This window comes from Herbaspirillum sp. AP02, assembly GCF_015767275.1.
Lineage (GTDB): Bacteria > Pseudomonadota > Gammaproteobacteria > Burkholderiales > Burkholderiaceae_D > Herbaspirillum.
The window spans coordinates 115343-229543 of record NZ_JADWMY010000003.1 but is presented as its reverse complement, the minus strand read 5'-3'; the positions used below and the strand labels follow the sequence as shown (position 1 = coordinate 229543).

General features: G+C 64.2%; 106 protein-coding genes (1 of these 106 running past the window's edge). 40 read left to right on the top strand and 66 right to left on the bottom strand.

What is annotated here, in order from left to right; all coding sequences use genetic code 11:
* Window positions 1–4: 4 nt before the first annotated feature.
* The gene (locus tag I5R65_RS09540) at window positions 5–412 is read right to left on the bottom strand and encodes a heme-binding protein (RefSeq protein WP_034338629.1); all 408 of its coding nucleotides are present in this window, start codon (window positions 410–412) and stop codon (window positions 5–7) included.
* A 369-nt stretch (window positions 413–781) separates the two neighbouring features.
* Here I5R65_RS09540 and I5R65_RS09535 point away from each other — a divergent pair, with 369 nt between their 5' ends.
* Complete coding sequence (locus I5R65_RS09535; protein WP_180670616.1) at window positions 782–1384, top strand: C40 family peptidase; 603 nt, start codon at window positions 782–784, stop codon at window positions 1382–1384.
* A 112-nt stretch (window positions 1385–1496) separates the two neighbouring features.
* On the opposite strand, the gene I5R65_RS09530 is transcribed toward I5R65_RS09535, so the two are convergent.
* Window positions 1497–2468, bottom strand: coding sequence for a patatin-like phospholipase family protein (locus I5R65_RS09530; protein ID WP_180670614.1), 972 nt, complete (start codon window positions 2466–2468; stop codon window positions 1497–1499).
* 132 nt (window positions 2469–2600) lie between these two features.
* Between I5R65_RS09530 and I5R65_RS09525 the strand changes: the two genes are divergently transcribed.
* Both I5R65_RS09525 and I5R65_RS09520 read left to right on the top strand, forming a co-directional pair.
* Window positions 2601–3512, top strand: a complete 912-nt coding sequence (locus I5R65_RS09525) for a hypothetical protein (RefSeq protein WP_180670612.1) — start codon at window positions 2601–2603, stop codon at window positions 3510–3512.
* A 13-nt stretch (window positions 3513–3525) separates the two neighbouring features.
* On the top strand, window positions 3526–4116 hold the full coding sequence (locus I5R65_RS09520; protein WP_180670610.1) for a YigZ family protein: 591 nt from the start codon (window positions 3526–3528) through the stop codon (window positions 4114–4116).
* A gap of 20 nt (window positions 4117–4136) precedes the next feature.
* Here the strand turns inward: I5R65_RS09520 and I5R65_RS09515 are convergent, their stop codons facing one another.
* Both I5R65_RS09515 and I5R65_RS09510 read right to left on the bottom strand, forming a co-directional pair.
* Complete coding sequence (locus tag I5R65_RS09515; RefSeq protein ID WP_196872172.1) at window positions 4137–5441, bottom strand: MFS transporter; 1305 nt, start codon at window positions 5439–5441, stop codon at window positions 4137–4139.
* Window positions 5442–5536: 95 nt separating this feature from the next.
* Window positions 5537–6913: an NAD(P)H-dependent oxidoreductase gene (locus I5R65_RS09510; protein WP_180670608.1), complete on the bottom strand. Its 1377-nt coding sequence runs from the start codon at window positions 6911–6913 to the stop codon at window positions 5537–5539.
* 188 nt (window positions 6914–7101) lie between these two features.
* Between I5R65_RS09510 and I5R65_RS09505 the strand changes: the two genes are divergently transcribed.
* Window positions 7102–8001 carry a LysR family transcriptional regulator gene (locus tag I5R65_RS09505; RefSeq protein WP_180670606.1) on the top strand — a complete coding sequence of 300 codons (900 nt, stop codon included), beginning with the start codon at window positions 7102–7104 and terminating at the stop codon, window positions 7999–8001.
* A 14-nt stretch (window positions 8002–8015) separates the two neighbouring features.
* On the opposite strand, the gene I5R65_RS09500 is transcribed toward I5R65_RS09505, so the two are convergent.
* Together I5R65_RS09500 and I5R65_RS09495 are read right to left on the bottom strand one after the other, a co-directional pair.
* Window positions 8016–8195, bottom strand: coding sequence for a hypothetical protein (locus tag I5R65_RS09500; protein ID WP_180670604.1), 180 nt, complete (start codon window positions 8193–8195; stop codon window positions 8016–8018).
* 9 nt (window positions 8196–8204) lie between these two features.
* Window positions 8205–9656, bottom strand: a complete 1452-nt coding sequence (locus I5R65_RS09495; protein WP_180670602.1) for an MFS transporter — start codon at window positions 9654–9656, stop codon at window positions 8205–8207.
* A 161-nt stretch (window positions 9657–9817) separates the two neighbouring features.
* Between I5R65_RS09495 and I5R65_RS09490 the strand changes: the two genes are divergently transcribed.
* The 4 genes from I5R65_RS09490 to I5R65_RS09475 all read left to right on the top strand — a co-directional run bounded on the left by I5R65_RS09490 (window position 9818) and on the right by I5R65_RS09475 (window position 12140).
* Window positions 9818–10474, top strand: a complete 657-nt coding sequence (locus I5R65_RS09490; protein ID WP_180670601.1) for a metalloregulator ArsR/SmtB family transcription factor — start codon at window positions 9818–9820, stop codon at window positions 10472–10474.
* A 136-nt stretch (window positions 10475–10610) separates the two neighbouring features.
* Complete coding sequence (locus I5R65_RS09485) at window positions 10611–11468, top strand: hypothetical protein (RefSeq protein WP_180670599.1); 858 nt, start codon at window positions 10611–10613, stop codon at window positions 11466–11468.
* Between the two features lie 103 nt (window positions 11469–11571).
* Window positions 11572–11826, top strand: coding sequence for an AbrB/MazE/SpoVT family DNA-binding domain-containing protein (locus tag I5R65_RS09480; protein ID WP_180670597.1), 255 nt, complete (start codon window positions 11572–11574; stop codon window positions 11824–11826).
* Window positions 11820–12140 carry a type II toxin-antitoxin system PemK/MazF family toxin gene (locus I5R65_RS09475; RefSeq protein WP_180670595.1) on the top strand — a complete coding sequence of 107 codons (321 nt, stop codon included), beginning with the start codon at window positions 11820–11822 and terminating at the stop codon, window positions 12138–12140. Before I5R65_RS09480 ends, I5R65_RS09475 begins: the two co-directional genes overlap by 7 nt.
* Window positions 12141–12247: 107 nt before the next feature.
* On the opposite strand, the gene I5R65_RS09470 is transcribed toward I5R65_RS09475, so the two are convergent.
* The 5 genes from I5R65_RS09470 to I5R65_RS09450 all read right to left on the bottom strand — a co-directional run bounded on the left by I5R65_RS09470 (window position 12248) and on the right by I5R65_RS09450 (window position 17948).
* Window positions 12248–12955 (bottom strand): transcriptional regulator NanR, encoded by a 708-nt coding sequence (locus tag I5R65_RS09470; RefSeq protein ID WP_077237780.1) that lies wholly within the window; start codon window positions 12953–12955, stop codon window positions 12248–12250.
* Window positions 12956–13052: 97 nt separating this feature from the next.
* A complete protein-coding gene (gene oiaK / locus I5R65_RS09465; protein ID WP_180670593.1) occupies window positions 13053–14450 on the bottom strand; it encodes a 3-oxo-isoapionate kinase OiaK in 1398 nt (465 codons plus the stop codon).
* Window positions 14447–15691, bottom strand: a complete 1245-nt coding sequence (locus I5R65_RS09460; RefSeq protein WP_180670591.1) for a ribulose-bisphosphate carboxylase large subunit family protein — start codon at window positions 15689–15691, stop codon at window positions 14447–14449. Before I5R65_RS09460 ends, oiaK begins: the two co-directional genes overlap by 4 nt.
* Window positions 15692–15701: 10 nt before the next feature.
* Window positions 15702–16532 (bottom strand): phosphogluconate dehydrogenase C-terminal domain-containing protein, encoded by an 831-nt coding sequence (locus tag I5R65_RS09455; RefSeq protein ID WP_180670589.1) that lies wholly within the window; start codon window positions 16530–16532, stop codon window positions 15702–15704.
* A 78-nt stretch (window positions 16533–16610) separates the two neighbouring features.
* Window positions 16611–17948 (bottom strand): MFS transporter, encoded by a 1338-nt coding sequence (locus I5R65_RS09450; RefSeq protein WP_180670587.1) that lies wholly within the window; start codon window positions 17946–17948, stop codon window positions 16611–16613.
* Window positions 17949–18280: 332 nt separating this feature from the next.
* On the opposite strand from I5R65_RS09450, the gene I5R65_RS09445 reads away from it, so the two are divergent.
* Window positions 18281–18862 (top strand): hypothetical protein, encoded by a 582-nt coding sequence (locus tag I5R65_RS09445; protein WP_180670585.1) that lies wholly within the window; start codon window positions 18281–18283, stop codon window positions 18860–18862.
* Here I5R65_RS09445 and I5R65_RS09440 read toward each other — a convergent pair whose 3' ends face one another.
* Window positions 18863–19807, bottom strand: a complete 945-nt coding sequence (locus I5R65_RS09440) for a LysR family transcriptional regulator (protein ID WP_180670583.1) — start codon at window positions 19805–19807, stop codon at window positions 18863–18865.
* A gap of 128 nt (window positions 19808–19935) precedes the next feature.
* Between I5R65_RS09440 and I5R65_RS09435 the strand changes: the two genes are divergently transcribed.
* The 9 genes from I5R65_RS09435 (at window position 19936) to I5R65_RS09390 (ending at window position 25800) form a co-directional block, all read left to right on the top strand.
* Window positions 19936–20856 (top strand): dihydrodipicolinate synthase family protein, encoded by a 921-nt coding sequence (locus I5R65_RS09435; protein ID WP_180670581.1) that lies wholly within the window; start codon window positions 19936–19938, stop codon window positions 20854–20856.
* 276 nt (window positions 20857–21132) lie between these two features.
* Window positions 21133–21786 (top strand): HNH/ENDO VII family nuclease, encoded by a 654-nt coding sequence (locus I5R65_RS24265; protein WP_231395129.1) that lies wholly within the window; start codon window positions 21133–21135, stop codon window positions 21784–21786.
* On the top strand, window positions 21773–22210 hold the full coding sequence (locus I5R65_RS09420; protein WP_180670577.1) for an SMI1/KNR4 family protein: 438 nt from the start codon (window positions 21773–21775) through the stop codon (window positions 22208–22210). Before I5R65_RS24265 ends, I5R65_RS09420 begins: the two co-directional genes overlap by 14 nt.
* Window positions 22211–22252: 42 nt before the next feature.
* The gene (locus tag I5R65_RS09415) at window positions 22253–22573 is read left to right on the top strand and encodes a hypothetical protein (RefSeq protein WP_180670575.1); all 321 of its coding nucleotides are present in this window, start codon (window positions 22253–22255) and stop codon (window positions 22571–22573) included.
* A gap of 392 nt (window positions 22574–22965) precedes the next feature.
* The gene (locus tag I5R65_RS24260) at window positions 22966–23535 is read left to right on the top strand and encodes a hypothetical protein (RefSeq protein WP_231395128.1); all 570 of its coding nucleotides are present in this window, start codon (window positions 22966–22968) and stop codon (window positions 23533–23535) included.
* A gap of 11 nt (window positions 23536–23546) precedes the next feature.
* The gene (locus I5R65_RS09405) at window positions 23547–24029 is read left to right on the top strand and encodes a hypothetical protein (RefSeq protein WP_180670573.1); all 483 of its coding nucleotides are present in this window, start codon (window positions 23547–23549) and stop codon (window positions 24027–24029) included.
* 206 nt (window positions 24030–24235) lie between these two features.
* Window positions 24236–24457 (top strand): hypothetical protein, encoded by a 222-nt coding sequence (locus I5R65_RS09400; protein WP_180670571.1) that lies wholly within the window; start codon window positions 24236–24238, stop codon window positions 24455–24457.
* Between the two features lie 284 nt (window positions 24458–24741).
* Entirely contained in the window at window positions 24742–25326 is a 585-nt protein-coding gene (locus I5R65_RS09395; protein WP_180670244.1) for a flavin reductase family protein, read from the top strand.
* A gap of 159 nt (window positions 25327–25485) precedes the next feature.
* A complete protein-coding gene (locus I5R65_RS09390; protein WP_180670242.1) occupies window positions 25486–25800 on the top strand; it encodes a cupin domain-containing protein in 315 nt (104 codons plus the stop codon).
* A gap of 40 nt (window positions 25801–25840) precedes the next feature.
* Here I5R65_RS09390 and I5R65_RS09385 read toward each other — a convergent pair whose 3' ends face one another.
* The gene (locus I5R65_RS09385) at window positions 25841–26524 is read right to left on the bottom strand and encodes a response regulator transcription factor (RefSeq protein WP_180670240.1); all 684 of its coding nucleotides are present in this window, start codon (window positions 26522–26524) and stop codon (window positions 25841–25843) included.
* A 469-nt stretch (window positions 26525–26993) separates the two neighbouring features.
* On the opposite strand from I5R65_RS09385, the gene I5R65_RS09380 reads away from it, so the two are divergent.
* Window positions 26994–27842 carry a response regulator gene (locus I5R65_RS09380; protein WP_180670238.1) on the top strand — a complete coding sequence of 283 codons (849 nt, stop codon included), beginning with the start codon at window positions 26994–26996 and terminating at the stop codon, window positions 27840–27842.
* Window positions 27843–27850: 8 nt separating this feature from the next.
* Window positions 27851–30595: a hybrid sensor histidine kinase/response regulator gene (locus I5R65_RS09375; protein WP_180670236.1), complete on the top strand. Its 2745-nt coding sequence runs from the start codon at window positions 27851–27853 to the stop codon at window positions 30593–30595.
* 87 nt (window positions 30596–30682) lie between these two features.
* Here I5R65_RS09375 and I5R65_RS09370 read toward each other — a convergent pair whose 3' ends face one another.
* The 4 genes from I5R65_RS09370 to I5R65_RS09355 form a co-directional block, all read right to left on the bottom strand.
* Window positions 30683–30889, bottom strand: a complete 207-nt coding sequence (locus I5R65_RS09370; protein ID WP_231395127.1) for a hypothetical protein — start codon at window positions 30887–30889, stop codon at window positions 30683–30685.
* 479 nt (window positions 30890–31368) lie between these two features.
* Window positions 31369–33159, bottom strand: coding sequence for an EAL domain-containing protein (locus I5R65_RS09365; RefSeq protein WP_180670232.1), 1791 nt, complete (start codon window positions 33157–33159; stop codon window positions 31369–31371).
* Window positions 33160–33166: 7 nt separating this feature from the next.
* Window positions 33167–34918 carry a methyl-accepting chemotaxis protein gene (locus I5R65_RS09360; RefSeq protein WP_180670230.1) on the bottom strand — a complete coding sequence of 584 codons (1752 nt, stop codon included), beginning with the start codon at window positions 34916–34918 and terminating at the stop codon, window positions 33167–33169.
* Between the two features lie 2 nt (window positions 34919–34920).
* Window positions 34921–35166 carry a hypothetical protein gene (locus I5R65_RS09355; RefSeq protein ID WP_180670228.1) on the bottom strand — a complete coding sequence of 82 codons (246 nt, stop codon included), beginning with the start codon at window positions 35164–35166 and terminating at the stop codon, window positions 34921–34923.
* Window position 35167: 1 nt separating this feature from the next.
* On the opposite strand from I5R65_RS09355, the gene I5R65_RS09350 reads away from it, so the two are divergent.
* Window positions 35168–36166: a MerR family transcriptional regulator gene (locus I5R65_RS09350; RefSeq protein WP_180670226.1), complete on the top strand. Its 999-nt coding sequence runs from the start codon at window positions 35168–35170 to the stop codon at window positions 36164–36166.
* A 60-nt stretch (window positions 36167–36226) separates the two neighbouring features.
* Here I5R65_RS09350 and I5R65_RS09345 read toward each other — a convergent pair whose 3' ends face one another.
* On the bottom strand, window positions 36227–37969 hold the full coding sequence (locus I5R65_RS09345) for a methyl-accepting chemotaxis protein (protein ID WP_180670224.1): 1743 nt from the start codon (window positions 37967–37969) through the stop codon (window positions 36227–36229).
* Between the two features lie 432 nt (window positions 37970–38401).
* On the opposite strand from I5R65_RS09345, the gene I5R65_RS09340 reads away from it, so the two are divergent.
* Entirely contained in the window at window positions 38402–39916 is a 1515-nt protein-coding gene (locus I5R65_RS09340; protein ID WP_231395126.1) for a diguanylate cyclase, read from the top strand.
* Between the two features lie 32 nt (window positions 39917–39948).
* On the opposite strand, the gene I5R65_RS09335 is transcribed toward I5R65_RS09340, so the two are convergent.
* From I5R65_RS09335 to I5R65_RS09320, 4 genes are read right to left on the bottom strand one after another with little or no spacing between them, the layout of a single operon-like run.
* Window positions 39949–41094, bottom strand: a complete 1146-nt coding sequence (locus I5R65_RS09335) for an FAD-binding oxidoreductase (protein WP_180670222.1) — start codon at window positions 41092–41094, stop codon at window positions 39949–39951.
* Between the two features lie 21 nt (window positions 41095–41115).
* Window positions 41116–41466: a RidA family protein gene (locus I5R65_RS09330; RefSeq protein ID WP_180670220.1), complete on the bottom strand. Its 351-nt coding sequence runs from the start codon at window positions 41464–41466 to the stop codon at window positions 41116–41118.
* Window positions 41467–41515: 49 nt separating this feature from the next.
* Window positions 41516–43042, bottom strand: coding sequence for an amidase (locus tag I5R65_RS09325; RefSeq protein ID WP_180670218.1), 1527 nt, complete (start codon window positions 43040–43042; stop codon window positions 41516–41518).
* 45 nt (window positions 43043–43087) lie between these two features.
* Entirely contained in the window at window positions 43088–44302 is a 1215-nt protein-coding gene (locus I5R65_RS09320) for an MFS transporter (RefSeq protein ID WP_180670216.1), read from the bottom strand.
* 141 nt (window positions 44303–44443) lie between these two features.
* Here I5R65_RS09320 and I5R65_RS09315 point away from each other — a divergent pair, with 141 nt between their 5' ends.
* Window positions 44444–45364, top strand: coding sequence for a LysR family transcriptional regulator (locus I5R65_RS09315; RefSeq protein ID WP_180670214.1), 921 nt, complete (start codon window positions 44444–44446; stop codon window positions 45362–45364).
* 30 nt (window positions 45365–45394) lie between these two features.
* Here the strand turns inward: I5R65_RS09315 and I5R65_RS09310 are convergent, their stop codons facing one another.
* The 4 genes from I5R65_RS09310 to I5R65_RS09295 are packed head-to-tail and all read right to left on the bottom strand — an operon-like array spanning window position 45395 to window position 51884.
* Complete coding sequence (locus tag I5R65_RS09310) at window positions 45395–46012, bottom strand: TetR family transcriptional regulator (RefSeq protein WP_180670213.1); 618 nt, start codon at window positions 46010–46012, stop codon at window positions 45395–45397.
* On the bottom strand, window positions 46009–47547 hold the full coding sequence (gene adeC, locus I5R65_RS09305) for an AdeC/AdeK/OprM family multidrug efflux complex outer membrane factor (protein ID WP_180670211.1): 1539 nt from the start codon (window positions 47545–47547) through the stop codon (window positions 46009–46011). The genes I5R65_RS09310 and adeC overlap by 4 nt, the downstream gene beginning before the upstream one ends.
* Before the next feature lies 1 nt (window position 47548).
* Window positions 47549–50698: an efflux RND transporter permease subunit gene (locus I5R65_RS09300; protein WP_180670209.1), complete on the bottom strand. Its 3150-nt coding sequence runs from the start codon at window positions 50696–50698 to the stop codon at window positions 47549–47551.
* Window positions 50699–50714: 16 nt separating this feature from the next.
* Window positions 50715–51884 carry an efflux RND transporter periplasmic adaptor subunit gene (locus I5R65_RS09295; protein ID WP_180670208.1) on the bottom strand — a complete coding sequence of 390 codons (1170 nt, stop codon included), beginning with the start codon at window positions 51882–51884 and terminating at the stop codon, window positions 50715–50717.
* A gap of 145 nt (window positions 51885–52029) precedes the next feature.
* Between I5R65_RS09295 and I5R65_RS09290 the strand changes: the two genes are divergently transcribed.
* Window positions 52030–52635, top strand: coding sequence for a TetR/AcrR family transcriptional regulator (locus tag I5R65_RS09290; RefSeq protein ID WP_180670206.1), 606 nt, complete (start codon window positions 52030–52032; stop codon window positions 52633–52635).
* Between the two features lie 98 nt (window positions 52636–52733).
* Here I5R65_RS09290 and I5R65_RS09285 read toward each other — a convergent pair whose 3' ends face one another.
* From I5R65_RS09285 to I5R65_RS09245, 9 genes are all read right to left on the bottom strand, one after another.
* Window positions 52734–53510, bottom strand: a complete 777-nt coding sequence (locus I5R65_RS09285; protein WP_180670203.1) for a class II aldolase/adducin family protein — start codon at window positions 53508–53510, stop codon at window positions 52734–52736.
* Between the two features lie 39 nt (window positions 53511–53549).
* Window positions 53550–54644, bottom strand: a complete 1095-nt coding sequence (locus I5R65_RS09280; RefSeq protein ID WP_180670201.1) for a ketopantoate reductase family protein — start codon at window positions 54642–54644, stop codon at window positions 53550–53552.
* 22 nt (window positions 54645–54666) lie between these two features.
* A complete protein-coding gene (locus I5R65_RS09275; protein ID WP_102661226.1) occupies window positions 54667–55416 on the bottom strand; it encodes an ABC transporter ATP-binding protein in 750 nt (249 codons plus the stop codon).
* Complete coding sequence (locus tag I5R65_RS09270) at window positions 55406–57280, bottom strand: ATP-binding cassette domain-containing protein (protein ID WP_180670199.1); 1875 nt, start codon at window positions 57278–57280, stop codon at window positions 55406–55408. The genes I5R65_RS09275 and I5R65_RS09270 overlap by 11 nt, the downstream gene beginning before the upstream one ends.
* The gene (locus tag I5R65_RS09265) at window positions 57277–58311 is read right to left on the bottom strand and encodes a branched-chain amino acid ABC transporter permease (RefSeq protein ID WP_102661224.1); all 1035 of its coding nucleotides are present in this window, start codon (window positions 58309–58311) and stop codon (window positions 57277–57279) included. The genes I5R65_RS09270 and I5R65_RS09265 overlap by 4 nt, the downstream gene beginning before the upstream one ends.
* 131 nt (window positions 58312–58442) lie before the next feature.
* Window positions 58443–59606, bottom strand: coding sequence for an ABC transporter substrate-binding protein (locus I5R65_RS09260; RefSeq protein WP_180670197.1), 1164 nt, complete (start codon window positions 59604–59606; stop codon window positions 58443–58445).
* A gap of 96 nt (window positions 59607–59702) precedes the next feature.
* Complete coding sequence (locus I5R65_RS09255) at window positions 59703–60446, bottom strand: SDR family NAD(P)-dependent oxidoreductase (RefSeq protein ID WP_180670195.1); 744 nt, start codon at window positions 60444–60446, stop codon at window positions 59703–59705.
* 2 nt (window positions 60447–60448) lie between these two features.
* A complete protein-coding gene (locus tag I5R65_RS09250; RefSeq protein ID WP_180670193.1) occupies window positions 60449–60820 on the bottom strand; it encodes a hypothetical protein in 372 nt (123 codons plus the stop codon).
* A 59-nt stretch (window positions 60821–60879) separates the two neighbouring features.
* The gene (locus I5R65_RS09245; RefSeq protein ID WP_180670191.1) at window positions 60880–62040 is read right to left on the bottom strand and encodes an acyl-CoA dehydrogenase family protein; all 1161 of its coding nucleotides are present in this window, start codon (window positions 62038–62040) and stop codon (window positions 60880–60882) included.
* Window positions 62041–62194: 154 nt separating this feature from the next.
* Here I5R65_RS09245 and I5R65_RS09240 point away from each other — a divergent pair, with 154 nt between their 5' ends.
* Both I5R65_RS09240 and I5R65_RS09235 read left to right on the top strand, forming a co-directional pair.
* On the top strand, window positions 62195–63736 hold the full coding sequence (locus I5R65_RS09240) for an ATP-binding protein (protein ID WP_180670189.1): 1542 nt from the start codon (window positions 62195–62197) through the stop codon (window positions 63734–63736).
* Between the two features lie 299 nt (window positions 63737–64035).
* Window positions 64036–65094, top strand: a complete 1059-nt coding sequence (locus I5R65_RS09235; protein ID WP_077237749.1) for a porin — start codon at window positions 64036–64038, stop codon at window positions 65092–65094.
* A 138-nt stretch (window positions 65095–65232) separates the two neighbouring features.
* On the opposite strand, the gene I5R65_RS09230 is transcribed toward I5R65_RS09235, so the two are convergent.
* Window positions 65233–66162 carry a LysR family transcriptional regulator gene (locus tag I5R65_RS09230; RefSeq protein ID WP_006463247.1) on the bottom strand — a complete coding sequence of 310 codons (930 nt, stop codon included), beginning with the start codon at window positions 66160–66162 and terminating at the stop codon, window positions 65233–65235.
* 323 nt (window positions 66163–66485) lie between these two features.
* On the opposite strand from I5R65_RS09230, the gene I5R65_RS09225 reads away from it, so the two are divergent.
* From I5R65_RS09225 to I5R65_RS09210, 4 genes are all read left to right on the top strand, one after another.
* On the top strand, window positions 66486–67649 hold the full coding sequence (locus I5R65_RS09225; protein WP_180670187.1) for an amidase: 1164 nt from the start codon (window positions 66486–66488) through the stop codon (window positions 67647–67649).
* Window positions 67650–67727: 78 nt separating this feature from the next.
* Window positions 67728–69014, top strand: a complete 1287-nt coding sequence (locus I5R65_RS09220) for a Rieske 2Fe-2S domain-containing protein (RefSeq protein ID WP_180670186.1) — start codon at window positions 67728–67730, stop codon at window positions 69012–69014.
* A gap of 5 nt (window positions 69015–69019) precedes the next feature.
* Window positions 69020–69520, top strand: coding sequence for an aromatic-ring-hydroxylating dioxygenase subunit beta (locus tag I5R65_RS09215; RefSeq protein ID WP_180670184.1), 501 nt, complete (start codon window positions 69020–69022; stop codon window positions 69518–69520).
* A gap of 61 nt (window positions 69521–69581) precedes the next feature.
* The gene (locus tag I5R65_RS09210; protein ID WP_180670182.1) at window positions 69582–70547 is read left to right on the top strand and encodes a PDR/VanB family oxidoreductase; all 966 of its coding nucleotides are present in this window, start codon (window positions 69582–69584) and stop codon (window positions 70545–70547) included.
* Between the two features lie 167 nt (window positions 70548–70714).
* Here the strand turns inward: I5R65_RS09210 and hpaC are convergent, their stop codons facing one another.
* Window positions 70715–71302: a 4-hydroxyphenylacetate 3-monooxygenase, reductase component gene (hpaC, locus tag I5R65_RS09205; RefSeq protein ID WP_180670181.1), complete on the bottom strand. Its 588-nt coding sequence runs from the start codon at window positions 71300–71302 to the stop codon at window positions 70715–70717.
* Window positions 71303–71617: 315 nt separating this feature from the next.
* Here hpaC and I5R65_RS09200 point away from each other — a divergent pair, with 315 nt between their 5' ends.
* Window positions 71618–72250 (top strand): response regulator transcription factor, encoded by a 633-nt coding sequence (locus tag I5R65_RS09200; protein ID WP_180670179.1) that lies wholly within the window; start codon window positions 71618–71620, stop codon window positions 72248–72250.
* 87 nt (window positions 72251–72337) lie between these two features.
* On the opposite strand, the gene I5R65_RS09195 is transcribed toward I5R65_RS09200, so the two are convergent.
* The gene (locus tag I5R65_RS09195; protein WP_180670177.1) at window positions 72338–73885 is read right to left on the bottom strand and encodes a methyl-accepting chemotaxis protein; all 1548 of its coding nucleotides are present in this window, start codon (window positions 73883–73885) and stop codon (window positions 72338–72340) included.
* Window positions 73886–74267: 382 nt separating this feature from the next.
* Here I5R65_RS09195 and I5R65_RS09190 point away from each other — a divergent pair, with 382 nt between their 5' ends.
* Window positions 74268–74873, top strand: coding sequence for an NTP transferase domain-containing protein (locus I5R65_RS09190; protein ID WP_180670175.1), 606 nt, complete (start codon window positions 74268–74270; stop codon window positions 74871–74873).
* A gap of 40 nt (window positions 74874–74913) precedes the next feature.
* Here I5R65_RS09190 and I5R65_RS09185 read toward each other — a convergent pair whose 3' ends face one another.
* From I5R65_RS09185 to I5R65_RS09140, 10 genes are all read right to left on the bottom strand, one after another.
* A complete protein-coding gene (locus I5R65_RS09185) occupies window positions 74914–75210 on the bottom strand; it encodes a DNA-binding protein (RefSeq protein WP_077237742.1) in 297 nt (98 codons plus the stop codon).
* Window positions 75191–75541: a type II toxin-antitoxin system RelE/ParE family toxin gene (locus tag I5R65_RS09180; protein ID WP_180670173.1), complete on the bottom strand. Its 351-nt coding sequence runs from the start codon at window positions 75539–75541 to the stop codon at window positions 75191–75193. Before I5R65_RS09180 ends, I5R65_RS09185 begins: the two co-directional genes overlap by 20 nt.
* 327 nt (window positions 75542–75868) lie before the next feature.
* Window positions 75869–77185 carry an MFS transporter gene (locus I5R65_RS09175; protein ID WP_180670171.1) on the bottom strand — a complete coding sequence of 439 codons (1317 nt, stop codon included), beginning with the start codon at window positions 77183–77185 and terminating at the stop codon, window positions 75869–75871.
* Window positions 77186–77338: 153 nt separating this feature from the next.
* Window positions 77339–78493 carry an FAD-dependent monooxygenase gene (locus I5R65_RS09170; RefSeq protein ID WP_180670169.1) on the bottom strand — a complete coding sequence of 385 codons (1155 nt, stop codon included), beginning with the start codon at window positions 78491–78493 and terminating at the stop codon, window positions 77339–77341.
* 537 nt (window positions 78494–79030) lie between these two features.
* On the bottom strand, window positions 79031–79765 hold the full coding sequence (locus tag I5R65_RS09165; protein ID WP_077237739.1) for an ABC transporter ATP-binding protein: 735 nt from the start codon (window positions 79763–79765) through the stop codon (window positions 79031–79033).
* Window positions 79762–80532 carry an ABC transporter ATP-binding protein gene (locus tag I5R65_RS09160; protein WP_180670167.1) on the bottom strand — a complete coding sequence of 257 codons (771 nt, stop codon included), beginning with the start codon at window positions 80530–80532 and terminating at the stop codon, window positions 79762–79764. Before I5R65_RS09160 ends, I5R65_RS09165 begins: the two co-directional genes overlap by 4 nt.
* Window positions 80529–82466, bottom strand: coding sequence for an ABC transporter permease (locus I5R65_RS09155; RefSeq protein ID WP_180670165.1), 1938 nt, complete (start codon window positions 82464–82466; stop codon window positions 80529–80531). The genes I5R65_RS09160 and I5R65_RS09155 overlap by 4 nt, the downstream gene beginning before the upstream one ends.
* Window positions 82467–82537: 71 nt before the next feature.
* Window positions 82538–83725 (bottom strand): ABC transporter substrate-binding protein, encoded by a 1188-nt coding sequence (locus tag I5R65_RS09150; RefSeq protein ID WP_180670264.1) that lies wholly within the window; start codon window positions 83723–83725, stop codon window positions 82538–82540.
* A 115-nt stretch (window positions 83726–83840) separates the two neighbouring features.
* Complete coding sequence (locus I5R65_RS09145) at window positions 83841–84881, bottom strand: porin (protein WP_180670163.1); 1041 nt, start codon at window positions 84879–84881, stop codon at window positions 83841–83843.
* Window positions 84882–85481: 600 nt separating this feature from the next.
* On the bottom strand, window positions 85482–86096 hold the full coding sequence (locus I5R65_RS09140) for a flavin reductase family protein (RefSeq protein ID WP_180670161.1): 615 nt from the start codon (window positions 86094–86096) through the stop codon (window positions 85482–85484).
* 193 nt (window positions 86097–86289) lie between these two features.
* On the opposite strand from I5R65_RS09140, the gene I5R65_RS09135 reads away from it, so the two are divergent.
* Window positions 86290–86730: a MarR family winged helix-turn-helix transcriptional regulator gene (locus I5R65_RS09135; RefSeq protein ID WP_180670159.1), complete on the top strand. Its 441-nt coding sequence runs from the start codon at window positions 86290–86292 to the stop codon at window positions 86728–86730.
* Window positions 86731–86749: 19 nt separating this feature from the next.
* Here I5R65_RS09135 and I5R65_RS09130 read toward each other — a convergent pair whose 3' ends face one another.
* The 5 genes from I5R65_RS09130 to I5R65_RS09110 are packed head-to-tail and all read right to left on the bottom strand — an operon-like array spanning window position 86750 to window position 92457.
* The gene (locus tag I5R65_RS09130) at window positions 86750–89041 is read right to left on the bottom strand and encodes a molybdopterin cofactor-binding domain-containing protein (protein WP_180670157.1); all 2292 of its coding nucleotides are present in this window, start codon (window positions 89039–89041) and stop codon (window positions 86750–86752) included.
* A gap of 59 nt (window positions 89042–89100) precedes the next feature.
* Window positions 89101–89724 (bottom strand): isochorismatase family protein, encoded by a 624-nt coding sequence (locus I5R65_RS09125; protein WP_180670155.1) that lies wholly within the window; start codon window positions 89722–89724, stop codon window positions 89101–89103.
* Between the two features lie 44 nt (window positions 89725–89768).
* On the bottom strand, window positions 89769–90824 hold the full coding sequence (locus I5R65_RS09120) for a 2,5-dihydroxypyridine 5,6-dioxygenase (RefSeq protein WP_180670153.1): 1056 nt from the start codon (window positions 90822–90824) through the stop codon (window positions 89769–89771).
* 41 nt (window positions 90825–90865) lie between these two features.
* Window positions 90866–91690 carry an alpha/beta fold hydrolase gene (locus I5R65_RS09115; RefSeq protein ID WP_180670151.1) on the bottom strand — a complete coding sequence of 275 codons (825 nt, stop codon included), beginning with the start codon at window positions 91688–91690 and terminating at the stop codon, window positions 90866–90868.
* Window positions 91691–91701: 11 nt separating this feature from the next.
* On the bottom strand, window positions 91702–92457 hold the full coding sequence (locus I5R65_RS09110) for an Asp/Glu racemase (protein ID WP_102661206.1): 756 nt from the start codon (window positions 92455–92457) through the stop codon (window positions 91702–91704).
* Between the two features lie 400 nt (window positions 92458–92857).
* Between I5R65_RS09110 and I5R65_RS09105 the strand changes: the two genes are divergently transcribed.
* A complete protein-coding gene (locus I5R65_RS09105; protein ID WP_180670149.1) occupies window positions 92858–93346 on the top strand; it encodes a (2Fe-2S)-binding protein in 489 nt (162 codons plus the stop codon).
* On the top strand, window positions 93343–96279 hold the full coding sequence (locus I5R65_RS09100; RefSeq protein ID WP_180670147.1) for a c-type cytochrome: 2937 nt from the start codon (window positions 93343–93345) through the stop codon (window positions 96277–96279). The genes I5R65_RS09105 and I5R65_RS09100 overlap by 4 nt, the downstream gene beginning before the upstream one ends.
* Before the next feature lie 55 nt (window positions 96280–96334).
* Here the strand turns inward: I5R65_RS09100 and phnN are convergent, their stop codons facing one another.
* From phnN to I5R65_RS09085, 3 genes are all read right to left on the bottom strand, one after another.
* Complete coding sequence (phnN, locus tag I5R65_RS09095) at window positions 96335–98371, bottom strand: phosphonate metabolism protein/1,5-bisphosphokinase (PRPP-forming) PhnN (protein WP_180670146.1); 2037 nt, start codon at window positions 98369–98371, stop codon at window positions 96335–96337.
* Window positions 98368–99201 carry a carboxylating nicotinate-nucleotide diphosphorylase gene (gene nadC / locus I5R65_RS09090; protein ID WP_006465058.1) on the bottom strand — a complete coding sequence of 278 codons (834 nt, stop codon included), beginning with the start codon at window positions 99199–99201 and terminating at the stop codon, window positions 98368–98370. Before nadC ends, phnN begins: the two co-directional genes overlap by 4 nt.
* A gap of 177 nt (window positions 99202–99378) precedes the next feature.
* Window positions 99379–100200, bottom strand: coding sequence for an FRG domain-containing protein (locus I5R65_RS09085; RefSeq protein WP_219341880.1), 822 nt, complete (start codon window positions 100198–100200; stop codon window positions 99379–99381).
* A 135-nt stretch (window positions 100201–100335) separates the two neighbouring features.
* Here I5R65_RS09085 and I5R65_RS09080 point away from each other — a divergent pair, with 135 nt between their 5' ends.
* The 5 genes from I5R65_RS09080 (at window position 100336) to I5R65_RS09060 (ending at window position 104633) form a co-directional block, all read left to right on the top strand.
* Entirely contained in the window at window positions 100336–100917 is a 582-nt protein-coding gene (locus I5R65_RS09080) for a MarR family winged helix-turn-helix transcriptional regulator (protein ID WP_231395125.1), read from the top strand.
* 285 nt (window positions 100918–101202) lie between these two features.
* On the top strand, window positions 101203–102207 hold the full coding sequence (locus I5R65_RS09075) for an ABC transporter substrate-binding protein (RefSeq protein WP_180670144.1): 1005 nt from the start codon (window positions 101203–101205) through the stop codon (window positions 102205–102207).
* 11 nt (window positions 102208–102218) lie between these two features.
* Complete coding sequence (locus I5R65_RS09070; protein WP_180670142.1) at window positions 102219–103073, top strand: ABC transporter ATP-binding protein; 855 nt, start codon at window positions 102219–102221, stop codon at window positions 103071–103073.
* Entirely contained in the window at window positions 103066–103872 is an 807-nt protein-coding gene (locus tag I5R65_RS09065; RefSeq protein ID WP_102661200.1) for an ABC transporter permease, read from the top strand. Before I5R65_RS09070 ends, I5R65_RS09065 begins: the two co-directional genes overlap by 8 nt.
* Window positions 103873–103883: 11 nt before the next feature.
* Window positions 103884–104633, top strand: coding sequence for an ABC transporter permease (locus tag I5R65_RS09060; protein ID WP_231395124.1), 750 nt, complete (start codon window positions 103884–103886; stop codon window positions 104631–104633).
* Between the two features lie 98 nt (window positions 104634–104731).
* On the opposite strand, the gene I5R65_RS09055 is transcribed toward I5R65_RS09060, so the two are convergent.
* The 10 genes from I5R65_RS09055 to I5R65_RS09010 form a co-directional block, all read right to left on the bottom strand.
* Entirely contained in the window at window positions 104732–105151 is a 420-nt protein-coding gene (locus tag I5R65_RS09055) for a hypothetical protein (protein ID WP_180670140.1), read from the bottom strand.
* Between the two features lie 103 nt (window positions 105152–105254).
* On the bottom strand, window positions 105255–106871 hold the full coding sequence (locus I5R65_RS24420; RefSeq protein WP_305037744.1) for a dynamin family protein: 1617 nt from the start codon (window positions 106869–106871) through the stop codon (window positions 105255–105257).
* Window positions 106868–108148, bottom strand: a complete 1281-nt coding sequence (locus tag I5R65_RS09045) for a GTPase (protein WP_180670138.1) — start codon at window positions 108146–108148, stop codon at window positions 106868–106870. The genes I5R65_RS24420 and I5R65_RS09045 overlap by 4 nt, the downstream gene beginning before the upstream one ends.
* Window positions 108149–108165: 17 nt before the next feature.
* Window positions 108166–109335, bottom strand: a complete 1170-nt coding sequence (locus I5R65_RS09040; protein WP_180670136.1) for a benzoate/H(+) symporter BenE family transporter — start codon at window positions 109333–109335, stop codon at window positions 108166–108168.
* Window positions 109336–109496: 161 nt separating this feature from the next.
* A complete protein-coding gene (locus I5R65_RS09035) occupies window positions 109497–110864 on the bottom strand; it encodes an aromatic acid/H+ symport family MFS transporter (protein ID WP_180670134.1) in 1368 nt (455 codons plus the stop codon).
* Window positions 110865–110945: 81 nt separating this feature from the next.
* Window positions 110946–111359 carry a RidA family protein gene (locus I5R65_RS09030; RefSeq protein ID WP_180670132.1) on the bottom strand — a complete coding sequence of 138 codons (414 nt, stop codon included), beginning with the start codon at window positions 111357–111359 and terminating at the stop codon, window positions 110946–110948.
* 54 nt (window positions 111360–111413) lie between these two features.
* The gene (gene benD, locus I5R65_RS09025) at window positions 111414–112202 is read right to left on the bottom strand and encodes a benzoate diol dehydrogenase BenD (RefSeq protein WP_305037743.1); all 789 of its coding nucleotides are present in this window, start codon (window positions 112200–112202) and stop codon (window positions 111414–111416) included.
* Window positions 112199–113230 carry a benzoate 1,2-dioxygenase electron transfer component BenC gene (gene benC / locus I5R65_RS09020; RefSeq protein WP_180670131.1) on the bottom strand — a complete coding sequence of 344 codons (1032 nt, stop codon included), beginning with the start codon at window positions 113228–113230 and terminating at the stop codon, window positions 112199–112201. Before benC ends, benD begins: the two co-directional genes overlap by 4 nt.
* Before the next feature lie 22 nt (window positions 113231–113252).
* Complete coding sequence (gene benB / locus I5R65_RS09015; RefSeq protein ID WP_180670129.1) at window positions 113253–113756, bottom strand: benzoate 1,2-dioxygenase small subunit; 504 nt, start codon at window positions 113754–113756, stop codon at window positions 113253–113255.
* A protein-coding gene (locus I5R65_RS09010) for a Rieske 2Fe-2S domain-containing protein (protein ID WP_180670127.1) crosses the window boundary here: on the bottom strand, window positions 113753–114201 show its 3' end. 940 nt of this gene lie beyond the right edge of the window; the window shows 449 of its 1389 coding nt (coding positions 941–1389); the start codon falls outside the window, past its right edge; the stop codon is at window positions 113753–113755. The genes benB and I5R65_RS09010 overlap by 4 nt, the downstream gene beginning before the upstream one ends.

Sequence of the window (114201 nt, the reverse complement as noted above, 5' to 3'; positions counted from 1 at the left end):
CTAGTTACAGGCCCAGGGCAGCGATGCCGGCTTTGGCAATCTGCACGTCTTCCGAGGATTTCACGCCGGAAACGCCCACGGCGCCCACATAGTGACCCTCGACCACGACCGGTACGCCGCCTTCGAGCAGGCCATCCAGACCAGGGGCGCTCAGGAAGGAGACGCGACCGTTATTGATCATGTCTTCATAGATCTTGCTTTCGCGGCGACCCAGGGCGGCGGTGCGTGCCTTGGCCGGGGCGATCTGCGAGGAGATCGGGGCGGCGCCGTCCATGCGCTGCAGCCACAGCAGGTGGCCGCCATCGTCGACCACGGAGATGGCCACGTTCCAGTTGTTGGCGCGGGCTTCGGCTTCAGCACCGGCGGCGATCTTCTTCACGTCGTCCAGCGACAGAAACGGTTTGGTTTGCATGTTTGCTCCGATAGGCATAAAAAATCGAACGCTGATTGTAAGGCCATAAAGTCGTTTTGACATCCCATGCCGGCAAACTCATCCATGCGGCCTGCATGAATCATTTTCAGCACTTCCCCACCCCTTTCATCCGTTCAATCCATTCCCGCAACACGGGAATCGACAACCACCATCCCGGCTCATCCGTAAATCATTTACAGAAAAATTTTCCCAACGCCGTGTAGGAAAAACACTTACTGGGAGAAGCCAGTAAATACCCTCTTTTTGCCCCGTAAATCGTTCCAGTTTGCCAAGCTGGCACGAATCCAGCTTTTGACAAGCCGTAAGATTTACCTTACAGTCCCGCAATCCTATTTTGAGAGGATCCCGATGACCCTACGCCGATCTGACAGAATCCGACGACAAACCGCTCGTGCGTGCGCGCTCGTAGCCGGCCTTTGGATCAGTGCATCGGCTTATTCCGCTGACCTTTCTCTGGCAGCGCAGGATCTTCCCCCTCCCCAAGCAGCGACCCCGCAAGCCCAGCTGTTGATCAGCAAGACCAATCTTGCGATCGCCCGCCTGCAAGACATCACCAACCGTGCTTCCGAACTGGCCACCCAGGCGCTCGCCATGCTGGGCATCAATTACCGCTACGGCGGCAATTCGCCCGATACCGGTCTGGACTGCAGCGGCCTGGTGCGCTACGTCTTCAAGGAAGCCTGGGGCACCGACCTGCCGCGCACCTCGCTGGAAATCAGCCGCGTGGGCGAAAAGATCGGCCGCGACAATCTGCAACCCGGTGACCTGGTGTTCTACAACACCCTGCGCCGCGGCTTCTCGCACGTGGGCATCTACCTGGGCGACGGCAAGTTCATCCACTCCCCCTCGGCCGGCGGCCAGGTGCGCATCGAGAGCATGGACGAGTCCTACTGGAAGAAGCGCTTCAATGGTGCAAGACGCATCATGGCGGGCGAAGAAGAGCAGAAATAAGCACCACGCCGGTGCAGGCGCAAATGCTATCAACGATACCAACAAAAAGGCCACTGGAAAATCCAGTGGCCTTTTTTGTTTCCACCGGGGAAATCCGGGAAAACCCGGGAAATCAGTTCCCCGTCGCCATCAGCTTCAGCTTGCGCCTGATCTCCGGCATGGCCGCCGTAGCCGCCTGCTCGCCGGCCAGGATGGCCACGTTGCGGCTGGCGAAGTCGCTGCCCTTCATCGCTCCCAGGCCTGGCTGCAGCACAATGTCGGCATTCTTCAGCTCGTACTGGTTGATGGTCTGTCCCATGATGGCAAAGGTCTGCAGCAGCACGTCGATGGAACTGCTGGAGGCTGCCTGCGCCTCCGGATTGGCCGAGATATTGACGGCGATCACGAAGTCCGCCCCCATCTGCCGCGCATAGCGCACCGGCACCGGCGACACCAGCCCGCCATCGACATAGGTGTGGTCGCCGATCTTCACCGACTGGAACACCCCCGGCACCGCCGAGGACGCCCGTACCGCGATACCCGCATTGCCGCGCTGGAACAGGATGGGCTGGCCGCTGCGCAGGTCGGTGGCGACCGCGCCGAAGGGAATCTTGAATTTTTCGATGGGAACGTTGTGGACCGCCTTGTTCACATAGTTCTGCACGCCCTCCCCCTTGATCACTCCGCTGACCTTGGAAAACAGCGGCACCGACCAGTCCGAGATGGAGGCTTCATCCATGGACATCGCCAGCTTCTGCAAGGCAAAGCCATCGTTGCCGGCCGCGTAGAGCGCACCCACCAGGCTGCCCGCGCTGGTGCCGGCCACCACGTCCACCGTGATGCCCTGCGCCTCCAGCGCCTTGATCACGCCGATGTGCGCGAACCCGCGCGCAGCGCCGCCACCCAGGGCCAGGCCGATCCTGATCTTGCGTGGCGCCACGGGCACCGGAGTGACGGTCGTGACAGTCGGCGTTGCGGGGATGCCGGCACTGGACTCGACCGGAACTGGCGAGGTGTTGCCCGGCACCCAGGACGTGGTACCGCAGGCCGACAACAGGAAAGTGGAAGCGACGGCAACAGCCGTCAGGCGGAAGGAGAAGCGCATGAGACCAGGATGCAATATCGAAGCCCGACATTGTACTGCAAGCGCCCGCCCCGACCGCAGGCAGCGGGCCGCCAAGGGCGGTGGTGTAGAATGCGGCCCCGGCTCACGATCTGTTAGGCAAGGCTTCGCCCCATGAATATCGTCATCAACGAAGAACTCCAGAAGTACATCGATCCCCTCACCCCCAACGAATACGCGGCCCTGGAACGCAGCCTGCTGGCCGAAGGCTGCCGCGATGCGCTGGTGCTGTGGGGCGAGGTGCTCATCGATGGTCACAACCGTTACGAAATCTGCCGCAAGTACGACCTGCCCTTCAAGACGGTCAACAACGACAGCTTCAAGTCGCTGGAAGACGTGCTGCTGTGGATGATCGATAACCAGCTCGGCCGCCGCAGCGTCTCGGACTTCCAGCGCGGCATGCTGGCCCTGCGCAAGCGCGACATCATCGCGGCCCGCGTCAAGGCCGAAGCCGTGCCGGCCAAATCTCCCGCTCATGCCGCCGGCGACGTCCCCGACAGCGATGCGACCGCCCCTGACGAAACCCAGGGCGGTGATGCGCCCTGGCATGCCGACGACGACACCGGCCGCATCAAGACCCGCGAAGACATTGCCCGCACCGCCGGTATCAGCAGCGCCACCATCGGCCAGATCGACCGTATCCGCAAGACCGCCGCTCCTGAACTGGTAGAGGCCGTGCGTACCGGCACCATCTCCATCAATGCCGCTGCCGCCGTAGCGACCCTGCCCAGCGAGGCGCAGGTCAGCGCCGTGGCCGGTGGCAAGAAGGAATTGCGCGAAGCCGCCAAGAAAGTACGCGAACAGAAGGCCGCCACCCGTACCCCGCGCGCGCCCGCCAGCGACGACAGTGCCGCCGGCACCAGCAACACCATCCCCCTGGTGGAAGGCCAGGAAAACGAACTCACCGCCACCCTGCGCCGCGAGATCGCCGCGCTGCAAGGCCGCGTGACGCGACTGTCCGAAGAGAACCAGGGCTTGCGCGCCGAACTGGCCCTGCTCAAGGGCAGCGCCGCAGACCCGGCCTGAATCGCCCCACACCATGGCCACCTACACCCTCGCCCAGCGCGCCGAGATCGAGCTTGAGATCCGCAAGAGCCGCTTCATCGGCATCGTCATGCCGGTGAGCGGACGCGAGGCCGCCATGCAGGAAATCGGCAAGATGCGCGAGGCCCATCGCAGTGCCACCCACGTCTGCTGGGCGCTGATGGCCGGTGGCCAGTCGGGCATGTCCGATGATGGCGAACCCTCCGGCACCGCCGGCCGCCCCATGCTGGAAGTGCTGCGCCATCACGAACTCGATGGCGTGCTGGCCATGGTGGTGCGCTACTACGGCGGCGTCAAGCTGGGTGCCGGCGGCCTGGTGCGGGCCTATACCGATGCCATCGCCACCGCGCTGAAGAGCACGGAACGGACCGAACGCATTACCCAGGCCGAGATCGAGATCGGCGTGGTCTATTCGGCCGAACCGCCATTGCGCCACTGGCTGGCGCAACAGAAATACGAATTGCTGGGCAGTCGACACGACATCCTGGCCCACCTCCACCTGCGCCTGCCCGAAGCCGCACTGGCCCAAGCCGAGGAAGCCATCCGCCGGATCTCTCCGAACGCCGAGATCAAGCGCATTGCCTGATCCCGGCGCCATGCGCCATCTCACTGGTCGGCATCACGCGCGGCAATCATGCGCACCAGGAAAGCCCCCAGCACCATGAAGGCCGCCACCGCATACAGGCCGATCTTGACGTTGCCGGTCGCATCGTTCAACCAGCCCACCATGTAGGGCGAGACAAACCCGGCCAGGTTGCCCACGCAATTGATCGCCGCAATCCCGGCGGCCGCCGACGTTCCCGCCAGGAAGGCCGAGGGAATCCCCCAGAACAGCGACAGCGCCGCCAGCGTTCCGGCCGTGCCCACCGACAGACCCAGCACCGCCAGCGTCGGATCACGACCGATGTAGCCGCTGAAGGCCAGGCCGATGGCGCCGACCACCAGCATCACCGAGAAGTGCATGCGGCGCGTGCGGTGACGGTCGGCCGACATGCCCGTCAGCAGGATGGCCGGGATCGCCACCAGGTAGGGAATCGCCGAGAGCCAGCCGATCATGGTGTTGTCGGCCACGCCGCTGTTCTTGATGATGGAAGGCAGCCAGAAGCTCACGCCATACAAGCCGATGATCTGGCAGAAATACACCAGGCACAGCTTCCACAGCCGGCGATCCTTGAGGAAGGACGCCGAATTCGCATGCTCCGTCTTGGCACCGTCTTCCTGGCGGATCTCCTCCACCACCTGGCGCTTTTCATCGGCCGAGAGCCACCGCGCCTGCTCGGGCTTGTCGACCATCATGAACAGCACCGCGATACCTGCCACCATCGAAGGAATCGCCTCGATCAGGAACAGCCACTGCCAGCCGCGCATGACTTGCGACTGGCCAAAGGCATCCAGGATATAACCCGACAGCGGCCCGCCCACCACACCTGCCAGCGGGATGGCGATGTAGTAGAAGCCCAGCGCGAAACCACGCTTCCTGGCCGGGAACCAGTAGGTCAGGTAGAGCATGATGCCCGGCGAGAACCCGGCCTCGGCCACGCCCAGCAGGAAGCGGGCGATATAGAACTGGGTCGGCGTCTGCACCAGCAGCGTGGCCGCCGAGATCAGCGCCCAGGTGATCATGATGCGGGCAATCCACACGCGCGCGCCGACCTTGTGCATGATCAGGTTGCTGGGCACTTCGAAAAGGAAGTAGCCGATGAAGAAGATGCCCGCGCCCAGGCCGTAGACGGCGTCGCTCAGGTGCAGGTCGTTCATCATCTGCAGCTTGGCGAAACCGACGTTGACGCGGTCCAGGTAGGCGCACAGGTAGCACAGCACGATGAACGGCATGATGCGCCAGGTGATCTTGCGATATATATCGAAAGCACCCGCATGCGCAGTGGGATGCGCCATGGTGTGTTGAGTCATGTCTCCTCCGATGCCCTTTTTTGATGGGCTTGTTCGAGGTTGGGGAAGGCAGGGGCGACGTCAGCGCCGCCCCCCGTGGACGAGAAAGCCGGCGCTCAGGCCGCCTGCTTGTGCTCGGTCGTGATGCCGAGTTCGCGTGCGAAGAGGGCTTCCATCTCGCGACGCACCTGGACGGCCTGCTTGCTGGCATCGAACTGCACGTCGCTCCAGCGCACCGCCTGGCCGGCCGGGATATCGTTTTTGAGCACCATGTTGTGCGCCAGCCCGATGGGCAAGGCGCCCAGGCGCAGCGAGTCGGTCGCCGGCATGAGCTTGCCGTAGACGGTGAAGCCGCCCTCGCCGTCCAGCGTCTCGCCCGCCTTCAGGTCACGCTTGGCGGTGGCGGCGACGTCACCGCTCCAGCTGGTGGTGGCACCGGTGGCTTCATTGCGCACGGCGATGGACGCCACCGAAATGCCCAACTCCAGACCGATCAGGTGGTAAGGCTTGTAGGTGGCGGCAAAGCGGCCGCTGGCATCGGTCTTGAGGCCATACTGGGCGAAGCAGTCACGCACGTAATCGCTGGGCGCCTCGAAGACCGCATACACGCCCCAGCGCAGATCGCGGAACACCGGCCGACCATCGCGCTCCAGCGACGACAGCACCTCGACCGTCCCGCGTTGCTGCAGGATGCCGCCGTCGGCTTGCGCGCGCAGCAGGGTCGGCATGTCATCCACGCCGCAGGCCGGGAACATCAGGCCATCCGTGGGCGGCACCAGGTCGCAACCATTGGAGACGGCCGCCATTTCCAGCGCCGACTTGGTGCCGTCGAGGAAGGAGTTGAACATCTGCGCATTGAAGTCGCCACCGGCCACCTGCGCCTCCGAGAAACCGTAATGGCCCCAGACCGTATCCGGCGTGGACTGGTGATAGATCGGCAGGTACTTGGTACCCTTGCCGGCGCAGATCACTTCCATGCCGATGGTCCGGGCCCAGTCCACCAGCTCGGCGATCAGGGCCGGCTGGTCGCCCGAGGCCATCGAATAGAGGATGCCCGCCTCGGCCGCGCGGCGCGCCAGGTAGGGACCGGCCAGGACGTCGGCCTCGACGTTGACCATGATGATGTGCTTCCTGTGCTCGCAGCACAGCAGCGCGTGACGGATACCGGCGGCCGGGCTGCCGGTGGCATCGATGACGATATCGACGGCATCGCTGGCGATCATGGCCGCCGCATCATCGGTGATGAAGGTGCCGCCGCTACGCACGGCCTCCTGCAGCGAGCGCGCCTGGTAGCGCGCTTCTTCCCAGCCCACCCGGGCCAGCGAGGCCTGGGCCCGCGTGGGCGAGAGGTCGGCCACCGCGACCAGGTGGATGCCCGGCGTGCGCGGTGCCTGCGAAAGATACATCGAACCGAACTTGCCGGCGCCAATGACGCCGACGCGAACCGGGTTGCCCTCGGCCGCGCGGGCCTTCAATTGCCTGATGAGCGACATGTGTGTTGTCTCCGTTGCCTTGTTGATGGGTGCAGGTACGGCATGGGGATGCGCCTTGATTCACGCGCCCATGCCCTACCCTGGCAGGCAAGATAGCACTGTCATTTTCGCAATCCAATGTGCAAAATCGAAATCATCCTGTGCAAGAATTCGAAGTATCTGATCTCCCTGCCCGAAAGGAAGCCTCCTTGAGCGACTTCAACTGGAACGACCTGCAAGCCTTCCTCACCATGGCCCGGACCGGGCGCTTGATGGTGGCGGCGCAGCGCCTGGGCGTGGACCACTCCACCCTGAGCCGCCGTATCGCCGCGCTGGAAGCGGCACTGGGCGTGCCGCTATTCGAACGGCGCGCGGTGGGTTTCGTGCTCACGCCCGAGGGCGAACGCCTCATCGGTGACGCCGAAGCCATCGAGACCCTGGCCCTGCGCATGCGCGCCAGCCTCGACGATGGTGCCGCCAGCCTGACCGGCACAGTGCGGCTGGGCACGCCGGAGGGTTTCGGCACCTACTTCCTGGCGCCGCGCATCGAGCGCCTGTGCAACGCCCAGCCAGGGCTGGAGATCGAACTGGTGGCCAATCCGCGCTCCTTCAGCCTGACCAAGCGCGAGGCCGATCTGGCAGTGAGCATGGCGCGTCCAGCCCAGGGCCGGGTCTATGCCAACAAACTGGTCGACTACGCACTGGGCCTGTACGCCGCGCCCGCCTACCTGGCCGGCCAGCGCCGCCTGCGCAAACCCGCCGACCTGGCCGGGCTGCGCTGGATAGGCTATGTGGAAGACCTGAAGTGGACCCCGGAGCTGGATTACCTGCCGCAGATCTCGCGCGACATCCGGGCGCAACTGCGGGTCTCCAACGTGATCACGCAGATGACCGCGCTGGCCGGCGGTGCCGGCATCGGCGTGCTGCCGCACTTCATGGCACGCCACGAGCCCGGGTTGGTGCGGGTGCTGCCGGAGCAGATCCACCTGACCCGCGCCTACTGGCTGGTGACCCACGCCGATACCCGCGACCTGGCGCGGGTGGAACGCGTGACCCGCTTCATCCTCGATGAACTGGAGGCAGCCGGACCGGCATTCTGGATGGCCTGAGACGGCCGGCGGCTTCAGGCCGATGCACTGCGCACGAACAAGGATGCATGGGCAGCCTCGAAGGCTTCTATCCTGCGCATCATCTGATCCATGCGCTCACGCAGGGCCGCCTCCGGCCGGCGTGACCACAACAGGTCGAACTCGGCCACCAGCAGGTGGTATTCGATCTCGCTCAATTCCGGCGGCAAGTCCATGCGCCCTCCTCATCCCTGCCGCACCAGGCGTCGCGTCAACACGATGGCCGCCAGCGGCGCCAGCGCGAACACGCCCAGCAGCACCGCCGCCGCCTGGGCCGCCCCCGCCACGCCACCAGGTTCCCCCAGCCCGGCCTGGTTGGTCACCAGACCGGCCAATGCCGCGCCGATGGCCAGGGCATACAGCTGCACGGTGGTGATGGCAGCCGAGGTCAGGTTCTCTTCCCCTGCCCGCGCCGCCTGCATGGCCCGGCCGATCAGGTGCGGCCAGCCCAGGCCGATGCCCAGCCCGGCCGCGCCCAGCGCCAGCACGATCAGGGCATCCGACAGCCAGCCCGGGGTCAGCAACTGCGCCGGCAACAACAACGCCAGCGCGAGCAGGCCCAGCGCCATCAGCCAGGGGCCGGCACAGATCATGCGACGTGCCGCCGCGCCGCTGTGCCCGGAACCGCTGAGCGAGCCCACGCTCCAGCCGGCCGCCATGGCCGCCGTGGCATAACCCGCCGCCAGCGGCGCATAACCATGCAGCATCTGCAAGAAGTAAGGGACGAATATCTCCACGCAACTGGCCATCACCAGCAAGGACACGCAGGCAAACACGCCCCCCATGACCGTGCGCAGGCTGTAGCCATCGCGCGGCAGCAGGCTCACGCGATGATGTCGGTCGATACGCGCCACCAGCACGCCCAGCGCCGCACCGCCGATCACGCAGGCCGTCGCCATCCAGGCCTGACCGGTTTGCGCCGCCAACGCCACCAGCAGTACCGAGGCGGCCAGCAACAGGATGCGTCCCAGCGGCATGGCCTGCTGCTCGCCCGCGACCGTGCGCACCGCCTCCGCCCCCAGTTGCCGCGTCACCAGCACGGCCTGCAACAGCAGCAGCGGCAGCAAGGCGAAGAAGGCCAGGCGCCACTGGCCACCGGCGGCGAACATGCCGCCCACGGCCGGTCCCAGCAGGGTCGATATGCCCCACATGCCCGACACCAGCGCGATGGCGCGCGACCACAGGCGCTGCTCGAACACCAGCGGGATCAGCGCATAGCCCAGCGCCGCCAGCAAGCCGCCGCCGATGCCCTGCACGGCCCGCCCGGCCAGCATCCAGGCCATGTCGCCGGCACTGGCGCACAGCATCGCCCCGGCACCGAACACGGCCAGCGCCAGCAGATAGGCGCGACGCGCCCCCAGGCGGCCCAGCAGCTTGCCCGTCAGGGTGGAGCCGATGATGGAGCTCACCACGAACAGGGTCACGTTCCAGGCGTAATAATCGATACCGCCAATATCACGCACCACCGACGGCAGGATGGTGGTGACGATATGCACGTTGATGGCATGCATGGCCACGCCACCGGTCAGGGCCACCGCGCGCCAGCCATGGCGGCGGCCCAGCAGCTCGCTCCAGGAGGCGCTGGCGGGGGCCGCGGCCGGATGGACGTCGGTGGAGGAAGAGGGAGAAGTCGTCATGGCGTATCCTTGGCCACAGGGGGCGGGAGTGGAATTCGGGCACAGGTCCGTATCGACATTTGGTCGGACCCGGCATAATATGCAAGCAAATACTTGGCTAATTCATCGCCATGGTAGAACCAGACGAACAATTAAACAAGTAAACACTTGGAAAATATCCGATGAGCGAATCGATACAGGACGGCCCCAGCACCCCCGAGCGCATCCTGCTGCGCCTGAAGACACGCGGCCCGGCCGCCACCGCCGAACTGGCCCGGGAGCTGGGCATGAGCGCGGAGGCCGCGCGCCAGCAGCTGCAGAAGCTGGCCGCCGACGGCCTCATTGCCGGGCGCCAGGCCGACACCGCCGCGCGCGCCGGCCGGCCGCGCCAGGACTGGGAGCTGAGCGCCACCGGCCATGCGCGCTTCCCCGATACGCATGCGCAACTGACGGTGCAACTGCTGGGATCGATCCGCCAGCTGTTTGGCGAACCCGGACTGGACAAGCTGATCAATCAACGCGAAGACGACATGCGAGCGCAATATCTGCGCCTCTGCGCCGACCTGCCCACCCTCCCGAAGAAGCTGGAAAAACTGGCCGACATCCGCAGTGCCGAAGGCTACATGGCCAGGGTAGAGAAGGAAGGCAAGGACTGGCTGCTGATCGAAGACCACTGCCCTATCTGCGCCGCCGCAATGACCTGCCAGGGCTTCTGCCGTTCGGAGCTCCAGCTCTTTGGCGAAGTGCTCGGCAGCGAGGCCGGGATCACCCGCGAGGAGCACCTGCCGGCCGGAGCAAGACGCTGCGTCTACCGCATCCGTCGCATCGCCGCCGGCTGAGTCCGGCGGAAGTCCCTCGGCGCCAACAAACTGCGCTGAACGCCCCCGATCTGTGCGAACATCCCCAGCGCTGCGCCGCATCGGGGGATGCCGGCCGGCGACCTGCCACCGCCACGCTTATTCAAAAGGGGAAGCCATGCCACCAGATAAAACTGATTTCGACCCGGTCCTGTTCATCACCGACGGTCCCTCGCAAGCCCTGCTCGACCCGAGCCAGTACCCCTACATGTGCAACCAGAACGGCCATGGCCTGCAAAGCCAGACCGTGGTCGGCGAACTCATCACCCTGGCCCAGGAAGCACCGGAACTCGAACGCGGCGCCACCTACCGCGATATCGCCCACTGGCCGCGCAAGATCACGCCCAAGGACTGGCCGGCCTACGAGATCACCGAATTCGACTTCCGCGTTCCCGAGGTCCGCTACGAACCCCTGCCCGCCACCCCGGAAAATGCCCAGGCCTTCGGCGCCACGCTGCTGCGCAGCGGCCAGTGCCTGAGCTTCCCCTATCAGGGACTGGTGATGGCCCAGTACACCTACGGCAAATGGGCCGGCTATGAATCACCCTATCTCGGCGACGGCCGCAGCCGCGAACTGTTGACCTGGAATGCCACCGACCTGGAGTACCACGACTTCGCCCACATCTTTTTCTCGCAGGGCCCCGAACCACTGGTGATCACGGTCGCGCGCTGGCGCCCCTACGTCAATGAAATCAGCCTGGCCGACCTGTGGGTGGAACCGGGCGACGCCCTGGTGATCCCGCCCAAGCGCATGGCGCCGCCACCCACCCCGGGCATGAGCGAGGCCCAGAAACGCCTGCTGGTGGTGGACATGCACAACAACCGCAACTCGGCCCAGGCCTGCCGCCGCTACGACGGCCCGCCCGGCCTGGCCACGGTGACCGTGCTGGCGGATGAACAGGTGATGTCGGCGCCGCTGACCCGGCCTTATTACCATGAGGAAAAGCAGCCCACCTGGCATGGCATGTTGCGTTGAACCACGATCTTGGCCAGCGATAGGCATTTCAGGAAAATTGTAATAACATTGTTTTTACATGAGAATTTTGATGTAATAATATTGTATTTACCAGGTGAGAAAAATGAAGACATCCATCCGCAAAATGGGTAACTCGCAAGGCGTACTGATTCCGAAGCCATTTCTGGCCAAGATGGGGATGCTCGTCGATGAAGATATCGACATCGACATCGAAGACGACAAGATCGTGATTCGCAAACTGGAAAAACGCCCGCGTAAAGGATGGGCCGAAGCCAGCCAGAAAATTGCGACGGCACAGGATGACGGCCTTGTCTGGCCCGAATTTGGAAACGATGGTGACAAGGAATTGAAATGGTGATGCGCGGCGAAATCTGGTTAGCCGCGCTCGACCCCACTGTGGGTAGCGAAATCAATAAATCCCGTCCATGCGTCGTCGTTTCGCCGGCAGAGATGCACGATTATCTGCGCACTGTGATTGTGGCTCCGATGACAACAGGCAGTCAGCCCGCCCCGTATCGCGTGCCAATCACGTTCGACAAGAAAAAAGGATTGATTGTCCTGGATCAGATGCGCACGCTGGACAAGGAGCGTTTGATCAGGAAACTCGGGCGCGTAACGGACAAGACGCTCACGGCAACATTGGAAGCGCTGCAAGAAGTCTTCGCCGAATAGCGAAGCAGGAAAAACACGGGGCGCACCGAACTATTTTTGTCATCTGGGGAAACCCGGTTGCAATCATCGTGAGCCTCCACCGTTGTGCTCCCCGCGTGCAGGCATATCTACTGCTGCCCCAACTCCCGATACAACTCATTGGCGCGCATCAGATGCGCGCGCATGGCTTCAGCGGCAGCATCGCCATCGTGCGCGGCAATGGCGTCGACGATGCGCTGGTGTTCCAGCAACGTCAGTTCTTCCGCCCCGGGGGCGCGTACCAGGGTGGTGTAGAACTCACTGGCCCAGCGGAACATCGACTCGACGATGGAAGGGAAGATGGGGTTGCCGCTGATGTCGGCGATCTCGCGATGGAAGGCCATGTCGCGTTCGATGAACTCTTCCAGGTTGACCATCGAAGCGCGGTGCTCGGCGATGGCCTGGCGCAGCCGCGCCACCTGCTCCTCGCTGGCGCGCTCGGCGGCCATGCGGGCGGTACTGGTTTCCAGGAAGACGCGGGCTTCCTTCATGTGCTTCAACATGTCCGGCTTGGTGCGCAAGAGGTGCTGCGCACCGGCGGCGATCTGGGCGATCAGGCGGTCGGCCGTGGGGTCGACCACGCGGGCGCGCTCGCCATGGGCGATCTCCACGAAACCGGAACGCTCCATCGCCTGCATCGCCTCGCGGACCGCCGGGCGGCCCACGCCGTATTGCTCCATCAGGTCGCGTTCGGAGGGCAATTGTGACCCCGGCGGGAATTCACCCTGATGGATGCGATCCATCAGGCGTTCCAGCACTTCCTGGTATAACTTGCGTCGCTGTATCGGTTCCGGCATGGCTGCGCTGTCTCAAAGTATAGGTTTCGTTGGACGCGCACTCTACCATATCTACCGCAATCGCAGGCCCGGCCTGCGATTGCGCCATGCAATGAGCCTAGCTGACGGCCCCCTCCAGCACATCCCCGAAGAAGCTGCGCGCCCCCACCTGCCCCCCTTTGAGCACCAGCTCCAGACCGTCGCGCCGGGCATTGTCCGACCACGCTCGGCACAGGGGCGCGCCCGGAGCCAGTCCGGCGCAGACCGACAGGGCCGTGATGTCCAGGGCACTGGCGACCTCGCCCGAGCTGTCGCCACCGGCAATGGCAATGCGCTGCAGCGACTGTCCAGAATCGCCATCGAGGATGGCACGCATGGTCTCGGCCAGTGCCATGCCGACCTGGCGCGCCGCCTCGCCCCGCGCCAGCCCGGCCTGGGTGGCAATGTCATCGAAACCGGTGACGCCGGGATCGTCCGGCCCCTCAGCCGAAAACACCAGCGGACTGCGTCCGCCAGCGATGGCTGCGCTGGCGGCTTCCGTCAGGCGCGCCAGTTCGGCCGCACGGCGCTCAGGGCGCAGCACGGCCGGCAAATCCATGCGCAGGCAGGCAAAACCATGCTCGCGCGCCCAGGCGATCTGTCCGGCGGTGACTGGTGAACAACTGCCGCTGACCGCCGCAATCACCGGCACCGGGCCGGCCTTGGGCAGGGATGGTTGCGCCGCGATCCAGCCGCGTTCACGCCAGTAGGCGGTGAGCGCATATTGCAAACCCGAGGAAGAAGCGCTGAAGACGCCCCGCCCCCGGCCCTCCCACACCAGCCGTCCGGCCTGGCGCTGGGTTTCGTCGTCGAGCACGTCGATCAGCACCACCGGGGTATCGCTGCCACGCAATGCTTCCAGGCAGGCCTGGGCCGGCCCGGCCCCCTCGCGCAATGGCAGCATGTCCACCAGTTCCAGACGGCGCGCCGTCTGCCGGCGCAGATGCCGGCGCAGGTCGGCCTCGTCCATGGGCGTGACCGGATGGCGCGACATGGTCGGATGCCGGTCCAGTCGATAGCCCTGCCCATCCACCGCAGCAAACAGGTTGCCGAACAGCTGGTAGCGCTTCAGCCGGGGCGCGCCCACCACCATGGGCGACCAGTCGCCGCGCAGGTGGCGCGTACCGATGTCGACGGCGCGCCCGATGGAACCGGTCTCGGGCGAGGAATCGAAGGTCGAGCACACCTTGTACTGCATCACCGGTGCGCCCAGCGCCGCCAGCGCAGTGAAGGCCTGCGGCAAATGTTCCTCCATCCACTGCGGGGAACGTCCACGCGAGGACCCGGCAATGCCAATGCAACGCACCTCGGGAAAGCGCGCCAGCATCGCCGCATCGGGTGTACGCAGAAACAGCACGGTCGGCAGGCCGGCGGCACTCATCACCTCCATGGCATCGGTGGAACCGGTGAAGTCGTCGCCGTAGTAAGACAACAGCAGCCCCTGCGGCAGCTGTGCGCTCTCAGGCAGCAGGCTCATTTCCAGAACCCCAGCGCGGCCTGCAGTGCCTTGTTGTTGCGCGCATGCTGGGCCAGAGGGACGCCTTCGATGGCGGCCACCCAGGCTTCGCGCAACGCATCCACGCCCGCCGCCACCCCCTGCGGATGGCCGAAGATGCCACCGCCAGCGGTATGGATCAGGTCGGCGCAACCGATGGCGGCATAGGTATCGGCCGCCTGCAAGCCGGTCTGCCCGGAGCTGAACACCGGCATCGTGCTGACCATGTCAGCGCCGGCCACCACCGGCTGCAGGACCGAACGCGCTGCCGTGATGACGCTGTCATCGGGCTCGCTGAACTTGTTGCCCAGGCCGTTGACGTGCATGTGATCGGCCCCCGCCAGGCGCCACAGCTGCTGCCAGGGTGCATAGTCCCAGCCCAGTTGCGGGCTGCGCGTGAGATACCCCCAGCCGGCGCGATGCGCGTGGATCGGCAGTTGGGCATGACGGCGCAACTCCTGCAGGCCGACCAGGCCGATGGAATTGAGGACCGCCATGACACTGGTTCCGCCCTCGGCCAGCACCAGGTCGTGGCGACGTCGCATCTGGTCCAGGTCGCCGGTGAGGTTGAAGGCCACCATGACCTTCTTGCCGGTGCGATCGGCGTGGTCGTTGACCACCCGCATCACTGCCCGTACCCGCTCGTCGAAGGGGCAACGGCCACCGTCGGCCTGCAGTTCGTCGTCCTTGATGAAGTCGATGCCACCGGCCACCAGTTCGCGCACCTGCTGGACCGTCTCCTCCACCGACAGGCCGATGCTGGGCTTGATGATGGTACCGATCAGCGGGCCATGTCTCACCCCGCTCAGGCGCCGCGTGCCGTCGATGCCGAAGGCAGGTCCCGGATAAGCGTCCACGAAGGCCTTGGGCAGCACCAACCCGGTCAGGCGCAGGCCGGACACCTGGCGCAGCTCGAACAGGTTGCCCGCCACCGTGGACATCAGGTTGGGCAGCGAGGCACCGGTGTTCTCCAGCGGCCAGGATAGCTCCAGCCGGCATTGCGTATAACGCTGCGCAGGCATGCCGCCCGGCAGGCTGGGCGTGTTGCTGTGGCCGAGAATCTCCAGCTTCTCGACACGGGCGCCGGAGCGCGCCTTCAGTTCCGGCGTCTCGGTGGCCAGCGCCACGAAGGTCCCGCTGGATTGCTCCCCGGCGATGACCTCGGCCGCGCGCGCCGGATCATCCCCGGTTTCCAGCCAGTAGCTGGCGTAGATGCGTTCCATGCCCACTCCCTCAGGTGATGCGGCGGATGCTCTCCGCGATCTCGTCATGCTCGAAGACCTTCAGCCAATCGTCGCGCAGCAGGCGCGGCAGACCGTTCTGGATGGCCTTGTTGCAGGCATCCGAGAAGGCGCCGGGAATTTCCTTGAAGATCACCGCGCCCAGGATGTTCATGTGCCCCAGCAGGAAATCGCGGGCCGCCTCTTCCGGCACGCCGCGACGCACGGTCTCGTCCATGGCCTGCTTCATCGCATAGAGCAGCGTGGCACACACGGTCTCGGAGAGGCCCGGTTCCAGGATCGCCATCTGCTCCACCGTCAGGCGATAGCTGCGCAGGATGGGCTGGTAGATCACCTTGGCCACATCCTCGCCCAGGTCGAAGGCCGAGTCCGGCCCCTGCATCAGGGCGCTGGTGATGGATTGCTTGGCGGCGCCGCCACCGAAGAAATCGCGCCGGCCTTCCGGCGTGGTCTCATCGTTGAAGATGGGCGGGTGGCAAGGGTGGGCCACGAAGTAGACCAGGTCCGGGCGGTCCGGCAGATGGCCGGCAAAGGGGGCGGCCGCATCCAGCGTCATCACCATCACGCCAGCGCGCAGCTTGGGCGAAATCTCGGCGGCGATCTTGCCGATCAGGGTGTCGGGCACGGCCAGGATGACCACATCCACGTTGTCCAGCGCTGCATCGATGCTCACGCAATCCACGCCGACCTCGTCACGCAGGCGCTGCTGGCCCACCTGGCTGACTTCCACATGAGAAACCTGGTAATCCGATTTCTTCAGATTCTTTGCCAGGCGCACGCCCATCTTGCCGCCTGCGCCGAAGAGTGCGATCTTTTCCTTCATATTTCTTCTCCTATCGTCATTTCAGTTCTGCAAAGTTCCGGTCGGCCAGGCCAACTGGCCGCTGGCCGACCGGCGGGTTTATTCGGCGATCACGCGGCCCTGCAACTCGGCCGCCTCTTCCCGCGATCCCGCGCCGATGGCGAAGATCACCAATGCCGACACCGCCATCAGCGCCCCCACCACGAACATCGGTGCCTGGTAGGAACCGGTGGCGTCCTTGATCGCACCGGTGATGAAGGGCGCCATGAAGCCCGCCACATTGCCCACCGTATTGATGAGCGCGATGCCGGCGGCGGCGGCCGCACCGGAGAGGAAGCGCGCCGGGATCGACCAGAAGGTCGGCAGCGCCGAGAAGATGGCGCAGGCCGTGACCGTGATGGCCATGACGGTGGCTGCCGGACTCTGCATGTACAGCGCGGCCGGGATGCTGACGGCGCCCAGCAGCGCCGGCAGGCCCACATGCCAGCTGCGCACGCCGCGCCGGGTGGCGTCACGGCTCCACAGGAACAGCGCGATCGCCGCCGGCAGGTAAGGAATGGCGGTGATCAGGCCCTTCTGGAAGACGTTGAATTTGGCGCCGAACTGGGTCTCGAAGCCGCCGATGATGGTCGGCAGGAAGAAGGCCAGCGCATAGAGCCCGTAGATCAGTCCGAAATAGACCAGCGAGAGCATCCACACCCGCGGATTCTTCAGCGCCGCCCCGGCGTGGGCCACCTGCTCCACGCGCTTGCCGTTCTGCTCGGCCTGCAGGGCGCCGGTGAGCCACTTGCGTTCGGCCTCGTTGAGCCATTTGGCTTCGCCCGGCTTGTCGGCCAGGTAGAACCAGGCGATCACCCCGACCACGATGGCCGGCAGCGCCACCCCGGCGAACATGATGCGCCAGCCTTCCAGCCCGAACAGGCCATGTGCCTCGATCAGCAGGGCCGCCACCGGTGCGCCGATGACGATGGTCAGTGGCTGGGCCAGGTAGAACAGCGCCAGGATGTGGCTGCGATGCCGGGCCGGCACCCACAGGCTCAGGTAGAGGATGGCGCCGGGGAAGAAGCCGGCCTCGGCCACGCCCAGCAGGAAGCGCAACACATACAGCCCCTCCACACTGCTGACCCAGGTAAAGAGCAGCGCCACGATGCCCCAGGTCACCATGATGCGCGCCAGCCAGCGGCGCGCGCCGTACTTGTGCAGGGCCAGGTTGCTGGGGATTTCCAGCAGCACGTAGCCGATGAAGAAGACCCCGGCGGCAAAGCCGAACTGGGCGGCCGTGAGCGCCAGGTCACGGCTCATGCCATTGGGGCCGGCAAACGAGATCGCCGTGCGATCCAGAAAGTTGATGAAAAACATCAGGCCCACGAAAGGCACCAGCCTCATCGCGACCTTGCGGATGGCCGATCTTTCGACGGCACTCTGGGTGGTCTCCATTTTTTGTCTTGTCTCCTGTCGGGTTGAGAGGCTGCGCCTGTTCAACGACAACCTCTCCGGGTTTCGCCAGGGACTGCGGGGGCTGTGCGCCTTGCGGTCGCCTGGCTGCCTTTGGTTGTTTCCTTATTGTTTCTCTATTAAGACCAGGCGACAGATAAAGACGACGAATACAATTCTGCCAACTGGTATAATCACTATACCATCACTCCAGTTTGGAAGAATTGAAAAATTTCACATTGTCGATGAATGTCGCGCGTCTCTTTTGTTGTTTAATGGAAATAATTTGACGTTTTTGCTAACCTCGGCCATTCGTCATTTTGGGGAGACAGGACATGCTGCGCAGAACACTCATCGCACTTTCACTGGTACTGCTGGGTGGATGCACCGCCATGGCAGACAAGTCACAGAAATTCGCTCAACCGGAGACGGTCATTGACGCGGTGGTGCTGACGATGAATTTCGGGGATATCTCGAAGATTCCCGCCAAGATGTCGGCACAGGTCGATCCGTACCAGAATGACTATGTACCTGCCTTGAAGACACGGGTACCAGCGACCTTCGAAAACAATGGCATCCGGGTTCTCACGCCCACACAGGCCAAAGCCGCAATCTCCTCACGCAATCGCTATGAAATCCGAATCGACGCCGCGACTTTTTCGCAGAGCTATACGAAGGACAGCTGGGTACACTTTGATTTATTGTTGTGGGATCGTCAGCTACGCAAAAAGATATGGGCAGGCCGCACCCAGCTCAGCGTAACGTCCGATCAGCCCCTACTGCGCTCGGAGAAAGTCGCCGGAGATATCCTTAACAGCCTCAACCGTGAAGGTCTCATCCAGCTCAAGCAGGGATATGCGGTCGATGCCCGAGGCGAAAGGATTACCGATGTTTCGAAATTTTCCACCGACCGCTGACTACGGCAACGGCTGTTGCAACAGCCGCACCAGCGCCTCCCCCGCCCCCGACAACTGCCCCCCTTTGCGGGTGACGATGCCGATGGTCTGCGACATCGAGCGCAGCTTCACCGGCAGGATGCGCAGCATCCCGCGCCGGACGAACATCTCCGCCACCGCTGTGGGCAGGATGGACACCATGTCCGTCCCCTGCTGCAGCAGCGCCACTGTCACGAAGGTCGATGCCGTGGAAATGGCATTGCCCGGCATGGCCACCCCGGCCAGGTCCATCTCGCGCTCCAGCACCGCGTGCAGCGGCATGTGGCTGGGATAGGTCACCCAGCGATAGCCGGCCAGCGCCGCCAGCTGCAGCTGCCTGCCACGCGGGCGCGGATGCTCGGCCGACACCACCACCGACAGTGGCTCTTCCGACAGGGTCTGATAGTGATACTTGCCGGGATGGTCCGAGACGCTGGCGCGGGCCACCAGCAAGTCGAGATGGCCCTCGTCCAGCAAGCCCAGCAACTGCACGCTGGTATCTTCCACGATCTCGATGCTGAGCTCCGGATGGCGCCGTTGCAGCGCATCCACCGCCGGCACCACCATCTCCGGCACGGCCCCCATCACCGCCCCGATGGCCAGCCGGCCACCGCGCCCGGAACGCAGTTGCGCCATTTCCTCGCATAGCGAACCCAGGTCGGTGGCCATCAGGCGCGCATAGCGGATCACGCAATGGCCGAACTGGTTGGGGATCAGGCCGGACTTGGTGCGTTCGAACAATTGCGCATCCAGCATCGATTCCAGCTCGGCCAGCGACTTGCTGGCCGCCGACTGCGTCATGGCCAGGGCGCTGGCGGCCTTGTGCAGGGATTTGTGTTCGTCCAGGGCGATCAGCAACTGCAGCTGCTTCATGCGCAGGCGGGACAGCAGACTCTGGAAGCTTTGCAGGCTGGGCGTGGGTTTCATGGGTGATTCCAAAAAGCGATCACATGATGGAAAGTCTTCACTATACAGCCCCGGAGGGCGCACGTATATTGATCGCCATTGCAAGCCGCCATCCACCGATGGCCCACGACAACCATGACGGAGACTCCATGAGCACCCCCATCTACCGCGGCGTATTCCCGGTCGCCCCCACCATCTTCGACGAACACGGCCAGCTCGACCTGGAAGGCCAGAAGCGCGCCATCGACTTCATGATCGATGCCGGCTCCAACGGCCTGTGCATCCTGGCCAACTTCTCCGAGCAGTTCGTGCTCTCCGACGAGGAGCGCGTGCAGGTGCAGAACACCGTGCTGGAACACGTCGCCGGACGCGTGCCGGTGATCGTCACCACCACCCACTTCGGCAGCCAGATCTGCGCCGAGCGCAGCCGCGCCGCGCAGGATGCGGGCGCCGCCATGGTCATGGTGATGCCGCCCTACCACGGCGCCACCTTCCGCGTGTCCGAAAAGCAGATCCATGAATTCTATGGACGTGTGTCGGACGCCATCGATATTCCCATCATGATCCAGGACGCACCGGTGGCCGGCACCCCGTTGTCGGCGCCCTTCCTGGCACGCATGGCCAAGGAAATCGAAAATGTTTCCTACTTCAAGATCGAAACCGCCGGCGCCGCCTCCAAGCTGCGCGATCTGATCGAACTGGGCGGTGACGCCGTGGTCGGTCCGTGGGACGGCGAGGAAGCCATCACCCTGATCCCCGACCTCGATGCCGGCGCCACCGGCGCCATGACTGGCGGCGGCTACCCGGATGGCATCCGCAAGATCGTCGACGCCTACATGGCCGGCGACACCGAAAAGGCCGCCGAGCTCTACATGCACTGGCTGCCGCTGATCAACTACGAGAACCGCCAATGCGGCCTGGCCGCCTGCAAGGCGCTGATGCTCGAAGGCGGCGTGATCAAGTCCGACATGCTGCGCCACCCGCAGGCACCGATGCACCCCAAGGTGCGCGAAGGCCTGCTGCGCGTGGCCCGTCGCCTGGACCCGGTGGTGCTGAACTGGGGCAAGTAAGTCGACCTGCGCGCATGAACACATGACAGACCGGTAGCTATAGCGACTGACCGTTCATCCAGAAAAATCGCCGCCCGTGCAAGTTGCAGGCGGCGATTTTCTTTTGGCTATTGCGAAATCCGTCGGAAATCACCCGGCCCGGCCTGGCCCCTTCAGTTCATTTCGGATCTTCATCCCGCAGACAGGACGAACGGGTATACAAAGCTTGAAGATACCCTGATCGGACGGCAAGTCAATGTGATCAGTTACGGTTCCGTAATGGGGAACGCTTCTCTGATGGGAACAGATGTTGATCAGGCTAGGGAGGTGGCAACGTTCAGGAGTAATAATTGCGGAGGGTTGAGTGCAGCTGCATGTGACGGACTTGTAAGGGATGCGATAAATTATCGTCTTCTGCGAGTGGCTGCGTTGTCAGCGGTTGCAGCCGCTACCCCGGCTTTACTAGGCGAGGCGAGAAAGCTTGTCCAGCCAAAGGAAAAGTCGCCGGCTATTATTCCTGATCGTGATCGATATACTGCCGATCAGGATTTGCCAAATGTATATTCCGACCCACAAGTCGCCAAAATTTACTTTGGGCAAGAGAGAAAATACTGGAGTACTTCACCACAAAATTTTCTCGGGAATATGGTGTATCAGCGAGACGATCTTATCGATCCAGAGCGAGTAGATGCTAAAACTGGAAAGACTAATCTTGAACTCATGCAAGCTGGGAGAGCGCCAATCGGAAGCGATGGAAATCCCATTAATTTGCATCACATGCTGCAATCCCAAGATGGTCCGATCGCAGAAGTAACGCAGTCGTTTCATCGACAGAATTTTTCAGCAATACATATAAATGCGGGTTCAGATATTCCGTCCGGAATAAATAGAAGCGAATTTAATACTTGGCGAAGTAACTACTGGAAAAATAGAGCAAGTGACTTTAGGTGAAAAAATGGACCGAAACTTGGTAAAGGCAATAACGGATTTAGAAAAAGTGTCAGCGGGCGAGGTGATTAAAGTGCCTGCGCCCGATGATCGATTGATTGATGAGTATGAGAAAAAAACTGGATTTAAGTTTAACGACGATTATCGGTACTTCTTAAAGAAAGCCAGCATCATTTTTTATGGAAACATTGAGCCATTGATTTTAACGAAGGAGCTTAATGTAAGGGGAGAGTTATTACAGGAAATTCGCGCCGCCCAACGGTTGGGAGTTCCTTTGGATTGGTTGCCAATATGTGAGGACAATGGAGATTATTACTGTCTTGACCAAGCTGGTCGGGTCAGATTCTGGAGTGGAAATGGCGTAAGTTTAGAGGCTTGGGAAACGCTTGCTGAGTGGGTCAATGACGTATGGCTGGGTGCCAATTAATAAAGCCTCTGATTTGTAGTTTCCCGGAAAGACTTTTTAAATATGTATTACTTAATTATTTGGGATAAAGAGCTAGCCTCCACTGGTCAAGATGGATGTCTGAGAAAACTTGAGATCCCAATCGACTTGGCGAAATATTTATTCCGGTTAGAAGGTGGAAGTTTTCCAGTCCTGTCTCAACTAAGTTTTGATGACTACGATTTATTTTCTGATACTCAGCTTGAATTGCTTATTCAAGAATTGAAGAATGTTCGGGCCGCCGATCTATCCACCACCGATCAAATTAACTCAATGGTGCAATTAATCATCGATGCCAAGTCGTTAGGGAAAAGCATCTTGTTTGATCCGTTTCGCAGAGGCTAGTTAGATGAAATAGCGGTGAAGTTGTTAGGCGCTGGAGAAGTACACAAGTAACTCAGAGTAATCGCTACAACATATGTAAAAGTAAGTGAGGGAACAGTACGAGCGTCAACGTAAGGAACTCCAGGAAGCCTATGAAGAAGCTACGCTGGAGCTGTGTGCCAGAAAAAATGACGCCCTTGTTGGACGAGGAAGACCAGTAATCGAGACCATCCGCCAGGGACTCAAATAAGACGGTTTCGATGTGGAAATCAGCAAGATCTGCGCGTGGCTTGGCATTCCCTGGGGCAGCGCTTGCTACAGGTCTTTGAAGGTCGAGCCCAAGGTGCAGGAACGCTTTGCAGAACCTATCCGCAAGATGATTCTGGTGGAAACGTCCTTCGGTCTATCGCACGTTGGCCGGCCTGCTCGGGTTCGACAAGAACACGGTGCGGAGAATCTTCCAGATCAAAGGTTGGCTGGTCAAGCAGAACGTCACGCTGGCCGACGGCAGCACGCAAGAGGTGCTGGTGCCGCAGGTCTACCTGCATGCGGCCAATTTGCAGGTGACCGGGCAAGGCACGCTGATCGCCGGCAACGACGTGGCCTTCCAGGCGGCGCAGGATATCGTCAACAGCGGCGGCACGATTGCCGGGCGGCAGAGCGTATCGCTGGCGGGCAATAATGTGCAGAACCTGGGCGGGCGCATCAGTGGCAACACCGTGGTACTGGCTGCCGCACAGGACATCAACAACCTCGGCGGCACCATCGATGCGCGCAACACCGTGGTGGCTACCGCTGGCCGCGACATCAACAGCGTCGCCACCACGGTCGCCACCACCAACGCGGTCACCAGTGGCACCAACATCAACCAGAATGCGTCGATCTCCGTTTCGGAACCCGGTGGAACGCTCACCGCCGTGGCGGGCCGCGACATCAACCTCAAGGCTAGTGGCACAACCGCTAAAGCTCAAATTCCCAATTAGCGAAAGATAATATGAAATTACCTGTTTATATTGCGGAGCAAATACAGGAGCGGCTGGCTTCATTGGCAGTGGACTGTGATTACGCAAGGACATTTTATCAACGTATGCCTAGCGAAATTGACGTTGAGGCAAGGTGGAAGTTATCGCTGGAAGTTCTTTACCGTCTGTTCCTTTGCTCTCTGATTGTTCCTGGACACTATCGACGTCAAATCAGCATGTTACGTTCAGAAAAGGTATCGGAGAAATTATTCCAAGACTGTAAGGGCTATCTTCTTTTGTTAGCGGAGACTGACCCAGAGTCTGTTCATATTGAAGACTACGTGGTTTGGCAGGAATGGGATTTATGTATCGGAGAGATGGGTAAAGAGCTTCTTCGAAAGCATCAGATTTTCGATTCGAATTCGGCCTTAAGTAATGATTTCATAGCGGATATTGAGAAACTATTTAGCGAAGAAGGTGTTGGTTGGGATGATGCGCCGCTGTTAAAAAAATAAAGGAATTCCTCCCTCTGTAAATCCAATTAAAAACGGTAGTTCCTGGGGTGCAAAATTGCCAGATGGGACAGTTGTGACGTACAGGGTAGGAGGTGACTTTTCTGGTAAGGCTGATTTGGCAACAGCGACAGTTGAGATTAATGATCCTTCTGTCCGTGCAGCAAATAACGGCGAAATAGAAAAATTTAAATTCCCAGGAATGTGATTTGTATAAATTGAATATGAATGCCCCTATTCAGCGGCAGTTGATTGTTGCAGCGCTAGACGATTTTTCTCCTAACGGTACGCTTTCTGAGGCTTGTGGCGGACAGTACGGCGAAACTCCTGATGAATGGGCAATTGCTGTCACGGATTTTATTTATAACGCAATGGGGCTGGGATTGTTAGAGCCGATGCAAAGTCTGCATGGTTTTGAAAACGCAACGTGAAGATGGAATACAAATGGGCCTATGTAATTCAAGACAGAATGAAAACTATGGAAATGGGGCCGGAGATTCTGTCGCCTAGTTATTTTGTCGGTGGAGTTTTGTAATGACCCAGCGAAACCTGCTCACCTCAAGCAGCTAATGTAATGACCCACCAAAACCTGCTCCCCCTCGCTTTAGAACTCCCCTGCATCGCTCCCGCCATCCCCCAACCAAGCCACATCACCCTCCCCCGCATTCTGTGTCATCCTTACCGCCCGCCTTCCCCATTGCCCAAGGAGTCGATCTTGTCCCATCCCAGCCACTTCCGCCCCGTCGCCCTGGAACACGCCAGCCGCCTGGTCAACCACGGCCCCACGGTGCTCATCACCGCTGCCCATGGCGGTCGGCGCAACATCATGGCGGCCGCCTGGTCCATGCCGGTGGAGTTCACGCCGCCGCGCATTGCGGTGGTGATCGACAAGAGCACCCATACCCGCGAACTGATCACGCAATCGGGCAGCTTCGGCATCATCGTCCCGGGTGCCGCGCAGATGGATCTGACCTATGCCGTGGGCAGCGAAAGCGGTCGCGATGCCGACAAGTTCACGCGCCACCATATCGATGCCGGCATCGGCCCGGTACTGGGCATGCCGGTGCTGGAACAAGGTTGCGCTGCCTGGCTGGAGTGCCGCTGGATCCAGGAGAGTCATTCCGAACAGGCCTATGACACCTTCTTCGGCGAAGTGGTCGCCGCGGCTGCCGATGTCCGCATCTTCGAAAACGGTCACTGGTCCTTCACCGATGCCAATGCCGATCTACATACCCTGCACCACCTCGGCGCCGGCAAGTTCGTGGTGGCCGGCAACCAGCGCCAGGCCCGGCTGGACTGAGCGCAACGATGGCCTGACCGGCGTATGTCTTGACACTTCCCTGACGTTATCCTGACGTTAGGCTGACACCCAGGCCACGCCCAGCAAGCCTTTCCGGACGGCGCTATAGTCTGACGACACGTAGTCCCTTCAACCGTCGTCCCCCCTCCGGAAAACATCATGAACCAGCCAGCCGCCATCCTCGCCACCCCCACCCTTGACATCACGCTTGACCAGTTTCGCGACACCATGCTTGCACTCGGCTACGACGAAGTCGTGGAACGACACTGGGATGGTGGCACTGTCCTCGACACCCATACCCACCCCTTCGAAGCCAATGCCCTGGTGGTGCAAGGCGAGATGTTCCTGACCCTGAAGGGCAGTGCCGAACGCCGCCTGGTCGCGGGCGACCGCTTCCAGGTGCTGCCCGGCACGCCGCACAATGAACGTTACGGCGATGCCGGCGCGACCTACTGGGTGGCGCGCAAGAACTGAACAGACGGAAGCCGCGCGCCAAGCGCGGCCCGTTGCCCGATCAATGGACCCGTATCGCTTCGGTGAAGCAATAGCCCATGCCATGCAGGGTGCGCAGGGGCAGGACGCCCATGTTGCTTTCTCGCCATTTGCGACGAAGACGGCTCACGGTCTTTTCCAGCACGCGCTCGTCGAAGCTGATCCAATCGATTCCGAAGGCATTCGCGATGGTGCAACGGTCCGCAGCATGCCGTGAGCTGTGGGCCAGCACGCGCAGCAATGCAACCTCGCGCACGTTGATCTCCACGGCATCATGTCGGGGTGCCCGCAAAGTGCGCGCCTTGGTATCGAGCCGCCAGACATCGGGGGCGACCCGACGTAGCAGTACATCGATATAGGCGTTGAGCAGGTCGGCCTCCTCCGGTCTGGCTTCACAGAAGTCGGCGCCACGTTGCAGCCCGGCTACCCGCTGGGCCGCGGTCTCCTCCTGTCCAGCCAACAGCAGGATGCCCATCCCTCCATGCGCGGCACGTAGTTTTTCGGTCACCGTGTATCCCGTACCACTGGCTTGTCCAACGTCAACGATGGCGATGTCGCAATCCTGCATCGGCGTCAGCAGCTGATCGCCATCAGCCATCACGCTGTGTACCTTGTGTCCCTGCTGCTCCATCAGCTTGCGTATCGCGTGAGAGCTGCGGTTCTGCTTGGGCGTCATGATTTCTTCGATCAATAAAATATTGGCCATTGAGGCTACTCCTTCTAACTCAAACGCATCCCTGAGCGACCCGATCGAAAAAAAACTAAGGAAATCCGATCGGACCGGATCTGCCAACGCGCCCTTTCCCTTTTCGAATCAGGGCTCCGGGCTTGGCGTTTAAGGAATTTACCGAAGAAAACTTAGATTTTCACGTATCCACTTTTGCTTCCTGTACCGATCTTTATTCACGACGGAAAAATTTTTTTCGCCAGCCTCTTTCCATCGATTCTGACTGGCTGATCATGGAAGGTATTGCCGGAATGTGCTATGGCGACATCACTTCCTGCAGCGTGAACGCGACGCCCGCCGACCGAAAAAAATTCGGACTGCCCTCGTCGTATTTTTGCCGGCCGTCCTCATTGTTTTGATGGCGGGAAAAATATGTTCCCGAATGGCATTTTTGCGTCGTTGCCCGTCCATTTCGCGGTAACTTCCGAACACTCATCACGAGGTGAACATGATCTACAGAACCTTTCATACGACACATACACACACCGGCCCGTTAGCCGGACAACGCATCCTGGTCGTCGATGACGTCGAGGAAGACCGCATGCTGCTCTCGGATTTCCTGCTGCGTCAGGGGGCGCGACTCTATGTCGCGCACGATGGACAGGACGGCTACCGCAAGGCGCAGACCGTGCGGCCCGACCTGATCCTGATGGACATCCGCATGCCGGTCTACGATGGGCTCACGAGCTGCCGCCTGCTCAAGGCCAATTCGGGCACCCGAAACATCCCGCTGATCTTCCTCTCGGCCGCCGACGCCAGCGAAGAAAAGGTCACCGGCCTACAGGCCGGCGCGGTGGACTACGTCACCAAGCCGTTCGACTTCGAGGAAGTGCGATTGCGCCTGTGCGTGCATCTGCGCTCATCGGTGCACGGGGAGCTGGCCGGTGCCATCTCGGGTGTGGCCGAGGCACCGGGCATGTACGGCAGCAGTCCCACGAACGCCACGCCGGCGACGCTGGGGACTTCGATTAGCTCCAGCAATTTCGACACCGTGCTGTTCGAGGCAGCCCGTCGGCTAATGCTGGAAAAACTCGACCAGCCGATGAGTCTCACTGCGCTGGCGACCGCCGTGGGCACCAATGCACGCCGGCTCTCCAGCGCCTTCAAGCATTGCACCGGCGTGACGGTATTCGACTTCCTGCGCGAAGAGCGCATGAAGGAGGCAAGACGCCTGCTCTCGGAAAGCACGCTGGAAATCGGTGCCATTGCGCTGGCCCTGGGCTACAGCAACACGGCCAACTTCTCCACGGCATTCCGCGATCGCTTCGGCATGCCACCAAGCCATTTCCGCCGCTAGCGACCACGATGATCCGCTTGCCCCGATGGTGGCTACTGCCTTTGCTGTGGGCCGTGCTGGCCTGGCCCACCGCTGCGTGCTCGGCGCAGGCCATCGACCTGGCCCGGGTGCAGCACGGCATCTTCATCACGCAGAAGCTGCAATTGCTGCGCGATGAGGGAGGTACTCTGCAGTTGTCCTCTGCCCTGCAGAGTATGCGGTGGGAAGACATCGATGTCGCCGCCCTGCAGAAGGGCTATAGCGAAGACGTATTCTGGTTGCGCGGGCAACTGCGCAACGACAGCCCCGTCCCCGTCACGCGCTGGCTGGCCATGGGATCGGCGCGCCTGCAGGATGTGCGACTGCAACTCTCGGAGCCGCTCGCGACGGTCACACCCGGGGCCGGAGTACGCTGGCAGCCGCCGCAGCACGCCGGCACGCTCTACTCCCTGACGCAGCGCGAAGTGCATGGTCGCACCGCCCTGTTTGCACTGACGCTGGCACCGGGAGAGCAACGTACGGTGGTACTGCGGGTGGCCGGCAGCTCCCTGATCGAGCTGGGCGTGACGCTGTGGGAACCTGCCGCGTTCCGGGAAGAAGAAGGCCGCGAGCTGGCCATCCAGGCCTTCGTCATCGGCATAGCACTGGTGCTGGTGACGTATGCGCTGATCCAGGGCGCGATGTGGCGCGATCGCGGTTTCGTGCTGATGGGGGTGTGGATCTTGGCGGCGCTGGTCTTCGTCCTCAGCTTCCAGGGCTATCTCTACCTCTACCTGCTGTCTGGAGGCGGCACCTGGCTGGTATGCGCACCCGCCACGCTGGGCTGCCTGACCACCGTGTTCCACCTCAGGATGAGCTATGCACTGGTCAGTCTGGAACAGCTGCTACGCTGGGAACGGCGTTGGAAATGGATCTACGACGTCATGAGCGCGGTGCTCATCGTGGTGACCGCATGGACCGCAGTGGGCGACTACCGCGACAGTGCCCCGGTGGCCAATGCCAGCGCCGGCATCTGCTATCTGGTGTGGGTGATATCGATGCTGCATGGCTGGTACCACGGACTGGACAATGCCCGCTTACTGACCGTGTCCTTCGGGCTGGCCTGGGCGGGGCTGTGGCTGAAGATGCTGGAGCTCAATGGCCTGGTCGAACACAGTATCCTGCCGGACTGGCACTTCGCCACCCTGTTCCAGCTCGGCCTGCTCTGCGTGGCCACCACGGTGGTGGCCGGGCGGGCGCTGCAACTGCATCGCAAGTACGAGCAGATGCAGTGGTCCATGCTCTACATGCGCGTGCACGAACAGCTCAAGCTGGAACAGGCGGTCAGCCATCGCACCAGCGAATTGCGCGCTGCCCTGGAGGCCGCCGACCGGGCCAATCAGTCCAAGAATGGTTTTTTCACCGGCATCAGCCACGATCTGCGCACCCCGCTGACCTCCATCCTCGGCTTTGCCGACGTACTGCAGGGCGCCGGCGGCGAACCAGGCCGGTATGGACGCATCATCGTGCGCAGCGCCCGCCACATGCTCTCCATGATCAATGACCTCATCGACTACGCCCGCGGCGACCGCATGGACCTGCCGCAACCCAAACCCCTGTATGCCCATGGGCTGCTGCACAACATCGGCCAGGAAGGCGCCGCCCTGGCCCGGCGGCAGCAGAATGATTTCTGCCTGAACGTCTCGCCGGCCCTGCCGCCGGTGCTCAAGATCGACGCACCACGGCTGCGCCGCATCCTGGGCAATCTGCTCGACAACGCCGCCAAGTACACCCGTGAGGGCAGCATCAGACTGGAGGTCGACTGGCAGGCGACAGCCGTGACCTCCGGCCTGGGCATCATGGAAATGCGGGTCAGCGATACCGGCAGCGGCATCCCGCTGCATTATCAGGCGTGCGTGTTCGAGCCCTTCGAACGGGCTGGAGCCGACCGCTCGCAACCGGGTATCGGCATGGGCCTGGCCCTGGTACGCCAATGGATACAGCAGATGGGCGGACAGATCGTCCTGCGCAGCCAACCCGGCCAGGGCACCACCCTGACCCTGCAACTGCCGGCCACCCTGGCCAGCGAACGGGACATCGCCCGTGATGACTGCCGCGAAGGCAATGGCGCGCATGCCCTCATCGACGGCGCGGGCTGTCTGTTGCTGGTGGTAGAAGATAGTCCCGACATCGCCGACCTGCTGGTGGAGCAGCTCGAGATGCTCGGTTTCGAGGTGGACCTGCATGCCGACGGCGAGACCGCCATGGCGCGCATGGCACAGGCCGGCGCGCCCATTCCGGCGCTGGTGCTGACCGACTATCTGCTGCCCGCTGCCGATGGCGGCGATGTCCTGCGTGCGACCCGCCAGCACCTGCCGGGGGTGCCGGTGCTGTTGCTGTCGGCGACCGCGCGGCCGGAATCCAACCGGGCCGATCACATGGCATTCGATGCCAGCCTGCTCAAGCCGGTCAATTTCATGGAATTGCAGGAAACCCTGGCGCGCCTGCTGGAGCTGCCGCCGCTTGCGCCCACAGCGGTGGCGCCGGTGGCGGCCGGGCGATCCATGATGCCGCCGCAGGAAAGCCTGCAACATGCGCGCGAGCTTATCGACAGTGGTGCAGTCTCGGATTTGCTGGACTGGTGCGAGGAGCTGCTGCTCCAACATCCGCAATGTAAGGATTTCCAGGCCAGGGCCAGTCAGTTGCTACAGAGCGGCGACCTGTCCGGGCTGGCGGCCTTGTGCGATCCGACGCTCGACCCGCAGAACGGATCGGAATCGCAAGCGCTGCATTGAGCGGGGGCTGGCGATGATGCTCCCGCATTCATGCGCCCTGGCACGGGTCCGCTTAGGGTCCGCCTACGGGTCCACTTGCCAATCCACTTACTCGCCGCCACTCCCGCTGCCGGCTTCCACCGGCGTGGCTGACTCCTCTCCGCCACGCGCCCGTTCGGCATTGCGCTGGTTGATCTGGTATTGCAGTTCGGCGTGTTCGTAGGCCAGTTGTTCTTTCGGCGAGCGGCTGCAGGCGCCCAGCGTCAGCACCGTGGCGGTCACGAACAGCAGCAGGAGGGGGGCTGGTCGGGGCATCTGGATGATCTCCATCGTTATATTTCTGCCCGGCAATATACTCCTCGCCAATCCTCACCGCAAGCGCTGCCATGGCGTTAGCGCGGCACGCTCCGGTCCGCCAGGCAGGCCTTTGCGCCGATGCGACCGATCCGGCCCAGGTGGGTGAAGCCAAAACCGATGCCGTACTTCATGCCATCGCCAAGGGCCCGGGCCGGACCGCATGAGCCCGGGCATGCAGGCACTGGTGCAGCGCTGGCCGCAACTGGACCCGGCGCATCGCGCCCTGCGCACCGACAGCGACCTGGCACAGTTGAACCTGATTCGCGCCGGTGCCGGCATCTGCCTGTTGCCGCAGCAGTTCAGCCTGCCGCTCGATACCTGGGCGGTGATGCATGAAGACCTGCGCCACCATCCGCGCTGCAGCAAGGTCTTCGAAGCGCTGGTGGCCGGCCTGTCGGCCTATCTGGCGACCCCGCTGACGGCCACCGGCTGCCCCCTCAACCGCGGGCCGCGATCCAGTCCCAGGTATCGGCGGCCGACATGGGACGGGCGATGCCATAGCCCTGCCCGTATTCACAACCCAGGTGCTGCAGGATGCGCCGGCATTTCTCGGTCTCCAGACCTTCGGCCACCACCGCGAACCCCAGCTTCTGGCCGAGATGGATCATCGACGGTACGATCTGCTGGTCCGAATAATTGCTTTCCATGGTGCGGATGAAGGACTGATCGATCTTGAGGTAGTCGGCGGGAATGTTCTTGAGATAGCTCAGGTTGCTGAAGCCGGCACCGAAATCGTCGATGGCCACCTTCACCCCCAGCCGCTTGATCTCCTGGATCTTGCCGTAGAGCTTTTCCGGATTCTTGCTCATCGCGCTTTCCGTGAACTCGATCTCGATCAGCCCGGCCGGCAGGCGGTGCCGCTGCAATTGCGCCGCCAGGGCCTGCACCAGATCGTCGTTGTCGAAGTCGCGCGCCGACACGTTGATGGCCACCGCAATGGCACGGCCCTGGCGCATCCAGGCAGCGGCCTGCTCGATGCCGTGCTGCAGTACCCACAGGGTGACCTGGCGGATCAGGGCGGTCTTTTCGGCCAAGGGGATGAACAGGCCTGGCGAGATCGCTCCATGTACCGGATGGCGCCAGCGCAACAGCGCTTCCACCCCGGCGCACTGACCCGACATCAGCGCCACCTTGGGCTGGAACTCCAGCCACAGTTCGTCCGAGGCCAGCAGTGCCCCCGGGATGGCCGACAGCAGTTCGAAGGAGTGCTTCTGCATGCGCCCCAGCGGCTGTTCGTAATGACACTGCAGGCTGCCGCATTCACGGGCCACGTCGATGGCGGTCAGCAGCGAAGGCACCAGCTCATTGTCGTCCTCGCACTGCGACATCGGCACGATGCCCACCGAGATGTCCAGATGATGCGGAATCCCCTGATGCGCCACGGTCGCGCTGAAAGCCTCCTTGATCTGCTCGGCCTGCGCCTGCCAAACATCGCGCCGCTCCAGATAGGCAAAGCTGGTGGTGCCGATGCGATAGAGCGCGATGCCCCCCAGTGCCTGGCGCAAACGTTCCTTGGCTTCCACCAGGAAACCTTCCACGTAATCCCAGCCGAGCGCCTTGATCATGTCGGCCAGATAGACGTGCTCGCACACCTCCACCGCCACTGCCGTGAGCTGGTCGAGCCGGCCGTCGACACTGCGCAGGGCCTGCAGATCGCTCACCAGCCGGGCGCGATTGGGCAGTGATGTCAGGCTGTCGACATAGCTGGCGTCACGCAGGATTTCCAGGCGCGCCATCACGATGGCCGCCAGCCGCTGCAGGGTGGCCGCTTCCTCGTCGCTGAACTGCTGGCGCGGCGTCTTGCCGATCACGCACAGGGTCCCCAGGCACAGCCCCTCCCTGGTCTGCAGCGAAGCCCCCGCATAGAAACGGATACCTGGCTCACCGGTCACCAGCGGATTGTCCGCGAAGCGTGGGTCCTGGCAGGCATCCAGCACCACCATCACCTGATCCTGCTCGATGACGTGGCTGCAGAAGGATTGCGAACGCGGCGTGGCCTGCGCCTGCAGCCCATGTCGGGACTTGAACCACTGACGGTTCTCCGCCACCAGCGAGACCAGCGCAATCTCGGTCTGGAACAGGCGTGCGGCCAGGTCGGTGACCAGGTCGCACAGCGCGTCGGGCTGGCTATCGAGCAGGCAATAGCTGTCCAGCACGGCCAGGCGCCGCTGTTCTTTTTCTGATGGCATGCGCAGTGCGCTGTCCAGTCTCAGGAGGTCGGCATGCATGGCGGATTCAGAAGGTGACCCAATCATCGGAACCTCCGGCCAGCCGGCGGCCCGGCAGCGGTGCGCTCAGGCGCGGTTCACGCGGGGTGCGCAGCGCAGTGTGGCTCGCAGTGCGATCCGCAGTGCTACCCACGCTGCGCGCGGCCGCGACCGTGTCCTTGCCCGCCATCGGTGCCACCGGTGCCGACTCTTGCTGCACCTGCACGGCGTCGATGCGGAATACGCTCACCGCCTGGGCCAGCTCCTGGGCCTGCTGTTGCAGCGATTGCGAAGCCGCTGCCGCCTCTTCCACCAACGCCGCATTCTGCTGCGTCACCTGATCCATCTGGCCCACCGCCTGGCTGACCTGCTCGATACCGGAGCGCTGCTCTTCGCCGGCCGCGCTGATCTCGCTGATCATGTTGCTCACCCGTTGCACGCTCTCGACGATCTCGCGCATGGTGTCGCCGGCCTCGTTGACCAGCACGCTACCGGATTCGACCTTGGCCACCGAATCGCTGATGAGGGCCTTGATCTCCTTGGCCGCTGCAGCCGACCGCTGCGCCAGACTGCGCACCTCGGTGGCCACCACGGCAAAACCACGGCCTTGCTCGCCGGCACGGGCCGCTTCCACCGCTGCATTCAACGCCAGGATATTGGTCTGAAAGGCAATGCCGTCGATCACGCTGATGATGTCGACGATCTTGCGCGAAGAGGCATTGATGTCTTCCATCGTCTCCACCACCCGGCTGACGACGCCGCCGCCGCTGCTGGCAATGTCCGAGGCAGCCTGCGCCATGCGGTTGGCTTCGCGGGCGTTGGCCGTATTCTGCTGCACGGTGGAGGTCAGCTCTTCCATCGAGGAAGCGGTTTCCTCCAGCGAACTGGCCTGCTGCTCGGTACGCGAGGACAGGTCCAGGTTGCCGCTGGCGATCTGCGAGGACGCGGTGGCGATCATGTCGGTACCCCGGCGCACGCCGGAGACGATGCCCACCAGACTGGCGTTCATGTCCTTGAGCGCGGCCAGCAGTTCGCCGGTTTCATCCCGCGAGCTGACCTGGATGCGTGCCGTCAGGTCGCCACCGGCCACCTGACGGGCCAGGCGCACGGCCATGGCCAGCGGGCGAGTGATGTTGTTGGACAGCCACCAGGCCAGCAGCATCGCCAGCACCACCGAAATGACGCCGCCACCGATGAGGGTATTGCCGGTCACCGACTTCAGGTTCGCGGCTTCCTCGGCACGGGTACTCAGCAGGGACGATTCGGCACGATCCATCTCACCCAGCAAGGCCCGCATGCGGTCCATCTCGGTCTTGCCTTTGCCAGCCTGTTCGAAGGCCACCACCGCGGCCATCTGTTCGCGGCCGTCACGCACCGCGCGGCGCAGCGCGACAGCCGGGTCGATGGCCGAAGCCAGCCAGCGCGCTTCAGCATCACTGATCTGCTGCAGGCGCTGCTGCTGGGCCGCATTGTCGGCGGTCAGCTCACGGGCCTTGGCCAGATACTGCTTGAAGTGGGCATTACCCAACTGGTAGGGCTCCAGCGAAGCGTCGTTACCGGTCAGGGAAAAGCCACGCTGGCCGGTCTCGATGTTGATCAGGCTTTCCATCATGCCCTGCACCTGGTCACGCACATCGTAGGTATGCACATTCAATTCGTTGGCTGCCCCCAGGCGCGCAAAGTTGGCATAGGCCACACTGACCAGGATCACCAGGATGGCGGCCACCATGCCGAAACCGATATACAGGCGTGTGCCGATTTTCAGGTCGGAGAGTTTCATGTTCATTTTTCAGTTGAGACAGACAAGGTTCCTGGAGAGACGGCGCCCAGCGCAAAGTGGGCACCGCCAGCTTTTTTATTTTTCGCGTTCACAATCCTGCAAATGCGTGACATACTGCTAAAAATCACTAAAACAAATACGCATTTTTTCGGTGCATTTGTGAAGAAATTCAAAACGCAACGGATTTGAACGGATAAATCGGAAAAATATCCGTCTTTCTTCAAATTATTTTTTATTGCCAAAAACATAATGGATCATATCGCCCCTCAATCCGACGACCTGACCGACCTCCCCTTGTTGCGGCCCGGTGCGGTCGCGCGGCAACTAGGCATGTCAGTGGAGACCCTGCGCGCCTGGGAGCATCGCTATGGCCTCACGTCCTCTCAGCACAGTGGCGGGGGGCAGCGGCTTTATTCGCAGGACGATCTGCAACGACTGGGCTGGATCAAGCGCCTGGTCGATGCCGGACACCGGATCGGCAAGCTGGCCGCCTTGTCGCCGCAGGATCTGGAGGCACTCGCCCTGAGCTTGCCGGCCACGCCCGGGATGGCGCTCTCGACGTCACCGGCCACCCCGGGCGCAACAGTGCCGGCATCGATGCGACTGGCCGTGGTCGGCCCCTGGATTTCCACCAAGGCCGCCAGCGAGGCGCTGGCGCGGCAGCACTTCACGATCACCGCGGCCGTCGAGTCACTGCCGCAACTGGACCTGCGCGGCCTGGAGGGCGACATGCTGGTGCTGGAGAGCCCGGTGCTGGATACCGACCTGGACCGCCGTCTGGACGACCTGCGGCGCGTCCCGATCCAGATGCCGGTCCTGATCCTGTACCGCTTCGGCTCGCCGGAGGTGGTGGCGCGCCTGGAACAGGCCGGTCATCGGTTGCTGCGCAAACCCATGGATGGCCTTGACGCCGATTGGCTGGGCGACCAGATCAAGCGGATCGACCTGCCGGCCATCGCCGCCGCCTCGGTGGGAGAAGGTGCCGTGCCGCTGCCGCGCTTCAGCGAGAGCGACCTGGCCCATATCTCGGAGGCATCCGACCGCATGCAGTGCGAATGTCCGCGTCACCTGGCCGAATTGCTGACGGCACTGGCCGGCTTCGAGCGCTACAGCCGCCAATGCGAAGACGAATCCGAAGAGGAGGCAGCCCTGCACCGGGCGCTATGCATGGCCGCCGGACACGCCCGACTGCCGCTGGAAGAAGCCCTCCAGCGCCTGGCCCAGGTCAAGGGCATCACCCTGCCGTAAAAAAAATAAGCGCGTCCGATGGACGCGCTGATGCACTGCAGAGCGTGTAGCGTTCACGAATCAGAACTGCTCCCACTCCCCTTCAGCCGCTGCAGCCACCCTGGCCGGTGCCGCGGTGGCCGGCAAGGCCCTGGCCGTGACCGGGGGGCTCTTGGCCTGCGGCTTGCGCGGCAGAACCGGCGCACGCGGCAAGATATCCACGCTGCGCGGCGCAGCCGCAGTTGCGTACGCACCGGCTGTACTAGCCATCACGTCGCCGCTGCTCAACTTGAAGATGCTGACGGTCTCACACAGATGACCGGACTGCTCCTGCAGCGATTGTGCCGCCGCAGCCGCCTGCTCCACCAGGGCCGCGTTCTGCTGGGTCACTTCATCCATCTGGACGATGGCCTGGTTGATCTGCTCGATGCCTTCACTCTGCTCGCTACTGGCCGCGGTGATCTCGGCCACCACGTCGGTCACCCGCTTGACGCTGGCGACCACCTCGCTCATGGTCGAACCGGCCTGCTCTACCAGACGACTGCCGTTTTCCACGCGTTCCACCGACGCATCAATGAGCCCCTTGATCTCCTTGGCCGCAGCCGCGCTACGCTGGGCCAGCGTCCGCACCTCCGAGGCCACCACCGCAAAGCCGCGTCCCTGCTCGCCGGCACGGGCTGCTTCCACGGCGGCATTCAAGGCCAGGATATTGGTCTGGAAGGCAATGCCATCGATCACGTTGATGATGTCCACGATCTTGCGCGAGGCATCGTTGATCTCGCCCATGGTCTGCACCACTTCGCCCACCACGCTGCCGCCCTGGATCGCCACCTGCGAGGCGCTCTCGGCCAGCGTATTGGCCTGCCGTGCATTATCGGCATTCTGCTTGACGGTGGAGGTCAGTTCTTCCATGGCCGACGCAGTTTCTTCCAGGGCACCCGCCTGCTGCTCGGTGCGCGAAGACAAGTCCAGGTTGCCGGTAGCGATCTCGGCCGATGCTGTGTTGATGGTATTGGTACCGGTCCGCACTTCGCTGACGATGCGATGCAGATTGTCATTCATGGTCTTGAGCGACGACAGCAAGGCCCCGGTTTCGTCACGCGAGGTGCTGTCGATCTGTACCGTCAGGTCGCCTGCAGCGACGGCAGTCGCCACGGCCACAGCCTGATTGAGCGGTCGCGTGATGGAACGGGTGATCAGCACGGCGCACAGCACCGACAGCACGATGGCAGCCACCGAGAGCAACAGCATGATATTGACCGCCATGGCGGAGGCGGCATTGGCGCGTTCCACGCTCTTGTCCATGAGCTCGGCCTGGAAAGCGGTCAGGGCTTTGAGCGCGGCGAAATACTTGTCCTGCACCGGGACAGTATGATCGAACAGCTGGGTCGTCGCCTCGTCCTTTTTCTGTTGTTGGACCAGGTCGATGACCTTCTTGCGCTCGCGGGTGTAGTCGTCACGCGACTGTTGCAACGCGCCGAACAAATCGCGGCCACGCGGCGTGTTGATCAACTTGTCCATCTGCGCCATGTGCTGGCCGACTTCGGCCGTATTGAGCTCGACCCGGTCGAGGTACTTCTTCGCCTCCTCCGGATTGCGCGCCAGGATGGCATTGCGCAAGCTGCGTGCCGCGGTGTTGATCTTGTCGCTCATCTGCGCGCCGAGGGCCACCTTGACGTAGCGATCGCTGACGATTTCCGTGGTGGCAGCGTTCACCATCCACAGGTTTTTGATGCCCACCGCGGCGATCACGCACATCACCACGATCAGCGCCGCAAAACAGGCGCCGAGTCGAACGCTGATCCTGATATCCGTCATTTTCATGTTATCCCCCTCCAATGAATGCTTCCGTCCCCACATCGATGAATCTGCTTATCCGAGGTAGACCTGTCGCCCGGAATAGGTGGACTATAAACGATTTATTTAATAAATTCGATATAAATGCGTTTTACGTTGGTTTTTTGTCTCAGCGCCCTCTCATCTCATGAAAAGATGATATCGAGTGGGTGAGGAACGGTGATCTTCCACCATCCAGAGCCTGCCTCAAACCCTTGAAACCCGCTCCCATAGCGAGAATCATTCGCCACCAAAAAACAACAGCGCATTTAATGCACATCAAACCCGGCGATCTTTTCCGTTCACATAGTATTGCAATAAAGGAAATTAAAATACAGATGCGCTAAAATACAAATGGTTAATTTGATTAATTTGATTTTCAAGTTTTCATGATTGACCAGCGCTACCGCGGAGATCGCCATGCCCCTCAAACATCTCAACAACAAGGTCAGAATCACCTCCATCGTGCTGGCCATCCTGGGCAGCGCCATGTTCGGCTATGCCCTCCTCAGTGGCAGCATGGCCGGGCGCGAGGCCGCGCTGAAGTCCGGCCAGACCGCCACCATGAACATCGCCACCGGCCTGGCAACCCAGGTCAATCTCAGCTTCCGGGCCGCCGACCTGCTACTGCAGGAAATCGCCGCACTCGACAACAACCACCAGCTAGATCAGCGTGACGCGCGCAAGCTGGTGGAGGAATTGCTCAATCGCCAGAGCCGTCTCTTTCCCGAGATGGACACCCTGCTGGTGCTGGACGAGCAAGGTCGCACCCTGCAACGCTGGCCGGCGCGCGGCAATATGTCCGCCACCGCCATCTCCACCACCGCCGACGCACCGGTATCGACCTCCGAAGGCGGATTGAAGATCGGTGCGCCGATGATCAGCCGCATCACCGGTCACTGGGTGATCCCGCTGACCCGCACGCGCATGCGCCAGGGCAAGCCGGCCGGAGAATTCCGGCTGGGCGTGAGCCTGGGCCATTTCCAGCGTCTGTTCGACGAGGTGGACATCGGTGCGCAAGGTTCGCTGCTGCTGGGCAGCCGCAACGGCGTGCTGCTGCTGCGCCGCCCCTATGGCGAACAGTACCTCGGCAAGGACATGGCCGAACTGCCGCTCTACCGGGATCACGCGCGCCAGCGTTCTTCCGGCTGGGCCGAGATCAATTCGGTGCAGGACGGCGTCCTGCGGTTGCACTACGTCACGGGTGTTGCGGACTATCCGCTCTTCGTCAGCGCCGCCCTGGCCCATGACGAGATGCTGGCCGACTGGCGCGCCGCACAGACCTCGCAGTTGCTGGTGATCGTGGCAGCGGCCATGATCATCGGCCTGCTGACGGCCTACCTGGTGCGGGTGGTACGCATGCGTGATCGGGCCGAAGAGGAAATCGAAAAGAAGAACCTGTCCCTCAAGCTGCTCACCGAGAACCTGCGCGCCCAGGCCATGCTGGACGGCATGACCGGCATTCCCAACCGGCGCTATCTGGATGAACAGCTGCAACTGGTGATGCAGAACGCCAGCCGCAGCAAGAGTGCCCTGTCACTGGTGATGCTGGATGTGGATTACTTCAAGAAGTACAACGATCTGTATGGCCACATCCAGGGCGATTACTGCCTGCAGGACATCGCCCGCACGCTGCAGACGGTACAGCGCCGGCAGGGCGACCTGGCGGCGCGCTACGGCGGGGAGGAATTTGCCATCCTGCTGCCCGATACCGACCTGGCCGGCGCGCACAGGATTGCGCAGAAGGTGGTGGACAATGTAAGGGCGCTGGCGATTCCGCATGAGGGCAACGCCCACGGGGTGGTCACCATCAGCGCAGGGGTATACACCTGCGTGCCGCGTCCGGAGACCCGTATCGGGGATATCTTCGCCGGCGCCGACCGGGCGCTATACCGCGCCAAGGAGGGCGGTCGCGACCAGGTCGCGGATGGCTAGGCGCAGGGCTGGCTGCATCGCCCGGTGCAGCCTCAGCCTTGACCTCCATGCAGGCGGGCCGGGCTCAGCGCCTCGGCCTGTACGCCGTAACGGGCAATGTGTTCCGGGATCGGCAGGCCACGCACCAGCGCGGCATAGGCTTCGCCGGCAGCGGGTGCGGACTGGATGCCATAACCGCCCTGCCCGGCCGCCCAGAAGAAGCCCGGCAGCCTGGCATCATAACCACCGACGAAGCTGCCATCGGCGACAAAGGAACGCAAGCCGGCCCAGACATGCGCCGGCCGGCGGATTTCCAGCGTAGTGCCGTTCTGGATATGGTCGATGGCGATGGCGATATCCAGTTCCTCGGCCTGCACATCCTGCGGCGGCACCGGATCGGCATTGGCCGGCGACCCCAGCAGCAGGCCGGCGTCGGGCTTGATGTAGTACGCCTGGTCGACCGGCATGAACATCGGCCAGTGAGCGCTCTCAGGCGGCGCCTCAAAGGTGAAGGCGGATCGGCGGCAGGGTTGCAGACCGATGCTGGCGGCACCGGCCAGGCTGCCGATCTGGTCGGCCCAGGCACCGGCAGCATTGATGACCACCCCGGCCCGCAACGGCCCCTGGGAGGTACCGACCTGCCACTCCTGCGTCGCGTCGTCGCGCACGATGGCCTGCACCTCGGCATGGCACAGCAGCCGCGCACCAGCCGCCCGCGCACCGCGCAGGAAGCCCTGGTGCAGGGCATGCACGTCGATGTCGCTGGCGTCTTCCTCATAGACCGCGCCGATCAGGTCTTCCCCGCGCAGCACCGGCACCATCGCCAAGGTCTGCTCGCGGTCCAGACGCTGCACCTTGTCCGAGACCGAACGCACCAGCGCTTCGTGTTCATCCAGCTCGGCCCGCAAGGCCGAACCGGCATAGAACAGCGCACCACGTGGCGTGAGCAAGGGGTGTTCGGCAAAGCCTTCAGGGGGATGATCGAAGAAGGCGCGACTGGCGCAGGTCAGCGCCCGCACCTGCGGTGGGCCATAGCTTTCCATGTAGAGCGCAGCCGAGCGGCCGGTGCTGTGATAGCCCGGCTGGGACTCGCGCTCCAGCAGCAGCACGCTGCCATGCGGCGCCAGCCAGTAGGCGATGGAGGCACCGGCAATGCCGGCGCCGATGATGAGGTAGTCCACCCGATCTGCTGCGCTCATGCTCATGCTCCCGGTAGCCGATCAGAGCGCGGCCACGACCGCGACTTCCACATCCAGCCCCGGCAGCATCAGCAGGGCCTGCACGCAGGCCCGCGTGGGCGCATGGCCGGCCGGCACCCAGGCTTCCCAGACCGCATTGAAGGCCGCGAAATGGTCCGGGCTGGATAGCCACACATTGGCCGAGACGATCTGCTCGCGGCCGATGCCCTGCGCCTGCAGTTGCGCATCGATCCTGGCCAGCACCTCGGCGGCCTGTTGGGGAATGGGCGCACCGGCATGCTCCGGCACCTGGCCGGAAACGAAGGCGAAGCCATTGGCGATGACCAGTTGGCTCATGCGGGCATTGGTATTGAAACGTTGGATCGGCATCATGGGGTAATCAGACAGTGTTGATGAAAATAATATAAACGATTTGGCCAGCTCAGACCGCCGGGCCACCGGCAGCAGCAGCAGCCTGGGCCTGCGCATCCAGCAGCGGCGGATGGGTGACGATGGATTGCAGGGGCGCCCGCACCGACATCAATTGCGCCAGATCGGGACGTGGCCGGCACAGCCGCTGGTCACCGGCAAAGGCGCGCTCCAGGGCCGCTGCGCAACCCAGCAGCCGCGCATCGCCACGGAACGGCCCGGTGACCTGCAGACCGAAGGGCATGCCGCGATGGTCGCGCCCGCACGGCAGGGAAATGGAGGGATTGGTCGCCAGCGTGACCACATAGGTCAGCGCCAGCCAGCGATAGTAATTTTCCAGCGCCACGCCATTGACCTCCTTCAGGTACAGCTCGCTCCACGGGAAGGGCGAGACCGGCGTGGTCGGCGAGAGGATCAGGTCATAGCGCGCATAGAGCTGCTGGAAGCGCCGGAAGATGCGGGTCTGCTCGCCCTGCGCCCAGGCGCAGTCCGACAGGCTCATGGCGGCCCCCATCTCGTAATTGGCGCGGGTATTGGGCCCCAGCGAGGACGGATCGCGCCGGTAGGCGGCCTCGAAACCGGCCACGAAGGCCTCGGCCCGGATCACGTCGAAGGCGCGATGCGCTTCGCCCATGTCCACCTGCACCGGCTCGCACACCTTCACGAAACCGGCGATGGCGGCCATCTTGTCGCGAAACACCTGGCGGATGCCGTCATCGACCTCGCACACGCCAAAGTCCTCGGTATAGCCGATCCGCAGTTGCGCCAGGTCGATCTCCGGCAGGTCCGCGAATTCGGCATCGCTGACCGCATAGCCCAGCGGATCGCTGGCATGCAGGCCGACGGTGGCGCGCAGCTGCAGCACGGTATCGGCGACGTCCCGCCCCATGGGGCCGACCACCGAGATCGGCGTCCAGCCCAGGGTCTTGCGCTCGCTGGGCACCAGTCCCGGCGAAGGCCGGAAGCCCACCACGCCGCACTTGGCCGCCGGGATGCGCAGCGAGCCACCGGTGTCGGAGCCCGAGCACAGCGGCAACAGATCGGTCGCCAATGCCGCTGCCGAGCCACCGGACGAGCCACCGGCATTCAACAGCGGGTTGAAGGGATTGCCGGTGGCACCCCACACCGTATTGCGGCTGTTGGCACCGGCCCCCATCTCCGGCACGTTGGTCTTGCCGGCGACGATCGCCCCGGCCGCGCGCAGGCGTGCCACCAGCGCGTTGTCCCGTTCCGGCACATTGCCGCGATAGAGCGGCGAGCCGTAGGTGGTCAAGAGGCCGGCGGTCTCTTCCAGGTCCTTGATACCGATTGGCAGGCCATGCAGCAGGCCCAGCGGCTTGCCGTCCATGACGGCCTGCTCGGCGGCCCGTGCTTCGACCCGGGCGCGTTCGAAACAGGTGGCGGTCACGGCATTGATGTGCGGATTGATGGTCTCGATGCGGGCGATGCAGGCCGCCAGCAATTCCACCGGCGACAATTGCTTGCTGCCGATCAGCCGGCGCAGCTCGACCGCGCTTTTTTCGACGATGTTCTCTTGCATGCTTTTCCCTTGCAGTGGTTCAGGCCAGTGGTTCCGGCCAGTGGTTCAGGCGGTCTTTGGCTGGCCGGCGGTCTTGGTGGTGCGGATGAACAGGCTCACCAGCACCGAGAACAGCGCGGCGCTGACCAGGAAGCCGAAAGCGTAGTCGTAATTGGCGAAGGCGCTGACCAGGAAGCCGATCACCAGCGGCGAGATGAAGCCGGCCAGTTGCCCACCCAGGTTGACCATGCCCACGCCGCTGCCCACCAGCTGCGCCTGCAGCATCTTGGTCGGCAGCGCGATGCAGGTGGCCAGCACGAAGGACTTGAAGAAGTAAGCCAGGCACTGCCAGGCGATCACGCCCTCGACCGTGGCGGCGGTGTACATGCAATAGACGAACACCGCCGTCAGCAGTGAACTGGCGATCAGCAGGATCTTCTCGCGACCATCGAAGAAGCGCACCATCACCCAGCCGCCGATGGCCGTGGACAGGCCGGCCATGATGTAGGGCAGCGGCAGCAGCAGACCGACCGCCTTCAAGTTCAGGCCACGCACGGTCATCAGGTAGGTCGGCATCCAGCTGTCCAGGCCCTTGTTGATGATGGACAGGCCGAACCACACCGCCACGATCTGCCACATCAGCGGCATCTTCATCAGAGCGGAGAAAGCCTGCTTGTCGATGGCCCTGGCGCCCCCGCTGCCGGGTCGCATCGGACGCACGCAGAACCAGTACGCCAGCGCGAACACCAGGCCGGCGATGCCGATGGTATGAAACACCGCACGCCAGCCGAAGTGCAGGATCAGCGGCGCGATCAGCAGCGGCGCCAGCATGCTGCCCACATAGTTGGACGACATCAGCAGCGAAGACATCTTGGGCCGCTCCTCGCGCGTGAAATGCTCGGCCACGCCCTTGACACTGGCCGCCGGGAAGGCGCCCTCGCCCATCCCGAACACGAAACGGATCACCACCAGGCTGGTGATGGACCAGGCCATCCCGGTCACACCGGTAAAGACCGACCACAGCAGGATGGAAATGACGATCACCGGGCGCGAACCGTAGCGGTCGGCCAGCCAGCCGCCGGGCAATTGCAGCAGCGAATAGCCGAGGAAGAAACTGGAGAGCAGGATGCCCAGTTCGGACGGCTTCAACTGGAATTCGCTGGCGATCTGGGTGGCGGCGAAGGTGATCGCCGCCCGGTCGATGTAGGAAACGCACCAGCCCAGATACAGCAGGACCAGCACCAGGTATTTGTACTTGCCCTTCGTTACCGCAGCATCCATGACGCTCATCCTTCCGGCATGCCGACGGACCCCGTGCCGCCGATTCTGGGATTCATCCTAAGCGCCCGCATGGTTTGCCACAAGCACAAGTTTTCGAACTACTGATTGCCGAATCGGCAAACCGTTCCTACAATGTCCTGCATGTCCATCATCCATACCCGCGTGCTGCAGGAGACTGCCGTGCGCTACTTTCTGGAAGTCGTGCGGCGCGGCTCGATCACCGAGGCGGCCAACACGCTCAATGTCGCCTCCTCGGCCATCAGCCGCCAGATCGCGCGGCTGGAGGCGGAGCTGGATACGCCCTTGTTCGAACGGGTATCACGCGGCATGCGCCCCAATGCCGCCGGCGAATTGCTGGCTGCGCACGCCTTGCGCATGCAGCTGGAAGCCGAACGGATCGGCAATGAACTGGCGGCCCTGAAGGGATTGCGGCGCGGCGAAGTCAAGCTGGCCACTACCGAGGGTTTCGCGCTGGAGTTCGTACCGGCCGCCATCGAACAGTTCTGTCGCCTGCACCAGGGCATCCGCTTCCAGCTGACGGTGGGCAATGCGGCCCATGTGGCACAACAGATCCGCGAAGGCGCGGTCGACCTGGGCCTGACCTTCACCATGGCGCCCGACCCCGACATCAAGGTCGAGTTCGCCCAGCGCGCCCCGATCATGGCGGTGATGCGGCCGGACCACGAACTGGCCCACCGCAGGCAGATCACGCTGTCCGAACTGGCGCCCTACCCGCTGGCCATGCCGCAGAAGAACATCACCATGCGCCGCCTGATCGACGCCTGCTGCAGCCGTCGCAATGTGTTGCTGGAACCGACGCTGTCCGCCGACTCCATCAGTGCGTTGCTGTGCTTCGTGATGTCAGGCAATGGCATCGGTTTTTCGGCTGCGCTGCCGATCCGCAAGCTGGTGCGCGAGGGACAACTGGCGGCGCTGCCGATCCGCGACAAGGACATGAATACCCTGCAACTGGAAATCCAGTCGCTGGCCGGCCGCACCTTGCCCAATGCCGCCCGGGCATTCCTGAGCACCCTGATGACCCGCGCCACCGCACAGCATTGACGCCGTTCCCGCAGGGCGCAGGAGCCACCTTCACTCTTCCTGCGCCACCTGCTCGCAGGCGCCCAGCAACACCAGCCCCGGTGCCAGGTGGAAGGAGCGCTCCAGTTGCGCCAGCGGGTCATCCATATGTTCGGCGATCACGCCCAGGCAGGCCGCCACCAGACAGCGCCCGACATCGATGGGCGTGAGTCCGCGCCGTAGGCTGCCGCGCTCGTAGGCAATGTTGATGACCGCGGTCAGTTGCGTCAGCGATTGCAGGAACATCCGCTCCAGGCGCACCGAGACTTCCTCCGGCAGCTCCGGGGTACCGCGATAGCGTACGGCCACCTCCATGCGACGGCGCTGCCGCACATCGGAAAGGCAGCTGTGCATCTGCAACCACAGCACCTCCCGCAACAGCCCCAGCGGATTTTCGACAGCGCGGTAGGACGCCAGGTCGGTGCCGATATCGAAGGGCCAGACCAGGTCTTCGAACACCGCGCTGACCAGGCTCATCTTGTCCGGAAAGTGCCAGTACACCGCACCGCGCGTCAGGTCGGCGCTGGCCGCCACGTATTCCAGCGTGGTGGCCCGCACACCGCGCCGGGCAAAGGCCGCCAGCGCAGCATCGAGCAGGATCAGGCGGGTCTTGCCGGCGCGCGACATCATGGCTGTGCACTGGCCAGGTCACTGGGCACGGGGGTACCGCTGTGCTCTACCCAGCCGCCGCCCAGGGTCTTGTAGAAGGTCACCAGATTGGTCCAGCGCGAGAGCCGCGTACCGATCAGGTTCTTCTGTGCCGAATAGAGCGTACGCTGCGAATCCAGCACGGTCAGGTAGCTGTCCACGCCATTGCTGAAGCGCGCCTGCGACAGGCGCAGGGATTCGTCGCTGGCTTGCACCAGCGCTTCCTGCGCTTGCAGCTGGCGTCCCAGGGTATTGCGCTGGGCCAGGGCGTCGGAGACTTCACGGAAGGCGGTCTGGATGGCCTTCTCATACTGGGCCACGCTGATATCGCGGCTGACGGTGGCGATATCGAGGTTGGCACGATTGGCGCCGCCATCGAAGATCGGCAACGACACCTGCGGCACGAAACTCCACGACCCCGAGCCCCCCTTGAACAATCCGCCCAGACGGGAGCTGGCCGAGCCGGCATCGGCGGTCAGGCTGATGCTGGGGTAGAAGGCGGCGCGTGCAGCACCGATGTTGGCATTGGCTGCGCGCAGATCGTGTTCGGCCTCGACGATATCGGGTCGCCGCTGCAGCAGCGCCGACGGTAGGCCCGGCGGAATGGTGGCCAACGGACTGGCTGCGGCCAGCCGGGTATCGGGCAGGCCCTGGGGCAGCAGCGTGTCGGGCAGGTCCTTGCCGACCAGCAGCACCAGTGCATTGCGGTCCTGATCGACCTGGGCGGTATAGCTCTCCACATCCACCCGGGCGCTCTCCACGCTGGTCTGGGTCTGGCGCAAGGTCAGCACCGAGGACGAACCCAGTTCGACACTGCGCCGCGTGAGCTCGTAGGTGCTGGACTGGCTGTCCAGCGTATCGCGCGCCAGGCGCAGGCGGTCCTGGTCGGAGGCCAGCGTGAGCCAGGCCGTGGCCACTTCGGCGATCAGGCTGATCTGCGAGCTGCGGCGCGCCTCGGCGGTGGAGAGGAAGGATTGCAGGGCCTGCTCCTTCAGGCTGCGCACGCGTCCGAACAGATCCAGTTCATAGGCGCTGAAGCCCAGCGTGGCGGTATAGCTGCGGCTGGTGAGGGCGCGCCCGGTGCTGGAAAGATCGGCCGGCGTACGGCTGGCCGTTTCGCTGGTGGCCGCATTGATGGTCGGGAACAGCGCGGCACGCTCCACGCCGTACTGGGCGCGGGCCTTTTCGATGTTGAGCACCGCCACGCGCAGGTCGCGGTTATTGGCCAGGCTCAGTGCAATCACCTGCTGCAGGACCGGATCGGTGAAGACATCGCGCCAGCCGATATCGGCGACGGCGGGGGCGGCGGTAGGGCTGGCGTCGGTGTTCGCGGTATTGGCGGTATTGGCGGTATTGGCGGTATTGTCGGCATCACCCGAAAAACGCGCAGCCACCGGGGCTGCCGGACGATGATAGTCTGGCATGAGGGTGCAGCCGCCCAACAGCATGGCCAGCAACAAGGGGGTCATCAGCGTACGGGGCCGCACCGGGAAGCGGGTCGTCAGGGAAGGATTCATGTCAATGCTCCGTGGAAATCGCGGGTTGGCCTTGCGGCGCGTCAGAGGGCTTGCGGACGAACAGCTTCATGATGATCACGAAGAACAGCGGCACGAAGAAGATCGCCAGTACCGTGCCCGACAGCATCCCGCCGATCACCGCCGTCCCCAGCGCATGCTGGGCACCGGCGCCGGCACCGCTGCCCAGCACCAGCGGCACGACGCCGAGGATGAAGGCCAGCGACGTCATGAGGATCGGCCGCAGACGCATGCGCACCGCTTCCATGGTGGCCTCCACCAGGCCCTTGCCGTGTTCGTACAGGTCCTTGGCAAATTCGACGATCAGGATGGCGTTCTTGCAGGCCAGTCCGATGGTGGTCAACAAGCCCACCTGGAAGTAGACATCATTCATCTTCCAGGTCAGGATCGCGCCGATCAGCGCACCCAGTACCCCCAGCGGCACCACCAGGATCACCGAGAACGGCACCGCCCAGCTTTCATAGAGTGCTGCCAGGGCCAGGAACACGATCAGGATCGAGATCGCATAGAGGATGCCGGTCTTGCCGCTGGAGGCCTTCTCTTGCAGGGACAGGCCGGTCCACTCATAACCGATGCCCGGCGGCATCTTCGCCAGCGCCGCCTCGACGATGGCCATGGCCTGGCCGCTGGAGGCGGCCCCCGGCAGCGCCATGCCCAATATCTCCATGGATGGCACACCGTTGTAGCGTTCCAGACGCGGCGAACCGGAAGTCCAGCTGGCCGTGGAGAAGGCGCTGAACGGGACCATGCTGCCGGCGCTGTTGCGCACGTACCAGCGATCGATGTCCGAAGGCAGCATGCGGTATGGCGCATCGCCCTGCAGCATCACCTTCTTGACCCGGCCCTTGTCGATGAAGTCGTTGACGTAGCTGCTGCCCCAGGCCGTGGCGATGGTGTCATTGATGTCGGACATGGCCACGCCCAGGGCACCGGCCTTGTCGGTATCGACCTGCAGGCGGAACTCGGGCGTATCCTCCAGCCCGTTGGGGCGCACCGCGACCAGTCGCTTGTCCTGCGCCAGCGTGCCCAGCAACTGGTTGCGCGCCCGCATCAGCGCGGCGTGACCGAGGTTGGCCTCGTCCTTCAACATCAGGTCGAAACCGGTCGCGTTACCCAGTTCGGCCACCGCCGGCGGCGCGAAGGCGAACACCTTGGCATCGCGCATGCCGGCAAAGGCGGCGCCGGCCTTGGCGGCCACATCGGTCACGGACAGCCCTGGTCCCTTGCGTTCATCCCATGGCTTGAGCTTGATGAAGGCAAAACCCATGTTCTGACCACTGCCCGCGAAGCTGAAACCGGAGACCGCAAAGACACCCGAGACCGCATCCTTCTGGTCCACCAGGAAATGCTGCTCGACCTGGCGGATGACTTCGTCGGTGCGCGCCTTGGTCGCGCCCGAAGGCAATTGCATGATGGCAAACAGCGTGCCCTGGTCTTCGTCCGGCAGGAAGCCCACCGGCAGCTTCATGAAGCCCACCACCACCAGGGCCAGCAGCACCGCGTAGGCTGCCATGTAGCGCCAGCCACGGCCCAGCATGTGGCGCACGATGCCCTGATAACGCTGGTTGCCGCGATCGAACTGACGATTGAACCAGCCGAAGAAGCCGGTCGTGGCCAGCGCATGTCCCTTGGTCGCCGGCTTGAGCAGGGTGGCGCATAGCGCCGGCGTGAGCACCATCGCCACCAGCACCGACAAGGTCATGGCCGAGACGATGGTGATCGAGAACTGGCGATAGATGACCCCGGTGGAACCGCTGAAGAACGCCATCGGCACGAACACCGCCGCCAGCACCAGGGCCACGCCGACCAGCGCGCCGCTGATCTGGCCCATCGACTTGCGGGTCGCCTCCTTGGGTGGCAAGCCCTCCTCGGACATCACCCGCTCGACGTTTTCCACCACCACGATGGCGTCATCGACCAGCAGACCGATGGCCAGCACCATGGCGAACATGGTCAGGGTATTGATGGTGAAGCCGAATACCGCCAGCACGCCGAAGGTCCCCAGCAGCACCACCGGCACGGCAATGGTCGGGATCAGCGTAGCGCGGAAATTCTGCAGGAACAGGTACATCACCAGGAACACCAGCACTACCGCTTCGATCAGCGTGCGGACCACTTCCTCGATGGAGATGCGCACGAAGGGCGTGGTGTCATAGGGCTTCTGCACCTTCATGCCGGCCGGAAAGAACTTCTCCAGCTGCGCCACGCGCTGGTCGATGGCCTTCACGGTATCGAGCGCATTGGCGCCGGTGGCCAGCTTGATGGCCAGGCCCGCGGCCGGTTTGCCGTTGTAGCGACCGACCGAGGTATAGCTCTCGCTGCCCAGTTCGATGCGGGCCACATCGCGCAACTTGACCCGGGCGCCATCAGTGAGGGTGCGCAACACGATGTTCTGGAACTGCTCAGCCGTACGCAGACGGGTCTGGGCGGTGATGGTGGCGTTGATCTGCTGGTTTTCGGCAGCCGGCAGACCGCCCAGCTGGCCAGAGGAAACCTGCACGTTCTGCGCCTGGATGGCGTTCTTCACATCCAGCGGAGTGAGACCATAGCTGTTGAGCTTGTTGGGGTCGAGCCAGATCCGCATCGCATACTGCGAGCCGAACAAGGTGGTGTCACCCACGCCGTCGACCCGACTGAGGGCATCCTGGATATTGGCCGCCACATAGTCCGACAGGTCCGAGCCGCTCATGCTGCCGTCTTCGGAGGTAAAGGCCAGTACGTTGAGGAAATTGGTGGCCGACTTGGTCACCGTGATGCCCTGCTGCTGCACTTCCGAAGGCAGCAGAGGCGTGGCCAGCGACAGCTTGTTCTGTACCTGCACCTGGGCGGTGTCGGGGTTGGTCCCGTTCTCGAAGGTCAGCGTGATGGTGACCGTGCCCGAGGATTCGCTGGTGGAGGCCATATAGCTGAGCCGGTCGAGTCCCTTCATCTTCTGTTCGATGATCTGGGTCACGGTGTCTTCCAGCGTCTTGGCCGAGGCGCCGGGATAGTTGGCCGTGATGGCAATGGCCGGTGGCGCGATGGCCGGGTACTGCGCGATCGGCAGGGTCAGCACCGAGACGGCGCCGGCCAGCATGACGATGATGGCGATGACCCAGGCGAAGATGGGGCGATCAATGAAGAAGCGAGCCATGATGTGTCCTCGCTTCTCAGTTGGATGCAGTGGTGCTGGCCACGGTGGCCTTGGGCGACCATGGCACCACCTTCACCTTGGCGCCGGGGGTGGCCCGCTGCACGCCATCGACCACCAGTTGATCGCCTTCCTTGAGCCCGCTGCTGACCAGCCACTGGTCGCCGATGGCGCGGTCGGTCACCAGCGCGCGCTGCTCCACTACGCCCTGGGCGTTGACCACCAGCGCCTGCGGCTTGCCGGCGCCGTCGCGACTGACGGCCTGCTGCGGCACCAGCAGACCCTGCTGGCGTACGCCCTCCTGCAGCACCGCACGGACATACATGCCTGGCAGCAGGACCGTGCCCGGATTGGGAAACACCGCGCGCAAGGTGATGGCGCCGGTATCCTGGTTGACGGTCACATCCGAGAATTGCAGCGTCCCTTCCTGGGCATAGGTGCGACCGTTTTCCAGAATCAGCCTCACCTTGGCACCGTTGCCGGACTTTTGCAGCTCGCCGTTGGCCAGGGCCTCCTTCAGGTTCAGCCAGGCGGTGCTGGACTGGGTGACATCGACATAGATGGGATCGAGCTGCTGGATGGTGGTCAGCGCCGTGGTCTGGCTGGCCGTCACCAGCGCCCCCGCCGTCACGCTGGACTTGCCGATGCGACCCGAGATTGGTGCATCGACCTTGGCATAGTCCAGATTGATGCGGCTGGTCTGCACGTTGGCGCGCGCCGAGCCGACATCGGCCTCGGCCTCGCCCAGGGAGGCCACCGCATCATCGTAATCCTGCTGGCTGACCGCCTTGATGAGCACCAGCTCCTTGTAGCGGCTGGCCTTCAGGCGCGCCGTCCGGACCGAGGCCTCGGCCTTGGCCAGCGCGGCCACGCTGCTGTCATAGGCGGCCTGGTAGCTGGCCGGATTGATCTCGTACAGCACCTGGCCGGACTTGACGTCGCTGCCCTCGCGGAAATTGCGCGCCTTGATGATGCCATTGACCTGCGGCCGCACGTCGGCGATCTGGTAGGGCGAGGTACGCCCCGGCAGCTCGGTCTGCAACTCCACCGGCTGGGTACGCACGGTCATCACACCCAGCACCGGCGTGCCAGCGGCCGGCGGTGGACCGCCTGGCGGCTTGCCGCAGGCACTGAGCACACTGATGATCGCCATCACGGCGAAGGGTTTTACGATGGGGGAAGTGCGCATGAGGAACTCTCCGAAGGGAAGAATGATTTATAACCATACCGAACTGTACGGTATTATTGGTTGACACCATTCGGCGAGTCAAGCAATACTGAACACATCTGTACGAAAAAAGACGTGACCGAAATTACAACGGGGAAACTTGCAAATGAGGGTAAAGACCGCGGAAAAGCGCGACGCCATCCTGGCGGCGGCGGCCGATGTATTCAAGGAATCGGGCTTTGAAGGTGCTTCGATGGCCGAGATCTCGGCGCGCATCGGCGGCTCCAAGGGCACGCTGTATGCCTATTTCAAATCGAAGGAAGAGCTCTTCGTGGCGGTGACGCACGCGGTCGCGAAGAAGCAGATAGAACCGGCACTGGAGGCACTGGATCAGGAGACGGAAGACCTGGAGGCCACCTTGCGGGTGTTTGGAGAAAAGGCGGTCAGCTTCCTGTGCCAGGAGAGCACCTTGCAGACGCAGCGCATGATCCTGGCCGAAGCCGGCCGCAGCGACATCGGCCGGCGCTTCCATGAAGACGGCCCGAAGCTGGGCATGCAGCGCATTGCGGCCTTCATGCAGAAACAGATGGCGGCCGGCCGCCTGAAGCAGGCCGACCCCATGCTGGCGACGCTGCAGCTGTGTGCCCTGCTGGATTGCGAGACGGTCAAGCCGATGATGCTGGGGCTGGAGACATCCCTCTCGCGGCCCCGCATCAAACGCATGGTCGGGCGCGCGGTAGAGACCTTCCTGGCCGCCTACGCGCCACCTTGAAGAAACAGGATTAGACGGTGTGGCGGATCGCCGGAGGCGCCGCCTCCACCCGCCATCGATCCTCTCGGGTGATCAATGCCCCCGCCCCGCTCAGCGGATCAACTGACCTGATAAGCCGCCTTCAACATCTTGCGCACGATGGCCTCGAAGAAGATCACCGCAAAGCCGTCATTGCGGATCAGTTGCTGGGTCAGGTCGGCGCACTTCTGGCGTACGTCGTCCGGCAACTGCTGGTCTTCGCCGCTCATGGCACGGCCCGCCACCTGGATCTCGGCCGCGCGCTGCACCGTCCACAGCAGGAAGAAGGCGCGTTCAATGTCGCTCTCGCACACCGCCACACCATGGTTGCGCAAGACCAGGATGTGCTTCTGGCCCAGGCTTTGCAGCATGCGTTCCTTCTCTTCCGCAAAGAGCGTGATGCCTTCGAATGCGTGATAACCGATGCGGCCGAACAGTTGTGCACCGTAGAAGTCGTTGTGCTCGAAGCCGCTCTTCTTCATGGTCACCGCCGAGATCGGGGTGGTGTGCGTATGGATCACGCAGCGCAGGTCGTCCCGCGCACCGTGGATGGCACTGTGCAGGGCGAAACCGGCCGGGTTGGCCTTGTAGTCGGATGGCTCGGCCAGTTGCCCGTCCAGACCGACTTTCAACAGGTTGGCCGGTGTGACTTCGTTGTAGTTCAGGGCGAAGGGATTGACCAGGTAGTGATGCTCCGGCCCCGGCACCCGCACCGAGATGTGGTTGAAGATCATCTCGGTCCAGCCCAGGTAATCGACCAGGCGATAACAGTGGGCCAGCTGGATGCGCAGCGCCCATTCCTGGTCGCTGCAGTGGGCCGGCTTATCTGCGCCGTAGCTGTAGTGCATGATGTTCATCGATCTGACTCCTGAATCCTGTGGATGAGTTAATCGCGCTCAGGCGGCCCGCGCCGCTGGCTGCGTTTGTTGTGTCTGCGGCTCTCTCTGTTCTTTCTGCTCTCGCTGCTGCCTTGCCGCCTCGCCCCGGAACCGTGCCAGCGACACGATGGCGCGCGTGATCGGCATGGGGATGGCGAAGCGCTCGGCCAGCTCCAGCACGGCATCGCCGATGGCAGCCAGCTCCAGCGGGCGGCCGCGTTCCAGGTCCTGCAGCATGGAGGTGCGGAAGGCGCCCATGGCTTCGCCCAACTGCACGAAGGTAAGCGGGTCGATATCCACCCGCGCCCCGTAACTGGACGCCACCAGCAGCGTCTCGCGCATGATCTGGCTGACCACCTCGCGCAACTCCGGCAAGCCATACAACTGCTCCAGCGTGCCCTGCGTGATGACCGACAGCGGATTGGTGCTGATGTTGGCGATGATCTTGGTCCACAGCTTGTCGCGGATGCGATCGGTGGCGCGGGCCTCGATGCCGGCCGCCTCCACGGCGGCGCGCACGCGTAGCAGACGCTCGCTCATCTCGCCGGAGGGTTCGCCCAACACCATCAGGTGGGGATTGACCGAACGGATCACGCCCGGGCTCTCCACCTCGGCCGTGATGAAGAGCACGCTGCCGATCAGCTGCGTCAACGGGACCGCACGGGACAGGGTGCCGTCGGGATCGACCGCCTTGACGGTCTCGCTATCGAAGCGCCCGCCCTCGCGGTGGAAATACCACCACGGCACACCGTTGCTGGTGGGGATCACCACCGTCTCGCTGCCGACCAGCGGCGCAATCTGGGGTAACAAGGCTGACATGTCCTGACTCTTGGCGCACAGAAAAATCACGTCCTGCACACCGAAAGACGGCTGATCATCGGCCGCCGGACGGGCATGCGCGGTGCCATGCAGATCATGCAGGGTCAGGCCGCCCTCGCGGATGGCCTGCAGCGTCTGGCCACGGGCCAGCACGCTGACCTGGTGGCCGGCCGCCGACAGGCGCACCGCCAGGGTGCCGCCGATGGCGCCGGCCCCGGCGATGCAGATGCGCAGCGGCGCAGCAGGAGGTTGGAAAACAGCAGTGTCTGCGATGTCTACAGTGTCGTTACTCATGGCATGGGCTCAACAAGAAATCTCAACCGGCCAGCTTGTCCTGGTGCTTGCCGGACAAGCCCAGGTAAGCCTCGATCACGCGGCGGTCATGGGCCAACTGGCTGGCCGGGCCGTGCATGCGGATTTCGCCGTTTTCCAGCACGTAGCCATAGTCGGCCACCTGCAAGGCAGCGCGTGCGTTCTGCTCCACCAGCAGGATGGAAACGCCGCGCCGGCGCAGCTCGGCGATGATGCGGAAGATTTCGCGCACGATCAGCGGTGCCAGTCCCAGGCTGGGTTCGTCCAGCATCAACAGGCGCGGCTTGGCCATCAGGGCGCGGCCCACCGCGAGCATCTGGCGTTCGCCGCCGGAGAGCGTGCCGGCGTGCTGGGTGCGCCGTTCACGCAGGCGCGGGAAGAGCGTATAGACCTCTTCCAGCGTGGCCGCGTGGTCGCGCTGGCCGGTGCGATAGCGCTGGAAGGCGCCCAGCATCAGGTTGTCCTCGATGTTCATCTCGGCGAAGAGTTCGCGCTTCTCCGGTACCAGGGTCATGCCGGCGGCGACCATGTCTTCCACTTCCGGCGAATGGCGGATCACGCCATCGAAGGCCATCGCCCCGCGCGAGGGCAGCACACCCATGATGGCCGAGAGCAGCGTGGTCTTGCCGGCGCCATTGGGGCCGATCACGGTGACGATCTTGCCCTGCTCCACCGACAGGTCGATGCCGGAGAGGACCTGCACCCGGCCATAGGCGGCCGAGAGGTCGCGCACTTCCAATACCTTATTGCCCATGGTGTGCTCCTGCCGCCAGTGCGGTGTCGGGGATCGCTTCTTCATCAGCCGCGCCCAGGTAGGCTTCCAGCACGGCGGGGTTGTTCTGGATTTCCTCGGGCAGGCCTTCGGCGATCTTCTGGCCGAAATCCATCACCACGATGCGGTCCACCAGTTCCATGACGAAGTCCATGTCGTGTTCCACCAGCAGGATGGCCATGCCCTCGCTGCGCAGTTTGCGCAGCAGGTCGCCCAGGGCCTGCTTCTCGCCCAGGCGCAGGCCGGCTGCCGGCTCATCCAGCAGCAACAGGCAAGGGTCGGCCGCGAGAGCGCGGGCGATTTCAAGGATGCGTTGCTGGCCCAGCGAGAGCGAGCCGGCCTGCTCGTACATCTGCGCCGTCAGGCCCACGCGTTCGATCTGGCGCGCCGCCTCGGCCAGGATTCGCGCTTCTTCCTGGCGGTCCAGGCGCAGCATCGAGGCCAGCACGCCGCGCTGGCCGCGCAGGTAGGCACCGATGGCCACGTTCTCCAGCACCGTCATGCGCGCCATCAGGCGCACGTGCTGGAAGCTGCGGCTCATGCCCAGTCCGGCGATATGACGCGCGCCACGACCGGTCACTTCATGGCCACGGAACTGCACGCTGCCCGAAGTCGGCGTATCCACCCCGGAAACCTGGTTGAACAGGGTCGATTTGCCTGCGCCATTGGGGCCGATCAGGGCCAGCACTTCGCCGGCCATCACCTTCAGGCTCATATCGTTATTGGCGACCAGTCCGCCGAACTTGCGGGTGACGTTGCGCACATCCAGCACCACCTCGTGGGCGGCCGGCATGGCACGACGCGGCAGCGCCTCGGCCTGCGGATCGATCTGCAGGCGGCGCGTACGCACCGGCACCAGGCGCGCCAGGTAAGGCCAGACACCATCACGCGAACGCTGCAGCAGCACCACGATCAAGAGGCCGAAGACGATGGTCTCGAAGTTGCCCGAGCGCCCCAGCAGCACCGGCAGGATGCCTTGCAGCCATTCCTTGAGCACCACGATCAGGGCCGAACCCAGCACCGCGCCCCAGACATGGCTGGCACCACCGAGCACGGCCATGAACAGGTAGTCGATGCCAAAGCCCAGGCCGAACGGCGACGGGTTCACGAAGCGCTGCATGTGCACGTACAGCCAGCCCGAGAGCGCCGCCAGCACGGCCGCGATGACGAACACCACGATGCGCATGCGGGCCGTGTTGATGCCCATGGCCTCGGCCATCACGATGCCGCCCTTCAGGGCGCGGATGGCGCGACCCTCGCGCGAATCCAGCAGGTTGCTCAGGGCCGCCACGCCCAGCAGCACGGCCACCCAGATCAGCCCGAACATGGCACGGTCCGAGGTCAGCGGTACACCAAACAGGGCGATGGAGGGAATGCCGGACATGCCGGTCTGCCCACCCATGCTCTCCAGCGTGCCGAAGATGAAGTACAGGCTGATGCCCCAGGCAATGGTGCCCAGCGGCAGGTAGTGGCCGGACAGCTTGAGCGTGACGCTGCCGACGGCAAAGGCCAGCAAGGCCGTCAGCGCCAGGGCCACCACCAGCGCCACCCAGGGCGATTGCATCCACAGCAGGGCATCGGGCAGCGGCAGCACCTTGGCCGACAGCGCCGCCGAGAGGTAGGCACCCAGGCCGACGAAGGCGGCCTGGCCGAAGCTGGTCAGGCCGGCCACGCCGGTCAGCAGCACCAGTCCCAGCACCACCAGCGAGGCCAGACCGATGTTGTTGAGCAGGGTCATGGTGAACGGCGGCAGCACGAACGGCGCCGCCGCCATCAGGACCACGAAGATTGCCAGCGCGCCACGCGAAGTTAGTCGGGAGAACAGGTGGGAAGAGATCGCTTTCATTCTTCTTCCTCCACATGACGGGTGGACAAGGAGCGCCACAACAGGATGGGGATGATCAGCACGAAGACGATGATTTCCTTGTAGGCGCTGGCCCAGAAGGTGGAGAAGGATTCGATCAGGCCAATGGCCAGTGCGCCCACTGCGGCCACCGGATAGCTGACCAGTCCGCCGATGATGGAACCGACGAAGCCCTTGAGGCTGATCAGGAAACCGGAGTCATAGTAGATCGTGGTGATGGGCGCGATCAGCACGCCCGACATCACTCCGATCAAGGAGGCCAGCAGGAACATGGCCTTGCCGGCAAAGACCGGCGAGATGCCCATGAGCCGTGCACCCATGCGATTGAGGGCGGCGGCGCGCAAGGCCTTGCCATACAGGGTGCGTTCGAACATCAGGAACAGGCCCACGATCAGCAGCAGCGACACGCAGATCACCCACAGCGCCTGGCTGGAGAAGCGGAAGCTGCCGACCTCCAGCGCGGCCTCGGTGAAGGGCGCGGTGCGCGCCCCCTCGGGGCCGAACACCAGCAGCGCCACGCCCACCAGCGCCACGTGCACGGCGATGGAGACGATCAGCAACACCAGCGGCGAAGCGCTGGCAATCGGCTGGAAGGCCATGCGGTACATCAGCGGCCCCATCGGTACCAGCAGCAGCAGGGTCATCAGGACCTGCACCAGCATGGGCAGGGTGGTGAAGTTGACCGACAGCGCCACGCCGGCCACCACGGCCGCATAGACCAGCTTGGCCGGCAGCCACAGGCTGGGGCGGCGACGGCTGCTGCGCCACATGTCGTACAGATCGAAGACACAGGCGCCCAGGCACATGGCCACCAGCAGCCAGGCCACCGTCAGCGGTTGGCCGTTCTGCATCATGCCCATGGTGAGCGCGCCAAAGGAGACGAATTCGCCCTGCGGTATCAGCAGGATGCGGGTGACGGTGAAGACCAGGACGATGGACAGCGCCAGCAGCGCATAGATGGCGCCGTTGGTGATGCCGTCCTGTCCCAGGAGCGCCACGATTTGGAGATTCATTGCGACTTCCTTGTGGAGCCGGCGCGCGCGTGGGGGTCAGGCCAGGGACGAAGCGCCGGGTTCGGGATGCGTGTGGAGGTGGAGCACTCCGCCTCCTGCTTGCGGCAGAAGGCGGAGGTACGACGTGATTATTATTTGAGCAGGGTCCAGTTGCCGCCCTTGACGGTGATCAGCTCGCGGCCGCGCTCGTCGAAGCCGCTATGGTCGGCCGGGCTCATGTTGTAGACGCCCTGGGTACCCACCACTTCCTTGGTGTTTTCCAGTGCATCACGCAGGGCGGCGCGGAATTCCTTGCTGCCCGGCTTGGCCTTCTTGGCGGCCACGGGGATGGCTTTTTCCAGCAGCAGGCCGGCGTCATAGACGTTGGCGCCGAAGGTGGCGGGCACGGTGTTGTACATCTTCTTGTAGGCCTCGATGTACTCGGTGGCGACCTTCTTGGACGGGTTGCTGTCGGCGATCTCCGGCAGCACCAGCATCAGGCTGGCGGCCAGGATGGTGCCTTCCACCTTGTTCTTGCCCAGCTGCAGGAAGGCCGGCAGCGCCGCGCCATGGGTCTGGTACAGCTTGCCCTTGTAGCCCTGGTCGAACAGGGTGGTCTGCGGCAGCACGGTCGCCGCACCCGGGGCGGCCACCAGCACCGCATCCGGATTGGCGACGATGATCTTCAGGGTCTGCGCGGTCACCGAGGTATCGGTGCGCTGGTAGCGCTCGTTGGCGACGATCTTGATGCCGTTCTTGCCGGCCAGTTCGGTGAAGACCTTGGCCCAGTTCTCGCCGAAGGGGTCATTGACGGCGATGAAGCCGGCGGTCTTGACCTTGGTCTTGACCATCTGCTCCACCAGCGCCTTGGCGATCAGGTCATCGTTCTGGGTGGTCTTGAAGACCCATTTCTTCGGTTCGGTCATCGGCAGCACCACGGCGGCGGTGCCCACGGGCGCCAGCATCGGCACCCCGGCTTCGGCGACAAACGAGATCACGCCCATGGCATTGGGCGAACCGCTGGGGCCGATGATGGCATCGACGTTGTATTCGGCGATGAGCTTCTTGATTTCGGTGACCGACTTGGTCGGATCACTGGCGTCATCCAGCGAGATGTACTCGACCTTGAGGTCGCCGATCTTGGTGGGCAGCAGCGGCACCGTGTTCTTCTGCGGAATACCCACCAGCGACACCGGCCCGGTGGAGGAGGTCACGACCCCGATCTTGACCTGTGCGAAAGCGGGATTGCCGGCGAGGCTGGCGATGGTACCGAAGGCGGCCAGCGCGGCCGTGGCAATCAGGCGTTTGTGCAGCATGTGTTTCTCCCTTGGTGGTTGAGATGATGGCGGGCTTCCCCACTCCGCCATCGATCTGAGGACAGCAATGTGACATCAAAGCAGAGGCGACGTCTGTCAACGCATGTACAGACCGCCATTGATATCGAGGCAGGCGCCGGTGGCCGACCCGGCATCGGGCGAGGCCAGCAGCAGCACCGCATCAGCAATGAAATCCGGTTCGCCCAGGGTCTTGACCGGGATGGTGGCGATGGTCGCAGCCAGTTTGTCGGCCGGGACGATTTCGCGCACGATGGGCAGGTCCAGCGGACCGGGCGAGATGGCATTGACCGTCACGCCGGCCCCGGCCAGCTCGCGTGCAAACACCTTGGTCAGCGTGAGCACGGCGCCCTTGGCGGCCGCATAGTGGGCGCCAGTGGCGGTGCCGCCGTTCTGTCCGGCCAGCGAGGCGATGTTGATGATGCGACCGTAGCCACGCTCGGCGAAGCGCTTGCCGAACACCTGGCATGCAAGAAATGTGCCCTTCATGTTGATGGCGGTGACCTCGTCCCACTCTTCGGGAGTGATCTCCATCAGTGCTGCCACACGGGAGCGGCCGGCATTGTTGACCAGCACCGTCGCACCGCCCCAGCGCAGCTCGATGGCGTCGCAGGCAGCGATGAAGTCGGGCTTGCGCCGCACGTCCAGCGCCAGCGGCATGGCCGTGGCGCCGCTCGCGTCCAGGCTGGCGGCCACGGCCGAGACGTGCTCCAGGTCGATATCCGACAACGCCACCTTGTAGCCGGCGGCGTGCATCTTGCGGGCGATGCTTTCACCGAGACCGCGCGCGGCACCGGTGACCAGGGCAATCTTCTTGTCCATGCTCAGGCGCCCTGGATGATCAGTGCACGGCCCACGCGGGCTTCGATCTTGCCGTACTTCCAGAGGCGATGTTCACCCACCATGGTGGTGCGGAACAGGTTGCAGGCGGCCACGACAGTATCGAGATCGACCACGTCGGCCATGATGTAGAAGGTCCAGGGAGCGTCGTCGGACTTGCCGACCATGAGGCGGTCGTCATCCATGGTGCCCAATACCTTGATGCCGTCCATGGTGGCCAGCGCGGTCATCATCTGGCCATAGGCTTGCCACACCGGACCGGTATCGGTGGCGGGCAGGTCGAAGAAGTTCTGCGTCACGCCGACGCAGAAGAGGACGCGCAGTGGCTCTTTATCATTGCTTGGGATTTGGCTCATGGAGGCTCCGGACTGAAAACTTGGCGATCAAAAAATGGCGTGTGCAACAGATGTGCAGCTCACAGGAAACCCGGCATCGGCGGCACGCCCAGCGTGACCGCACCGGCACCGTCATAGATGCCCTCGCCCAGGAAGGCGTGCTGCTTGACCACGGCGGCGTCTCGCAGGTAACGCTGCAGGGGATGGTTGCTGTAGATGGCGGTGGTACCGGCCAGGCCGAACATGGCTTGCACCACCTCGTTGCCGACCTTGGCGATCTCTACTGCGGTCAGGCGCAGCAGGCTGACCTGTTCGGGCGTGACGGGATTGCCGGCGAGGATGGATTCCCACACCTCGCTGGTGGCGTCATACAGGAAGGCGCGCGCCGAACGCAGCCTGGCTTCGGCCTTGGCCACCTCGATGCGCACATAGGAACGGTCGGCCAGCTTGGGCGCGCCGGTGATGGCCACGCGGCCACCGGACATCTGGTTGATCTCGTCGATGGCGGCACGGCCCACGCCGAGGTTGACCACCGCCAGCACCTGCGCGGCATAGGCGATGGTGGGATAGCGGTACAGCGGCTCGTCGATGGTAGGCACGCCGCCACGGATGAAGGTCCACTCTTCCGGCACGAATTGCTGGCTGACCTTGAGGTCGTGGCTACCGGTGCCGAGCAGGCCCATGACGTCCCAGTTGTCGACGATCTCGACCTGGTCCGGCGGCAGCACCGCGGTGCGCGGCTTGGCGCCGGGCTGGCCAGGGACGGCCGCGCCGATGCCCACGCCCAGCATGTCGGCGCCCTTGCTGCCGCTGGCGAACTTCCAGGTGCCATTGACCATCCAGCCGCCTTCGACCTGGGTCGCTGGCTGGATTGGGAACAGGCCACCGGCAAAGGTCAGGTCGGGACTGTTGGCGTAGAGCTTGGCCTGGGTGTCCTTGGGCAGGGCCGCCAGGTAGACCGAGGCCGAGCCGAAGCTGGCGACCCAGCCGACCGAGCCATCGGCTGCGGAAATGCGTTCCACCAGCTGCAGAAAGGCCATCGGCGACATGCCGCTGCCACCGAAGCATTGCGGGGTGGCGGCGCGATAGACGCCGACCTTCTTCAGTTGCGCGATGAAATCCTTGGGCACGAAACGCTGGGCCGCGAATTCCTCGCGGCGCGCGCGGATCTCGGCCAGCAGCGGGGTCAGCGCATCTTCTTCACGGGCCGCCAGGGCGGCCGGTTTCTCCATCACGGACATTGCATTCTCCAGGTGGCTTGCATCAGAATGAAGTCGAGTGTAGGGAGCGGCGTTTCCCGGTTCAATCGGGACCGCTGCAGCTTTTTTAGGGGATGAGGAGAAGGCCACTAAAGAAAACCCCTAGACATCGCCCCCGATGACCAGCGAGAGAACGATGCCAGACCACCCTGCTCCCATGCCACAGGACGACGCCATCCGCTTCGGCCTGGATGACTTCCGTCGCATGATGGATGCGCTGCCCATGTGCATCATCCTGCACGACGCCCAGACCAAGTCCATCCTCTGGGCCAATCCCTCGGCCTGCAAGGTGCTGGGGTTCACGCTGGAAGAGCTGCTGCCGCTGAAGGCGCCCGACATGAGCCGGCAGTCGCACGAATACCGCCGCGAGATCGGCCGCAAGTGGCTGCACGACGCCGTGCTCCACGGCAGCAACATGGTCGAGTGGTGCTATCGCGCCAAGAACGGTGACGAGATCATGTCGGAGGCCATCGCCACCCTGGTGCCGCTGAACGAGCGTGACGTGATCATGGTGCAGTTCCGCGATATCGCCCGCGAGGAACAGATACGGCGCGAGATGAAGAAGCTCGAAAGCCGTCTCAAGGAATTCATGCAGGATTCCGACGAGGGCGTGGCGGTGCTGCGTGCCGATGGCGGCATCGAATACCTGAGCGATGCCGGGCGCAAGCTGCTGGGAGTGCGACCAGGCCAGAACCCGCCCAAGAATTTCGTCGAGCAGTGCCTGACGGAGTCCCGCGATGAACTGCTGGAACTGCTGACCCTGGCGCTGCCGGACGCGATCAGCTTCCCGCTGCGCTATCAGGTGAAGCGCAAGGATGGTCTGGTGCGCTGGCATCATGCGGTGTGCCGCTATATCGAGATCGAGAACGACCTCAAGGGCCATCTGCTGCACTTCCGCGACATCACCGAGCAGGTCGAGGCCGAGGAGGCCCGGCGGCGCGACCAGGCGGCGCTGGAATACCTGGCCCGCCACAATGCCATGGGCGAGATGGCCACCGCGATTGCCCACGAACTGTCGCAGCCGCTGGCGGCGATCCGCAACTTCCTCGAAGGTTCGGTGCTGCGTCTGCAGCAGAACGAGGCCCTGCGCCCGCATGCCGGGCAGATCGTCTGGGGCCTGGAGAGCGCCGGGCGGCAGGTCGATCACGCTGCCACCATCATCAAGAGCGTGCGCGAATACGTGGTGCGACTGGAACAGAGCGAAGCCCTGATCGACCTCAACGCGGTGCTGGAGGAAGTGCGCTGGTTCATCGAGATGAAGGCCGCCGAGGGCAAGGTGTATCTGCAATTCCTGCCCTGCGAGGAGCCGCTGATGGTCAACTGCGAAAAGGTCCTGATCGGCCAGGTGGTCCTGAACCTGGCCTTCAATGCCATCGAAGAAATGGTCGAGTTCCCCGAAGGTGCCAGGCATGTGCGCATCAGTACCCGGCGCAGCGCCGGCAATGCGCTGCTGACGGTGGCCGACGAAGGGCGTGGCATCGATGCCGGCCATCGCGAGCGGCTGTTCGATGGTTTCTTCTCCTCCAAGGTCAGCGGCAATGGCATCGGCCTGGCGCTGTGCAAGAACATCATCGCCCGCCATCGCGGTGATATCTGGGCGCAGCCCGGGGAAGTCGACGGCGAAGTGCGCGGGACGCGCTTCTGTTTCACGCTTCCGTTGGCCGAACACCACAACTAAAGATTCCTTTATGCCCGCCCGCCGGCGCGCCGCATTGGTGATCGGGCGCACTTGGATGGGGAGGTCATGCATGAATCAGCCATGAAAGCGGTATTTCATGCACCGGATTCGAGAGTGCACCGCTTATCGGCGCCATGCATGAATCAGGCTTATTCCATCTATCCGGCGCATCAATTTGATCTCGCGCAAAAGCGCTTCCTATGATGGGGGCACATGACGAAATGTCATGCACTCCACCGGTCCTCGTTCAGGGACGAGACCGCGACATCACACAGCAACACCACAGGGAGCCTTGTCACATGAAGAAGAAACTACTGGTCGCCGCCATGCTTGCGGCCGGCACGGGGATGGCGCATGCGCAGAGCAGCGTCTCCATCTACGGTCTGATCGATCTGGGCCTGACCTATTACTCCAACGCGGTCAAGACCGGCGGCGGTGGCGCTTCGCTGCTGCGCATGGACAGCGGCATCGCCCAGGGCAGCCGCATCGGCTTCAAGGGAACCGAAGACCTGGGTGGTGGCCTCAACGCCTTCTTCACCCTGGAAACCGGCTTCGGCGCCGATGACGGCAGCCTGGGCCAGGGCGGCCTGCTGTTCGGTCGCCAGTCCTTCGTCGGCCTGGGCAGCAAGGACTGGGGCTCGGTCAGCGTGGGTCGCCAATATGACTTCATGGCCAACCTCGGTGGCCAGTACGCCATGGGCGCGCTGTCGCCGGCCGGTTCCTTCGGCTGGGGCCTGCACGCCGATGCGGCGCACGGCACGGCATTGAACAACCACATCTATGCCGGTGACCGTACCAACAACTCGATCAAGTACAACAGCGCCAAGTTCAGCGGCTTCAGCTTCGGTGCCATGTACGGCTTCGGCGAAGTGGCTGGCGACAACACCGCCAACCGCACCCTGAGCGCCACCGGCCAGTACGACAACGGCCCCTTCAGCAGCGCTCTGTCCTACACCGACATCAAGAACGCCACCGGCACTGCCTCGACCCGCATGTACGGTCTCGGCGCGCGCTATCAGATCGGCGCCTTCACGCCCTTCGGCGTGATCACCCAGGTCAAGAACACCGGCACCAATGCCAAGGCCACTACCTATGAACTGGGTACGGTCTATGCATTGACGGCGCTGTGGGACCTGGCGGCTGCCTACCAGTTCCAGAAACGCAACCAGGGCGTGGGCAATGCCCAGGCGCTGGTGGCCACGGTCGACTACAAGATCTCCAAGCGTACCGACCTGTACCTGGGCGCCGTGTATGACCGCGACAAGGGCTACAACGCCTATCCGGTCTTCGGCGGCGGCATCCAGTCCTCGACCGGCAACCAGACCGGCGTGCGCCTGGGCATGCGTCATCGCTTCTGAGTCACGCCACGCTATTGATGGCTTGAGGAAGGGAGGGCCGCTGCCGACATCCGGCGGTCCTCCCGCACGCAGGAGAGAACGGCCCGTCGCTCTGGCGGGCCTTCTGCATTAGGGCCTTATGCCGAGGTATCGGCAGCTTCAGCTGCTGCGGCCGTAGCTCTGCAGCATGTCGATGACGATCTGGCGCAGCCAGCCGTTGCCGGCATCGGCGTCGAAGGCCTGGTGCCAGTGCAGGGTGATATCGACGGTGGGCAGCTTCACCGGCAGTTCGTAGGAGAGGAAGACGTCCGGATGTTCGCTATGGAACAGCTTGGCGATGCGCGCCGGCACGGTGGCCACCAGGTCGGATTTACCGAGGATGCGCGGCAGCACCGTGAAGTGCGGAATGGACAGGTTGATCTTGCGCTGCACGCCCAGCGTGCGGAAGGAGTTTTCCACCTGGTGGTGGCTGCTTTCGGCCGACTCCACCAGCACGTGCGAGAGCGCCAGGAATTCGTCCAGCTCCAGATGATCGCGTGCGGGCAGGCCTTCACGCCGACGCATCATGCAGACATAGGTTTCGCGGAACAGCAGTTCATGGCAGGTCACCGCCTTCAGGGCCGGCAGGTTGCCGAAAGCGAAGTCGAGCTGGCCGGTACGCAGTGCCTCTTCCAGATGGGCCGGCGGTACCTGCTCCACCTGCAGCCGGGTATGCGGTGCCTGGGCCGTCAACAGTTCGCACAGTTGCGGCAGGAACATCATCTCGGCGACGTCGGTCATGGAGGCGCGAAACACCCGGGTGCTGGCGGCGGGATCGAAGCGCTCGGTATAACGCAGCGCATCCTGCACCGCCTGCAGGGCGCGATTGATGGGCTTGGACAGTTCCACCGCGGCCGGGGTGGGTTGCATGCCCTCCTTGGTGCGGATGAACAGCGGGTCATCGAAGATCTGCCGCAGCCGCCCCAGCGCATAGCTCACGGCCGGCTGCGACAGGTGCAGGCGATTGCCGGCCAGGGTCAGGCTGCGCTCATCGGCGATGGCCTGGAAGACCCGCAGCAGGTTCAGGTCCATGTTGTTGAAGGTAGCCATGGCAGTCTCCGGTGTAGCCCGTGAGGGCAGAAAAACGCGAATGAACGTGCAGTGGCAGGCGACCGACAAATATCCATGCCACTTATGTGAAAAATATTTTACATCAATTTGATCTATTTTAAGGTGACTTTTAAAATGCATCGCATCAGCCAAGGAAACCGCCTGCATCCAGCGCCCGACGACCATCGTCAGCCTGCACGGCACCATTTGAATGGATGCACCATGACACCTCAGCCAGCCTCTCCCCTGCGCAAGCGCACCGGCCACGCCGCCCTGGCGCTGCTGCAGCAGCAGGCCGCCATTGCCTGCCTGGGAGCGGCGGGATGAGCGAGCGCACCGTACCCGGCACCGGCCACGCCCTGCTCTCGCGCTTTCACCTGGGCGGCAGCGGCCCCACGGTGGCCATCAAGGATTGCATCGACATCGCCGGCCAGCCCACCTGCGGCGGCAGTGCCGCGCTGGCCGACGCACCGCCGGCGGCGCGCCACGCCGAGGTCGTGCAGCGACTGCTGGACGACGGCTGGCAGATCACCGCCCGCGCCAACATGCACGAACTGGCCTATGGCATGACCGGCATCAACGACTGGAACGGCACAGCGGTCAATCCGCAGGATGCGACCCGCATGACCGGTGGTTCTTCCAGCGGATCGGCCTCGGCAGTCGGCGCCGGCCTGGTGGACCTGTCCATCGGTAGCGACACCGGTGGCTCGATCCGCCTGCCCGCTGCCTGCTGCGGCGTGACCGGTTTCAAACCCAGCTTCGGCCGCGTCAGCCGCGCCGGCGCCTATCCCGCCCACAGCACCCTGGATTGCGTGGGACCATTTGCCCGCAGCATGGACCTGATCATCAGCGCCATGACCAGCATCGCCCCCGGCTTCGACCGCAACGCAGCACAGGCGCCGGCCGCCGACGCCCGCGTGAGACTGGTGACGGTACAGGCCGATGCCGACATCGCCGCCGCCGTGCAGGCGGCCTTTGCCGCCAGCGGCTGGCGCGGCACGCCCTGGACCTCGCAGCATATGCAGGCCGCCTTCGAGGCCGGCATGACCCTCATCAACCGCGAGACCCATGCCGCCTTCGGCCATCTGCTGGGCCGCGGCAAGCTGGGGGCCGATATCGAGAAACGCCTGTCGGCCGCCGCCGCCACCAGCGATACCGCAGTGGCCCATGCCGAAGAAGTGCGCGCCGCCTTCAGCGCCGAAGTCGACGCCGCCCTGGCCGAGGCCGACGCCCTGCTGCTGCCCACCCTGCCGGCGCTGCCACCGACGCTGGAGGCCATTGCGCAAGGTACCTCGGTGCTGACGCTGTCCTCGCTGGTGCGCCCGTTCAACCTGTCCGGCCATCCGGCACTGACGATTCCCGTCCCGATTGCCGGCAGTACGCTCAAGGCCGGCCTGCAACTGGTCGGCCGCAAGGGCGAGGACGAACGCATCTGCGCCCTCGGCCTGCACCTGGAACAGGTGCTGCGACGACACGTCACCCCATGAACACACCATGAGCAGCAAGACCCGCGCCCGCGACGATCAACACCGACAACGACTGCAAGCAAGCCACTGGAGAACGCAATGAACGCACCACTACGCTTCCACCCGCGCAAGACCGAGTCATCCCATGCCGATCTGGTACAGGATGCGATGGTCGATCCGGCGCTCTATACCGACCCCGCCATCTTCGAGGCCGAGATGGACAAGATCTTCTACAAGACCTGGATCTGGGTCGGCCATGAAAGCGAGATCAAGAACCCGGGCGACTTCAAGACCGCACAGATCGGCCGCCAGCCGGTGATCGTGGTGCGCGACAAGACCGGCAAGATCAACGTGCTGGAAAACCGCTGCCGCCATCGCGGCGCCACCGTCTGCGAAAAGCACAAGGGCAATGCCACCGGCTTCACCTGCCCCTATCACAGCTGGTCCTATGCCCTGGACGGCAAGCTGCGCGGCCTGCCCTATCCGGAAGGCTATGAAGACGTCATCGAGAAGGCCGACCTGCCACTGCAGAGCCTGCGCGTGGACAGCTACAACGGCATGATCTTCGCCTCCTTCAACCAGGAAGTGGAACCGCTGTCGGACTTCCTGGGCCATGCCAAGAAGTGGATCGACCTGTTTATGAAGCAGGGTGCCGGCTTCCCCGTCAAGGTGCAGGGCGAGCACAAGTTCAGCTTCAAGGGCAACTGGAAGATCCAGCTGGAAAACACCACCGACGGCTATCACTTCCCGGTGGTGCACAAGACCTTCCTGTCCTCGGTGGATGAAGAAACTTCCGAGATGCTCTCCTTCATGACCGACGACCAGTCCATCACCCGCTCGCTGGGCAATGGCCACAGCGTCATGATCATGGTGCCGGAACATGTGGACCTGGATGTGGACGATGGCAGCGAGCAACTGCAGGAGCGCTTTGCCCACGTCACCGAGGAACTGTCCAAGACCATGCCGCCGGAGCAGGTGCGCCGCATCGTGCGTTCGCTGCACGGCGCCGGCTTCAACCTGAACCTGTTCCCCAACGTGGCGATGTCGATGTCCTTCTTCCGCGTGCTGCACCCGGTGTCGGTGGGCGAGACCCAGATCCGCCACGTGGCCCTGGGCATGGATGGCGGCCCCGAGATTGCCAACCGCGAGCGCCTGCGCATCCACGAACACTTCCAGGGACCGTTCGGCTTCGGCAGCCCCGACGACGCCGAAGCCTGGGAGCGCGTGCAGAGCGGCTCGTACGCGGGTCGCAATGCACCGATCCTGGTCAACCGTGGCCTGAACCGCGAATGGGTGGACGACAACGGCGACAAGGTGTCGCACTCGACCGATGAAACCGGCATGCGCGAAGCCTATGCCATGTGGAAAAAGATGATGGAGAAGTGATCAACATGAGCCAACAAGACAACCTGCAGGGCATCCCCACGCAAATGGCCCGGGCCATCGCCTTCATCTGGAAAGAGGCCGAACTGCTGGACCGCAAGGACTACGCCACCTGGCAGACCCTGTGGACCGACGATGGCTACTACGTGGTGCCGATCGACCAGGAGACCACCGATTTCGCGGCCACGCTGAACTACGCCTACGACAATGCCCACATGCGCAAGATCCGCATCGAGCGCCTGACCTCGGGCCACGCGATGTCGGCGGTGGATGCGGCCGCCACCGTGCGTACCGTGTCGCGTTTCGTGCCGGTGCACCTGTCGGACGAACTGGTGGAAATCACCTCGGCCCAGGTACTGGTGGGCTACAAGCGCCAGCAGCACACCCTGTTCGTGGCCAACGTCACGCACCGGCTGCGCTTTACGCCCCAGGGACCGAAGATCGAGCAGAAGGTGATCCGCCTGATCAACTCGATGGACAGCCTCAATGCCCTGGGCTTCCTGCTGTAAGTCCGGGCAGGCATCGCATATCGCACATCGTCTCCAGGTAACCGAGTATTGGCACTGAAACATGAAACTGATCGTTGACCGTCTCACCGATGAAACCGGTGATATCCGTTCCTTCCGCCTGGTGCGTGCCGATGGCGCCCCGCTGCCGTCCTACGAGCCGGGGGCCCACATCGACATCACCGGGCCGACCGGGATCATGCGCCAATACTCGCTGTGCGGACCGCTGGAAGACCAGTGCGGCTACACCATCGCCGTCAAGCGCGAGCCGGCATCGCGGGGTGGTTCGACCGCCCTGCACGATGCCGTGCAAGTGGGCATGGAACTGGAAGTGGGTACGCCACGCAACCTCTTCGCGCTGGACGCCGGCGCCCCCGAACACCTACTCTTCGGCGCCGGCATCGGCGTCACCCCCCTGCTGGCGATGGCCTATCGCCTGTGGGCAGAACAGAAGCCCTTCACCCTGCACTACTTCGTGCGCGCCCGCGAGCATGCGGCCTTCGCCGACCTGCTGGAGACGGCACCGTTTGCGGCACGCGTGCGCTTCCACTACGCGGTCATGCCGGCGCAGATGGAGCACTACCTCAAGGCCTGCCTGGACGCCGGCAGCCCACAAGCCCATGTCTACACCTGCGGCCCGGCCCCCTTCATGGATGCGGTGGTCAAGTGCGCCGCTGCCAGCCGCAGTGAAGACGCGATCCACCTGGAGCACTTCCAGGCAGTAGCAGCGCCTGCGTCCGGCACGGCTTCAGGCGGCGGCGATGGCGCCTTCGAGGTGAAGCTGGCCAGCTCGGGCAAGGTGATACAGATTCCGGTGGGCATCCCCATCGTCGATATCCTGGCGCGCGAGGGCATCAGCATCGATACCTCCTGCCGCGAAGGCATCTGTGGCACCTGCGTGGTGCCGCTGCTGGAGGGCGAGCCGGATCACCGCGACAATTGCCTCTCCAAGAAGGAGAAGGCCGCCAACGACCAGATCTGTACCTGCGTCTCACGCGCCAAATCGGGAATGCTGGTGCTGGATCTCTGACCTCCCACCTCACGACACAGGCCTCACACCGTTCGGACTGGGTAGCGCCGCAGTTGCGCCGCTCATCAGTGCGAACGGTTTTTTCATGGTCCCCGGAAAGACAAATGCCGTCCGGTACACACACGGACGGCATCATTTCGGGGGCGGGGGATGGTAAAGAGACGGGCCTACAAGGCCGTGCGCTTGACCTTGTGGAACAGCCGGTTGAAATAGATCAGGCTGTCCTTCTTTTCATTGACCTTGACCTCGGCCAGCTCGACGAACATCACCGAGTGGGTGCCGACCTCCTTGAACTCGCGGATGCGGCCCTGCAGCTTCACCAGCGCATCGGCCAGCACCGGCTGGCCCAGTTCGCCCTGTTCTTCCCAGATGTCCCAGGCGAAGCGCTCCTCCATCGGTACCTTGGTCGCGCCCGAGAAATGCATGGCCAGTTGTTCCAGTTCATCCGAGAGCACGTTCACGCACAGCCGGCCGTTCTTCTTGAACACCTCATGCATGGCGCTGCCGCGGTTGATGCAGACCAGGATGGTCGGTGGCGTGTCGGTGACCGAGCAGACCGCGCTGGCGGTGATACCGCAACGGCCGCCCTCGCCATCGGTGGTGATGATGGAGACCGCCGCCGGCAGATGCGCCATGGCATTGCGGAATTCCAGTTGCTCCGGCGCAAGGGCGGGACGGGGCGCAGCAGTCGATGCGGACGTGGATGCGGATGCGGGTGGGGTCGAATGTTCTTGTTGGACAGCATTGGCGCTCATGGAAACTCCCTGGTTTGCACGCCGATGATGCACGGCGCTCTATGACAGCAGGTTAAGACATGCCCCGGCTGCACACAATTCGTGCCACATGCCCGCGCCACAGGGGATTGCGACTAAGCATCTAGGTAAAAATACCTAGATCGCCACCCTGGAGGGGGTGTTAAAGTGTCGCTGATCCCAAGAATTTCAGGCCTGTTTTTTGCATAAGTCAAAGCGTGCTGTTTTGATTTATGCCGACCAGCCCGTCAAGAAATCGAGAGGGTCGGAAATAGCGCCGGTGCAAACCGGCACCATTTTGACGAGACGAGGAGTAAGATGGAAACCAACCCGCCGGTGGTCTACATCGTTGATGATGACGAAGCCGTTCGCACGTCGCTGGCCTGGCTGCTGAGCTCGGTCAATATCCGTACCGAATGCTTCGATGGCCCGGAAGCCTTTCTCAAGGCCTACGACGCCAATAGCCTGTCCTGCCTGATTCTGGATGTGCGCATGCCGGAGATCAGCGGCTTCCAGCTGCAGGATCGCCTGAAGGAAATCGGTGCCGACATTCCCGTGATCTTCGTATCCGGACATGGCGACATTCCCATGTCGGTGCGCGCCCTGCACAATGGCGCGGTCGATTTCCTGGAAAAGCCCTACAACTCCCAGCAGATGCTCGAACGCATCCAGGTCACCCTGAAGAACGTGGCCGGCAACATGCAGGCGCGTGGTCGCCGCCAGCAGTTGAAGGCGCGCCTGAAGACGCTGACCGTGCGTGAGCGCGAGATTCTGGAAAAGGTCATCATGGGCCAGTCCAGCAAGCTCATCGCGCGCGACCTCAACATCAGCGTCAAGACGGTGGACGTGCATCGCGCCAGCGTCAAGGACAAGCTGGGCTGCCAGAGCACGGCCACGCTGGTGCGCGACGTACTGATGGATTTCGGGCCGGAATTTCTCAAGGCGGCCTGAGCCTCCCTGAATGATCCGGACTTGATCTGAACTACCGCGTAAAAGGATCACCGCTGGCGTGAAGCCGCCAGCGATGATCGTCTTTTATCAGGCAGTCTGCAGGGAGAAGAACGCCACCGCGCGTTTCAATTGCGCCGCCTGGTCTTCCAGCGACTTGGCGGCGGCCGCAGCCTGTTCCACCAGCGCCGCATTCTGTTGGGTCACGCCATCCATCTGCCCCACAGCCTGGTTGACCTGGTGGATGCCCTCGGCCTGTTCGCGACTGGCGGTGCTGATCTCGCCCACCAGCGCGTGCGTGCCGCGCACGCTGTCCACCACTTCCTGCATGGTCTTGCCGGCTTTTTCCACCAGCTGGCTGCCGGCACCGACCTTCTCCACCGAATCATCGATCAGTTGCTTGATTTCCTTGGCCGCTGAGGCCGAGCGTTGCGCCAGGGCGCGCACTTCCGAGGCCACCACCGCGAAACCGCGTCCCTGCTCACCGGCGCGGGCCGCCTCCACGGCAGCATTCAAGGCCAGGATATTGGTCTGGAAGGCGATGCCATCGATCACGCCAATGATGTCCACGATCTTGCGCGAGGATGCGTTGATGTTGCCCATGGTGGCGATCAGTTCTTCCATCACCACCCCGCCCTGACCGGCGATCGATGCCGCGGAGCGCACCAGATTGTCGGCCTGGCCGGCGTTCTCGGAATTGGTGCGCACGCTGGAGGTCAGCTGTTCGATGGAAGCGGCGGTCTCTTCCAGCGCACCGGCCTGTTCCTCGGTTCGGGCTGACAGGTCAAGGTTGCCGTTGGCGATTTCACCGGAGGCAATCGCAATGCTGTCGGCCCCATGGCGCACCGTGGACACCACGCCGTGCAGGCGCTCGCTCATGCCCTGCAGCGAGGCCACCAGTTGTCCCAGTTCGTCTTGCCCCATGCTCACGGCGCGCGAGGTCAGGTCACCGGCGGCCACGCGCTGCGAGATCGCCAGCGCCGCATGTACCGGCCGCGTGATGCTGCGCGTGAGCAGCACCGCGAACGCTACGCCGCAGAGCAGGATCACCCCTTCCAGCACGGCGATCTGCCATTGACTGCTGGCGGCATCCTGCTGGATCTGCGCGGAGATATCGTCGATGCGGGCACGTTCGAAGTCGAGCAAGGCCCGCATGGCATTCTGGGTACCGGTGGCGATGCCCATGTACTGCTGCTGATAGAGCTGGTCCACCTTGGCGGCATCGCCCTGCTTCTTGGCCGCGTAGATTTCATCGCGCACGGTCAGGAACTGCTTGCGGGCGACATTGATGGCGGCGAACAGCTTCTTTTCATCGTCACTGGTCAGGAGCGTTTCGACGTCCTTCAGGGTCTGCGCCGATTCCTTGCTGGACGCGGCCGCCTCCTTGGCGAGGAAGGCCTCGAGTTCGGGATCGCGGCTCTTGACCACCGTAGTGGTGCGCTGGATGGCGATCAGCAGCAAGGTATTCCATTGCGACACCAGGCGTTCGGTGCGCAGCGGCACATCCATCATCTGCTGGGTCTGCTGGGCCACGGTCTTCAGTCGCCATATGCCCACCGCCGCCACCAGCATCGAAAATACCAGCACCACCGCAAAGCCAGCGCCCAGGCGCGAGCCGATACGTATGTTCTTGATCATTCTTGTTTCCATCCCTGCGCGTTGTTCTCGGCGCCCCGGATGATGGACCCTCGCTACGCTCCATCCCAGCCGGCTTGCCCCCCTGATGCCGACTTCGCAACACCGTCCCTCTACGGTACCTGCGTTACTGACACGCAACCGATTCTAGGAGCGCACTGCGTTGCCGACCATATCAAAATTAAGAATCCTGCCATGCCGATACGGCAACGATCTGACGCAAAGTGGCAGCCAGCATGGAAGGCACCGGACTGGCCCGTGGCAAGCTTGTCATTCGGATCACGTAAATTCCCCCTCACTCGGCAGCTTCTGCATCGCTGCAGCAACGGCAGGACAAACCTGGGCACAATAGCGGCTCCATCCGATTTCCCAAGGCCCTACCGGCATGATTCCATCAAGCTCCCCCATCGCCTTGCTGCTGGCCGCCGGCCGTGGCAGCCGTTTCAACGACCGCGAGGAAAAGCTGCTGCAACCCTTCTGCCATCATGACGGCCGCCCCGGCATGGTGGCCACCGCCAGCGCGGCAGCGCTGCTGGAGGTCATGCCGGTGGTCGCCGTGGTAGAGGGGCCGGGCATGCTGGCCGATGCCCTGCGCAAGATGGGCTGCACGGTCTGCATGCTGCCCCCGGGCGATCCGCGTGAAATGAGCGCATCGCTGCGTCACGGACTGCAGCACAGCACGCAGGCATCAGGCTGGCTGATCGCGCTGGCCGACATGCCTCGGGTCCGGCCTGCCACCCTGGCGCGACTGCGCGACGCGCTGGTCGCCGGTGCGTCCATCGTGGCGCCCGTGACGCAAGGTCGGCGCGGCAACCCGGTGGGCTTCGGTCCGGCGCACCTGCCGGCGCTGCTGGCCCTGCAGGGCGACCGCGGCGCACGGGGCCTGCTGGAAGCGCATCCGGTGACGGAGATCGAGGTGATGGATCAGGGGATCTTTGCCGATATCGATACGCGGGAAGACCTGGAGCGCATGCGCGACCGGCGGGAATGAAGAAGGGACGCCGTAGCGTCCCTGACGTGGTGATGACTTCTCAGACTGCCAGCGGCTGCACCGCCAGTCGCAGACCCATGGCCTTCAGAATTGCGGTCAGACTGCTCAGCGCAGGATTACCTTTCGGCGACAAGGTGCGATATAGCTGGGTCGGATTCAAATTCGCCTGCTCGGCCACCACCTGCATGCCTCCCACAGCTAGCGCCAACTGACGAAGCACACTCATCAATTCGGCCTGATCGCCATCAGTCAGAATGCTGTTGATGATCTCCAGCGCAAGCGCGGGATCGCTGCGATACAGCTCGGCCATCGCTTCATCATGGGGTCTGCTTCTCATCTGTCCCTCTCCTCTTCCAGTCCTGCCAACAATCCACCGCTCGCGCGATATCCATTTGCTGAGTCCGTTTATCTCCACCGCACAACAACAGGACAAGCTTGCGGCCAGCGCGTCCGTAGTACACCCGGTAACCCGGACCAATATCCACACGCAAATCCCATACACCGTCTCTACAGAACCGGTGGTCGCCAAAATTGCCCTGCTCCAGACGACCAATTCGCCGCATGATCGCAATCCGTGCCTGCGCATCACGCAGGCGAACCAGCCAGCCGAGGTAGAGGTCATCCTGAGCGGGAGTCGTGAGGTAATGCTCAACGTCGTAGAGCGCCATATTCGTTTATAAACGAATATAAGTCAACTGATTGCGCATCAGCCTTTTGCAACCGGACTTCTCTCGCAGTGCGATCGTGCCCACGAAAAGAAGCGACAGCCGCGTACTGCACTCGGTGATATCTCGAAACATGATCTGCCCCTCTACTTTCGCAAAAGCGCAAAGCGTAGCCGGCAAATCCCCTGAGATCACAACCGTTACTGAATGCCCATGCCTTCTTCCAAAAATATCGACGAGCCATCCCATGACGGCGAAGCAGGACGAAAAAAAGCCACCGCACGCAGCGGTGGCTCCCTCGAAGCAACAGGCTCCGGCGGTGCTACAGACTCATTCCAGCGCCCGGTTGCGCGACTCCACATCCACACACAGGATGGCAACGGCACCGGCTACCAGGAAGGCCGACAGCATCACCAGCGACAGCGTGAAGTGGCTGGCCATGACCGGGGCGATGATGGCCGGGGCGAACAGGCCGCCGAAGCGGGCCACCGCGCCGGCCGTGCCCATGCCGCTGGCGCGCAGGTCGGTCGGGTACACCTCGGGCGTGAAGGCATACAGCGCGGCCCAGGTGCCCAGCAGGGAGAAGCTCAGCAACAACGTGGAACCGACCACCAGCTTGGGATCGCTGCCCAGGCTGTAGAGCATGCAACCCACCGCCGACAACAACAGGAAACCGACCAGGGTGGGCTTGCGGCCCCAGCGTTCGACCCCGTAGGCCGACAGCGCATAGCCAGGCAACTGCACCAGCGCCAGGAAGATCAGGAAGATCTGGCCACGCATGAAACCGAAGCCCTCGGAACCCAACTTGACCGGCAGGTAGACGAACACGCCATAGTAGGCAATCGAGATCAGTCCCCAGGCCAGGTACAGCGACAGGCTGCGGCGACGCAGGGCGGCCGAGAACAGCGCGCTCATCGGCTTGCGCTCCACCACTTCAGGCTGCAGCGGCGGGATCGGGGTGCTGCTGCCGTTGACCTTGGCGACCCGCTCCAGCACCTTGCGGGCAGCGTCGGACTTGCCGCTGCGGTTGAGGTACATGGGCGACTCCGGCACATAGAAGCGCAGCACCACGCCCACCAGCGCCGGCAGACCGGTGACGAAGAAGATCACGCGCCAGGCATCGTTGCCCCAGCTCACCGCCACCAGTGCCAGCACCGCCAGGCAGATGGTGCCGATGGCCCAGAACGATTCCAGCATCACCAGCCAGCGACCACGACGGGCGCTGGGCAGGAATTCGGCCATCATGGTGTAGTCCACCGGCAGCGTGCCACCCACGCCGATGCCGGTCAGCAGGCGCAATGCCAGCAGCCAGGTAAAGTCGGGGGCGAAGGCCGAGGCCACGCCGAAACAGGCATCGATCACCACCGCGCCCATGAGCACCGGACGACGGCCGATGCGGTCGGCCAGACGGCCGAAGACGAAGGCGCCCAGCAGCATGCCCACGAAGAACAGGGTGCCGCTCTGCAGTGCCTGCGGCACCGTCAGGCCGAAGGTCTTGGCGATGGTCGGCGCCGAAAAACCGATGGACAACACCTGCATCGCATCGGCCAGCCAGACCAGGCCGAAGATGACGAACAAGCGGTACTGGAACTTACCGACCCCGGCGGCCTGTAGCCCCTTTTCCACTGTCGCGGGTAGCGTGGACATGCAACTCTCCTCAAATGATCGAACCGGCAGCGGGCTGAACCGGCTGCCTGGCTTCCTCACCGGCGCTGTTCACCGGTGACATGAATGATGCAAGAGCCGGGCCATCTTCGCTTTCCCACGAAGCCGGCCCGGCGGTGATTCAGGCGAAACCGTTCAGGCCGCGGCCTTGCTGGGCGAGACCAGCGGCTCTGTGAAGACATCGTAGCCGAAGCACCAGGACGGGTCTTCGTTGGTGCGCAGCCAGGTATTCTCGTGCGAGATGCGCTGGACCTTGCTGGCGCGGGCGGCGCGGTTGGCTTCGTACAGGGCGAACGCTTCGCTATGGTTGCTGGCGCCCACTTCCTTGAAGCAGCGCGCCAGCATGGCGCCATCCTCGATGGCCATGGCCGCGCCCTGCGCCATGTGCGGTTTCATCGGATGGCAGGCATCGCCCAGCAGTACCAGGCGACCGCGGCTCCACAGCGGCAGCGGATCGCGCTCCAGCAGCGACCACTTGGTCACTTCCACGGTGGCGTCCACCAGTGCCTGCACGGTCGGATGCCAGCCACGGAAGGTCTCGCGCATTTCTTCCTTGCTGGAAGGCAGCCAGCGGTCGTTCAGGTCCCACTTCTCGACCGGCACGCCGGTGACGTAGTAGAGCTCGTCGGCCTTGCTGGTGACGAAGTAGGTCATCATGTGACGGTCATCGCTCCACCACTTCACGCAGGCATCGAAGGGCAGCATGCCGGCCTTGACCTCAGGGGTGGGGAACACGGCGCGGTGCGCCAGGTAACCGGCGTACTTGGGTGGCTCCACGCCCAGCAGTTCTTCGCGGATGCGGGAGTTGACGCCATCGGCGCCGATGACGATGTCGGCCTCTTCGGTGGTGCCATCGGCAAAGCTGAGGATGACCACGTTGCCGCGATCCTCGACCTTGGTCAGGCATTTGTCGAAGCTCACGCGATCGCTCGGCAAGGCCTTGATCAGCAGTTCATGGAAATCGCCACGATGCACCGTCAGGTAGGAAGCACCATAGTGCTTGACGGCGTAGTCGCCCAGCGGAATCTGCGCCAGTACGTCGCCGGTCTCCCAGTGGCGGCTGTACCAGAAGTCGGGACGCGAACCCTGGCGGTTCATCTCATCCTCGATGCCGATCCGACGCAGCACCTTCATCACATTGGGGCCGACGTGGATGCCGGCGCCCAGACGGGAGAAACCGGGCGCCTGCTCATAGACGCGCACATTGAAACCTTCCTGTAGCAGCAGCGCCGCCGTAGCGGCACCACCCAGGCCTGCGCCGACGACGGCGATACGGGGGGAATTGGACACTCTGATCTCCTTGCGAAATGGGTAGGAAGCTGGGTTGAAGCCGGGATAAAAGCGACGACGGAAACAATCCTGGATGCGTCGAATGAAATACAGTGTACACACTCTATTTTTAAAAGAATAGAGGTTTGATGAAGAGATTTTTCGTGCTGCATTGCAGTGCGAAACATGACCGATAACAGGGCGATATAGGCCAGTTTGGTGCGGAATTCCGGAGGAATGAAAGAGAATTGAAGCGGATCTGCCGGGCCGCCTTACTTAAAGCGTACACATCATTTATTACACAAGAAGGCGAGGCCTTTTCGGTCCGGGGCAGACCGCAGGCGGCAGGCAGCGTCCAGACCTGGCCGCGTCGGCCGGCAGCTCCACCCTGCCATTCAGGCGAGGCGGCGCTGCCGCCATGGGCCGGCTTGGTGGCCGGGAGCACCGCAACCGGAGAAGCACGCCACCCTTATGCAGCGCAACAAACCAGGCGAGAGAGGAAATGACGATCAAGCTACGGCGATCTCGACGCCACCTCCACCCACGCCAGCTGCCCTGCTACACCGACAGGTAAGCCCGTCGCACCTCTTCATCGGCCGCCAGTTGCGCCATGCTGCCCTGGTAACGGATATGCCCGTTCTCCAGCACGTAGGCACGGTCGCTGACCAGCTCGGCGAAGTGCAGGTTCTGCTCCGACAGCAGGATGGCCATGCCCTCGCGCTTCAGGGTCATGATCATGTTGGCCATCTGTTCGACGATGACCGGTGCCACCCCTTCCGAGGGTTCGTCCAGCAGCACCAGGTAGGGGTTGCCCATGAGCGTGCGCGAGACGGTCAGCATCTGCTGCTCGCCACCGCTCATCTGGCCACCCGGACGGTCCGGCATTTCGCCCAGGTTGGGGAAGAGCTGGAACAGCTTTTCCGGCGTCCACTGGACCGCCCCTTCCCGCGCCGGCTGACGGCCCACCTCCAGGTTTTCCATCACCGACAGGTCGGAAAAGACACGTCGGTCTTCGGGCACGAAGCCCATGCCGTCGCGGGCAATCTCGTAGGGACGGGCGCGGCTGATGTCCTTGCCGCGAAAACTGACTTCGCCCTCGGCGCGGTCCAGCAGGCCCATCACCGCCTTCATGGTGGTGGACTTGCCGGCGCCGTTGCGCCCCATCAGGGCGACCACTTCGCCGCGCCCCACTTCGAGGGCGACGTCGAACAGGATGTGGGCGCGCCCATAGAAGGCGTTCAGTCCGCTGACCTTGAGCAGCGGATCGGTCTTGGGGGATACGGTGGCGCTCACGATGGACTTCCTTCCTTCTCGAATGTCTTGCCGCTGCCGAAATAGACTTCCTGCACCTTGGGATGATTGCGGATGGTCTCGCCATCACCCTCGGCGATCAGTTGCCCGCGCGCCAGCACGATCATGCGGTCGGCAAAAGCAAACACCACGTCCATGCTGTGCTCGGTGAAGAGGACCGACATGTTCTTTTCCAGCACCAGGCGCTTGGTGAGGGCCATCAGTTCATTGCGCTCCTTGGGCGCCATGCCGGCCGTGGGCTCGTCCATCAGCAACAGGCGCGGCCGGTTGGCCAGGGCGATGGCCAGCTCGACCCGCTTGACGTCGCCATAGGCCAGCACGCCGCAGGGGCGCTGCGCCTGGGCGGCCATGCCGACCTGCTCCAGCAGGGCCATGGCCTCATCGGCAAAGTAGGACGCAGCTGGACGCCACAGACCGAACAGCTTGCGCTGGCGCGACATCAGCGCCATCTGCACGTTTTCCAGCACGGTCATGGAACTGAAGGTGGCCGAGATCTGGAAGGTGCGCCCCACGCCGAGCCGCCAGATATCACGTGGCTTCATGCCGGCGATGTCGTGACCGTCAAAACGGATGCTGCCGGTCTCGGGCCGGTACTGGCCGTTGAGGATATTGAAGCAGGTCGACTTGCCGGCGCCATTCGGCCCCAGCAGTGCCAGCAACTGGCCCGGCGGCAGCTCGAAAGAGACGCCGTTGACGGCCTTGTTGCCGCCGAAGGATTTACTGATGTTGTCTACGGTCAGCAGGCTCATGCTGCCTCCTTGCCGATATCGGCTTTCAGTTCCGGGGCCCCACCGCGCCCCTGGCGCGCCGGGCCACCGACGAAGCGCTGGAAATAGCCGGCGATGCCAGCCGGGAACAGCAGCACCAGTGCCAGGATCACCAGCCCGAGAATGGCACGCCAGTAATCGGTCTCGCGTGCGATCACGTCCTGCAGCCAGGTGAAGACCGATGCCCCCACCACCGGCCCCAGCAAGGTCTGCAGGCCGCCCAGCATGACCATCACCAGACCATCGACCGAACGGCTCACGCTGATGGCCTCCGGCGAGATGCTGCCCTTGGAGAATGCAAAGAGTACCCCGGCCGCGCCGCAGAATACGCCGGCCAGCGCAAAGGCCAGCCATTGCATGCGCTTGACGTCGATGCCGATGGCGTCCGAACGCAGCACCGAATCGCGGGCCGCGCGCATGGCATAACCGAAGGGCGCGAACAGCACGCGGCGCAACAGCAGCAGGCCGGTCACTGCGCAGGCCAGCGCCAGGTAGTAATAGGCCAGCGGCGACGCCAGCCAGACTGCCGGCCAGACGCCGACCAGCCCGTTGCTGCCGCCGGTGACTTCATCCCATTGATAGATGATGGCCCAGACGATCTGCGCGAAGGCCAAGGTCAGCATGGCCAGGTACACGCCCGACAGGCGCACGCTGAACCAGCCGAACAGCAGCGCACCCAGCCCGGCCACCAGCGGACCGACCACCAGCGCCAGTTCCATCGGCCAATGCAGTTTGACCACCAGCATCGCCGCCGCATAGGCACCCAGCCCGAAATAGGCCGCGTGACCGAAGGAATGCATGCCGCCCGGCCCCATGATGAAGTGCAGGCTGGCCGCAAACAGCACGGCGATGAAGATCTCCACCAGCAGCACCGTCAGGTAGGGGAAGCTGTGCGACAGCAAGGGGGCCGCCAGCAGCAGCGCCACGGCGGCCCAGGCCAGCTTGCGCACGCCGGCGCCGGCCGGGGCCAGCGGCGCCTCCGGCTGGCCGGTACTGCGGGCGGCGGCCTGGGGCTTGCCCATCAGCCCCCAGGGACGCACCACCAGGATCACTGCCATGACCAGGAATTCCACCACCAGCGTCAGCTTGGACAGCGAGATCACCACCCCGAACACCGACACCTGGCCGATGGCCACGCACAGGGCCTTGATCTCGGCAATCAGCAGGGCCGCCAGGAAGGCGCCGGGGATCGACCCCATGCCGCCGACCACCACCACCACGAAGGCATTGCCGATGGTCTCCAGGTCCAGCGCCAGGTTGGCGGGGATGCGCGGCCCCTGCAGGGCGCCGCCCAGGCCAGCCAGGAAGCAACCCAGCGCGAACACACCGGTAAACAGCCAGGACTGGTTGATGCCCAGGGCGCCGACCATTTCGCGGTCCTGGGTGGCGGCGCGGATCAGGGTCCCCCAGCGGGTGCGGTTCAGGACCAGCCACAGCACACCCAGCACCAGCGGGCCGATGGCGATGAGCACCAGGTCGTATTGCGGAATGCGCCGCCCCAGCAGTTGTACTGCGCCACCCAGGCCGGGCGCGCGCGGGCCGAACAGGTCTTCCGGCCCCCACAGGTAGAGCGCGGCATCCTTGAACACCAGCACCAACGCAAAGGTGGCCAGCAGCTGGAACAGTTCCGGGGCACGGTAGATGCGGCGCAGGATAAGGATTTCCACCAGGGCGCCCAGCACCGCCACGGCCATCGCCGAGAGCAGTACCGCGCTCCAGAAACCGAGGCCGCTGGCGCCAATCAAGGACACCAGCGTGTACACCACATAGATGCCCACCATGTAGAACGAGCCGTGGGCGAAGTTGACGATGCGCGTGACACCGAAGATCAGCGACAGGCCGGCCGCCACCAGGAACATGGTGGATGCGTCGGCCAGCCCGTTGATCATCTGCACGATCAGGCTAGAGAGAGTCATGCTTTATCCCCTGTGACCACGGTCCTGCGCAGCACGGTGCTGCGCAGGACCGCTGCAAGGCGTGTACCAGCTCAGTTGGCCGCACGCAGTTTCTTGACTTCGGCATCCGGCAATTGCACCGAAGCGCCATCGACGTAGCTGAAGTTGACCATGATGCCGCGACCATCCTTGAGCGCCGTACGTCCCACGTGAGCGCCCAGGGTGGACTGGTGATCCTGGCTGCGATAGACGATGGGTCCGGACGGAGTGGCGACCTTCAGGCCCGAGAAGGCGGCCGCCAGCTTGTCGCTCTCGACCGAGCCGGCCGCCTTGATGCCGGTGGCGATCGACATCAGCGCCACATAGCCGACCAGGGACCCGTTGCGCGGGTAGTCATTGAATTTCTTGCGATAGGCGTCGACGAATTTCTTGTGCTCGGGGGTATCGATGGCATACCAGGGATAGCCGGTGACGATCCAGTTGACCGGTGCCTCGTTCTTCAGCGGATCGAGATATTCCGGCTCACCAGTCAGCAGCGACACCACTTCGCGTCCCTCGAACAGGCCACGGGTATTACCCTCGCGCACGAACTTGCCGAGGTCGGCACCGAAGAGCGCATTGAAGATCGCATCCGGCTTGGCATCGGCCAGCGCCTGGGTGACCGAACCGGCATCGATCTTGCCCAGGGGCGGCGCCTGCTCGGCGACGAATTCGATATCCGGCTGGCGCTCCTGCATCAGCTTCTTGAAGGTGGCGATGGCGGACTGGCCGTATTCGTAGTTGGGATAGACCAGCGCCCAGCGCTTCTTCTTCAGCTTGGCCGCTTCATTGACCAGCGAGGCCACCAGCATGTAGGTGGAGGGACGCAGGCGATAGGTGTACTGGTTGCCGTTCTGCCAGACGATCTTGTCGGTCAGCGGTTCGGCCGCCAGGAAGAAGATCTTGCGCTGCTTGGCATAGTCGGTCAGTGCCAGGCCGGTGTTGGAGAGGAAGCCGCCGAACAGCAGCGACACCTGTTCGCGGGTCACCAGTTCCTCGGCCACCCGCACCGAATCACCGGGGTTGCCGTTGTCGTCGCGGGAGACGATTTCCACCTTCTTGCCCAGCAGGCCGCCGGCGGCATTGATTTCTTCCTGGGCCAGTTCCCAGCCACGGCGGTACGGTTCGAGGAAGGCCGGTTGGGCCTTGTAACTGTTGACTTCGCCAATCTTGATGGTGGATTGGGCCAGTGCGCCGGCAGCGGCCGTCAGGCCCAGTGCGGCGACAACGAGATGCTTCAGATGCTTGAGATGGAGGGAGACGTTCACGATCTTTCCTTTCTGCACCCGCAGGTGCAAGCAACGGCAGGGGAAGGAAGGCGCGCCGGGTGGAGCCCGCGCACCTTCCGGCAGCGCATCAGAACAGGTGACGGATACCGAACTGTATGCCGTTCACCGTGCCGCCACTGGCAGGCACGTTCTTGGTGATCGGTGCGGCACCGGCCAGCGAGAAGGTGGCGCCGTTGCTGTTGGTCAGATGGGCATAGGTGGTATAGAGCATGGTGCGCTTGGACAAGTCATAGGTACCGATCAGGCTGATCTGACGGGCATCGCGGCCGGCGCCGGTGCTGTCCTTGGCCCAGCCGTAGCCGGCCCCGATGGTGGCCTGCGCGCTCAGGCGATAGTTGGCCGAGATCGAGTACGCGCCGTAGTAGCTGCCACGCACATTGGTGGTGGCGGCCGCACCGAGGTTGTTGCCACGGTAGTAGCCCAGGAAGATCTTGCCGTTGCCGTAGTCATAGGCACCCCCGGCGAAGGTGGAGCGGATGGCGATATTGTCGTTGGCGCTGTTCTGGGTGGAATGGCTCAGGCCCAGGTAGAACGGGCCGCTTTCGTACTCGCCGGCCAGCATGGTGGTGGACAGGCCGTTCTTGGGCGTGGTCTGCTCGCCCAGACCATAGTAGGCCTGCAGCTTGAAGCCGCGCATCACCGGCGAGATATAGCCGATCACGTTGTCGTAGCGTGGCGTGTAGGCCGAGACGTTGTTCAGGAAGGAGGCATAGGTCGCACCGGCAAAGGCATCCAGGCGCGCGATCATCAGGAAGCCCGGCGAATTCTGCCGACCCAGGCGCAGCTCACCCAGATTATTGGCCAGGCCGACCCAGGACTGGCGGTTGAACAGGCGGGTGCTGTCGTGCATGCCACCGGTGTCGGAGGCGAAGCCGTTTTCCATCTGGAAGTTGGCGCGCAGGCCGCCACCCAGGTCTTCGGTCCCCTTGAAGCCCAGGCGGCTGGCCTGGTAGCCGCCGCTGTCCAGCGATACCACCGAACCGCGACCGCTCGCATTGGTGTAGCCCAGGTAGGTATCGACCACGCCATAGATGGTGACGTTGGATTGCGCCATCGCGCCGCCGGCGCAGAACAGACTGCCGGCCGCGAGTGCCCATGCCTTTTTCATGTTGTTTTCCCTTTGTTTGATGTGTTGGAGGTGTTACGGGTCTTGCTGGTGATGCAGTTACTGCAGGTGCTGCTTTCCTGCCTGGCCCGGTGATCCGGGCTTCTGTCTGAAACTGTCTTCGGCGCTTGTCTGGTGTTGTCCTGCACGCTGTGGCAGCGGCATTGGCGAGGCCGTACAACGGCACTGAAAAGCCTCGCCGACCACTTCTTTTTTATGACGTATGCGCTCTATATTTTGAGTGTTAGCAAAATACAGGCCAGCCTTGACCCAGCTCAAGAATCTCAGGCATTTACTGCTTTAATATTGGATTAACGCGCTACAGACGGGGTTCTACAGCTTGTCTCCACGGCGCCCCGAAAACCATCTTTGCATTTCTTATTTATAATGTGTACACCATATTAATGCGAAACCGGAAAACTGCACAAGCAGAGTGCGTTGTGCACCACGACATCGCGTCGACGGCAACGCAAATGGCGACATTGAAAATGGAGGAAGCGCGGTCGGCAGACCGGCGAAGCAGGAAGGTGACATCGCCAGCAGCGGATGCAGCCGTGGCCGCACCGCCCTGGTCGAGGAGGAGGAAGAGGGGGAAGAGGGGGATCAGCGTGGACGCGGCAAGGTGAAGTTGGATTCGGTACGGCTGCGGCCATACCATTCGCCGCCCATGCGGAAGAGCAGATCGACCTGGCCCGGATCTAGCTTGCCATCGGCGTCCAGCAACTGGTCGTCCACGTGTGCGGCCAGCACCTGACCGAAGATCAGGTGGCAGGATGGCTCATGGCGCGGATAGGGCTCCATCATCGCCAGCTTGCACTCGAAGCTGGCCACCGCACCCTCGACGCGGGGCGGCTGCACCAGCTGGCTGGGTGCGGCCTGCAGGCCGCAGGCCTCGAATTCGCTGACGCCGCCCTCGAAGGGAAAGGACGTCGCATTCAAGGCCTGGGCCTGCGCCGGTGCGGCCAGGTTGACCACGAACTCGCCGCTGGCGCTGATGTTGTTGACGGTGTCCTTGAGCTTGCCACCTCGCTGCAGCAGCGGGCAGATCAGCAGGGTCGGCGGCTTGCCGGTGATCATCTGGAAGAAGCTGAACGGCGCCAGGTTGGCCCGCCCCTGCCCGTCCAGCGTGGAAACCCAGGCGATAGGACGCGGCACGATCAGCGCCGACATCCATTCATAAGCTTCGACGGGCTTGAGCCCTGCGAAATCGATCAACATTGTTCAACTCTCTCCGATGACAAGCACGACAACTCTCAAATCGGCGCCCCGCAAGCGCGCCAAGGCATCCGTGGCAGGCAAGGCCGCAGCGACGCTTGCCTATACAGGCGGCAGGCAGGCCATTAGAATCAGCAGCTGCCCCCTGCTCGCCGCCGGCGAACAAGGCATGCCAAGCCACCCATCCCTTGCGCCAATGACCAAGAAGCCCGCCACCGCCGACTATCATTTCTCCGACCAGATCGGGCACCTGCTGCGCCGCGCCTACCAGCGCCACGCCGCCATTTTCCAGCAACACATCCCGGATTCGCAACTGACGGCCGCGCAGTTCGTGACCCTGTGCGCGATCCGCGACCTGCAGACCTGCTCGCTGTCGGACATCGTCAAGGTGACCGCCATCGACCAGGCCACCATCCGTGGCATCGTGGAGCGCCTGAAGGCACGCGACCTGATCGAGCTGTCCCATGACGAGACCGACCGCCGCAAGGTACTGGTCTCGCTCAGCAAGAACGCCACCGCACTGGTGGCCGATGCCGTCCCCTTCGCCGCCCAGATCACCGAGGCCACCTATGGCAACCTCAATCCGGCAGAACGGGTGGCGCTGGTGTTCCTGCTGCGCAAGATGATCGACGAATAAGGCCAAGCCGCCGAATCGCTCACACCGCCGGCAAGGGCTCGCGCAGCCCCGCCAGGATGCATTCCGCATTGAAGGGCGGCTGGCGGAAGCGACGCCCGGTGGCATCGAAGAGGGCATTGGACAGCGCCGCCGCGCTCGGCACCGAGGCCGATTCGCCTGCCCCCATGGGCGGCTGGTCCTGGCGCTGCATGAGCACGATCTCGATGGGCGGCACTTCCGTGAAATGCAGGATGGGATAGGCGCCCCACTCCAGGCTGGTGGTCCCCTGCGGGCCGAAACTGACACGCTCCTTCAAGACCCGGCTCAGTGATTGCAGGATGTTGCCGTGCATCTGGTGGCGCACGCCGTCCGGATTGACCATCATGCCGGTATCCTGCCCCACCACCAGCGACGTCACCTTCAGCGCGCCATCGGCGAGATCGACTTCGATATCGATGACCCAGGCCGACCAGGCCGCACCAAACCCGGGAAACTTGCTGTGGACATAGCGCGCATAGGCGATACCGCGTCCGCGCAGCTTGCCGTCGACCTCCGGCGTGCCACGCGAACCGCTGGCACCGGCCACCCAGCCGGCCTTCTCCGCCACCGCCTGCAGCAACGCGCTGGCGCGCTCGTCGGGCAGGTGCGCCAGGCGATAGGCCAGGCGATCCTCCCGGGCCAGCTCGGCCAATTCATCGATGAAGACTTCATGGGCAAAGGAGTTCGGCATGGCAGAGACCCCGCGCAACCAGCCGGCTCGCACGATGGGCGCGACGTCGTCGCAATCGATCTGCAGGTGCGGGTAGGCATAGGGTGGCACGGCGGTGCGGTCGCCCATCTCCAGCACGCGGGGCTCGGGGGCGATCTTGCCGGTCAGCAGCAGCGCCAGCACCGGTGCATCGTTGGAGGGATAACGGGTCTGGAAGCCATAGGCCGACAGCCGGCCCGCTTCATCGATGGCGCCACGCACCTGCATCAGTTGCGCCGCGCCCTTGGGTTCCCAGGCATGTTCCTGCTCGCGGGTGAGCTGCACCCGCACCGGACGCCCCACGGCGCGTGACAACAGGGCGGCATCCGCCACCACGTCATCGGCACAGTTGCGGCCGTAGCAACCGGCGGCCTCCAGCCGGATCACTTCGATCTTTCCTTCATCGAGCTCGCACAGGCGCGAGAGGTCGATGCGCATGACATGCGGATTCTGCGTGCCGGACCAGACGGTCAGCCCCTCCTCGCGATAATCGGCCACCGCGCAGGAGGGGCCGATGGAGGCATGCATCTGGTAGGGCCAGACATAGGTGCGCTCGATGCGCTGGGCAGCGCTGCCCATGGCGGCATCCAGATCGCCCTGGCGCAGCAGTTCGCGGCGCTTGGCCGGCAGGTCGCGCAGGCGGGTCTCCAGGTCGTCCATGGAGGGTAGCGGCGGGATGTCCTTCCAGCGCAGCTTCAGTTCGCGCATGGCGCGCTGCGCCTGCTCCTCGCGCTCGGCCACCACGCCGACGAAATCGCCCTGCACCACCACCGCCACCAGCCCGGGGATGTGGGCCACGGAATCCTGGTCCACCGACAGCAGGCTGTTACCGATGAAGTCGCCGCCATCGCGCCCCGGATGCGGCGGACGCACCACGCGCCCATGCAGCATGCCGGGCACGCGCACGTCGTGCACATAGACCGGCTCGGCACGCACCTTGGCGGGAATATCGACACGCTGCGAACTGCGGCCCACCAGGGTGTACTGGCTGGCCGGCTTCAACGGCACGTCGCCGGGGTCGAGGGTGAGCATGATCTTCTGCCCGGCCAGCAGGGTGAAATAGCTGGTACTGCGTTGTGGCTGGTCGATATCGGTGATGCGTCCCGCCTCGATGCGCAGGCGTGCGGCAGGAATGCCCCACTGCGCGGCCGCCATGGCCAGCAGGTGCTCGCGCGCCTGGGCTGCGGCCTTGCGCAGCGGCACGGCGGAAATCTGGATGGTGGCACTGGCAATGGTGGGCCCCTGGTTGGGGGCTTCCTCGGTGTGGCCGAGGATCATGGTGACGCAGTCCATGTCCACGCTCAATTCCTCGGCCACGATCTGCGCCAGCGAGGTGCGGATACCGGTGCCGAGATCGACGTGACCGTTGAAGGCCAGTACCCGGCCCTCGGCCAGCAGGGCCACGAACACGTCCGGCAGCGGCTGCACATAGGACGAAGCCGCGCCGGGCTGGCCGGGCGCGGGCTTGGCACCGGGTTGCGGGGCGCGCGTCACCAGCAGCGCGTCACCACGCTCCAGCAGTTGACGGCGCGCCTCACGAGGCGTCTGGCCGGATGGTTGGCCGGGAGGATTGGTTGCTTGCATCTCAAACCATGCTGCACATCAGATTCATCACGACCCGGACCGTCACCGCCGTCCGGGCATCAAGGCTGGGCGACCACCTTCAGGGCCTCGTCCAGCGGCATCACGGCCGCGTACTTCTGCGCCATGTCGAACAGGTTGGCCTCATGCGGGCCGATGGCGCGGTCACCCACGCAATCGGACACCACCAGCGGGCGGAACCCCCAGGACATGGCATCGACCACGCTGGCGCGCACGCAACCACTGGTCACGGCACCGGCCACCAGCAGGGTCTGCACACCGTGCTGGGTCAGCCACGGTGCCAGCGAGGTACCGAAGAAGGCCGACGGCACGGTCTTGCGCACCACCAGCTCACCGGCGGCCGGGGTCAGTTCCGGCACGATGGCGCTGCCCGGCAGATCCTCCTTCAGAGTCACCATACCCGGCACCTTCATGCCGAAGATGTTGCGGTCGGCATCATCGTCGGCGAACACGATGCGGCTGTGCGCCACCGGCCAGCCATGCTGGCGCGCATGAGCCAGCAGGCTGCGCGTGCGTTCGATGGCCGGGCCGATGTTGCCGCCGCCGAACTGGGCCGGGTCGGCGAAGCTGTTGACGAAATCGACGATCAGCAGACCGAACGGCGGCTTCATGTCCAGCGTCTGGCCGAAGCCCTGGCGCTGGTAGGTTTCCACTTCCTTGTGCATCGTATCTTCCTTTTGAAGAGGCTGCCGGGCGCACCCGGCCGGCCTCATTGCGAATTGCCGTAGACGAAGCCGTCCAGCACCTTGCCGTCCTTGACCACCGGCGTGCCATCCAGCGCCACCGTGCAGCGGCGCAGGGGGATGTCGATATGGCAGGCGGTGGTGCGGCTGCCGCCGGCTTCGTTGTTGGGGCCGAAGGAGAACAGGAAATTGCCTTCGTAGGCGCGGGCATCCATGCCGATGGTGGCTTCGCGGTCGTACATGGCCAGCGTGGACCATTGCGCGCGCGGTTGCAGGCCCCACCCGATGTGCGACATGGCATAGGCTTCCGGGTCCTTGAAGGAGGCCATGTAGTCGCTCAGCAGCTCGGCATCCAGGCCACCCTCGATGTCGGTGACGAAACCGTCCTTGACGGTGACCACGATGGCTTCCTGGGCATAGCATTTCATGGGCAGCAGGATATCGCCGCGATCGATCACCAGGGTGCCGTTGGTCTGGCGCTCATTGGGCCAGGTCAGCACGAAGCCGCTGGGCCAGTGGTCCCAGCGTCCCGGCTGATCGACGAAGCCGTATTCCTGGATCACCGGGAATTCGCCCAGCGGGCAGCGCAGGTCGGTCCCGGCGTCCGAGGTGATGTGCATCTCGCGCTTGCCCTCCAGCAGACGCGCCGCCTGCGATACGCGGCGCCGGTCGTCTGCGCTGGGGACCATGCGCACCAGCACCTCGGGTGGCTCCACGGCCAGCAGGATCTTGGTGCCGGTGGCGAGGATGTCGTGCTGCTCGGGCGAGAACAGCAGGGTCATCAGGTCCAGCACCAGGTCGCTTTCCTTGAGGGCGGCGATGGCGGCGCGGTTGCCGGTCAGGGGCGTGGTGCCGAGATAGGCCAGGGAGTCGCGGCTCAAGGCCTTCTCGGCATTGACCGGCGGCAGGTCCAGCCGATTGACGGTGGCGCCCATGAGCGCGGCGGCGGTCATGGCAGTGGACAGGGTCTGCGGATGGGTGCTGCTGCTGGTGAGCACGGTGACGATCTGTCCCGGCTCCAGCTTCGACAGGGTCAGCACCTCTTTCCAGGCGCTGATCAGGTCATGGTCGCTGACGGCCATGGTGTTCTCCTTTGCAATCGGTCTTGCGATGGACGCGGCCCTTACAGCGGCGCGCCGAGGAAGTCGCCAAAGGCGGCGTAGAAGCCGGCCTCGTTGTCCCAGGGGATCATGTGGCCGGCGTCTTCCACCCGGCTCACCACCAGCTGCGGCAAGAGGCCCTGCAGTTCCTGCACGTCCTCGGGCAGGACGACGTCGCCGCGCGAGGCCTGCATCAGCATCACCGGCAGTTTCAGGGCCGGCAGGTCGGCATGGAAATCATCGGTATGGAAACCCTCGAAGCTGGCGATCACGGCCCGCTCGTCGCAGGTGTGCAGCCACTCGGCACGCAGTTGCAGTTGCGGTTCGGTCCAGGTCGGGCAGAAGGCGCGCATCTGCTCGGCCGAGCAACCCTCGCGCGCCAGGCGCATGGAATCCACGTACCAGGGCAGCTTGGAGGGATAGGCGCGACGACCCGGGCCGGAGACCGGCGGATCGACCATCACCAGCCGCGTCAGGCCGCGTGGTTGCAGGCTGGCGGCGCGGGCGCCGATGCGTCCGCCCATGGAGTGCCCGACCACCGCATAGCGCTCCAGGCCGAGCGCTTCGGCCAGGGCGATGACGTCGGTCGCCTGCGCATCCAGGCTGTAGTCCAGCGTCTCCGAAGCCGAGGACAGGCCACGGCCGCGCACATCCAGCACATAGGTATCGAACTGCTGGCCGAACCGTTCGCCGACGAAGCCCCAGGTCACTGCCGGGCTGGTGATGCCGGGGACGATGATGACCGCGTCGCGACCGGCACGCTCGCCATCCTTGCCGCCGAAGCGCAGGTAATGCTGGCGGATGCCATTGGCCAGGATATTGGCACCGTAGAGGAAGCTGCTCTGCATGGCGACCCCTCTCAGTAGGCGCCGGAGAGCAGCGCGCCGGCACCCGGCACGATGCGGTCCAGCTCCAGGCGCTTGAGCATGGCGTAGGTGGTGGCCACGGCGGCGGTGATGACGGGCTTGCCGGTCATCGCCTCGACCTGCGCGATCACCGGCAGCGAGGGCATCTGCACGCAGGCCGACAGCACGATGGCATCGGCCTGGCTGGTATCCATCTGGGCCACGATGGCCGGCAGCCTGGCCGGGTCATGACGGGCCACGTCGAGGTTGTCGGGGATTTCCAGGGCACGGTAGTCCAGCACCTCATAGCCTTCGTGGCGGATGTAGTCCACCACCAGCTCGGTGAGCGGCTTCATGTAGGGCGCGACCACCACGATCTTCTTGGCACCGATGACCTTGAGCGCATCGATGAGCGCGCCGGCACTGGTGACCACCGGGGCATCGGCGCCGTTGGCGGCGGTGTGGGCGGTCAGGCGTTGCTCGGACTGGCGGTGATAACCACGGCCCATGGCCATGATGGCCACCAGGCAGGCATAGCCCAGCACATCGACGCGGGCATCGGACAGCTCGACGGCGCAGCGGTCGGATTCACCATCCATGGCAGCCAGTTCTTCCTTGACCACCTTCTTCATGCGCATGCGGCTGGAGTGGAAGGTGAAGCGCTCGGGGCGGATCGCCTGGCGTGCCGTCAGCATGGCCGGGATCTCGGTCTCCATGGTGGTGTTGGAACTGGGGACGATCTGCCCGATACGGTAAAGACGCTGCTGCATGTGAGGTTCTCCTTGATCTGCCATGGTCATGCGAAGTTCGCTAATTTGTAATGCATACACTATATTTAATCATTTCCACGATCTTTGCAACCGGGATTTTCCGGCGCACCAGCAGTGCCAGCCAAATCCCCTTTTATGTGCGATGCAGCACCAAATACGGGAGTTCTTGAGGCCCGACCGCACCAGTTCGAGACCGCGCAATGCAGCATGGAAATTCCTGATTTACTTGGCATTATTGAGTGTGTACATTGTTTTTAGACAAGGCCGGGCGAGGCTGCGGGACAGCCTGTCCGCAGGCGGGCATACTGGCCGCTGCAAGCGCATTGGCATGAAGGATGCTTCATGCGCTGACGATAGAGATCCAAGGCAATGCCTTCGTAGGACCGCGACACCAGAGACCATGCACAAGCAAGAACCCATCACCTTCCACGTCAACGGCCATGCGGCCACGCTGGACATTGCCGCCGACGCGCCGCTGCTGAACGTGTTGCGCAACGACCTTTGCCTGAACGGCCCCAAATTCGGCTGCGGCCTGGGCGAGTGCGGTGCCTGTACCGTGCTGGTCGATGGCGTGGCGGCGCGCTCCTGCGTGATCCCGCTGGCTGGCGTGGCCGGACGCCATGTGACCACGCTGGACGGCCTGGCCCAGGAGGGACGGCTGGACCCGGTGCAGCAGGCCTTCATCGATGAGCAGGGCGCACAATGCGGCTACTGCATGAACGGCATGATCATGACCCTCAAGGCGCTGCTGCTGCGCTCACCCAGCCCGACCGAAGACGAGATCCGCAGCGAACTGGACTTCAACCTCTGCCGCTGCGGCACCCATGTGGAAATCATGCGCGCCGCCCTGCGCGCGGTCGAACTGCAGCGCCAGGGTGCGGCGCAATGAGAGCGTCCTTGCCCCGGCAGATGGCCGGCCCGCTGGCCACCGGCGTGGCCTCCCTGCGTCACGCCCGCCTGGCCCTGCCGCCGCGACTGGACTGGCAACAGTCCCGCTATACCGGTGCCCGATTGCAAGGCCTCGACAGCGAGGCCGCGCTACGCTGCCCGGGCGGGCCACAGGTGGTGCAGCGCCGGCATCTGGTGGCTGTGGTGGCCGACAGCGATGAACAGGCCCGCCAGGCATGCAGCCAGTTGCGCCTGCGCTGGAGCGAGGCAGCGCCGCAGGACAGCACCCCACGCGTGCGCGCCGCGCAGACACTGCATGCCCGCGGCCAGGATTCCAGCGGCCTGCACGACATCACCATGGACGCCCACTACCAGTGGCGCGATGGGGAATCCACATCCCCTTCCCTGTTCCCTTTCCCCGCGACCGGCATCGTCGCCATGGCCACCCCGATGGGCGCGAGCCTGCGACTGGACCTGCCTTTCGGCAGTCCCGCGCTGATCGCCATGGAAGTGGCGGCCCTGCTGTCCCTGCCCGTGGCCCAGGTGGAGGTGCGCAGCCACCGCCCGCCGGCCAGCGCACAGGAGCGCAGCGCCGCCAGCGACGTGGCCGGCGTGGTCGCGCTACTGGCCCTGCAATGCGGGCAGGCCGTCTCGCTGGTGCTGGAGCCGAACAACTTCGCCAGCAGCCGGACCTCGCTGCAGCTGCATGGCGAACTGGACCAGGATGGCCGCCTCGGCAGCTATCACCTGCATATCGAGCAGGACGCCCCGCCGCCACCGCTGGCCTGGCTGCTGACGGAAACCGCCTATGCGCTGCAGGATGCCGCCGACCACCGCGACGGCGCCGCCCTGGCCTCGCCCTACGACTGGCAGGCACTGGAGATCATCGGGCCGCCAGGCGCCGCCATCCCGTTGGCGGCGAGCACCTTCGCGCAGGAAATCTTTTTCGATGAACTGGCCCAGCGCATCGGCGAGGATGCCGTGCAATACCGTCTGCAACACCTGCCCGATACGCATGGCGCGGCGCTGGTGCGCTCGGTCGCCGAGGGTGCGGGCTGGAACGGTCCGGCCCGGCAGGTGCAGGGCGGCATCCTGCGCGGACGCGGCTTTGCCTACGCCAGCACGCTGGAACAGGAACAGGGCCAGCCGGTGCAGAGCTGGTCGGCCTGGGTGGCCGATGTGGAATACGACCGCGCCTCGGGCGAACTGAGCGTGACCCGGGTCACCGCCGGCCACGACCAGCGCGCGGGGACGATAGCGGCCGCCGCCCATGCCGCTGACGATCTGCTCGACCAAAAACAACGCGCCCTGCTGGGCGAACAGGCCAGACTGGCGATGGCGCAGACGCTGGCGCCGGACCAGGGCTCCGATGCCTGGTCACGCGAACTGCGCCCCCTGTCGGGCCAGGCCACTGCCGGGCTGCCCCAGGTCGACCTCATCGATGGCGGCACCACGCCGGCGCTGCGCGACATCCAGCTCAAGGCGGGTGGCGCCTTCACGCTGCCGGCGGCGGCGGCGATTTCCAACGCCATCCATGCCGCCACCGGCGTGCGTCTGCGCGAGGCGCCATTTTCGGGTGAGCAGATCAGGCTCGCACTGGAACATCAGGAGGGATCGGGCCAGCGGCCGGGCGGCTGGCGCCGCCTGCGCAAATACGGCTGGCTGGGGGGCGCGGCGGCCGCGCTGGGCGCCACGCTGACCCTGGCGATGCCCTGGCGCGCCGAGATCGCACCGGTGGCGCGACCTGCGGCCGACCTGTATTCGGCCGCCACCATCGAACGCGGGCGCCGGGTGGCGCTGGCCGGCGATTGCGCGGTCTGCCATACGGCCCCGGGCGGGGTCGCCAATGCCGGCGGCCATGCCCTGCAGACACCGTTCGGCACCGTCTACAGCACCAACATCACGCCCGACGAAAAGACCGGCATCGGCAACTGGTCGTATGCCGCCTTCGAACGTGCCATGCGCGAAGGCATCCACCGCGACGGACGGCATCTCTATCCGGCCTTCCCCTACACCGCCTTCGCCAAGATCAGCGAAGCCGACATGCAATCGCTGTACGCCTACCTGATGGCCCAGCCGGCGGTCTCCAGCACGCCGCCGGAAAACGATCTGCGCTTCCCCTTCAATATGCGTCCGCTGCTGGCCGGCTGGAATCTGCTGTTCCACAAGAATGAAGTGTTCCAGCCTGACCCGGACCGCTCGGCCCTGTGGAATCGCGGGGCCTATCTGGTGGAAGGCGCCGGTCACTGCACCGCCTGCCATTCACCGCGCAATGCCCTGGGCGCGGAACAGGGCGGACGCCAGTACCTGGGCGGCGGCACGGTCGATGGCTGGGAAGCCCCGGCATTGACGGCGCTGTCGAAGTCGCCCACGCCCTGGACCGAGGATGAACTGTTCAGCTACCTGCGCAGCGGCTTCTCGGACCGCCACGGCATTGCCGCCGGACCGATGGCGCCGGTGGTGGCCGAACTGGCGCAACTGCCGGCCGGCGACGTGCGCGCCATCGCGCATTACCTGGCCTCGTTCCAGACCGTGACCGCCAACGCCACGGTACCGGCCCCGATCGCCACGACCAGCCTCAGCGAGAGTCAGAAGCTGTCGCAGGCCAATGGCAAGCGGCTGTTCCAGGGTGCCTGCGCGGCCTGTCACATCGAAGGGACGGGACCGACACTGTTCGGCGTGCGGCCCTCGTTGCGGGTCAACACCAACCTGCACAGCGACACACCGGACAATCTGATCCACGTCATCCTGCACGGCATCCGCGAACCGGCCAACCCGGCGCTGGGCTACATGCCGGGCTTTGCCAACAGCTTCAGCGATGCCCAGGTGGGTGATCTGCTGGCCTATCTGCGCAGTGAGTTCGCCGCCGGCAAGCCGGCCTGGCAAGGCGTACCGGAGAGCATCGCCCGCTCACGCGCACAAGCCGGACATTGAGCGTGACATTGCACGGCGCCCCGCGTAGGGGCGCCGCGCCATTTCGATTCAGCCTTCAGTGGCCGACCAACACCACCGGACTGGTCAGAGCCTGCAGTTCGGCACCGACCAGTTCCAGGTGCGCAGCGCTGGCGGCATGCACCCGCAACAGCGCCTGCCCGGACTGCACCTGCTCACCCACCCGGCACAGCAAGTCCAGTCCCGCCCCCGGATACGCCGGGGCACCGGCGGTGCGCGCCAGTCCCGCGATGGCCCAGCCATCGACCTGACTGATCACACCGGACTCGTTGGCGTACCAGGTCAACACCTCGGCACAGGGCGCGGCCTCCACCTGGGGTGGCCCCTGGGCGGCGATGATGCGCGCCAGCGCGGCCTGGGCCGCACCGCTGTCCAGCAGTTCGGTGGCCTTTTGCAAGGCGACGTCGACATCCCCCAGACGCGGATCGAAGGACAACAGATGTGCCGCGAACAGCAGTGCCTTGGCACGCACATCCTGCGGCGCCTGTGGATCGCCCGCCAGGACCTGGCGGATATCACGCACTTCCAGCGCCGGGCCGATGCCGCGCCCGATGGGCTGGCTGCCATCGGTGGCCAGCGCCCGCACTTGCATGCCCAGCCCCTGCCCTACCTGTTCGAACAGTCGGCACAACTGCTGCGCCTGTTCCAGCGTCTGCTGCTTGGCATAGGGACCGTACGGCACATCCACCACCAGATGGGTAACGCCGGCGATTGCCTTCTTGGACAGGATCGAGGCCACCGACCAGTGCGCCGTCTCCAGCCCATAGGGCCGGGTGATGCGGTTCATCACCTCGTCGATGACGGAGTGGCTGATGCGACCATTCCAGGCGATGCAGGCCCGGGCCTGGCGCACGCAGCGGCGTACGGCCTCGCCATCCAGGTCGACATTGGCCAGCAGGGCCATGGTGTCGGCCGTGCCGGCGGCCGAGGTGATGGCGCGCGAGGACGCCTTGGGCATGGCCAGCCCCCAGGCCGCCACGATCGGTACCACGATGGGCGTGATGCGGCTGCCGGGGACGCCGCCCAGGGAGTGCTTGTCGACCACCATGGGCTCGTCCCAGCTGATGCGCCGGACCATGCGGCTGCGCGCCTGGGCCAGCGCCAGGGTTTCTTCGGCATCCAGGCCACGGGTGATGGAGACCAGCAAGGTGGTCAGCTCGGTGGTGCTGTAGCGACCATCGACGGCATCCTGCAGGATGGCCTGGTACTGATGTGCCGGCAGGCGTTCACCGCGCAGCTTGCGGCTCCACAAGGGACGACTGGCCGGGGCCAGCAGGCGCAAGGCCGGTACCGTCTGACCCGATCCAAGGCGCTGACGCAAGCCGGCGGGCAGCGCCAGCCAGGGGCTAGCGTCGTGGCCACCATCGGGCCAATGATGGATGCGCACGTCGACCATGGCACCGGCCGCAGCGCGCAAGCGCAGGCGCGTGCCGGCCGGCCAGTGGCGCGGATGGGCATAGGCCACCGCCTCCTCCCCGGTCTCCACCGGTGCGGCGCGCACCACGCAATGTTGCAAGGGGGCGCGCAATACCGCCAGCAGGCGGGCGATGCCGGTGGCGGTATCGCTGTCGTTGGCCACTGCCTGGCGCAGGATGCCGGGCGGCGCGGGGTCGACCTGGCGCTGCAGCCGCGCCAGGATCTGCGCAGGGTCCTCGCGCCCGCGCCCGGCAATGCGCTGCGCCAGCACCTCGGGCGGGGCCGAGATTTCCACCACCACCAGGCTGGGCAGGCGCTGCGCCAGCGCTTCCACGGTGGCGCGCGAGCCATTGGCCACGACATGGCGACCGGCGGCCAGCTCGGCCAGCAACTGGCCCGGCAGGCCATAGGACAGGCCATGCGCCTGCCAGGTCAGCAGGAACTCGCCGGCCGCCGCTCGGGCGGCGAAGCCGGCTTCGGTCTCGGCGTCATGGTCTTCACCGGGGGCGCCGGCCGGCCGCGTGATCACGCGGCGGGCAAAGACATAGGGCGCATCGGCCAACGCCTCGCGGGCGCCGCTCATCAGGGTGTCCTTGCCGGCCCCGCTGGGGCCGACCACCAGGAAGAAGGTGCCGGGCGCCGTGCTGGCCGGGCTCATGCTTCGTCCAGGCCGATGTCCACGGCCGGCGCCGATTGGGTGATCTTGCTGGTGGAGATGTAATCCACCCCGGTCTCGGCCACCGGGCGGATGGTGGTCAGGCGGATGCCGCCGGAGGCCTCGACCTTGACGCGACCGTCGACGATGCCGACCGCTTCGCGCATGTCGGGCAGGGACATGTTGTCCAGCATGATCACGTCCACCCCGGCGGCCAACGCCTCGCGCACCTGTTCCACACGATCGCACTCCACTTCCAGCTTGGTCAACACCGGCAGCTTGCGGCGCACCCGGGCCACGGCTTCCTTGATGCTGCCGCAGACGGCGATGTGGTTGTCCTTGATCATGACGCCGTTGTCCAGCGCCAGACGGTGGTTCAGGCCGCCACCGCAGAGCACGGCGTGCTTTTCCAGCATGCGCAGGCCGGGAGTGGTCTTGCGGCTGTCGATGAGCTGCGCCCGGGTACCGGCGATCTCGGCCACGTAGCGGGCGGTCTCGTTGGCGATGCCCGACAGACGCTGCACCAGGTTCAGCGCGGTGCGCTCGGCGGTCAGGACGCTGCGCGCATTGCCCTTGACGGTCAGCAGGATGGCCCCGGCCTCGACCCGGCTGCCGTCGGCGTGATGCACCTGCACCGCCAGCGTGGCGTCGTATTTGCGGAAGACCCGGGCGGCCACCTCGATGCCGGACACGATCAGGGATTCACGGGCATTCATGACGAAATGGCCCTGCTCGTCCGGCTCGATCATGGTCTGCGCGGTCAGGTCGCAGGCGCCGATGTCTTCGGAGAGCCACAGGTCGATCAGTTTTTCGGTGGCGTAATGGTCGTACATGGTGAATCCTTTCGTTGGCGTGGTGAGGGGCTGGCTGGCCCCGAAATGAATGACAACTGGAATGGCGACTACAATTAAGTTAGATATCGAACTATTTAAGAGCGGACTTCGGTGCGGCGGATGTGATGCAGGGTGTTCAGGACTCCTGGAAAAAGGGACGCGGTGGCGACGTGGGGTTCAGCTCTTGCCCAGCCTGGACTGGTAATCGACGATCAGTTGCTCCCACACCATCTCCAGCTCGTAGTCGATGGAACGGGCCAGGCCATCCAGGCCGGGGAAGAGCGTGGCGGCGGTGATGTTCATCCGGTACAGCGCCCGCAGCGCCGGCTCGCGCAGCGCCGCCGGCAGGATGAACTTGCGGATCAGCGGTTCGCTGGCCTCGTAGCCGGCCAGCAGGCGCTCCAGCGGCGCCTCCAGCGTGCCCGGCACCACCAGGATGCCGGACTGCGCCACCAGGCGCGCATCCATCTGGTTGGGTTCGCCGAACCACACCAGCGGCAAGGCGTTGCCGGCGAAATAACGCTGGTAGCTGTCGGGCTTGCGCAGGTCGATGGCTTCGCGGTTGAGCGTCGGATCGAAGCGCGGCGCCGCCTTCCACAAGGCCGGGGTATTGAGCGCATAGACGGCGGCATCGCCATGCAGTTGCTGCATGGCAAAGAAGGCCGCCACGAAGGGGGACTTGGTGAAATCGATCAGCCGCGTCGGCGCGCCATGGTGTTGCATCAGCGCCAGGCAGCGCAGGTCATCGTCCAGCACCGCCGCGTCATGCAGGAAGACATGGGCCTTGCGCCGGAACACGCGGATCGCCCGCTCCTCGCGCAGGGGCCACAGCGAGGGATCGGGGCAATAGCGTGACAGGTGCCGGGTCAGCGAACTGACCAGCGGCCAGCGATGATCGGCCTGGCCACGGAATACCCAGCCCTCCAGCTGGTCGCTGGCGGCAGCGAACTCATCCCAGCTGGACAGTACGACCTGATCGATGGCAGTGGCGAGAGACATCATGACCCCGAAAATATTCTTCGATATCTACGATTATGCAAGATGCAGGCCAGCCTGTCATGGCGATTTTCCCTGCCCTCCCTGAGCGGGCTGCAAATGGGTATGATTGCGTTATCTTAGATTTCTGATGAAATGATGAAAGCCATACGATCCCGGCCACTGGCCGCCGCCCCGGTCGAACAAGATGAACCGGATGAACTGGAACAGGCGCTACAGGCCCAGGCCGCCGAACGCGTCGCCCACCTGGTCAAGGATGCGGCGCGTGCCTTCATCCGCAGCCTGCAGATCCGCCTGGCGCCGCATGCAGTCAGCTACGGTCACTGGACCATCCTGCGCGTGCTGTGGGAACACGACGGCCTGTCCCAGCGCGACCTGGCCGAGCGGGCCGGCGTAAGCGAAGCCACCACCGCCACCGCCCTCAAGTCGCTGGAGGCCATCGGCTACGTGGAGCGCACCCATCTCCCGGGCGACAAGAAGAAGGTCCACGTCTTCCTCAGCAAGCAGGGCCGCGCCCTGAAGAAGAAGCTGGTGCCGCTGGCCGAGGACGTCAACGACCTGAGCCTGGAAGGCATCAGCGAGGAAGAGCTGGAGACCACCCGCAAGGTGCTCATCGCCATGGCCTTGAACCTGGCGCGGGACGAGCGCCAGGCGGTGGAATCCGGCAAGCGCATGCCCTCCACCCAGGAAGTCGGACGCCTGGCTTCCGGGCTGGGCTGAACCTCCCCGGCGCTGCCCCATCCCTGTGCAGACGCACCAGCAAGTGACGGGCGGACAGCATAATTGCACCATCGGAGAAAGCGCCGTGGCTTGCCGTCCATGCATCTTCTTCGACACATGTTCTAAGATATCTAACTATATTTTGCAGACTGCAAAAGGACTTTCAGACGATTTTTTGATCGATATCTAAGCTTGGCACGTCGTTTGCATTGACAGCATCAAGTGCTTGCAGGTACGCCCCTTGCGAGTATCCGATTGCAGTGTCCATCACGTGTCGAGGAAATCATGAAAAGCTTTTGCAAGAACCTGCAAGCTGTAGTGTCTCTCAGTGCTGCCCTGGTTGCAGTGGCTGTGCCAGTCGCCCTCCCCGGTCTGGCCCGCGCCGAAGAAATCTCGGTCACGCAATGGGGCACCAGCCTCTACGGCCTGCCCTATGCGATTGCCATCGAGCAAGGCTATTTCAAGAAGGCCGGGGTGGATATCACCGGCATCCTCACCTCCGGCGGTGGCGGCACCACGGTGCGCAACATCCTGGCCAGCAAGCTGCCGTATGGCGAAGTGGCAGTCTCGGCCGCGCTGGCCGCGCAGCGCCAGGGGCTGGACGTGGTCATCGTCAATACCGGCACCCGCAGCGTGGCCGAGGCTTCAGCAGTGACCATGCCCAACTCCCCCGTCAAGAGCATCGCCGACCTGGCCGGCAAGAAGATCGCCATCACCTCGCCCAAGGGCGTATCCGAAATGCTGCTGCTGATGGCGCTCAAGGCCAAGGGCGTGGATGCGGCCCAGGTGCAGCGTGTGGCCTCGGGCGGTTACATCAACGGGCTGACCATGCTGGAGCAGGGTTCGGTGGCTGCGGCGGTGCTGATCGAGCCGCTTTCCATCGTGCGCAAGGATAAGTACCGCACCGTCTACAGCGCCGGCGAGGTGCTGCAACCGATGACCACCTCGGTAGGCATCACCACCCGCGCCTATGCCAAGGCCCATCCAGAGACCATCCGCGCCATCATCGAAGGCCGCCAGCAAGGTGTGCGGGCGGTGTACCGCGATCCGGCCGCCGCCGCCAAGCTGCTGGAGAGCAGCTTCAAGCTCAGCCCGGAAGTGGCGCGCGAAGCGGTGGACAACATGGTGCGCGCGCGCATGTGGAGCGAGGGCGACTTCGACCAGGCCGAACTGGACCGCATGACCGACGGCCTCAAGCTGATCGGCGAGATCAAGGACAACGTGGAATGGAACAAGCTCATCGACAGCAGCATGCTGCCGCCGTCCATCAAGATCAAGAGCAAGCTGTGAGGGAGTCCACCATGAAGAGTGAACACACCGTCTTGGCCGCCGAGGCCTTCCTGCAGGACAGCCCGGCCACCACGCCCCGCGTGCCGCACGCCGTGCTGCAGGGTGTCACCCGCAAGTTCGGCAAGGCCGGCAGCGTCTTCCACGCGCTCGGCCCGATCGACCTGACGCTCTACCAGGGCGAGTTCTTTTCGGTGGTCGGCCCTTCTGGCTGCGGCAAGTCCACCTTGCTCGATACCCTGTCGGGCCTGGCTTCGCCCTCCGATGGCACGGTGCAGTTCGAGAACCGCGAGGTCAAGGGTGTGCCCGATGGCGTGGGGGTGGTGTTCCAGGAAGACGCGTCCTTCCCCTGGCTGAACGTGCGCGACAACATCTCCTTCACGCTGCGCATGCGCGGCATGGAGGGCGCCGAGATCAAGCGCCGGGTCGACTACGCGCTGGCCTTCATGGGCTTGAAGGATTTCGCCACGGCCTACCCGGCGCAACTCTCGGGCGGCATGCGCCAGCGCGTGTGCATCGCCCGCACGCTGGTGCAGCAGCCACGCCTGATCCTGCTGGATGAACCCTTTGGCGCGCTGGACCAGCAGACCCGCCTGCTGATGGGCGACGAACTGCTGCGCCTGTGGCGCGAGACCGGCGCCACCGTGCTGCTGATCACCCACGCGCTGGACGAGGCGGCCATGCTGTCGGACCGGGTCGGCGTGATGTCTTCGCGACCGGGCCTGTTCATCGACATCGTCGAGACCGGCTGGCCGCGTGACCGCGATAGCCGGGTGGTCTCCACACCGCGTTTCGGCGAGGTCAATGCCCGCCTGTGGGAACGCCTGCGGGTGGAGTCGTTGAAGGTAATGGGAGCCAGCCATGGCTGAAGCAAGCTCTGCTCACACCGCTGCCGCCAGCCCGGCGCGCAGATCGGCACATCAGCTCGATGGCCTGGTCCGCATTGCGGTCGTGATCGTGCTGATCGGGCTGGTGGAACTGCTGTGTCGCAGCGGCCTCATCCAGCCCACCACCATGATCGCGCCCTCGGCCATGGCCCGCCACGCCTGGGAAATCCTGCGCGAGGGCAAGTTCGACAAGGACATCGCCATCAGCCTGGCCAACATCGGCGCGGCCACGGTACTGGCCGTCATCCTCGGCTTCATCTGCGGCCTGCTGCTGCATGCGCTGCCGGGCCTGCGCAGCGCCATCGAACCCCTGCTGGCCAGCTATTACGCGGTGCCGACCTTCATCTTCTATCCGGTCTTCATCGTGCTCTTCGGCGTGGGCTCGGCGCCCATCATCGCCATCGCCGTGCTGCTGGCCATCGTCACCATGATCACCGCCACCCTCAACGGGCTGGACCGTATCCCGCGCGCCCTGCACAAGACCGCCCGGGTACTGCGGCTCACGCCCTGGCAATCGGCGGTGCGCGTGAAGCTGCCGGCGGCACTGCCCTACCTCTTTACCGGGGTGAAGCTGGTGGTGGCCTATGCCTTCATCGGCGTGATCGCCTCCGAGTTCATCCTCTCGGGCTCGGGAATAGGCTATGCGATCGGCTATGCCTACAACAACTTCGAGAACAACGACATGTATGCGCTGATGTTCCTGGTGCTGGCCAGCGTGACCCTCGTCAACCTCCTGCTGAACGCGCTGGACCGCCGCCTGCAGGCGCGCCTGCGTCGCTGAAAGGACATGCCATGAAACCGATGCGCGAGATGCAAACCCCGCTGCTCTACGCCCTGCTGGCGGCCGGCCTGGCCGCATCCTGGCAGGGCCTGTACTGGATCAATGGCGGCAGTGCGCTGGCCTCGCCAGGACAGGCCGTGCTGACCCTGGGCAGCATGATGCAGACCAGCGAGTTCTGGCTGCATGCGCTGGAAACCGGCAAGGCCCTGCTCTACGCCCTGCTGATCGGGCTGGTGGGTGGCCTGGCGGCCGGCCTGCTGCTGGGCGTGAACCGGATGGCACGCGACGTCTCCGAACCCATCCTCCTGAACATGTATGCCATCCCCAAGGTCACGCTCTATCCGCTGGTGCTGCTGGTGTTCGGGCTGGGTCTGTCGGCCAAGGTGGCCTTCGGAGTGATGCACGGCATCATCCCCATCATGGTCTTCACGATGAATGCGATCCGCCAGATGCGCCCGGTGCTGCTGCGCGCCGGCCAGTCGATGCGGCTGACGCGGCGTCAGTCGCTGCTGCACATCGTACTGCCGGCCATCCTGCCGGAAATCACGGCCGGCCTGCGCCTGGCCTTTTCGCTGACGCTGCTGGGGGTCCTGATCGGGGAGATGTTCGCCTCGCAGCGCGGGCTGGGTTTCCTGCTGACCAATGCCATGAACCTGGGCGACATCCGCACCATCATGGCGGTGGCATTACTGCTTTCGGTCTTTGCCCTGGCCTGCAACGGCGGCCTGATGTGGCTGGGACGACGCCTGTCGCCACGCTGAAGCGCGGCCTGGCCTGGACGGTTCCCTTGTGTCTGTGTTGGACACATTGATCCTGTGTGGAAACACACAGGATCTTTTTTGCGTCAGTAAGGACCTGTTCAGTTGTCCTGATGCGCCCAGTTGAAGCTGAGCGAAGTCGGCTTTTGGCCCACCTCCACCTTGCTGGTCTTAGTGACGCCGTTGTAGTCCGCCTTCACCTCGTAGTGACCGGCCGGCAACTTGAGATTGGTCATCGGGCCGGCGCCAGGCAGGCTGAAGACGGTCTTGCCCTGGCTGTCATTGACGCTGAGCTTGACGTTGCTGACATAGGCGCCATCCTTGGCTTCGGAGAACAGCACGCGCAGGTTGTAATCCTTGGCCGCCTCGCGCAGTTTGCTCTGTTCGCCCGCGCCGATGCCGCCGTTCATGTAGGCCACGCTACCCTGGGTAGCCTGGGTCTGGGCCTGTGCAAAGGGGGCCGCCATGCCGGCCAGACCGAAGACGATGGCGCTGATGGCGGTGATCTTGTTGATATCCATGATGGCTCTCCTTGTACGTGGATGAAGACTTGAAGGATCAAGAGACGAATCACGGCGCCACTGTCGAGCTGGCGGCCGTCAAGTTCACTCTAGTTGTGTAGTCTTAACTGATCCTTAACCCCGCAAAAGATTCCGCCGCGGCCGATGCTACGTTTGCCCCGTGCATCACCACGCCATTGCCCACCGCCTGCCGCAGATGGCGTTCGATACCGCCGAGCCGACGCTGGCCGTCCAGGATGATCTGCTGCTTGTGCTGCAGCGCCTGATCCAGCGCCTGCAAGCGGGCCGCGCAGCGCTCGGCCAGATCACCGGCCATGCGCTGGAGGCTGTCCTGCACAGCCGCGCCCAGGGTCTCGTACAGCTTTTCATATGCGGCCGGCAAGCCATCGGCCGGCGCACTGTCGTAGCCAAGATCGGGCGGCAGGTCCAGCACGGTCTCCAGGGTGGGCAAGATGTGACTGTCGAGGCTGGCCTGGGCGTGTTGCTTGGCAGCCTGTTGCAGGGCCATGCGCAATGCGACTACCACTGCAGCCACGTCGGCCACCTCAGCCACCCCGGCATGCGCTTCCAGCAGGTCGGCCAGCTGCGGCATCACCTCGCGCCAGGCCTGTTGCACCAGTCGCGTCTGCCGGGCCGGCAGGCTGTCCAGTTCCTCTTGCACCTGCTGGCGCAGGGCTACCAGGGCCGGCATGGTCTGGTTCAGCAAGGGGGCTTCCACCTCCTCCTGCAGATGATGCAGCAGGACTTCGGCCGGCTTGCGGGCGCGATAGGCCAGCGCGGGGGCCAGCAGTTCCAGCAGGGCCGCATAGAGACGTTCGAAACCGGCCCCGGCCATGGCCTCTGCATCGGCGCCCGTGCTGCGCGCCACATAGGCCGAGACCGACACCGCCGGCTTCAGCTGGGCCGCCGCCACGCCCAGCGCCTGCAGCTTGTCGGCGGCACGGTGGCCGACATCGGCTTCCTGGTCGGCGCGGTTGGCGTCGGACTTGTTGCGCAGGCACTTGACGATCTGGCCATCGACTTCGTCTTCGTCGATCACATCGCTGCGCGTCACCACCGGCAGCAGCGGCTTGCCCCGGCGCAGTTCGCGGGCCAGTTCGTCGAGTTCCTGCACCTGTCCCGGCGAGGTCGAACTGGTCAGCCACAGCACCGCATCGGCGCTGTCCAGGAAGCGCTGGGTCAGGGCCGCATTGTCATCGGTGGCCGAATGCAGGCCGGGGGTATCCAGCAAGACCAGTCCATCACCCAGACACACCCCTTGCAGGCGCGCCGTGGTCTCGGTGGCGCCCTCGTGGAAGGCATCGTCCGAGGCCAGCAACTGGCCGCCCTGCAGATGGAAATACTGCACTGCCTGCCCATGCTGCCGGAAGCGCTCGGCCAGGAAGTTGCACAGCGAACTCTTGCCGGCATTGAACTTGCCGAACACCAGCACCATCAGCTTGCCCTCGAAGTGCTGCGCCAGGGCGCGTGCCGGGGCCAGCGCCAGCCATTGGGCCTCGCGCTGTTGCTGCTGCTGCGCCAGCGCCTGATGCAGGGCGGCGATGCGCTGGGCCAAGGCGCTGGCGGGCTGCAGGCCGTCGGCATCGATCCGCCCGGCGGCGAGCGCCGAGCGCAGCGCGGCCAGCCAGTCGCGCAACGCGGCAAGGAGGGTTTCCACATCCGCTTCGGTCCCGCCGGTGCTGCCGATGGCGCGGATGAAATGCTGTTCCGCAGCCATCATGCCAACTCCACCGTGCGCAGTTGCTCCAGCGCGTCCACTGCGCGGGTGGCGGCATGCAACGCGGCGTCGGCGCGCGCCAGGGCCTGCAGCAGTGCCTGGCGATCTTCCGACAGTTCGTAGTAATGCAGGAAGGACTGCGTCATCTGCGCACGCCCGGCCGGCTCGCAAAACCGGCGGCGCAGGTCGGCGCGGTATTTGATGGAAATGCCCATGACGGCCACCATCACCGTATCCAGGCTGGTGACCGAGGTCCGCTGGTCGGCCGGCAAGCCCTCCACCCCGTGCTTGATGAGATGGGCGCGGATGGCGATGCAGGCCCGCGAATAGGCGACGTGGATGCGCGCCCGCTCGCGCTTGCCGGCGGTGAGCTTGAATTCGTCGGCGGCCGTGTCCGGCACCAGGGCCGGATCGTCGCCCTCCACTTCCAGCACCGGCAACAGGTCCTGATGCACCTTGTCCAGCACCGCCTCCAGGCCTTGTTCGAAATCCTGGCGCTGCTGGTGCTGCTGTTGCCGCAGGGCCTGCAACTGCGCTTGCGCGCTGTGCTGCTGCTGTTGCAGTTGCTGGTCGATCTCGTCCAGCAGCAGTGCGCGCTCATGGCGCCGTGCCGCCGGCACCTGGGCCGTCACATCGCGCAGCCAGGCCTGCAGGGCCGGGATGCCGCTCTTTTCCAGCAACAGCTTCTTGCCGCCCTCGATGCCGCTGCGATGACGCGTGGACGACACCGGATGGAGCGTCAACCCCGGCGCCTGCGTGGCGATGGCGCTGCTCACCCGCTCCAGTTGCGCTTCGTCGGCCATCTGGTCCACCTGGGTCAGTACGAACAGGGTCTGGCGGCGCGTGCGCTGCTGGTCGTCGCGCAGGGCCTGCAACAGCGCACGCTCGGCAGCATCCAGTTCGCCCTCCTTGGCGGCATGCACGAACAGGCGGATATCGGCCTGCAGCCAAGTTGCTTCCTGGGCATGGCTGTCGTCCTGCTCGGCCACGTCGGCGTCCAGCCCGGGCGCATCCAGCCAGCGCACATCGGCATGCCGGTGTTCGGACAGGCGCACCGTCTCGCGGCGGTCGGCGACGGCAAAGACGTCGCTGCCCATCAGTTCGTTCAACAGGCGGCTCTTGCCGTGGTTGTACTTGCCCACCACGGTCACCGTGGCGGGCGCGGCCCGTTGCGCCAGCACCCGCAGTCGCGCAAGGTCATGTGCGCGACCGGGCGCCACGGCCAGGATCTCGCTGGCCAGGGGGGCGAAGGGGTCGGTGGATCCGGTATTTTTTTGCATTGCAGTCTCCATGCAGCTCATGCTGTTTTTCTGGGGCGTCCGATCAGCCAGTAGGCGGCCATGCCGAACACCACGCCCCAGAAGGCCGCGCCCAATCCGAACAGGCTCATGCCCGAGGCGGTGGCCAGGAAAGTGATGACGGAGGGTTCGACATAGCCGCCCTCCTCGCTCATCAGGCGGATGTTGGAAACGATGGCGCCGATCAGGGCCAGGCCGGCCAGTGCGGCGATCAATTCCTTGGGGAAGGCGGTGAACAATTTGACGATGGAAGCCGCGAAGGTACCGCCGATGAGGTAGAACACGCCATTGGCGATGCCGGCCAGGTAGCGCTTGCCGGGCTCGGGATGCGCATCCTTGCCGGTACAGAGGGCCGCCGTGATGGCCGCCAAGACGATGGTGATCCCGCCGAAGCAAGCGGTCACCAGCGAGGCCAGGCCGGTGCCGGTGACCACCGCGCGGGTGGGCGGATGGTAGCCGGCCAGCTGAAGTACCGCCATGCCGGGCAGGAACTGCCCGGTCAGGCTCACCAGCACGAGCGGGATGGTAAAGCTGAAGAACACGCCCAGGCTGAACTGCGGCGCGATGAAGACCGGCTGCGCCAGTTCCAGCCCCAGCTCGCCGAGATGGGTGCGACCGCTGGCAAAAGCCACCGCGAAACCCACCAGCGCCACCACCACGATGCCGTAGCGCGGCCACCAGCGGCGCCCGGCCAGGTAGGCGGCGAGCATGACCAGCACCAGCAGGGGCGCCTCCACGCTGGAGCGGAAGGCCTGCACACCGAACTGGAACAGGATGCCGGCCATCATGCCGGCGGCGATGCCCTTGGGGATGAAGGCCAGGATCTTCTCGAAGTAACCGGTCACGCCGATGAGGATCAGCAGCAGCGCCGCCATCACATAGGCACCCACCACCTCGGGCATGCTGATGCCGGGGAACAGGCTCAGCAGCAGTGCCGTCCCGGGGGCCGACCAGGCGGTGATGATGGGCAGGCGGAACCACCAGCTCAACAGCAGGCCGCTCACCCCCGCCCCCATCGAGATGCCCCAGACCCAGGACACCAGTTGCGAGGTCGGGACCTGACCGGCGTGCGCGGCCTGCACGAAGATCACCAGCGGGCCCGCATAGGAAATCAGTACTGCCAGGAAACCGGCCACCCACGCCGTGAGCGAGCCTTGTCGATGGACCATGAATCGTTCCTTGCTGCATGCTGCGTGCTGCTCCCGGTCAACACACCGGCTGCGGCACAGGGAGGGGGCCGGCTGTGCCCTGCCCCTCCGATGGTCAAAAGGCCAGGCGCTGCGATGGCGGAACCATCGCAGCGCCGAACCGCCTTACTGAAGCTGCGATCTTAAACGCTACGCGACACCGGTGCTGGCGACACGCCGGCGCTGTTGGCCCGGTTGGCGGCCTGGCCGGCGTGACGATAACGCAGCATGAAGATGCCGATCGCCAGCGCAGCCACCAGACCGGGGATGGCGAAGACCAGGAAGTTCATCTTCAACGGCAGGGCCGCCGCCATCAGCGCACCGCCCAGCAAGGGGCCGACGATGGCGCCCGAGCGGCCCACGCCGGAGGCCCAGCCCAGGCCGGTGGAACGGATCGCCAGCGGGTAGAACTGCGCGGTGTTGGCATACAGCAGGATCTGCGTGCCGATGGTGGTGGCGCCGGCCACGATGATGAGCAGGTACAGCACCGGCGTGGGGCTGTTGAAGCCCAGCAGCGCAATGGCCACGGTTCCCACGGCGAAGAAGCTGATCACCACCTTGGGCAGGGTGAAGCGGTCGCCCAGCCAGCCGCCCCCGATGGCACCGACCACGCCGCCGAAGTTCAGGGCCAGCAGGAAGGACAGCGAGGAACCCAGGCTATAGCCGGCGCTGGCCATCAGCTTGGGCAGCCAGGAACCGAGTGCATACACCATCAGCAGGCAGCAGAAGAAAGACACCCAGATCATCAGCGTGCCCATGCTGCGGTCCTGCTTGAACAGGTCCAGCATGGGGGCACCGGCCCCCTTGGCATCGGCCTGGACCAGTTGGGTATCGACAGCGATGCCGGCCAGCGGGGCGACCTGCGCCAGCATGGCGCGGGCCTGCTCATGCTTGCCCTGGCGCAGCAGGAAACCCACCGATTCCGGCAGCTTCCACAGGATCAGCGGCAGCAGCACCAACGGTACGGCGGCAGCCAGGAACATCGATTGCCAGCCGTAGTTGGGCAACATCCAGATGCCCAGACCGGCGCACAGCACGCCACCCAGCGAATAGCCACTGAACATGATGGCCACCAGGGTGCTGCGCAGGCGCTTGGGCGCATACTCGTTCATCAGCGCCACGGCATTGGGCATCAGGCCGCCGCAGCCCAGACCGGCCAGGAAGCGATAGACGCCGAACTCGGTGGGCGAAGTGGCGAAGCCGCTCAGGAAGGTGGAGACGCTGAAGAGCACGAAGCTGATCGCCACGCCCTTCTTGCGGCCGATGCGATCGGCCAGCGGGCCGAAGATGAAGGCGCCGAACATCATGCCGAACAGGGCATAGCTGCCCAGTGCGCCGGCCTGCACCGGCGACAGGCTCCACTCCTTCATCAGTACCGGCAGCACGGCGCCGTAGATGAACAGGTCATAGCCGTCGAACACCAGCAGCAATGCGCACAGGCACATCACCATCCAGTGGAATTTGGTAAAGCGCGCGCCGTCGATGATCTGGCTCACTTCCAGGGTCTTCATGGGGGTTCTCCTCCGTCGTTTCGGTTGTAGTCCGTTGTTGTACGTTGTTGTTATGTCTGATGGATCCGGTGCTGCCGTTTTCTAGTGCTTGGTCTCCTCGTGTCGCAGATGCGCCACCGCCTTGATCTCGACGATGTAACCGGGCGCGCCGCCCAGCATGTGGGCGCCGATGGCGGTCCAGGCCGGCAGCGGATAGCGCGTCAGGTAACGGTTGCGTACCTTGATGAACAGCGGCAGGTCGCGCATGTCGGTGTGGAAGCTGGTGAGGTCGACGATATCGTCCAGGGTGCCGCCGGCCGTCTCCAGCACCTGCTTGAGGTTCTCGAAGGCCTGCACGATCTGGGCCTCGCGTGGCTCGACCAGTTGCATGGCGTGGTTGCGGCCGATCTGCCCGGACACGTACAGCGTGCTGCCCACCAGCACGCCGGGGGCATAACCGATCTTTTCGTAGACGTCTTCCATTCCCTTGGGAATGATGGCCTGGCGCTCTGGCATGGCTTGGCTCCGTGATCTGTGGATAGAGTGAAGTGTGAGAGCTGAATCGGGGGATCAGCCGTTGTCGCCGCCGGCTACCGGCAGGACGGCACCGGTGATGTAGCTGGCGTCATCGGAGGCGAGGAAGAGGATCGGGGCGATCTGCTCTTCCAGCGTGGCGTAGCGTTTGAAGAAGGTGGAGCTGATGACCTGCTGTATCGCCTCCTGCATCCAGCTCAGCTCGCGGGCGTTGTCGCCCTCGGCATTGCGCGGCACGCGGCGCGGCGGCGCCTGGGTTCCGCCGGGAGCGGCCGCCACCACGCGGATGCCGCGCTCGCCGTATTCCATGGCCAGTGCGGCAGTCATGGCATTGACACCTCCCTTGGCCGCCGAATACGGCACGCGCCGTATGCCGCGCGTGGCATTGGAGGAGACATTGACGATGGTGCCGCCACCCTGCTGCAGCATATGCGGCAGCACCGCATGCGAGCTATACAGCGTAGGCATGAGGGAACGGCGGATTTCGTCGTCGATCTGGGACGGTTCGAATTCGGCGAAGGGCCGCATGCGGATGGCGCCGCCCACGCCGTTGATCAGCACGTCGATGCGGCCGAAGCGGGTGATGGCCTCACTCACCGCAGCCTGGACGCCTTGATAGGTTTCCAGGTCGGCGACGAAGCCGATGCCGCGCCCGTCCTGCGCCTCGGCCGCCACTTCATGGACGAACTCGGCGCGGTCCACCAGCACCACCCGACCGCCCTCGGCGGCGATGCCCAACGCCACGCCGCGCAGGATGCCCTGGGCGGCACCGGTGACCACCACGACCTTGTCCTGGAAGCGGGCCTTCATGGCTACCCCGCTCATGCGGCCACCGCCACCGGGGCCGGCTGGCTGGTGACGAACTTCTCGTAGTAGAAACTGGCCGGGCTGATGCCCTGGGCCTGGAAGTGCTTCTGCACCGCCTCCACCATCGGTGGCGGCCCGCACAGATAGACATCCACCGCGCCATCGTGCAGCACCTCGGCCGGCATGTGCTGGGTCACGTAACCCTGGCGCGGATGGGCGGTGGCAGCATCGGCCACGCAGGTGGTGAAGCTGAAACCGGGCAGGCGGCGGGCATAGTCGTCCAGACGATCCACCAGCACCAGGTCCTGGTCGCGGGTGACGCCATAGATCATGTGCACCGGCTGATCGATACCCTGGCGCTGCATCTCTTCCAGCATGGACAGGAAAGGCGCCAGCCCGGTGCCACCAGCCAGCATCAGTACCGGCCTGGTCACCGGTCGCAGATAGAAGCTGCCCAGTGGCCCGGTCAGGTCGAGCGCGGCGCCCGGCTGGGCGCTGGCCAGCCAGCTGCTCATCAGGCCGCCCGGCACGTTCTTGATCAGGAAGCTCATGCGCGATGCTCCCGAGGCCGAACTGAAGGAATAGGCGCGATGCTGGTCACTGCCCGGCACGCCGATGTTGACGTACTGCCCCGGCAGGAAACCCGGTGCATCGGCCGCCACCTCCAGCACCAGTTCGAAGGCGGCGCCGGCAAACCCGGTCACCTGCGCCACCTTGCCACCGAAGCGGGCGGTGCCGGTCTTGCAGGCGGTGGAGGCGACCGGTACGGCCACCACGCAATCCGACTGCGGCACCATCTGGCAGGTCAGCACCAGACCAGATTCGGCCTCGTCACTGCTCAGGGCGTCGTCGATATAGTCATCGCCCAGGTCGTAGCGACCGCTCTCGGCGCGGCACTTGCAGGTGCCGCACACGCCATCTGAGCAATCCATGGGCAGGTTGATGCGCTGGCGGAAGGCGGCGTCCAGGACTTTTTCCTTGGCGCCGCAATCGATGACGCGGGTGACGCCGTCTTCGAAGTTGAGGGCGATGCGATAGCTGCTCATTTGCTGTCTCCTGCCGCCGGTCTCAGACGTGATAGACGTCGATGACCTGGCGGATATAGTCGTTCTTCAGTGCGATCTTCTTGCGGGCGATGACGAAACCACCCGGCGCGCCCGCGCTCTTCCTGAGCGTGGCCAGCACCGTCCCGAAGAACTGGTCGGTCATCTTGTAGCGGTGCGACAGGGTGTGGAAGTTGTAGCGCACGTCCACGGCGTCGTCGCGCTCGGCCAGGATTTCCACATTGGCGATCATGTGGCTGGTGCGCGGCTCCGGCATGGAGGCGCTGGAACGCTCGGTCTTGATGCGGAACACGCGATCTTCCAGGCCTTCCCGGTTGGCGTAGTACATCAGCGAGATTTCGCGCTGCGGGTCCTGGGTCAGCTGGTCGTCGTCATCCCAGGCCGGCATCCAGTACTCGACATCGGGGGCGTACAGTTCCAGCCAGGGTTCCCATTCACGCTCGTCCAGGTGGCGTGCCTCGCGATAGAGGAAGGCGCATACCGCGCCCAGGTCGATGGTGTTGCTCATGCTTGGGCTCCTTCCCGGGCTGCCTGGTCTGCGGCGGCGCGCTCCTTGCCGACCGCCTTGCGCATCTGCTCGGTCCAGTAGTGGTGCTGGCAGACGAACAGGCCTTCATCCTCGCTGCGCTCGCCGCTCAGCTTGGGGTTCATGCCCATCCTGCGGGCGTTCTCGTCCGGGCCCTGCTTCCACAGCGGGGCACCGCGGCTCATGTCGTTCCAGCGCACGGTCGAACCGGCATAACCAGCCTGGCAGGCGCGGAACTCTTCCAGGTCGTCGGCGGTACCCATGCCGGAGACATTGAAGAAATCTTCATACTGGCGAATGCGCAGCCGACGGTCTTCATCACTCTCGCCCTTGGGGCCGAAGCAGAAGATGCTGATCTCGGTCTTGTCCACGCTGATGGGACGGGCTACGCGAATCTGCGTGCCGAACTGGTCCATCAGGAACACGT

Bases quoted from the DNA above. Each gene is read 5' to 3' on its own strand.
- I5R65_RS09540 (WP_034338629.1), bottom strand. From the start codon at position 412: ATGCAAACCAAACCGTTTCTGTCGCTGGACGACGTGAAGAAGATCGCC.
- I5R65_RS09535 (WP_180670616.1), top strand. From the start codon at position 782: ATGACCCTACGCCGATCTGACAGAATCCGACGACAAACCGCTCGTGCG.
- I5R65_RS09530 (WP_180670614.1), bottom strand. From the start codon at position 2,468: ATGCGCTTCTCCTTCCGCCTGACGGCTGTTGCCGTCGCTTCCACTTTC.
- I5R65_RS09525 (WP_180670612.1), top strand. From the start codon at position 2,601: ATGAATATCGTCATCAACGAAGAACTCCAGAAGTACATCGATCCCCTC.
- I5R65_RS09520 (WP_180670610.1), top strand. From the start codon at position 3,526: ATGGCCACCTACACCCTCGCCCAGCGCGCCGAGATCGAGCTTGAGATC.
- I5R65_RS09515 (WP_196872172.1), bottom strand. From the start codon at position 5,441: ATGACTCAACACACCATGGCGCATCCCACTGCGCATGCGGGTGCTTTC.
- I5R65_RS09510 (WP_180670608.1), bottom strand. From the start codon at position 6,913: ATGTCGCTCATCAGGCAATTGAAGGCCCGCGCGGCCGAGGGCAACCCG.
- I5R65_RS09500 (WP_180670604.1), bottom strand. From the start codon at position 8,195: ATGGACTTGCCGCCGGAATTGAGCGAGATCGAATACCACCTGCTGGTG.
- I5R65_RS09495 (WP_180670602.1), bottom strand. From the start codon at position 9,656: ATGACGACTTCTCCCTCTTCCTCCACCGACGTCCATCCGGCCGCGGCC.
- I5R65_RS09490 (WP_180670601.1), top strand. From the start codon at position 9,818: ATGAGCGAATCGATACAGGACGGCCCCAGCACCCCCGAGCGCATCCTG.
- I5R65_RS09485 (WP_180670599.1), top strand. From the start codon at position 10,611: ATGCCACCAGATAAAACTGATTTCGACCCGGTCCTGTTCATCACCGAC.
- I5R65_RS09480 (WP_180670597.1), top strand. From the start codon at position 11,572: ATGAAGACATCCATCCGCAAAATGGGTAACTCGCAAGGCGTACTGATT.
- I5R65_RS09475 (WP_180670595.1), top strand. From the start codon at position 11,820: ATGGTGATGCGCGGCGAAATCTGGTTAGCCGCGCTCGACCCCACTGTG.
- I5R65_RS09470 (WP_077237780.1), bottom strand. From the start codon at position 12,955: ATGCCGGAACCGATACAGCGACGCAAGTTATACCAGGAAGTGCTGGAA.
- oiaK (WP_180670593.1), bottom strand. From the start codon at position 14,450: ATGAGCCTGCTGCCTGAGAGCGCACAGCTGCCGCAGGGGCTGCTGTTG.
- I5R65_RS09460 (WP_180670591.1), bottom strand. From the start codon at position 15,691: ATGGAACGCATCTACGCCAGCTACTGGCTGGAAACCGGGGATGATCCG.
- I5R65_RS09455 (WP_180670589.1), bottom strand. From the start codon at position 16,532: ATGAAGGAAAAGATCGCACTCTTCGGCGCAGGCGGCAAGATGGGCGTG.
- I5R65_RS09450 (WP_180670587.1), bottom strand. From the start codon at position 17,948: ATGGAGACCACCCAGAGTGCCGTCGAAAGATCGGCCATCCGCAAGGTC.
- I5R65_RS09445 (WP_180670585.1), top strand. From the start codon at position 18,281: ATGCTGCGCAGAACACTCATCGCACTTTCACTGGTACTGCTGGGTGGA.
- I5R65_RS09440 (WP_180670583.1), bottom strand. From the start codon at position 19,807: ATGAAACCCACGCCCAGCCTGCAAAGCTTCCAGAGTCTGCTGTCCCGC.
- I5R65_RS09435 (WP_180670581.1), top strand. From the start codon at position 19,936: ATGAGCACCCCCATCTACCGCGGCGTATTCCCGGTCGCCCCCACCATC.
- I5R65_RS24265 (WP_231395129.1), top strand. From the start codon at position 21,133: ATGGGAACAGATGTTGATCAGGCTAGGGAGGTGGCAACGTTCAGGAGT.
- I5R65_RS09415 (WP_180670575.1), top strand. From the start codon at position 22,253: ATGTATTACTTAATTATTTGGGATAAAGAGCTAGCCTCCACTGGTCAA.
- I5R65_RS09405 (WP_180670573.1), top strand. From the start codon at position 23,547: ATGAAATTACCTGTTTATATTGCGGAGCAAATACAGGAGCGGCTGGCT.
- I5R65_RS09390 (WP_180670242.1), top strand. From the start codon at position 25,486: ATGAACCAGCCAGCCGCCATCCTCGCCACCCCCACCCTTGACATCACG.
- I5R65_RS09385 (WP_180670240.1), bottom strand. From the start codon at position 26,524: ATGGCCAATATTTTATTGATCGAAGAAATCATGACGCCCAAGCAGAAC.
- I5R65_RS09380 (WP_180670238.1), top strand. From the start codon at position 26,994: ATGATCTACAGAACCTTTCATACGACACATACACACACCGGCCCGTTA.
- I5R65_RS09375 (WP_180670236.1), top strand. From the start codon at position 27,851: ATGATCCGCTTGCCCCGATGGTGGCTACTGCCTTTGCTGTGGGCCGTG.
- I5R65_RS09370 (WP_231395127.1), bottom strand. From the start codon at position 30,889: ATGCCCCGACCAGCCCCCCTCCTGCTGCTGTTCGTGACCGCCACGGTG.
- I5R65_RS09365 (WP_180670232.1), bottom strand. From the start codon at position 33,159: ATGCATGCCGACCTCCTGAGACTGGACAGCGCACTGCGCATGCCATCA.
- I5R65_RS09360 (WP_180670230.1), bottom strand. From the start codon at position 34,918: ATGAAACTCTCCGACCTGAAAATCGGCACACGCCTGTATATCGGTTTC.
- I5R65_RS09355 (WP_180670228.1), bottom strand. From the start codon at position 35,166: ATGTTTTTGGCAATAAAAAATAATTTGAAGAAAGACGGATATTTTTCC.
- I5R65_RS09350 (WP_180670226.1), top strand. From the start codon at position 35,168: ATGGATCATATCGCCCCTCAATCCGACGACCTGACCGACCTCCCCTTG.
- I5R65_RS09345 (WP_180670224.1), bottom strand. From the start codon at position 37,969: ATGAAAATGACGGATATCAGGATCAGCGTTCGACTCGGCGCCTGTTTT.
- I5R65_RS09340 (WP_231395126.1), top strand. From the start codon at position 38,402: ATGCCCCTCAAACATCTCAACAACAAGGTCAGAATCACCTCCATCGTG.
- I5R65_RS09335 (WP_180670222.1), bottom strand. From the start codon at position 41,094: ATGAGCGCAGCAGATCGGGTGGACTACCTCATCATCGGCGCCGGCATT.
- I5R65_RS09330 (WP_180670220.1), bottom strand. From the start codon at position 41,466: ATGATGCCGATCCAACGTTTCAATACCAATGCCCGCATGAGCCAACTG.
- I5R65_RS09325 (WP_180670218.1), bottom strand. From the start codon at position 43,042: ATGCAAGAGAACATCGTCGAAAAAAGCGCGGTCGAGCTGCGCCGGCTG.
- I5R65_RS09320 (WP_180670216.1), bottom strand. From the start codon at position 44,302: ATGGATGCTGCGGTAACGAAGGGCAAGTACAAATACCTGGTGCTGGTC.
- I5R65_RS09315 (WP_180670214.1), top strand. From the start codon at position 44,444: ATGTCCATCATCCATACCCGCGTGCTGCAGGAGACTGCCGTGCGCTAC.
- I5R65_RS09310 (WP_180670213.1), bottom strand. From the start codon at position 46,012: ATGATGTCGCGCGCCGGCAAGACCCGCCTGATCCTGCTCGATGCTGCG.
- adeC (WP_180670211.1), bottom strand. From the start codon at position 47,547: ATGAATCCTTCCCTGACGACCCGCTTCCCGGTGCGGCCCCGTACGCTG.
- I5R65_RS09300 (WP_180670209.1), bottom strand. From the start codon at position 50,698: ATGGCTCGCTTCTTCATTGATCGCCCCATCTTCGCCTGGGTCATCGCC.
- I5R65_RS09295 (WP_180670208.1), bottom strand. From the start codon at position 51,884: ATGCGCACTTCCCCCATCGTAAAACCCTTCGCCGTGATGGCGATCATC.
- I5R65_RS09290 (WP_180670206.1), top strand. From the start codon at position 52,030: ATGAGGGTAAAGACCGCGGAAAAGCGCGACGCCATCCTGGCGGCGGCG.
- I5R65_RS09285 (WP_180670203.1), bottom strand. From the start codon at position 53,510: ATGAACATCATGCACTACAGCTACGGCGCAGATAAGCCGGCCCACTGC.
- I5R65_RS09280 (WP_180670201.1), bottom strand. From the start codon at position 54,644: ATGAGTAACGACACTGTAGACATCGCAGACACTGCTGTTTTCCAACCT.
- I5R65_RS09275 (WP_102661226.1), bottom strand. From the start codon at position 55,416: ATGGGCAATAAGGTATTGGAAGTGCGCGACCTCTCGGCCGCCTATGGC.
- I5R65_RS09270 (WP_180670199.1), bottom strand. From the start codon at position 57,280: ATGAAAGCGATCTCTTCCCACCTGTTCTCCCGACTAACTTCGCGTGGC.
- I5R65_RS09265 (WP_102661224.1), bottom strand. From the start codon at position 58,311: ATGAATCTCCAAATCGTGGCGCTCCTGGGACAGGACGGCATCACCAAC.
- I5R65_RS09260 (WP_180670197.1), bottom strand. From the start codon at position 59,606: ATGCTGCACAAACGCCTGATTGCCACGGCCGCGCTGGCCGCCTTCGGT.
- I5R65_RS09255 (WP_180670195.1), bottom strand. From the start codon at position 60,446: ATGGACAAGAAGATTGCCCTGGTCACCGGTGCCGCGCGCGGTCTCGGT.
- I5R65_RS09250 (WP_180670193.1), bottom strand. From the start codon at position 60,820: ATGAGCCAAATCCCAAGCAATGATAAAGAGCCACTGCGCGTCCTCTTC.
- I5R65_RS09245 (WP_180670191.1), bottom strand. From the start codon at position 62,040: ATGTCCGTGATGGAGAAACCGGCCGCCCTGGCGGCCCGTGAAGAAGAT.
- I5R65_RS09240 (WP_180670189.1), top strand. From the start codon at position 62,195: ATGCCAGACCACCCTGCTCCCATGCCACAGGACGACGCCATCCGCTTC.
- I5R65_RS09235 (WP_077237749.1), top strand. From the start codon at position 64,036: ATGAAGAAGAAACTACTGGTCGCCGCCATGCTTGCGGCCGGCACGGGG.
- I5R65_RS09230 (WP_006463247.1), bottom strand. From the start codon at position 66,162: ATGGCTACCTTCAACAACATGGACCTGAACCTGCTGCGGGTCTTCCAG.
- I5R65_RS09225 (WP_180670187.1), top strand. From the start codon at position 66,486: ATGAGCGAGCGCACCGTACCCGGCACCGGCCACGCCCTGCTCTCGCGC.
- I5R65_RS09220 (WP_180670186.1), top strand. From the start codon at position 67,728: ATGAACGCACCACTACGCTTCCACCCGCGCAAGACCGAGTCATCCCAT.
- I5R65_RS09215 (WP_180670184.1), top strand. From the start codon at position 69,020: ATGAGCCAACAAGACAACCTGCAGGGCATCCCCACGCAAATGGCCCGG.
- I5R65_RS09210 (WP_180670182.1), top strand. From the start codon at position 69,582: ATGAAACTGATCGTTGACCGTCTCACCGATGAAACCGGTGATATCCGT.
- hpaC (WP_180670181.1), bottom strand. From the start codon at position 71,302: ATGAGCGCCAATGCTGTCCAACAAGAACATTCGACCCCACCCGCATCC.
- I5R65_RS09200 (WP_180670179.1), top strand. From the start codon at position 71,618: ATGGAAACCAACCCGCCGGTGGTCTACATCGTTGATGATGACGAAGCC.
- I5R65_RS09195 (WP_180670177.1), bottom strand. From the start codon at position 73,885: ATGATCAAGAACATACGTATCGGCTCGCGCCTGGGCGCTGGCTTTGCG.
- I5R65_RS09190 (WP_180670175.1), top strand. From the start codon at position 74,268: ATGATTCCATCAAGCTCCCCCATCGCCTTGCTGCTGGCCGCCGGCCGT.
- I5R65_RS09185 (WP_077237742.1), bottom strand. From the start codon at position 75,210: ATGAGAAGCAGACCCCATGATGAAGCGATGGCCGAGCTGTATCGCAGC.
- I5R65_RS09180 (WP_180670173.1), bottom strand. From the start codon at position 75,541: ATGGCGCTCTACGACGTTGAGCATTACCTCACGACTCCCGCTCAGGAT.
- I5R65_RS09175 (WP_180670171.1), bottom strand. From the start codon at position 77,185: ATGTCCACGCTACCCGCGACAGTGGAAAAGGGGCTACAGGCCGCCGGG.
- I5R65_RS09160 (WP_180670167.1), bottom strand. From the start codon at position 80,532: ATGAGCCTGCTGACCGTAGACAACATCAGTAAATCCTTCGGCGGCAAC.
- I5R65_RS09155 (WP_180670165.1), bottom strand. From the start codon at position 82,466: ATGACTCTCTCTAGCCTGATCGTGCAGATGATCAACGGGCTGGCCGAC.
- I5R65_RS09145 (WP_180670163.1), bottom strand. From the start codon at position 84,881: ATGAAAAAGGCATGGGCACTCGCGGCCGGCAGTCTGTTCTGCGCCGGC.
- I5R65_RS09140 (WP_180670161.1), bottom strand. From the start codon at position 86,096: ATGTTGATCGATTTCGCAGGGCTCAAGCCCGTCGAAGCTTATGAATGG.
- I5R65_RS09135 (WP_180670159.1), top strand. From the start codon at position 86,290: ATGACCAAGAAGCCCGCCACCGCCGACTATCATTTCTCCGACCAGATC.
- I5R65_RS09130 (WP_180670157.1), bottom strand. From the start codon at position 89,041: ATGCAAGCAACCAATCCTCCCGGCCAACCATCCGGCCAGACGCCTCGT.
- I5R65_RS09125 (WP_180670155.1), bottom strand. From the start codon at position 89,724: ATGCACAAGGAAGTGGAAACCTACCAGCGCCAGGGCTTCGGCCAGACG.
- I5R65_RS09120 (WP_180670153.1), bottom strand. From the start codon at position 90,824: ATGGCCGTCAGCGACCATGACCTGATCAGCGCCTGGAAAGAGGTGCTG.
- I5R65_RS09115 (WP_180670151.1), bottom strand. From the start codon at position 91,690: ATGCAGAGCAGCTTCCTCTACGGTGCCAATATCCTGGCCAATGGCATC.
- I5R65_RS09110 (WP_102661206.1), bottom strand. From the start codon at position 92,457: ATGCAGCAGCGTCTTTACCGTATCGGGCAGATCGTCCCCAGTTCCAAC.
- I5R65_RS09105 (WP_180670149.1), top strand. From the start codon at position 92,858: ATGCACAAGCAAGAACCCATCACCTTCCACGTCAACGGCCATGCGGCC.
- I5R65_RS09100 (WP_180670147.1), top strand. From the start codon at position 93,343: ATGAGAGCGTCCTTGCCCCGGCAGATGGCCGGCCCGCTGGCCACCGGC.
- phnN (WP_180670146.1), bottom strand. From the start codon at position 98,371: ATGAGCCCGGCCAGCACGGCGCCCGGCACCTTCTTCCTGGTGGTCGGC.
- nadC (WP_006465058.1), bottom strand. From the start codon at position 99,201: ATGTACGACCATTACGCCACCGAAAAACTGATCGACCTGTGGCTCTCC.
- I5R65_RS09085 (WP_219341880.1), bottom strand. From the start codon at position 100,200: ATGTCTCTCGCCACTGCCATCGATCAGGTCGTACTGTCCAGCTGGGAT.
- I5R65_RS09080 (WP_231395125.1), top strand. From the start codon at position 100,336: ATGAAAGCCATACGATCCCGGCCACTGGCCGCCGCCCCGGTCGAACAA.
- I5R65_RS09075 (WP_180670144.1), top strand. From the start codon at position 101,203: ATGAAAAGCTTTTGCAAGAACCTGCAAGCTGTAGTGTCTCTCAGTGCT.
- I5R65_RS09070 (WP_180670142.1), top strand. From the start codon at position 102,219: ATGAAGAGTGAACACACCGTCTTGGCCGCCGAGGCCTTCCTGCAGGAC.
- I5R65_RS09065 (WP_102661200.1), top strand. From the start codon at position 103,066: ATGGCTGAAGCAAGCTCTGCTCACACCGCTGCCGCCAGCCCGGCGCGC.
- I5R65_RS09060 (WP_231395124.1), top strand. From the start codon at position 103,884: ATGAAACCGATGCGCGAGATGCAAACCCCGCTGCTCTACGCCCTGCTG.
- I5R65_RS09055 (WP_180670140.1), bottom strand. From the start codon at position 105,151: ATGGATATCAACAAGATCACCGCCATCAGCGCCATCGTCTTCGGTCTG.
- I5R65_RS24420 (WP_305037744.1), bottom strand. From the start codon at position 106,871: ATGATGGCTGCGGAACAGCATTTCATCCGCGCCATCGGCAGCACCGGC.
- I5R65_RS09045 (WP_180670138.1), bottom strand. From the start codon at position 108,148: ATGCAAAAAAATACCGGATCCACCGACCCCTTCGCCCCCCTGGCCAGC.
- I5R65_RS09040 (WP_180670136.1), bottom strand. From the start codon at position 109,335: ATGGTCCATCGACAAGGCTCGCTCACGGCGTGGGTGGCCGGTTTCCTG.
- I5R65_RS09035 (WP_180670134.1), bottom strand. From the start codon at position 110,864: ATGAAGACCCTGGAAGTGAGCCAGATCATCGACGGCGCGCGCTTTACC.
- I5R65_RS09030 (WP_180670132.1), bottom strand. From the start codon at position 111,359: ATGCCAGAGCGCCAGGCCATCATTCCCAAGGGAATGGAAGACGTCTAC.
- benD (WP_305037743.1), bottom strand. From the start codon at position 112,202: ATGAGCGGGGTAGCCATGAAGGCCCGCTTCCAGGACAAGGTCGTGGTG.
- benC (WP_180670131.1), bottom strand. From the start codon at position 113,230: ATGAGCAGCTATCGCATCGCCCTCAACTTCGAAGACGGCGTCACCCGC.
- benB (WP_180670129.1), bottom strand. From the start codon at position 113,756: ATGAGCAACACCATCGACCTGGGCGCGGTATGCGCCTTCCTCTATCGC.